Below are 115343 nucleotides of genomic sequence, written 5' to 3'. Positions count from 1 at the left end.
TGCTCCATCTGCAATAAATAACAAGTCAACTTCTTTGTCTTCTGTAATTTCAGAATAGGCTTGTATTACTGTTTTTTCAGTTTGTAATGGCAAAAGGAGATCATTTGTCATAGCAGACTCTGTTAAACGAGCATCATAACCATAATCAAAACCATCACTAGTTTCATTATTAAACCCTAAAACCAATTCTCTTGTTAAATCTGCAGAGGTTTTAAATTGTAATTTCATTTTTTTAAATTCAAACCCAACAGGAATAGGTGTTCTGTTATTTTTGCTGTTAGAATTATTGTTTCTAAAAAACACAGATTCGCCATTTGCTTCTGTTTTAAAAATACGTTGTCCATTATTAAATTCGATGTCTCCATCACTATCAACTTCGACCATAAAACCTTGTGCTACAGGAATAAATTGAGTTGGTGTTTTTGTTCCATCTTGCGAACCATTTGTAGCTCCATTTAATCCAATAAATTGATATGCTCTTACTTTACCTAGCTTATTTACTGTAGCATATCCACCTTCATACTCATGTAAATTATGAGAATCTCCAGCCCAATGTTCCCATAGATAAATTGCGCCACCAATTACTCCTTGATTATCGTCTATAAATTGATTAGCATCTATAGCTGAAGGGTAGGGATTACCTACTAAAAATTCAGTTTTTGTTGTTCCTCCATGAGAGCCAGGTCCACCAATATCAACAGCATTTATTAAAATAGTTCCGTTATTTGGTTTACCTTCAAAAATATACTGAAAACCATCTGTTCCTACTCCTGGTCCTTTTTGAGACCATCCAATTCCTGGAGAAAGATTCTCTGATACAGAAATTGCATCCCAATGGTAATAACTTACACCACTATTATAAGTATAAAGCCATCTTGTACTTAGGGTTGCTGGTGTAGTTGCAGGAGGACTAAAACTAGAGGTAAATTGTATATCTCCATTATTTTCTTTAAGCATATTAATAGTAAATGCTGAATTATTAGTGTTTCCTGTGTTACTGTTATTATTTGTAAGACTAGTTGCAGTAGGTATTCCTACTGGTGAAGACCAATAGTTGTAACGGTAAACATTGCTTAAACCTTCTTGTCTTCGTTTAATAGATGCAGTAGAAGAGGTTACTAAATCACTTTCTAAACCTTGTATTAATTGAGAGTCATCCTGTAAGTCTATACTACCATCTAATTCTAAATACCAGCTGTTGCCAATTTCATTATCGCCTGTAACAACTAATTCTGCATTGTTTTCAAAAACAAAACCAACCGTTTTATGAGAGGTATTTGTGGTTAAATTATTAGATAGTTTAATAATGGCATATTCAGAATGTTTGTTAGTTATGTCCCAAACGCTTCCGTATAACCAATTGTTTTGATCAGACCAATCTTCACTTCCTCCAGCTACTGTTTGATAAGGTAAAGGAGCCGTTCTTTCTTGGTAGGTTCTCATATTGTTTAAGTCTCCATTTCTGTTAGCGTTAGAAATATCAGGAGTTTTTCCGGTATCTATAATATCCATCGGATAATATAAAATTAAATCGTTCCACAGTAATCCTTCAATATCTTTAGGGATTATTTTACCTCTAACATTACCATTGTTATTTTCAATTTCTTGAAACACTTGGCGTTGTAATTGTTTAGCAGTAAGCGCTTTATTGTAAACACGAGTTTCATAAATAGCACCTTCAAAATAATTATTGTTGAATTGAGTGTTTCTACCAATTTCAAAGTCATGGTCAGAGTTCCATGCATTTGTATTATCTATTGCAGAACCATTAACTCCTAATCTTTTCCAAATAGATTCGCCATTTAAAAACATTTCTATTGTACCTAAATTTGCATTATAAATCGCTGCAACATGATACCATAAGTTATTTTGTAGTGTTGGAGCAGAGGCAGAAGGTGTATTAATTACATTAGGTTCTCCATTGGTTTTAACAGATGCTTTTAACCTATTATTGCTATCTACTAATAATCTAAAATTTCGTTGTCCCATTATGTCTCCTCCATTAAAACTATTGTCTAGTTTAATCCAAGTCATCATGGTTAATTCGTTTTTATTTCCAAGAAATGGAGAAGTGGCTATGTAATCGTTTACACCATCAAAATCTAAAGTTTGAGGAATACAAAAACTAAAATTACCTAATCCAGAACCATGTACATAGTTTTGTGAGCAAGAATCACAATCTTGCCATAAAAAGGTAACACTAGTAATATAATTTGCATTGGCAAAATTAACACCAACAACAGCATTATAACCAGAAGTGGATCCAGAGGTAGCGTTAATTACACCATTTGTATTATTAGATGTGTACGATGGGTTAGAGGAGTTTGTAAATGTAGGATGTATTGTACTACCATCTACAGTAGTAGCTGTAATAGTGTATTTGTCTCCATTTTGCCCTGTTTTATTAACATGTAACATATCAAAAGATAGTGCGTAAATTGGCGAGCTGAAAGTAATTGTACAAGTTATTCCTGTAGAGGAATACCCAGAGTTGTAAAGGTCTATGCCTTCGAAAGAGGAATGAGCAGAGTTACCAACTTTAGGTGTTTGTTGACCATCCCAATTTCCAAATGCACTAGTATCTCCTGTAAAGTCTATTGATATATTTATCCCTGAATCATCAACATTCGAAAAGGTATTGCTTAAAGTACCATCTGGCCAATCATATTCGTTAGAACCTGACGGTGATGAGGACCAATCTAAAGTAAAGTTTTCTCCACAAGTTGGAGGTGCGTGTAGTTGCGAGTAAGCGTTAGTTGAAATAAGACCACCAAGCATAAGCATGGCTATCTTTAATAGCATAATATTCTTCATAAGTAGGTAAATTTATTTGGGGTAAATTTTACTCTGTAAAGCTATTATATTTTTTGAGGTAGATATAAATTCTCCTACAAAAAGCTAAAAAATTCGTTGATTTACAATTCTGTTTTATTGGTCTAATTGCTTTATAGTCAGAAGAATTAATATAAAAAAAAACTCGAAACATTTGTTTCGAGTTTTAGAATTTACCACAGTAAGTCTAGTATAGTAAATTTGGGGTTTCTTTATTCAATAATTACCTTTTTAGAAATTGAACCAGTTGCTGTATTGATTTTAATAATATACGCACCTGTACTTAGTTTGTTTGGTGTTAATTGAATTGTATTTTTGGTTTTAATATCATTAAATACTTGAATTGATTGCCCTAAGATGTTTAATAATTCTACATTTTTAATTAAAATGTTTTTTGGATTGTTAATTACTATTATATTGTTTTCGTTTGAATAATAGGTATTTAAATCTTCTTCTGCTACATTAAACTCATCTATACTAAGGGATTCTGCACCTTGGAATACAATTTGGAAACGGTTTAAGTGTTCTCCTGCAGGTAAATCCACTTGAAAATCTTCAAGTCTTAAATTATGAAGAGAGTTATCTGATAAATCTTTTACAAAAATATCTAAGTCATCTGGTACATTTTCTAAGGCATCGATAGTAATAGAGTTTATTCCTGCTTCGTCTGTATGTAAACCTAAAGGTAGCACAGTTTCGTTTGTTACCTCTCCAATACCTTGAATGATATATTTATCGTCACCAATCATCCAGTACATATCGTCTATTTGGTCTTCGTTTGTTTGACCATCAAATCCCCAATCATGAGCTAGTGTGGCATTAGGATCTACAGTTGTTAATAATTGTCTGTGAATTTGATTTACAGAGTTGAATCCAATTCTGAATTTCATTCTTTCATCTGAATTATACTCACTATTATTATTTGTGCTTTCTGAAGCGCTTCTTACAAAAACAGAGCTAACTCCTTCTTTTTGAAATGCACGTTGAGAATTTCTAAATCTAATATTTCCAGTATTTTCTCCTTTTACAAAGAACCCTTGAGCTACAGGAATATAACGTCCTGGTAATTTTGTTGGTGTTCCACCAGTACCAACTAATGGATCATTGGTTCCATAGGATGCTGCAGGAGTTGCGCCAGATAAATTATAAGTTGCATAACCACCTTGATAATCTGCTAAATTGTGAGATCCTCCGCCCCAATGTTCCCAGAAATATAATGTTCCTGTAGTGCTACCTGCTCCATCAATTGTTGGTGCATTGTCCATAATAAACTCGTGAGCATCAATAGCAGATGCGTAAGGGTTTCCTACTAAATATTCGTTTCCTGCGTTTATTGATAATGTGATATCACCATTATTTGGTTTACCTTCAGTAACATAATTTTGTTCTAATAATACATTTCCATTTGTGTTATTTACACCTTTCATTGTAAACCCTTCGCCAGCCTGAATTGTACCAGTGCTTCTAACATGTTGCCATTGTGAGTAACTACCGCTTTGATTACTGTATTTCCAGATCCAATAATCTGCAATTCCTATTGGTGAACCAGAAGTACCATTATAGCTATTAGTAATAAAGTTAATAGTTTGTGGACTTGCAGGATTTGTTCCGTCTTTTAAAATATTTGGTATTGAATAACTATTATTATTAGAAGTTGTATTGGTAACTCCAACAGGAGATGACCAGTAATTATAGGTGTATAAATCTTGAGTCCCTTGTTGGTCGCGCTCTAATGTTCCTGCACTCGTCACATCGAAATCACTACCTTCTGTTTGTATTAATTGAGATTCGCCTTCTAAATCAATTTTTCCGTCTAACTTTAAGTAATGAGATACAGTAACTGCATTTCCTGTATTACTTGCAGTATTTCCATTTAATGTTAATTTATTAGCAGTGTTTATTAAAGCTAAAACACTTCTATTATTATCATTACCAGAAGGTAACGAAGTATTATCCATAGTAATATCGTGGCTAGTTACAACAATATTCCAGTCTATAGTTACATTACTATCAACAATTGAAGCTGAACCAGGAATATATTGCTCGTCTCCACTTTCCCAAGTAGTGTCTGTATTCCAAGTTCCATTTTGATTAGACACATAAGGAATAGGAGCGGTTTGATAATCTACAGTATTTAGGTTTTTTAATGCACCTTGCACTCTGTTGGCAGACTCATCTTTAGTGTTAGTATAGGTATAAACACTCATTGGATAATAGCCAGCAAGGTTAGACCATGGTACAGAATTTATTTCGTTTTTAGTTACTGTACTAGGCATTATTTTACCAGAAACAAAATTAGAATTTTCTTCTATCTCTTGATTCATAATGTAGTGTAATTGGTCTTCGTTTAAAGCTGTGGACCAAATACGAACTTCATCTATATTTCCTCTATAATAAGAACCTACAACTTGTTTGCCAGCCGCAGCTACATGAAAAAACTGATCGGTATCAGCAGGAGCATTAATTGCTTGTGGTGTTCTATCTTCAATACCATCTATGTACATTTTTAACTGTCCGCTTTCATATATCAACGCTACATGATGCCATTGGTCATAAGGTAAAACTGTGTTTCCTGTAACAGTTTGTAAAGTTGGTATATTTCTAACTTGAAAGCTCAATCTTCCTGTTGCATCTATTTTAAAATCGTATCCTTCTGTAAATGGATGATTTCTTTTAGACATAATAGAAGTATTGTTTGATCCTAATTCTCTTTTTATCCAAGCAGATAATGTAAAGTCTGTAGAGTTTAAGTCAAAATTATCTTCCATATCCACATAATCTGCAACACCATCAAAATAGATAGATCTTACATATTCTCTTTCTGGTGCATAGCCAAAAGTTACATATTTTGTTCCATCAAAATCATAAGTTGCTTGTAACTCAGAACCTACTAACTTCATCACTCTATATTCTGCAGTTGGATCAAAAACAGGAGTATCTGAGATAAACATAAAATAATCTCCTGGAGGATTAATGTTTCTTATAGCTGCTTGTGGAATACTTACTAAAACTGTAGGTACATCACCTCCGTTTTCGGTAAATTTCCATACACGCTCCATACCAGTAAAGGTCACAGTACTGCTTAGACCTCCAATACCTGAGCTCATATCTACGTTAACAACATTTGGTGCATTGTTTAAATCGCCATTATTATTTCCCCAAGTTAAAAACTCTCCATCGTTAAGACTAACAGAGTTTAAGCTTTTATTTAAATTATTAGTGTCGTAAATATCTGTTAATCCAACAGTAATTAATCCTCTAATTTCTCCTAAACCATCGGTTTCACTGTTAACACTTTTAGATTGTCTTTGGTCTAAGTTTGAATCATCATCTCTAGCAATACCAGCAATGTCGTGGTTAAAACCTGCATTTGCAGATTGATCCCAAATTACATTCCCTTTACTATCTACATAGTCTTGGGAAGTACCATTTACGCCTAAAGTGATTCCATACTTAATACCTAAGTAAGATTGGATTCTATTGCGTTCTCTTGTTAAATTTGCATCATCTTTTCTTGCCGAAAACGTAATAACTTCAGCAATACTTCCATCAAAACTTGCTTCCCAACCTTCGCTACGTCCTAACCAAAAACGAGAGTTGTTTGCATTAGCAAATTCTGCTATATCGTTTTGTGTGGTTTCAATATTATTGGCGTTGTAATATAGCTCCTGTTGAGTTGCTCCAGTATTATTACGTGTATTAATAATGCCAACTCCATTATATGATGCTGTTGTACCATCGTGTACAGCATATCCATCTCCTGGTTCTGATTGACTAAAAGTATCGTAAGCATAGCAAATAGTTTCGCCAGAAACTCTTGCAGAATAAGCACCAAAACCAATACCAGTTGCATCTGGAGCATTAGTACTTGGTATAGCGTCGCCACAAAATACATCCATACTTCCAAAAGAAGAATTTATTTCTCTACTTGGTAAAACCACTAGAAAAATATCTTGTGTGTACATGCCTTCTGGACCTTGAAGGAATTCTGTTGAAGTGTCATCGTAAGAATAGTCGCCATCTAAAACTACACTAGTATAATTATTACTAAAGTTAACCACAGGATTAAAATTAATATTTTGAATTGCATTATCATAATAAGTAGGTTCCTGACCAGGTGTATGAACAGTAGCGTCACTTCCACGTCCTCTATCTGCCCATAACGACACAGGTTGACCATCAGTATAGCCTAATCCATCGTTTGCTTTTAGCCAAAGTGCTAAATCTGCAGTTACACCTCCAGGACCTTCAGTTAAAGGCGCTACGCCATGACCTTGAAGAGAGAAGTTATAAGGGTTCTCGTCCGAGTCGTTGTTTAACACATTTATTGTTGCACTTCTAGTTCCGTTACCTAAAGGTGTAAAAGTTACAGAAAAGGTGGTAAATGATCCTGCAGCAATAGTATTAGCTGGAAGAGAAGTCACTAAAAACTCTGTAGCGTTAGCACCTGAAAAAGTAATTGTACCAATATTTAAAGTTACTGCGCCATTGTTTTCAATGGTGTAAGTTCTTGTTTGCGAACTACCAACACTAATACTACCATAAAATGTATCGTCTGTTGGAGAAGGTGTAGTGTCGCCATCGTTTATCGTTATTGCATTTCCTGTAATGTTTATTTCTGGCGCAGGTACACCAGAGATTACATTTATTGTATAATCTTCTACTTCTCCATCAAAGCCTGTAAGGCAATTAGTAGGAGCAGAGCCATATCTTGTAGATACTCTCATTCTTGTATTTCCTAAAGTAGCAGTAGCAGGTATTGTTATTGATAAAGGAGATAATACTGTTGGTCCATTAGCGGTATTAAACGCTGTCCCTAAGTAATATGTTTCGCCAGCATCATTAAAGTCAAAATCTTGATTCCAGTCTATCCAAGCAGTAGTGTGTGTGGTATAAGCACCATCTGTGTTTGCATGTACTGTTAAGTTATGAGCAGTAGATTGCATTACTGTAGTCGATATTGCTGTAAAATCTGAATAGTCTTTATCTTCAACAGGAGTAGCATTATTAATGGTATTAAAAGACACTAATCGTGTACCAGTATTGTATCCATCTGAATTGTTTCCGTTTGAATTACAGTAAGATGGTGCACCACCATAACCAGTTACTACTACATCGTCAAAAAAGTTATATTCATTATTAGCATTAGCTGTACCAGAAAATCTAAATCTAGAATTTGTTGCAAAAGAATAAGCTCCAGAGTTTAATGTTACAGTAAAACTATTTGAGTAAAAAGGTCCGTTATTTGCAAAATCTGTTCCTCTACTAAAAGTTTGAACCGTTGACCAAGTAGATCCATTAAAATATTGTACTACGAAACCTTCTCCATTATCTAGTCTATAGCCTTCGTGACAAAAAGAGATCTCTACACTTGTGTATCCTGTAAAATCAAAACTAGGAGAGGTTATTCTATTATTAGAAGTATCGTCGTCTTTAGAGTAAATACTGTAGGTTCCTGCACACGAAAAATTAGAACTGTTATAAATCGCAACATCAGATCCTCCATCAGCCCATCCTTCATAAGAATTTTCAAAACTGTAAGAGGCAATTGTTGTTTGTGCTTTAATAGTAGTTATGCTCAATACAAAAAGTAGTGTGCACAAAACAAATTTTGGGCTAAGAGTAAAGTTTTTCATAGTAGGTTAAGTTTAGTTGGGGACTAAATTCAAAACAAATATACATTTGAACTCTTTTAAATGCAAAAATAATCGATGAAATACACTATTTATTTTTAACTATTTGAAATACAGACAAATAAAAAAGCTAAAGATATTTCACTTTAGCTTTTAATTGTGTATTACAACGATTATTTATTTTACTACTTTTTTAATAAATGATATATTAGATGCTTTATTTTCAATTTTTAGAAGGTATGTCCCTTTTGCAAGATGACTTAAATCTTTAACTGAAAGTAAATTGTTATTACTATTTTCTGTAGCGTTTTTATATACAATCCTGCCTCTTAAATCATATACTAATACATTAAACACCATGTTTTCATATCCTGAAGGTAGTTGTATTGCAATAGAATTGTTAAATGGATTTGGATAAACTTGAATATTATCAGCAATGAAATTATTAACATTTAATGTGCCTACTATTAAATTAACTGTATAATCTTCAACTTCTCCATAACCAAAAGATTCGCAACTAGTAGGAATACCATTATATTTCATAGATACTCTCATAGTAGTTGTTGCTGGAAGTGTTGCGCTAGGAATCGTAAAATTACCAACAGCTGTAACATCTGTAGAAGCGGCTTTAGTAAATACTTGTTCTCCTGCATCATCAAAATCACCATCTTTATTATAATCGATCCAAACAGAATAACCTTCAGAATAAGTGCTTCCTGTCCATTGTGGAGTAATAGTAATACTGTAACTTGATCCAATTTCTAAATCTGTATTTAAGTTTTTAAAATTAGAATATCCATTAGTTCCATCTCCAGAATTATTATTATCAATTGTATTTAACTGAACTCTATTTATATACTCATCACTAGTATCGTTACCATTTGATGGACAATAACCTCCTTTAGTTTTAAATGTTTGCGAGTTTGTATATGATGTAGGACTAGAAGATGAACATCTTGCTCTTGTTTGTACCTCATAATCTGTGTCTTCTAATAAACCAGTAAGTGTGTAAGCACTGTCATAGATATTTGAAATAACCGTCCAAGTTGATGCTCCAACAATACGATATCTTAAATCATAAACATTTCCTGTAGAATCCCAAAATACGTAAGCAGAGGTATCACCTACATTACAGACTTCCATACTTGTTGGCGTAGAAGGGCTACCAGAAGGTAGCATTAAAACATCTGGTAAAGTTAATGTTGTGTAATCTGCAATTGTTTGGTTAGTTAAGGTCTGAGTTTGGTAACATTCTGCTTCAAAACGAATACTATATGTGCCTGCTTGTATTGGTCTATAATAATCACCTTGATTAATATCTGTAAATACTTCAGATCCATAGGCATCGTGACCAACTATTGTAATTTTTGCTTCTATTGGGTTGTTAGTGTTTGCATCTTTAACTACACCAGTAAATCCATAAGTTCCTTGTGTTAAAAAATCTAACAGTGCGTTTTTGTTGTATTCCCAATAGTTAACTAGTTGACTTTCTTGTAATATTTTAACATCAGATAATTCAATGGTAATTTCTCTACACTGTTGGTAAAAGTTCATATAATCTTGGCGACCACCATAAACTCTATACCATTCTGCACCATGAGTAACACCTGAACTTGGATATACATTGCTATCTTCATCTACAGTCATATAAGTTGTATCTCCAAATATATCACTATCATTTTGTGCATGAGTTGCATATTCTACAGATATGTCTTCAAACCAGTCTCCATCTGCATGAGTGTGCTGACTTACATAGGCATTATCAAAAGGATAATTTACTAATTCTGTTCCACCATGAAAGTTTGCAGCAATTACAAAGTTATTTGCTTCTGCTAAACACATAAAGGCTAATGTTTCTGTCTGGTAAGGATTTCCATCGTCATGAGGTCCTGCAATATTATCTGGATAATTTCTATTTAAATCAACATTATTTCCATTACCACGTCTTGCATTAACTACAGAAGTATTGTTTGCACTATTATGGTAAGTACCATCCGGATTAGCGCTTGGATTTATCCATATTTCAGAATTTTCTACTAAATTTTTAACTCTAGAGTGGTCTGGATGGCTTGTGTTTGCATATACAGTAAGTATATAATCTATAAGTGTTAACATCATTGGGTATCCAGCAATCTCATCGCCATGCATAGATGAGGTAAGCATTAATTTAGGCTCTTTTTCGTCTGTGCCAACATTATCAGAGATTTTTACAAACAACAATTCTTTATCACCTTGTCCTGTACTTCCAATACTAAAGGTTTCTACTAATCCAGGATTATCATCTTCAAAATCTTGCATTTGTTGTGCATATTGCGCGTAAGTTGGGTAATTTGCAAGCGGAAATGTTAATGTGTTTGCTTGGTTACTACTTCTTTCCTGAATTGGAGGATTATCGTAAATAGTATTGTAATCTACTTCATTTTCTTCCTTAGGTACATTATAAGCTATACCTTTTTCTTCAAAAAGTCTAAATTGTTTTTCGTTTGCCCAAGCTTTTACTGTTTTTGTTTCTGGCACATAGTTAACTATAGAAAGCTCTCTAGTAAAGCGTTCAATATCTTCGTGATTTTTTACTTTAAAAGTAAAAGTAAGCTCGCCTTTAGTTTCAATATATTTTTCGGCTTTAACTTTACTAAGGTCTTGCGAATGCAAAAAGACTACAGAAAATAATAATGCAAATAGGTTAAATGTAATTTTTTTCATAAGATTTGGAATTAATTATGAGGTTTATTAGTATGATGACAAATCTAAATAAAAAATTCAAAAACACCCTATTAAATGCAAAAAAATCCGATTAAATGTAAATATATTTTTTAAATAATTAATTATCAATGTATTACAAAATACATATTTTATCGTTAAAACGTATTTTTGTAATAATTAGGCAAAAAAAAAGACTCACAAGTGTGAGTCTTTTTGAGTAGCGAGAACGAGATTTGAACTCGTGACCTCTGGGTTATGAATCCAACGCTCTAACCAACTGAGCTACCTCGCCATAATTTTGAGATTGCAAATATAAAAACTTAATTTTTGGAAGCAAGCATAACTTTATAAATATTTATTTAATTTGTTTTCTCGAATTTTAATTAATGTATTATATTGAGCACATATTAAATACGAAACAGTTTTAAATGGACGATAAAGTAAAATACGAAATTGAATTTCCAATTCACGCCTCACCTCAATTATTATATCAATATATATCTACACCATCTGGTTTGTCTGAGTGGTTTGCAGATAATGTAAACTCTAGAGGAGAATTATTTAAGTTTATTTGGGATGGCTCTGAAGAGCAAGCTAAATTATTAACCAAAAAAAGTGGAGAACGCATAAAGTTTAAGTGGCTTGTGGATGAAGAAGAACCCTATTTTTTTGAAATAAAAATTCAAGTAGATGAAATTACTAAAGATGTCTCATTAATAATTACAGATTTTGCTGAAGAAGATGAGGTTGAAGAATCTAAAATGCTTTGGGAAAATCAAATTTCTGATCTCAAGCAAGTTTTAGGCTCTGCTTAGTGACATTTTAAATGAGATTTAAATTATATTTGTCCCAAATTTTTTTGGGACTTTTTTTATGATTAATTTAAACGGAACACTTACAGAGAGCAACCAAGTTATAACTTACACTAATAGAGGTTTTAATTATGGTGATGCTGTTTTTGAAACTATTAAAGTATCTCACAATAAAATTTTATTTTTTGAAGATCATTACTTTAGGTTAATGGCTTCTATGCGCATAATGCGAATGGAAATTCCAATGTTATTTACTATGGAGTTTCTTGAAGAGCAAATACTACAAACCCTTACTAGTAATGCACTAAATAATAGTTCTGTACGAGTAAAAATAATTGTTTTTAGGGAAGAAGGTGGCTTTTATGCTCCAAAAAATAACTCTGTTAATTTTGTAATTTCAACTGCAAAATTACAATCGGATTTTTACCTTTTAAACGAAGAGCATTACCAAGTAGATCTATTTAAAGACCATTATATATCACCAAGTTTATTATCTACTTTAAAAACTAATAATAAAGCCATTAATGTTGTAGGAAGTATTTATGCTGAAGAAAATGATTTACAAAATTGCTTATTACTTAACACGAATAAAAATGTAGTAGAAGCGTTAAACGGAAATATTTTTTTAGTAAAAGGAAACACAATTAAAACGCCACCTTTAGGAGATGGTTGTTTAAAAGGAATAATGCGAACTCAAATCATAAATCTTTTAGAACAAATTGAAGACTACACCTTTATAGAAGACTCTATTTCTCCATTTGAACTACAAAAAGCCGACGAATTATTTATTACTAATGTGGTTATAGGCATACAACCTATAACTAAATATAGAAAGAAAGATTTTGACACTAAAGTTGCTAAAACTTTATTACAGAAATTAAATGTAAAAATAAGATTAGCTTAATTATAGCTAGGGTTTTCTGGAGCGTTAGACCAAATGCTATAACTCTCTCCAAGTTCTACCATTTTTTCTTTCCAAAACGTTTCGTAGTCTTTTTCAATAATATTTTTTTTGTAAATATTCTCTGTTACTACCCAAGCATTAGACTCAAGTTCAGTTTCTAATTGGTTAACTTCCCAACCAGAGTAGCCTAAAAAGAATCGTATATCATTCTCTTTTATAGTTTTATTTGCTATTAAACTTGCTACAGCAGTAAAATCGCCTCCCCAAAAAATACCAAGAGAAATCTCTATGCTATTAGGTATTAATTCCGGAACTTTATGAATAAAATATAAATTATCCTGCTCAACAGGACCACCATTATATATTTTAAAGTTAGATTCTATTTCTGGTACTAAATCTTCAAGTGTGTATTCTAAGGGTTTATTTAAAATAAATCCAATAGAGCCTTCAGTATTATGTTCTGTTAAAAGCACAATAGACCTATTAAAGGAAATGTCTCCTATAATAGAGGGTTCGGCAATTAATAAATGACCTTTTTTTGGTTTTATTGTAATCATAATTTGATGATTTATTACTTAAATGTAGCTTTTATTTATTAAATAACAAATTGTAGGTATAAAAAAAGCCTTTACAATTGTAAAGGCTTTTAAATATTTATGCTGTAAAACTTAGTTTACTGCATTAGATAAATCAGATCCAGCTTTAAACTTAACTACGTTTTTAGCTTTGATTTTGATAGTTTTTCCTGTTTGAGGATTTCTTCCGTCTCTTGCAGCTCTTCTAGTAACTGACCAAGAACCAAATCCTACTAAAGAAACTCTATTACCTTTTTGTAAAGCTCCTTCAATTTCGATTAACGCACATTCTAAAGCTTTTTTTGCAGCTGCTTTAGTAATTCCTGCGTGTTCTGCCATTGCATCGATTAAATCTGTTTTGTTCATAATTTTAATTTTAAATAATTAATAAATTGTTGGTATAACATTATTTTGTTAAATCCTTTACAAATTTATACGGATTATGCTATCACGCAAGTAATAGCAAGGGAAATACATCTATTTGTTAATAACTTAAACCATTTGTTAATAAAGAAGGCGTTTTTTTTGATTTTTTAATAATATCAGTCAAAACAAGGGTTTAAAGCACTATTGCATCATTTTCAAATTGAAAACCATTTAATAGAGATTGTGCATCCATTAATCGTTTTCCTGGTAGTTTTATTTTAGTGATTATTATAAATCCTTCATTTACAGCAACTTTAATTTCTTTTTTAGTGGTTACAAGACTTCCAATTGGTAAATTATGTGGTTCTTTTTCTATTTTTGCTTCATAAAGTTTTATGTCTAAAGTGTCTTCACCATTCTTTAATATGCACCAAGCAGCTGGATATGGACTAAGCCCTCTTATTTTATTATATATAGTTTCTATGTTGGCTTCCCAATCTATTTTACAATTATCTTTATTTAGTTTATAGGCTGTTTTTATATTTTTAATTTCAGGTTGAGGTGTAGTGGTTACTGTATTGGTTTCTATCTTTTTTATTGTATCTATTACTAGTTCGCTTCCTATTGTCATTAAAGTATCGTGTAAATCTCCTGCGTTATCTTCTGGTAGTATGTTTACTTCTTGTTGTAAAATCATTGCTCCAGTGTCTATTTTTTCGTCTATAAAAAAAGTAGATACACCTGTTTTTGTTTCTCCATTTATAATAGCCCAGTTTATGGGTGCAGCTCCTCTATAATTTGGGAGTAAAGAGGCATGTAAATTAAAGGTGCCATATTCTGGCATCTGCCATACGCTTTTTGGTAGCATCCTAAAGGCTACAACTATTTGTAAGTTTGCTTTTAAAGCAGCAAGCTCTGCAGTAAAGCCTTCTGCTTTTAAATTTGTTGGCTGTAAAATGGTTAAACCTTTTTGCTCTGCAAATACTTTTACTGCAGACTGGTTTATTTTTCTACCTCTTCCTGCTGGTTTGTCTGGTGCAGTAATGACGCCAACTACATTATAACCATTTTCTAAAATTGTTTTTAGGGTTTGGACAGCAAAATCTGGTGTGCCCATAAAAATAATGCGTAAGTCTCTTTTCATAAATGCGATAATTTATAGGTGTTGTGTTTTGTTATTGTAATTAATTGGTGCTCTAATAAATACTGTATAGCGTTTTTTAACTGTGCTTCATTATAAGGTAGCTGTTCTAAAAGTGTCCTAGAATTAATTTCGCCTTGCTCTAAAAGTAGTACAATAGCATTAATACATTCTTTTTTAGACACAGGATTGGCTTTTGTTTTGTTAGAAATGCAAACGGAACACACGTTACAATTTTCTTCTAAATTCTCGCCAAAATAGGCAAGGAGTTGTTTTTGTTTGCAAACCGAATCATTATTTGCATAATTTATTACAGCTTCAATTTGTTGGTGTCTTAACGTGTTTTGTTGTTCAATAATTTTAGAGATTCTGTTAATAGTTAAATCATCTTCTCTAGGTTCTATAAAAGTAATTTCGGCATCTGTTTTAGATTCTTGCCAAGTAATAACATTGTCTTTTTTTAGCTTAGTAAGAGCTTTAGTAATAACAGCGTCTTTAGTTTGTGCTTTGTTTGCAATTAATAGCATATTTATTTTGGTTTCATGCTCCATGATTCCTCCATACGTTCTTAAAATGGTTTTAACAATAGTGCTAATGTCGTTATTGCTATTTAAATAGCTTAATAATCTGTTGTTAGATATTATAAATTGAATAGTATTCGTTTTATTAAACTGTTTAGTTAAATTAATGATACCTGTTCGTTCTAATAATTGTAAAGTATTATATGTTTTTGTTGTGTTGAAATTATACGTATTGCAAAAATGATTAAAATTAAATTCGAAATTAGCAAAACGTCCTTCTCCATAAGGGATTTGAAAGTAATTGTTTAATTTTCGATATACTTGTTTTGTAAATTCTGAATCTGGTAATGCTTTTAAAAATTGATTTTTAACTACTTGTACATCATTAGTGTCTTTTAAGAGTACAGCATAGGCTTTTTCTCCATTTCTGCCTGCTCGACCAGCTTCTTGGAAGTAACTTTCCATGCTATCTGGTAAACTAAGGTGTATAACAGTTTTTACATCTGGTTTATCAATTCCCATACCAAAGGCATTTGTGGCTACAATTACTTGCTTACTATTGTTAAACCAGCTATTAAATGCTTTATCTTTTTCTATGTTTGATAAGCCTCCATGGTAATAAGTGGCTTCAATTTGTTTTGAATTTAAGTAGTTACTAATTTCAATTGTAGCTTTTCTGTTTCTTACATAAATAATAGAAGCTGCTTTATTCTTTTTTAAAATAGTTTCGGTTTTATAAAGCTTGTCTTCTTCATTAAAAACCATATACGCTAAATTGTCTCTTTTAAAACTTTGTTTAAAAATTTTAGGACTAATAAAATCTAAGTTTTTTATAATATCCTCAGCTACTTTTGGAGTTGCAGAAGCCGTTAAAGCCACAACATTAACGGTTGGATGTAAATCTCTAAGTCTTAATATGTTGTTGTAAGAAGGTCTAAAATCATTTCCCCATTGCGAGATACAATGCGCTTCGTCCACTGCAATAAGGTTAACAGGCATTTGTTTTATTCGGTCTCTCACCACATCTTGCTCTAAACGCTCTGGAGATAGATATAAAAACTTATAATTACCATAAATACAGTTATCTAATAAAGTATCTACATCTTGTTTTTTAATTCCGCTAGTTAAGGCTAAAGCTTTAATACCTTTATTGTTAAGTGCTTTTACTTGGTCCTTCATTAAGGCAATTAAAGGAGAAATCACAATACAAATCCCTTCTCTGGCTAAAGCTGGTATTTGAAAACATAACGATTTTCCTCCTCCTGTTGGGAGTAGTACAAAAGTATCTTCATTAGCTAAAATACTTGTAATAATGTCTTCTTGTAAAGGTCTAAAACTAGTAAATTTCCAATAACGTTCTAATATTTGTATTGGATGTTGCATTATAATGCTTTTACCACGTTAATAATATGGTCTGCTCTTGCTCCAATGCTACCAAAAGGCACATCTCTTAAACCATAATCGTATTTTTTATACGTGTCTAGTAAATGTTGGTGTATTTGCTTGGCTTGTTCAAAACTTTCATAACGCTCATTGTCTGTTTTATAAATGTCTTGCCAAGGACCTAAAATAAAAACGGCATCATAAAGATTGTTTTCGCAAGCTTCGATAAATCGAGTAGGATAGGAGTCTCCAATATAATCCATATACGCTGTAATATCAGGTATTCCACGATCTAAAAACACAAACTCATTATTACTGGCTTCTGCAGTTTTAAATTGGTTAATTCTTGCTTCAAGGAGTTTATCGCTAAAAGCCATTGGGTTTTCTAAGAACAATTGCTCTATGCCTTCTTGTCTGGCTTCTAAAGTTATTTGTCTGGAGACTTCTTCAAAACAAGTATATCCTCTTTTTGTTAATTCTTCGATTATAGAAGATTTTCCTGTTCCTGGTCCTCCAGTAATAACAATTTTTTTGGTATTCAATATCAACAATTTTAAGATGTAAATTTCGTTATAAAAAAGATTAAAAAAAAATATAAGTAAACACTATCTTTGTAACTTATTAAATAGTTATGAGCAAAGACAGCAAATCCAAAGAATTTTACGCTAAATTAAAGGTTCAGTTATACGAAACCACAAGTTGGCCATCAGAATATTTATATAAATTTATTGTAATTTCTAAAGGAGATAAAGTTAAAGAAATTGAATCCTTATTTAATAATATGGGAGCAGTAATAACAACAAAAGAGTCTAAAAACGGAAAATACACAAGCGTATCTGTTAACGTAAGAATGAAAGATCCAGATGTTGTAATAAAAAAATATTTAGAAGTTGCAGAAAATGTAGAAGGCGTCATTAGTCTTTAATATTTTTTTGTATTTTGCGGATGCATAGAAACTTCAATGCAAAACATTTAATTCTACACAATTATTTTGATAGACGATTTAGAGTACAACACAGAACGTGAGCATTTAATTATTCCTGAATATGGACGCCATATTCAAAAAATGATAAATTACGCTAAAACACGAGAAACAAAAGAAGAGCGAAATAAATTAGCAAAAGCCATTATTGCTGTGATGGGAAATATGCAGCCTCATTTACGTGATGTTACAGATTTTCAGCACAAGCTTTGGGATCAATTATTTATAATGTCTAAGTTTGAGTTGGATGCAGATTCCCCTTACCCTAAGCCTTCTAAAGAGCAATTAGCAGAAGCTCCAGAGCCTTTAAAATACCCACAAAATTTTCCAAAATACAGGTTCTATGGTAACAACATAAAAACAATGATTGATGTGGCTCGTACTTGGGAACCAGGAGAAATGCGTGAGGCTTTAGAATTTACTATTGCTAACCACATGAAAAAGTGTTTTTTAAATTGGAATAAAGATACAGTGGATGACCAAGTTATATATAATCACTTATTTGAATTATCTAATGGTGAGATTAATTTAAAAAATTCTGATGAAGATTTATCTGATGCTACAAGTTTAATGAGAAGCAAGAAAAAATACTCAAACAGTAATTCTAGTAGTAAAAAATCTCATCATAAAAAGAATAACAATAATAATAGAAACAGAAAACGCTATTAAATCCATTTTATGGGAACATTTAAAATTGAAGGAGGTCATCAATTAAAAGGAAACATTCAACCTCAAGGAGCAAAAAACGAGGCCTTACAAATATTATGTGCAGTTTTGCTTACTCCAGAAAAAGTAGTTCTAAATAATATTCCAGATATTATAGATATTAACAAACTCATCACGCTTTTAGGGAATTTAGGAGTTAAGGTTAATAAATTAAGTGAAGGCTCTTATTCTTTTAAAGCAGATGCTATTAACTTGGATTATATGCAAACTGCCGATTTTAAGAAAGAAGGTAGTGGCTTACGAGGCTCTATAATGATGGTTGGACCACTCTTAGCACGTTTTGGTAAAGGGTATATCCCAAAACCTGGAGGCGATAAAATTGGACGTCGAAGATTAGATACTCATTTTGAAGGGTTTATTAATTTAGGCGCTAAATTTCGTTATAATCGCGAGGATTATTTTTATGGTGTAGAAGCCGATAAACTTGTTGGTACAAACATGCTTTTAGACGAAGCTTCAGTAACAGGAACAGCAAATATAGTAATGGCAGCTGTTTTGGCCGAAGGAACAACTACAATTTACAATGCTGCCTGCGAACCCTATTTACAGCAATTATGTAAAATGCTGAATAGAATGGGAGCAAAAATTTCAGGTGTTGGTTCTAATTTGTTGACTATTGAAGGTGTTAAGGAATTAGGTGGAACAGAGCACACCATGTTACCAGATATGATTGAAATTGGTAGCTGGATTGGGTTGGCTGCAATGACTAAAAGCGAACTAACTATTAAAAATGTAAGTTGGGACGATTTAGGACAAATACCAGATGTGTTTCGTAAATTAGGAATTACTGTAGAACGCAAAGGAGACGATATTTACGTGCCTGCTCATAAAGACGGTTACGAAATACAAAACTATATAGATGGTTCTATTTTAACTATTGCAGATGCGCCTTGGCCTGGATTTACACCAGATTTATTGAGTATTGTTTTAGTAGTCGCTACTCAAGCAAGAGGCGAAGTATTAGTACACCAAAAAATGTTTGAAAGCCGTTTGTTTTTTGTCGATAAATTAATAGATATGGGAGCAAAAATTATACTTTGCGATCCACATAGAGCAACAGTAATTGGACACGATTTTAAATCGCAATTAAAAGCGACTACAATGGTCTCTCCAGATATTAGAGCAGGAATCTCATTGCTAATTGCAGCATTATCTGCTAAAGGAACAAGCACAATACATAATATTGAACAAATTGATAGAGGTTACCAAAAAATTGTTGAACGTTTAAAAGCTATTGGAGCTAAAATAGAACGATTAGAAGGAAATTAATATTTAAACTTATAACGCATAAAAAAACCTCGATAACTAAAAAGTTTCGAGGTTTTTTTGATTTTTAGTTAACAGCTAACTTATTCCATACTATAAAAATACTGTTCGCTAGCTATTTTTCCATCTTTAACTTCGTAAACACAAACTTCTTCCATTTTTTGTCTTCCACGTTCTTTAAACGTACAATCAAAACTCATTTTCGCACTAAAAAAGTTACCTGCTACAATTGGTTCTCCTATTTCACTAGAATGAAAATCCTCTACGCTTTCCATCCATTCTTTACTTTTATTCCAAACGTTTTGTTTTCCAGAAATCACTTCTCCAGGCATTCCTGGCATTTCTCTACTTACTATATTCTCTGCATATAACTCATTTATACAGTCTAGGTTTTTGCCTTCTCTGCACATATTAGCCCATTTTTGAGCGACTTCTCTTGTATTCATAATTAATTGTTGTTTTGTTTTTTTAAAGATAATAAAATTTTAGAAAACAGCAGATTGTGTGTTTTTTACGGAATAAATTACTTGTTTGTTTTTATAAACTTTAAAAAGAAATTATAAAATATTTTTTAACTCACAGCCTCCTTATACACTTCTAAACAGCGTTCTCTTGCTTTTTTGTGATCTACTATTTTCTCGACATAGCTGTCGGTTTCAAACTCAGGAACCCATTTTTTAATGTATTTTTTATCTTTATCAAACTTATCTATTTGAGTGGTTGGATTAAAAATCCTAAAATATGGTGAAGCATCTACACCAGAACCAGCAACCCATTGCCAATTGCCAACGTTACTTGCCATATCATAATCGTGTAATTTTAAGGCAAAATACGCTTCGCCTAAACGCCAATCTATTAGTAAGTGTTTGCATAAAAAACTACCAACTAGCATACGAACACGATTGTGCATAAATCCTGTTTTGTTTAATTGTCGCATTCCTGCATCTACAAGTGGGTAGCCAGTTTTGCCTTGTTTCCAAGCTTCAAACTCTTTCTCGTTGTTTCGCCATTTAATACTATCGTATTTAGGCTTAAAAGCATCTTTATGTGTGTGCGGAAAGTGCCAAAGAATTTGCATAAAAAACTCACGCCAAATAAGTTCTTGCCAAAAAACCTCGTTCTTTTGAGCTGTCGCTTTTTTTACCATTTTGCGAACGCTTACTGTACCAAAACGTAAATGTGGTCCTAATCTGGAAGTGGCATCTTGTGCAGGATAATTTCTTGTCGCTTCGTAATTATCTATTAATGTTGGTGTTACTGTGTAGTCTTTAATTTTTTGACTGGCACTTTTAAAGCCCATATCAGAAAGTGTAACATTTGGTAATCTGGTATGCTCAATTAAATTGTCTAAATAATTATTGGTATAATATATTTCTAAATCGTGTGATTTAAATTTTTCTTTCCAAACCTTCATATATGGCGTATAAACCTTATAAGGGTCGCCATTTTTTTTTACCACTTCGTCTTTTTCAAAAATCACCTGATCTTTAAAAGTTTTAAACTTAATATTATGCTCAGAAAGTAACTGTTTAATAGTGGTATCGCGTTCTGTAGCATAGGGTTCGTAATCATGATTGGTAAACACACTATCAATGTCGTGGTCTTTAATGAGTTGCTTAAATATACGTTCTGGTTTACCATAATACATTGCGATACTGCTGTTGTGCTCTTCTTGGAGTGTTGCTCTCATATCCTGTAACGTATCGAAAATAAAAGTTACTCTGGCATCATCTTCTGGTAATTCGTTTAAAATTTCATTATCAAAAATAAATATAGGTAGTACTGGCTTATCTGCTTTTAAAGCCGAATACAATCCTAAATTATCGTCTAATCTTAAATCGCGTCTAAACCAAAAAATATTTACTTGTTTACTCATTATGTATTTTGTTTTATTGAAGAAGGTATCCGTTTAGCATTAAATTACAAAAATCTATTTATTTTGAAGCATAGGTACCAAAAAGTGCTTCTAATTTTTTAGTTCTATAGTCAAATATCTCTTCTAATTTTGGCTTTACAATAAAAGGATGCACTAATTGTCCTAAAATACCAAAAGGCACTTTATAATCTATAATATCTTCCATTTCTACACCTCCATCAATTTCTTTTATAAAATGTTTGTGGTGCCAAAGTGCATAAGGTCCAAAACGCTGTTCATCTACAAAATATTCATTGTCTTTAACGTGTGTTATTTCTGTAACCCATTTTGTTTTTATGCCTAAAACAGGTGTAACTATGTATTGTATAATTTGTCCTGCAAACATTGGCCTATCTGCTCCAGAAAGGATGTTAAAACCCATATAATCTGGTGTAATTGTTTTTAAATTTTTAGGACTTGATAGAAACTCCCAAGCTTCTGCTTTTGTTATAGGTAAGTTTTGTTTTTTGTGTAGTCTGTAAATTTTCATCTAAAAAAATGTGTTTGTATTTCCGTTAAACGGAAATCGTATTAATTATTTAAAAGAATATATCCATTTAATGATGTTGCAATTAATAGCCAAATCATATAAGGAAGTAAGAGGTAGCTTTTGCTTTTTACTGTTTTAAAATTACTGAAGAAAAATGTAAAAATAACAACAGTTAACGCTGCAATAACGACTAAACCTAAGGCTACTAAATGCTGATTGAAAAAAACATAATTCCAAATCACATTTAATACTACTTGGAAAGCAAACGCTAATTTAAGTTGTACCCTTTCTGCTTTTTGAAATAAAGAGGCTAGATATATTGAAAAACAAATCATTATTAAAGTCCAAGCCACACCAAAAACCCAACCAGGAGGTGTCCAAGGTGCTTTATTTAAATTAGTGTACCAATCGCTCATTGGACCATTATCCATTAGCCAACTGCCAATGGCTAGGCCTCCAAAATTAATAACTAAAAACACTAAAAGTAGTTTGTAAAACTTCATTTTATTTGTTTTTAAGCAGTTCTATTTCTTCTAAAACAGCGTTAGCTTCGGCATATTTTTTATCACTTTCAGCTCTATTAATATTAGAAAGCTTATGCCATTCTTCCATAAGCTTATTGTATTTTTCTTGAAGTTTTTCGGTTTTCGTTTTCTTTTTAAATAATCCAAACATAATTTACTAATTTAAGTGTTTTGTTATTTTAGTGCTTTTAGGACTGGTATTAGAGTAAAAATAATCTATTAGCTCACCATTAGGACTTACCAAATACTTTTGAAAATTCCATTTAACATTAGAGTTGCTTACGCCATTTTTTTCTCTTTGCGTTAACCATTGGTATAATGGATGCGTTTGAGTTCCTTTAACCTTAATTTTTTCTGTAATTAAAAACGAGACTCCATAATTTACTTCACAAAAATTTTCGATGGTTTTAGCATCTCCAGGTTCTTGGTTACCAAACTGGTTGCAAGGCACTCCAATAACTACTAACTTATTATTATGTGTGTCGTAAAGCGATTGTAACTCTTTGTATTGTGAAGTAAATCCACATTTTGAAGCGACGTTTACAAACAGAATATATTTCCCTTTAAAATCGGATAAATTAATGGGTTTGTTTTGTAAACTATTAATCGTAATATCATATAGGCTAGGCAAATTTTCTTTATCGATTACTCTAGGTTTAGTTTTACTAAATAATGTTGCAATAAAAGCTTTTAAGGGATTCATAATTATTTAGAGTTTAAAGCTTACAATACCACAATCCATTTCAAAAATTTGACCAGAAATAGAAGCCGCTTTGTTAGAGGTTAAAAACGAAGTCATATCTGCAACTTCCTGAGGATTTAAGAACTTTTTTAGTGGATGGCGCTCTTTCATATTCTCAATCATTTTATCATTTCTCAGCAGTTTAGAAGCTAAATCTGTATCTGTAACTGTTGGTGCAATGGCATTTATTCTTACAGTTGGAGCTAATTCTGCACCAATAGATTTTACTAAGCCTTCCACAGCACTTTTTGAGGCAGCAACACTGGCGTGAAATGGCATACCTAATTTTGCAGCAACAGTACTAAATAACACAATCGAAGGTTGCTTGCCTTTTTTTAAAGGATCAATATATTTTTGGATTGATTTTACTGCTCCAAGTACATTAATTTCGAAATCTGCTCTAAAATCGTCTAATTTTAAACGTCCAATTGGTTTGAGGTTAATACTTCCTGGACAATATATTAAAGTATCTATAGCTTCAATTTCTGGTAATTCATCGTTTAAAATATCGCAAGAATGGTGTGTAAGATTTGCGTGTGAGATTTCTGGAGCGCTTCGACTAATATTAGTGACTTTATGTGTTTCTAAAAATGTATTTGTAATGGCTTTTCCAATGCCTTTACTTCCTCCAATAATAACTAAATGTTTCATATTTTTTTTAAAATTTGGTATAAAAAAAGTGGTATTAGTTGGTTTTACCCAAGCTAATTAATACCACTTATATGTCTTTTTATAAGATATCTACAACTTATGCTGCAGATGGTCTTCCTTTTAATCGTTTTTCGATTTTTTGTTTAATAACTGTTAATCGCTTCATTAAATCCATTAATTCTGGATCTTTATTTTCTTTATAAAGCTCGTTAACTCCAAGTATTAAATCTTTAGCTTCTCTCGATGCAAGAATACGATCACTAGTGGTAATAAACTTGTGCTTTCTTTCTGCAAATTCTACTGCTTTTTCTACAATACTCATAATACTACTGTTTTAAATAATTTTGTAATTCGGCTATTTTCTCAGGCGAATTAAATTGTCCACCATAGAAAGTTGTTACTGTAGCAGAAGACTCATCTTTAATTCCTCTAGAAGATACACATAAATGTTTAGCATCTATAATAACTGCAACGTCATCTGTTTTTAATGTTGCTTTTAGCTCTTCTGCTATTTGATTTGTTAAGCGTTCTTGTACCTGAGGACGTTTAGCATAATACTGTACAATACGATTTAATTTTGATAAGCCTATTACTTTTCCTGAAGAAATATAAGCCACATGAGCTTTGCCTATAATTGGTACAAAGTGATGCTCGCAGTTGGAGTAGAAGGTTATGTTTTTCTCCACCAACATTTGATTGTATTGGTATTTGTTGTCAAATAAAGCAATTTTTGGCTTATTTTTAGGGTTTAATCCAGAAAATATTTCATCAATATACATTTTTGCGACTCTTTTTGGTGTGCCTTTTAAAGAATCGTCTGTTAAATCTAATCCCATTACATCCATAATTTCTTCAAAAAGAATTGCTATGCGTTTCTTTTTTTCGTCATCGGATAATTTAAAAGCATCTGCTTTTAATGGTGTTTCCAAACCAGTGTAAAGATGGTCGTCTCCAACTTCATTATAATCAAAACTATTTAAATCGTGACCATTTGCGTTTACCAGTGTTTGTTTTGTGTTCATTTTTTCTTTTTTAATTGCTGTATTCTGTTGCTAACCAAAATCAAAGCAGGTTAATTAAATTAGCGTTTTGCTATTTTATTATGCGTTATTTGTTTTTGTCTGGAGCATTTAAATCTGCCTTCTTCAAAAACTCTTTTTTTTGCATGTTTTGTACTTCTTCCTTGCACTCTTGCTCTCCACATCTTAAAACTACTTAGTTTCATTTCGCGACGCATAAGCTCAATCACTTCTTGTTCTTTTAGTCCAAATTGAAACTTAATGGCATCAAAAGTGGTGCGATCTTCCCAAGCCATTTCAATTATTCTGTCTGTATCTTCTATTGAAAAAACTCTTGTCATTTATAAAGGCGAAAAATTAAATTGTTCATCATATTTTATTTTTTCATTTAATAACTTATTAAAAAATTGCTTATTTTCTTTAAACGTTTTACTATTTCTAAAATGAACAAATTTTCCGTTGGCATGGATGCTTGAACCATTAACTTTATAAATAACTAATTTGTAATAGGGAATAACCCAAGAAAAATTTTTTAAACCTTTTGTAATGTGAATTATTATGCCTTTTGGTCTTAATTCAATATTGCCATAATTAACATCATCTACTTTGTTCAAAATTGATGCCATATTTGGACTTACTTCGTCTATAATCATTCGTTTAGACCCAATACCTTTCATTTTAATAGATTGCAAAAAAGAAAACGGTAATCCAACCAAATCGTTAATTCGTTTTTTGTTCTCTTTATTGGAATGTGTGGTATTTAAAATCAATGAATTTTTATTTATTTATACTCAAATATACAAAATGTTTAATCTTATTTAATAATTGTTAAACAAAATTTAACATATTATTATTAATTGTTTTAAAAAGAAGATGTTAAGAGTGGTTTAACAATCGTTTTCGATTGTTTAAAGTATGTCGTTTTAAAATACGATAACTTTCTTTTTTTACAAGCGGATTATCTTTTAAATTCCATAACGTATTGCTTGCAAATTTTCGGGTTTCTTTCTCATTAACAATAGGAAACGGATAGTCTTTACCTAATTGAAAGCCAGTAATTTGTTGATCGAAATAGGTCATTTCGCTTGGATTATGTAGTAAAGGAGCTTGTAATTTAGCTAATTCCGGAATCCATTGTTTTATAAACCTGCCTTCTGGATCATGCTCCACACTATTTTTTAATGGGTTGTAAATACGTAGCATGTTAATTCCTGTTTCACCTGCTTGCATTTGGATTTGTGGATAGTGGATTCCTGGTTCAAAATCTAAAAATAAACTTGCCAAATGCTCGCTCATATCTTGCCAAGGTTGCCATAAGTTATGAGTAAAAAAGGAGACCACTAATGCTCGCATTCTAAAATTTAAATACCCAGTTTCTGTTAAACAACGCATACAAGCATCTACAAGCGGAAAGCAAGTTTGTCCTGCTTTCCAAGCGTTTTGAAACTCTAAATTCACAGGTTTATTTAAGTTGTGATAGCCTTTGTTAATAGATTTAAACTCCATTAGATGCTCCATTTCAAACTTTTGAATAAAGTGCGCTTGCCATCGTAATCGAGAGACAAACGCATTTAAATGGCTTTTGTGATTGGTATGTTTTAATACCTCTGAAGCATTATTTATTACCTGCTTAACAGATAGATTTCCCCAAGCAATGTAAGGTGATAATCTACTACAACCTGTTCTGGCTTCCAAAGGCTTAGATATATGAAATCTATAATTTTTATACCGCTTGTTATAAAATGAGTTTAGATATTTCATTCCAGTGGTTGTGCCTCCTTTTTGAAAATGTTTAGAGATTGTGGTTGATAATGTAACTGTTATGAATTCGGTTTCTAAACGCTCAACTTCCTCTAAGGTTAATAATTGATTTTGCTTTGGTTTAAATTGGTATTCTGCTTGCATCATAAACTCTTCCCAGTTTTCGTACCATTGGTTTCTATTGCTTATACCTCTTTGAACACCATTATTGCTGTTTTCTTTCCAAATAATGTGTTGTGTCTGGCAAAATTCCGCGAAAGCGAGATCTCTTTTAAAAGTCGTTAAAATACCAGTTTCTTGATGCGAATAGATTTGTGTAACATTAAACTGTTGCTGCAATTTTAGTATAACTGAAGCTATTTGAGAATTAACCACCAAAATTTTAGAGTGGTAAGCAAGCAACTCTTTGTTTAAATCTTCTAAAGATTGTTTTACAAAATCCCAATGCCTTTTACTGTAATGTTTGTCTTGTAATAAAAAATCTTCAAAAAGATAGAGTAGGAGTACACGTTGACCAGAATGTATAGCATTAGTTATTGCTTCGTTATCTCGTAAACGAAGATCGCGTTTTAGCCAAACTATACTTAAATTTTGTTTCAAAACCTTACTTTAAATGTTTTAGAAGTTATCTGGATTTTCTATGATGGTTTTTGCTCTTTCTTTAATTTTTTGTAATTGGTTATTATCCATTTTATTTAAAAGGCTGTACATCATTTTCATTCTAAAATTGTCTTGTAATTGTGCTCTTTTATCGTCTAAAAAATTCCAATATAAGCTGTTAAAAGGACAAGCGTTTTCTGTGATTTTCTCTTTGTTATTGTAGGTACAATCGCTACAATAATTGCTCATTTTATTAATGTAACTTCCGCTAGAGACATACGGTTTAGTTGCAATTTTTCCGCCATCTGCAAATTGGCTCATTCCTCTGGTATTAGGTAATTGAACCCACTCCACAGCATCGATATACACACCTAAATACCAAGCATCTACCTCGTCTGGATGTATTTGCGCTAATAAAGCAAAGTTACCTGTAACCATTAATCGTTGTATATGGTGTGCGTAACTGTTATCTAATGAGTTGGTTATAGCGTGTTTTAAACAATTCATCTTTGTTTTTGCAGTCCAATAAAATTCTGGTAGCGCGTTGTTGTTCTCTAAATGATTTAAAGTTTTGTATTCTGGCATTAAAGACCAATACATGCCTCGCATATATTCTCGCCAACCAATTATTTGTCTTATAAAACCTTCTACTTGACTTATGTTAATGTTTTCGCCATGTTTTCTCCAATAATTTAAAACAGTATCTACAACGTTTTTAGGCGAAATGAGTTTTATATTCATTGCAAAAGACAGTCTTGAATGAAATAAATAGTCTTGTTCTGTATGCATTGCATCCTGATAATCACCAAAATACACCAATAATTCTTCGCAAAAATATTTTAGTTGGTCTAGTGCTTGTATTCTGTTTATTGGGTAATTGAAGGTTTTGCTAGTAAAGTTGCCGATGGTTTTAATGTTTTGGTCTTTTAGCATTGCTACAATGTCTGACACCTCGTTTTTAAAATATTTATAAGCAGGTATGTCATGCTCGCCTTTCCATTTGTTTCTGTTGCTTTTGTCGTAATTCCATTTTCCGCCTTCAGGCTGACCTGCAACCATTAAAATATCATGTTTTTTACGCATATCTCTATAGAAGTTCTCCATGAGATATTTTTTTTTGCCTTTAAAAAACTGTTTTAAATCTTGTCGGTTTGTGTAAAAATGTTCTGTTGAAAAGCTTTCCGTTTCAATAGACAACGAGTTGCAAAAGTCTGTGAGTTGCTTATCTAGTCTATATTCGTCTGGTAATTGGTATTCAAATTTTTCAATGTGATGTTTTTTTATTATTAACTTTAAATTTTCTATTAAGCATTGTGTGTTTTTAGTATCGTTTAATTTGAAGTATTTTACATTAAAACCTTCATTTTTTAGATGCTGAGCAAAATCTCGCATAGCGGCAAAAAAGCCTATTACTTTTTGAATGTGATGCGCCACGTAATCGGTTTCTTGGCGCATTTCGAAAAAACAATAGATGTAATTATCTGGTTTGTTTTTAAACCAACTGTGTTTGCTGTTTAATTGGTCGCCTAGTATGAGTCTTAGTGTTTTCAAAGTGATATTAAGTTATTTTTTTAATTGATTTTGGTTCTAATATTAGCTGTTCTCGATACATTTTGTTCGTGCCTCACAAAACACTCGAACTGACGATGCTATTATATCGTATTGTTCACTCTATATAAAATACTCGAACTAAAGCGAGCTAAAAAAGTGTGTCTTGTAGCCACAGTCGTTGGTATTTGCCATTACTATCATAACGTTCTGCTTGTAGTTTAACGTTAAATTTTCGGTCTCGTGGATCGTTGCCAACACCAGAAACATACATCCAATTACCATAATTGCTATGCACATCGTAATCTATTAAAAGACTCTCAAAATAATTGGCACCAATGCGCCAATCCAATTTTAATTCTTTGGCAAAATAACTTGCGACGTTTTGGCGACCACGATTACTCATCCAACCTGTTTTTTTTAGCTCAATCATATTAGCATTTACAAAAGGCTCGTTAGTTTCGCCATTAATCCACTGTTGGATTTTAGTCTCATTACTAGACCAATCGTAGGTCTTTTTTAAAATACCTTCGCGTTTAAAAATTTGATTGTTGTGTTTTAAGGACACATACTTAAAATAGTCTCTCCATATTAATTCGAAAATTAACCAATAAGTGGATTGGTTTTTAAAGTGTTGGTTTTCAAAGCGTTTCACTTCCCAATAAATGTGTTTTGGTGATACACTGCCATTGGCTAACCAAGGCGAGAATTTTGAACTAAAATCTTTGCCAATTAACCCGTTTCTGGTTTTTTTATAAACTCCTAATTTTTTGGTTTTAAAAACATAGTCGTTTAGTCTTTTTAGCGCTTCAGTTTCTCCACCTTTAAATGGAAATGCAGTGTTTGGATGTTGCTCAAAAGCTTCAAAGCCTAACTCTTGTAGTGTTGGTATTTTGGTGTTATTTTCAATTGTATTTGGATGTGTTTTTGTTGGATGTATTTCGGCTAAAGGTCTTATTTCACTTTGTTTTTCACATTTTTTTCTAAACTCTGTGAATACATGTGGAATCTCATTTGTTTTAAACGGAATATCTTCTGGATGAAACAAAAACTGAGTGTAGCTTTCTAAAAAATTGATGTGTGGAGCGCAACTGTTTTTTACTTTTTTGAGTACAGAAACTTCTTCTTGAGTCCATTCTTTTTGAAGATAAATGTTTTCAATATTAAATTTTTCAGTTAAAAGAGGAATAGAATTTTCAGGTGTGTCTGTGTAAACAAATAACGGAATGTTAAGCGTTTTTAATTGTTGTTTAAGATTTTCAATCGTTTCAATTAAAAATTGAGCTCTAAAGCGCTCTGTTTTTTTAAATCCAAATTCAGAATTTTCAAATTGTCTTGGATCAAAACAGTATATAGCGATTACTTGTTCACTAGTTTCTATAGCTTTTACTAGTGAATTATTATCGTGAATTCTTAAGTCGTTTCTAAACCAAACTAGGCTATATTTGTTTTGTTTCTTCTGCATTTTTCGCTACAATATTTAACATTGTCCCAATTGTTTTTCCATTTTTTTCGCCAAGTAAAAGGGAGTTGGCAGGTTAAACAGACTTTAGTTGGGAAGTTAGTTTTTTTAACGGTTTTAGGCATTTGCTAATTTTTTAATCATGCCATTAAAAATAAAGCCATGAAAAGGTAAAACGCTATACCAATACAGTCTGCCAGCTAATCCACGTGGTCTAAAGGTTGCACGTTGATAGACTTTGCCTTTAGCGACTCTAAATTCTAACCAGGCTTCTCCTGGTAATTTCATTTCTGCAAAAAGGATTAAACGTTGTTGCTCTTTATCTGCTAAAAGCACTCTCCAAAAATCTAAAGCATCACCAGTTTTTATTGTGGTTTGATTGGTACGACCACGTCTTAATCCAATGCCACCAACAAGTTTATCCATAAACCCTCTAATTTTCCAAAGGAAAGTACCATAATACCAACCATTTTCTCCTCCAATTGACCATATTTTTTGCAACGTACGTTCCTCGTCTAAAACATTACGTTCTTTTATGTCTTTAAAACAGCCATGTTTGGGTACTTTTAAAAATTTTGTGGAGACTTGTTTTTTATTTCTGCTGTTTATAAAGGCATCTTTCCAGCTCGATAAAATGTTATTTCCTTCAATTTTAACAAACGCAAATGCAACCGCTTCTTTGTAGGACATTGGTTCTACTTCTAACAAACTGTTAATGTTACTTTTTTCTCCAATAATTTCTATTCCCATACTATTTACTAGAGAAGACGCTAGTTTATAGGAGGTTGATGTTACAAAATAAAGCCAATAACTAGAGAGTTTTGGAGTCATTACAGGTACTGTAATGATGTAACGTTTTAGTTTTCTACTTTCTGCAAATTGTAAAAGCATTTGCTTGTAGGTTAATATTTCTGGACCAAAAATATCGTGTGAGGTATTGTATAATTCTTCTTTTCCTAAGCCTTTGGTTAAAAAGGCTAACACATCTCTAACACCAATAGGTTGCGTTTTTGTATTTAACCATTTTGGTGCAATCATAACAGGTAGTTTTTCGACTAAATCGCGTATAATTTCAAAACTTGCGCTACCAGAACCTACAATAATTCCTGCTTTAAAAACGGTTAGTGCATAAGTATTTGATTGTAGTGTGTTTTCTACATTTTTTCTAGATAATAAATGTTTGGATAGTTTTGTGTCGTTAGTAATTCCGCTTAAGTAAATTACTTGCTTTACTGCTGTAGTTTCTAAATAGGTTTTAAAATTTTGAGCACAGTCTTCTTCCATTTGATGAAATTTATCAACAGAATTAGACATTGAATGAATTAAATAGTAAGCAACATCAATATCTTTTGGGATGTTTTTTAAGGTTTCGGGCTTTAAAAAATCGGCTTCAACAACATGTAGATTCTCTTCTTCGGAGTATTTTTTTTCGGTTCGCAATTTTCCACGAACAGCACAAATAATGGTGTGACCTTGTTCTAATAGTAACGGAATAATTCGCTTACCAATGTAGCCTGATGCTCCTGTTACTAATATTCTCATGTGGTGGTTTTTGTTATTATTGTTATGTGCTTCTCGATACATTTTATTCGTGCCTCATAAAATACTCGAAGTTAAGTAGCCTATTTAGTTAAGTTATAATTAATGTTTATTGTTTCGGTCTTTGATAAGCCAATCGTTTTTTAAATTTTGGTATAGCGTAGCCATCGAGTCCATTAATTGCTGCAATGTTTGCTTTAGCAAGGTTTATAAAACCGTCGTCTTCTAATAAATCGTCATTAAAGTAGAGACCTTTAATTTCACCAATTACTAGAATAGTATCGTTTGCTTTGATGAAATATTCTTCAACAAAACTCATTTCTACTTGTAACGGAGCATCTTTTACAAAAGGCGCAAAACAGTGTTTTTTATATTCTGAAACTAAAGTTGTTTTATCAAATTCTGAAATACTCTTATCATATTTTGCTGAAGTATGATGCGCTTCTTCAAAATTATTTAAATGAATAGCATTTATAGTATAGACTCCAGTGTCTTTAATGTTGTCGTAGGTATTTCTGGTTACTGTGGTTGGTCTGCAAAAAAAGCCAAGTAGTGGAGGATTAGAGCCAATATGTGTAATGGAGCTGAATACTGCTACGTTTTCTTCATCATTTTTAGACTTAGTACCAATTAGATTTGCGCTTTTAAAACCAGAGCAACTATTTATTAAATTAATTTTATATAAATGTTCTAATTGCTCTATATCTTTTCTGCTAAAATACATCTGCTTACAGAGTTTTAAAATTATTTATTTTAATGTCTTTAGCTTTTAAATCAAACATTAAATTATACAATCCAAAAAACGTTCTGTTAACATAAATAAAGTGCTTTGAGCCTCTATTGCCATTCATTTTTCGTAATTCTGTGCTTTTACTAAATCGTTGTCCCATTTCTGAAATAGCGTTAAAAAAATCAGGATCTGAAAAATCGAAAGTTTCTGCATGAAACGGTTTTGTAAATAAACTTAGTAACTCGTGGAATAGCGTAGTGAAAAAGGTTAATTCTTCTTTTGAATCTTCTTTTAAAAGAATTTCAAGTTCATACATTTTTTCGGCAAAAAGCTCAGGATTATTTATTACTTCTGGTTTTGCTAATTCAAAATAAGGTGTATAAAATTCGTCAGGTACTTCTTTCATACAACCAAAATCTAACGCAATAAGTTCGCTGTTTTTTGATACTAAAAAATTCCCAGGATGTGGATCTGCATGTACTTTTTTAAGATTATGCATTTGAAACATATAAAAATCCCAAAGTGCTTGGCCTAATTTGTCTGCCTTGCTTTGGTCTGTATTGTATGCTGTAAATTCCGACAGATGTTCGCCTTCCATCCAATCCATTGTTATAATGCGTTCGGATGATAAGTCTTCGTAATAATTAGGGAATTTAAGGTTTGGAATGTGGCTACAAGCCTCTACAATAGCTTTACTTTGTTCTACTTCTAAAACATAGTTTGTTTCTTCAACAAGCTTGTTTTCAACTTCTTGAAAATACTTGTCTGAATCCTTTCCTTTTATATTAAACATTTTAATAGCAATGGGTTTTACCAAAGCCAAATCTGAAGCAATGCTATCTGCGACTCCAGGATATTGAATTTTCACAGCAAGTTTTTTCCCATCCTTTTCTGCTAAATGCACTTGTCCAATACTGGCAGCATTTACAGAATTTAGATTAAAGGAGTCATAAATCTGGCTTGGTAATTTCCCAAAATATTTTTTAAATGTTTTAGATACTAATGGAGCAGAAAGTGGTGGAACAGAAAACTGTGCCAACGAAAATTTTTCTACGTACGCTTGTGGTAAAATGCTTTTTTCCATACTTAGCATTTGAGCCACTTTTAACGCACTTCCTTTTAACTGCTTTAAACTATCGTAAATATCGTCGGCATTATTTTTATTTAAACGATCCTTAGCTTCAGCTTCAGTTTTTGTGATTTTATCTCCATAATATTTCAAATAATTAACACCTACTTTAGCTCCTGTGGAGACTAATTTAGTTGCTCTTGAAATTTTTGAAGTTGGTATTTTGTCTATTGTTTTCAATAGTTGTGGGTTTTATGTTTTGAGATTCTTCGTTATGCTTTTAATGACACTATTAGATTAATAGATTCTTTTCTTTGCTCTGAATGGCATTATTAGATTAATAGATTCTACGCTTTGCTCTTAATGACAATTATTAATTTATTAGATTCTTCGCTTTGCTCTGAATGACATTATTAGATTCTTCGCTTTACTCTGAATGACAATTATTAATTCATCTGGATTTTTTCTTTGAAGATAAATTTTCCAAAGTCGATTATGCTTTTTAAAGGTGCCACATTTAGCACATCGAAACTTGTATTTACTGATTTTTCTATAAAAATATCTGTTTTTTCAAACGAAGCAGAGGTATCGTCCATCCAAAATTTCATGGTTAATAATAATTGTAACCAAGCGGTTTCCTTTAAACCTTTATTCTGAATTTTTTCTAGTTGCTCTTGTTTAGCGTCTATAAGTTCTATACCTAATTCTTGGATATAAGTTGTAAAACTCGCTTTAAGCTCAGACAATGCAGCATAGTTTTTAAGACTATTTTTATGTTTGTGCAATGCATAGACAACATAACTTCTATTTGCAGTTAAGTTTTCAAAAAAAGTAAAATAAAAACTTAATAGCTTGTTACGAGGCTCAAAATGTGCATAGTCTTCACTAGCTTCTAAAGCGTTGTGTGTATTGTTAAAAAAAGCTTTAAAAATTCCTTTTTCTACTGCATCGAAAGAACCAAAATGTTCGTAAAATTTAGCTTCGTCAAAATTATTGTGTTTTGCAAAAGCGTAAACTGATTTTGGTTGCTCGTTATGTTCTAAAACATAACCCATGTAAAATGAGATGATGTTATTTGTGGTAATATTTTTCTTTTTTGCCATTGTTAATTTATTAATAGCATAAAGATACAAAATGTTTAATCATTTACACTAAAGATTAAACAAAAATTAACATGGGTTTGTGAAGGTTTTTAACTTTTAGGAGAAATCAGCATGATTTTTCATTACAACAGTTATCATCTTTTACTAATCTGCAAGAAGAAACTGCAGCTAAAGCACCTAAAATTGGAGCAGAAATATAAAGCCATAAATATTGAAAATTACCTGTAAATAGAGCAGGAGCAATAGATCGAATTGGATTCATGGATGCTTTAGTCATTGGACCAGCAAACATCGCTTCTAATAGAATAACACCTCCAACAGCGATGGCTGCTGTTGTGCCAATCTCTTTACTACCTGTAGAAACATTTATAATTACTAGCATTAAAAAGAAGGTGAGTAGAAACTCCAAAATTGCAGCTTTGTATGGTGGAAAACCTTCCGCTGGACTTGTTTCGCCTAAAAACTGGCTTTCAGGAAATAGAAACCATAATATGGCAATTGCAAGAATTGCGCCTATGGCTTGTGCTACTATATATTTTGGGACTTCACCTAAAGGAAATTTTTTTGCAAAGGTAAAGCCTAAGGTTACAGCAGGATTAAAATGTGCACCAGAAATATCGCCAAAAGCGTAAATCATTGCCATTACAATTAATCCCCAAACGGAAGCCACTCCAACGTGTGAAATGCTTCCGTTTGTGATTTCGTTTATAGTCATTGCACCACAACCACAGAAAATCATAGCGAAAGTGCCAATAGATTCAGCAATGTATTTTTTCATAAATTATGGAAATTTTTTAGCAACATCCAGAACCTGGAGTACAGGCATCACTTGATTGGATTTCTGATAATTGTAATTTTTGCTTAGCTTTTGGAATGCCACAACTTTCTAACGCAAGGCAATCTGTTGTTAAAGGAATCAATTGAAATGAATTATGCTTAAACCCTAAATTAAATTTTTGGATGGTTTGTTCGCCTTGATATTCTACTTCAATTTCTAAATTGTTAAGGTTAAAGAGGTCTTCGGCAGTTTCTATAATTTTTACTAATTTTTCTGGATGCAGTCTATGATCATAATCATTAGCATTCCATAATTGAAAATTTACTTTCTTTTCTTGTCTTAATGTGCCACCACAATCTATAAAATGTTTAGTGGTTTTACCAACTTCGGTAACATGAAAATGGTTAGGAACTAAACTACCATCTGGTAACGTAAAAGAGATCGTTTCTAATGTGTTTAAGTAATTTTTTATTTCTGAAAGTGTCATAATCTATAGTGTTATTATTATTAATAGTTTAACAACACGTGTTGTTAGTTATATCGTTGTTTAAAAAGGAATTTAAGGTTGTTTTCATTGCTGTCCAACGTTCTTTATTTATACAATAGCATACGCTTGTCCCTTCAATAGTACCTTTAATTAAGTTTAAATTTTTAAGTTCTTTTAAGTGCTGAGAGATGGTTGGTTGTGCCAAACCAATTTCATCTACTAAATCGCCACATACACAGGAGTTTATTTTAAATAAATGCTGAATGATGGCTACTCTTGCAGGATGCGCAAATGCTTTTGCTAACACTGCAATTTGGTTTTGTGTTTCTGTAAACTTTTCGGTTTTAATTAATCCCATTTTATTAATTTGTATATCGCAATATTACGATTAATATTTTAATTAGAAAATTTATTATCCATTTTTTTAAGCTTTTATTAACAAACAAGCTGTAAGTTATGCTTAATTTTATAGTCTATAATTAAAAATTAAAAAAAGCACAACCATGAAAAAATTAATTACATGCATTATGGTGTTAGCAGTAGCGTTTACTGTTAATGCTCAAATTGAAACACCACAACCAAGTCCTTTTTCTAAAGTAGAGCAAAAAGTTGGTTTAACAGATGTTACTATCGAATATTCGCGTCCTGGAGTAAAAGGAAGAACTATTTTTGGAGATTTAGAGCCTTATGGAGGTTTATGGAGAACAGGAGCTAACAAAAATACTATTGTTACTTTTAGTGACGATGTTGAGATTGCAGGACAACCTGTAAAAGCGGGATCTTACGCTATTTTTACAAGATTGACATCTGCAAAGCAATGGGATGTACATTTTTACACAGACACAAATAATAGTGGTACACCTAGAAATTGGGATGATAGTAAGGTTGCTGCAACAGCAACAGTTGAAGTGATGCCGATTCCTTTTAATGTAGAAACAATGACTATTGATATTAATAGCATAACTGATAATAGTGCTAAGCTTGAAATATTATGGGAGAAATCGTATGCAGCAATTCCATTTACAGTTCCTACAGATAAAAAAGTATCGTCTGCAATAGATAACGTTATGGCTGGTCCTTCTGCTGGAGATTATTATAATGCTGCAGTATATTATGTAACTGCTGGAAAAGATGCTAACAAAGCAAAGCAATGGATGGATAAAGCATTATCAATGATGGAAACACCACGTTTTTGGCATTTAAGACAAAAATCTTTAGTCTATGCAGCAGCAGGAGATAAAAAAGGAGCCATTGCAGCAGCAAAAGCATCGTTAGCAGATGCAGAGAAATCTAAAAATGCTAATTATGTTAAAATGAATAAGGCGTCTTTAAAAGAATGGGGAGCGTTATAGATTTACGATTGTAGATTTACGATTGTAGATTTACGATTTTAGATTTACTACTGTAGATTTTTGATTTACGATTTTTAAATAAAAACTCACAAGTTATGCTTGTGAGTTTTTTTTGTGTTATGCATTGATGTTAGATTTTAAATCAAATTAGAATTTTGTAAAATAAGATAAGCAAAACCACATAAAATACTAATTAATACCACTAAAACAGCTTTGTTGTTAGTAGAAATCTTTTTGAAATCTATTAGCAACGCAATTATGATGGCTAAGAAGCAACCCACAAAGTTTAACCATAGAAAGGGTAGATTGATAACGTCGTATAGATTTAAAAAGTATAATAATATAATTAGCGCTTGTGTAATTAATGCTGCGATAAAGACAGCATTTCCTTTGACGTGTTTAAAGAAGAAGGCTAAAAGGAAAATTCCCAAAACATTACCATAGAAAATAGAACCAATAATATTAACCAACTGAATTAAATTTTCGGCTAAGTTGGCGACACAAGCCACACAAATGGCTATAATTCCCCAAATTAGCGTAAACCATCTTGAGGTTTTTACCATTTCAGATTCGGATTTTTCGGGTACGTTTCTTTTGTATAAGTCTATAGTTGTTGTACTTGCTAACGCATTTAATTCGCTAGATGTGCTAGACATTGCGGCACTTAAAATTACTGCTAATAGCAACCCAATAAGTCCTTTTGGTAGATTATTTAAAATAAAATGAATAAACACATAATCTTTGTCGTTGCTTTCTACTTTTATATTTTGAGCTTCACCAGCTTTTTCAATTAACGCTTTTGCTTCATTTCTAATATCATCGTTTGCTGCATTGGCAGCAGCTATATATTTTGACGTGTTTGTTGCTTCAGAAGATGTAAAGGCTTCAATAATAACTTGTTTGTCTTTAAAAATTTTATGTTGTTCAGTCTCTAAAGCTTTAAATTCTTCAGCATATTCGGAGTTTAAAACGACTTCAGTTGCAGTTGGATTAAAATTTATTGGCGCTTCGTTAAATTGATAAAACACAAAAACCATAATACCAACAAGTAGGATAAAAAACTGCATTGGTACTTTTAGCAAACCATTAAATAGTAAACCTAGTTGCATTTCTTTTACAGACTTGCCAGACAAGTAACGTTGTACTTGACTTTGGTCTGTACCAAAATAGGAAAGCATTAAAAAAGTTCCACCAATAATTCCACTCCAAAAAGTATAACGGTTATTAAGATCGAAAGAAAAATCTAAAACTTCCATTTTGCCACTAGCTCCAGCAATATCTAGTGCTTTAGAGAATGTAATATTATCTGGTAATTGGTTTAATATTAGCACAAAAGCGATAACCATACCTGTAAAGATGACTACCATTTGGTGTTTTTGTGTCACATTTACTGCTTTTGTTCCACCAGACACAGTGTATATAATAACCAGTATTCCTATTATGATATTTAGTAATAATAAATTCCAGCCTAATACAGCAGATAGTATAATTGCAGGTGCAAAAATGGTTATTCCTGCTGCTAAACCACGTTGAATTAAAAATAGGATAGCAGTAAGTGTACGTGTTTTTAAATCGAAACGATTCTCTAAAAACTCATAAGCAGTATAGACTTTAAGTTTATGGTATAAAGGAATAAAAACCATACAAATTACAATCATTGCAATAGGTAATCCGAAGTAAAATTGCACAAAACCCATTCCTGAATGAAAGGCTTGTCCTGGAGTAGAAAGAAACGTAATGGCACTGGCTTGAGTTGCCATAACAGACAATCCAATAGTCCACCATTTAGACGTGTTTCCGCCTTTTAAAAAGTCTTGTACGTTTTTACTACCTCTGGTTTGATAAGTACCATAAATTACAATGGTTAATAGTGTGCCTATTAAAACAATCCAATCTAAAGTTTGCATAATTTAAAAGGCTTTTGTGATTAAGTAAAACACTACTATGTATAAGGCATTAGCAACAAGTACTGCTGTGTACAATGGTTGCCATTTGTATTTTGGTTGGTTCATGTTTATTGTTTTTAATGAGTTGTTTGGTCGAGCACAGTCGAGATTTATTAAAACCTCTTAATTGTATTTAAGCAGACAGAATAAACTAATTTTTTATATCACTTGCTGTTTTTAAATCATCTTTTCCAATACTCAGCATATTAGCAAAAAGTCTGTAAGCACCAGGAACACCAGCAGGAAACTCCCTAAAAAAACTTAATCCAGTATAAATGTAATAGCCTTTACCATGCTTGGCAACTAATAAGCTTCCTGTTTTTGGAGTTTCTCCTTTATCGTTCATGGATAGGATAGGAGTGAACTCTTTGGACCATTGGTTAGGAAAATACAATCCACGTTCTTGAGTCCAACCATCAAAATCCTTGTCTGTAATTTTGTTTGGGAAATTTAAAAGCTCGTGGTTTGGATTTAATAATGTCACTTCTGCAAACTCATCGGTTACTCTGTCTCTAGACAATTTTAAATCGTAAGGCGCAATCTGATCTACTTTTATTCTGTGGCTTGTATTATATTGTACAATCATGTTTCCACCATTTTCAACATAATCAAATAGTAGTTGTTGTTTAAAGTTTAAGGTTTCCACAGTATTATAGGCTCTAACACCAACTACAACAGCATCAAACCTGCTAAGTGTTTCTGCATTAATGTCTTCTGGTTTTATAGTAATGACGTTATAACCAATTTGTTGTAAACTTTCTGGCACAACATCGCCTGCACCTTCAATATAGCCAATGTTTTCACCTCGTTTTTGAATGTCTAAACGTACAATTTTACTCTCACTTGGTAGTAAAACGGTTTGATAGGGAATATGGTCGTAATCAATTTCAATGAGTTCTTTTGTATAGGTGTTATTGCCAATAGTAACCTTTGGTGAAATAAAACCTTCACTTTGATTTTTTGGAGGTATAACAGTAAATACTAAGGTTTGCTCTTGTCCTTTATTAACAATTGCTACTTTTTGGCGTTTAGGATACACGCTCCAATCTTTTGGATGTGTTAATTCGATAAACCCTTCAACAGCCTCTTTACCAGCTTTAACAATTACAGGAATTTCCTTTTGTTGGTCGTTTTCAAAAATGATTACTTTTTCTGTGATTTTTGCAGATACTTCTGGTATAATTTCAAAAGGTTTATAGACTTCTCCTTTTACAGGATCGTTGGTTTTGTAAACTATGGGTTTTGTGTATGAAATTGGAGTGCCTTCAATATTTAAATTAAAACGAACAGTTGTTGTTTTTAACGTTTCCGGTAAACCAATCCATTGAGGATTTTCTACATTATACATGCCTAAACTCCCTTTTTTTGTTAACCAATATGGAGCAGAATAGTTGCTTTCTGTAGAAATATAGTAGCTTAAATCAAATGCTTCTGCTTTATTATTTTTTAATTGAATATTCTTTGAATTGGTTTTTCCGTCATCAGATTTAACAATACTTACTAGACTAATTGTTGAATTGCTTCTGTTTATAGCTTCAATTGAAAGTTTTACACTTTCATTTAATGACACGTAATTTGTTTCAGCTACAGCTTCTAAATACAAGCCACTACAGGCTAAAATGATGTTTTTAATCTCTTCAGTTTTAATCGTTTTCCAATGCGAAACTTCTAAATTTTGAATTAGTTTATACGCTTTCACCAATTCTGGAACTGAAGCTGAAGGATTTTTAAAATCATAATTGTCTTCAACTTTATATAAGATATCACCAATTGCTTTTCCGCCTTTTATGCGGTTCCAAGAGGTATCGATACCATCAAAAACGTTGGTTTTATTTGTTGGCATATCGCCTTTAATTAACTCTATATATTCGGTTTGCGAACCACGAGTTCCTGTGTTACCAAAGCCTTGAGATTTATGCTGACTTCTACTTAGAGCAGCAATTTCTGTATTACTTAATCCGCTAGAGGGATAATAGACACCAATATCTATACCTAAAAGATTGCTTTTATCTGCTGCTTCAAACTTTTCTCTACTGCCATAAAACCACCACGAGGTATTAAAAAACGCGCGTTTTGGTTGCCAAGTTCCATATTGTTTTGCTAAATTTGGATATGCTTTTGGATTGTTTGCCAAATCAAAAGCTTCTAAACTTAACATGGCAGAACTGGTATGATGTCCATGTGTTCTTCCTGGACTTCTGTGGTCAAAACGATTAACAATAATGTCTGGTTTAAATTGCCTGATGGCTAAAACCACATCGCTTAATACTTCCTCTTTGTTCCAAATGGACAAAGTTTCGTCTGGATGTTTTGAATATCCAAAGTCGTTTGCTCTTGTAAAGCGCTGTTCGCCACCATCGATACGACGAGCTGTTAATAATTCTTGTGTTCTAATTACGCCTAAAAGCTCTCTAATTTCTGGTCCTATAAGGTTTTGTCCTCCATCTCCACGTGTTAATGATAAATAGGCTGTACGTGCTTTTACGTGATTTGCCATATATGAAATTAAACGTGTGTTCTCATCGTCTGGATGAGCAGCTACATATAAAACTGAACCTAAAAAATTAAGTTTTTTAATAGATTCGTATATCTCTGAAGCATTTGGTTTTTCTGGTTGTTGCGCAAGTAAAGTACTTGTAGAAAAGCCAATAAATAGAAGTAGAGTTGCTAGTATTTTTTGCATGGAGTGTTTGTGCTAATTGAATGTGTTTCAAATATAAACAATCACACAATTAATATAAGGATTTTAGATTTCTTTAACTGTTTTGTTAATGATGTGTGATGAGTGAAAACTAGAAATAAACGATTAATCTAACTAAGGAAATCTATTTGCTTAGAAATGTAAAAGATTTTGCGGTTGTTGTTTACAACCATTTTTTCTTTTTAAAATAATATAGCATACCTATAAAAACAACAATCATAACAATCCAGACAGTTTGGTAGCCATATTTATAGTGTAGTTCTGGCATGTGGTCAAAATTCATCCCATAAATTCCAGCAATAAAGGTTAAGGGAATAAATATTGTTGCAATAATGGTGAGTACCTTCATCACTTCATTCATGCGATTACTTATTGTGGACATGTACATATCCATAAGTCCCCAAATCATTTCGCGATAAATATCTATAGTGTCTGATACTTGGATAACGTGGTCGTAAACATCTCCATAATAATGCAAAATTTTAGGGTCTATGAGTTTGCTTTCGCTTTTATCAATGCGATTAATAATTTCGCGAAGCGGAAAAATAGCACGTCTAATTTTAAGTATTTCGCGTTTTAATCGTTGGATTTGAGTACTAATTTCGTTTTGAGTTAAGCCTTCGAAAACATCATCTTCTAAGTCTTCAATTTTATTACCCATAATTTCTATAATGGCATAATAATGATCTACAACAGAATCTATTAAGGTATATAAAAGATAGTCTGAACCTAAGTTACGCACTCGACCTTTTCCTTGGCGAATACGCTCTCTTAGAGTATCGAAAACATCACCTTCGGCTTCTTGGAAAGAGAGTACGTAATTGCTGCCTAAAATAAAACTTACTTGTTCGGAAACTATGACTTCATTATCATCATAATACATCATTTTTAACACTACAAATAGGTAATCTTCATGCTCATCGATTTTTGGTCGTTGTCCAGTGTTTACAATATCTTCTAGCACTAAAGGATGCAAATTGTAATGGTTACCAACTTTTTCTATTTCATCAATATTGTTTAAGCCATTAATGTTTATCCAAGTTATTGAGTCTGAGATTTTATAATCAAAAGCTTCCTCTACAGTTTTTAGCTCTTTTTCTTCAAAAAAATCTGGTCCATAATCAAAAGACTCAATAAATAGTTTATTGTTTTCTTTGGTACCAGTATATACCAAAGCACCAGGTATTTGACCTAATTGTTTTTTATATTTTTTAGGACGCTGTTTGCGTATTGGTTTTGATTTTTTTGAAGCCATATAAGATAAAATTAGTCAAAATCTCCGTAATCTTCATCAAGTATAGCATCTTTTTGAATGAGAGTGACTGCTTTTTGTAAGATTAAATTATTTGGATAGGTTACTAAGTTGCCATTGCTTAATCTTAAATGTAATTGAAACGCTCTAATGTCTTCAATAACTGCTTCTATAGGAAAGTCTTTATCATGAATTTCAATCTTATCACCTACTTTATAAGGGAAAGAGAAAAACATTATTATACCAGAAGTTATATTACTTAATATGGACCAAATGGCAAATAAAGCAATACCAATTATTGCAAATACTGACGAAAATATAATGGTTAGTTCTCTAAATTCGGCACCAAAAATAAAAGCTTCAACTAATAAAAAGAGTAAAAAGATAGTGACTGTTGCGTATCTAGAAATAAGGCTAATACGTGCATCATTTACACCACTATTTCTTCCTATTTTTCGTATGGTAACTTTAACAAGCGTTCTAATAATTAAAAAAAACACTAAAACGATTGCAGAGTTAATGAATTCTGATTGGTATGTATTAAAAAATTCCATAGTTAAATTTTATACAAATATAATGGAGTGTAGTGTTATGTTTTAGTTTAAACGATGTTTAATTTTTAAGGTCTTCAACAATAGTATTTAGCGTTTTGTAAAGTAAATGTGTTGGTAAACCCATAACGTTAAAATAAGAGCCTTCTATATGTGTTACGCCAATTTGACCAATCCAATCTTGTATGCCATAGGCACCTGCTTTATCTAAAGGTAAATAGGTGTGAATATAGTGCCAGATTTCCTCAGTTGTTAAGGCTTTAAAAGTTACTTTTGTTGTGTTATTTACTGTTTTTTGAAAGGCTTTATATTTAAAATTCACAGAGGTTATTACCTCGTGTGTGCTATCGCTTAAAGAAGATATCATTGAAAATGCTTCGTCTTTATTTGCAGGTTTGCCAATTGCTGCGCCATTATGCCAAACAATAGTGTCGCTTGTAATTAAAATTTCGTTAGCTTTTAGTTTGCTTTCAAAAGCTTTCGCTTTTAATTGCGCCAAATAGTCTGTTATTTCAAAATGCTGTAAATGTATTGGATAGTCTTCTTTTACAGATTTTAAACGCACTTCAAAATCTATGTTTAAGTCTCTAAAAAATTGCTGACGTCTAGGCGAACCAGAAGCTAAAATAATTTGATAGTCTTTAAGAATTTCTTTCAACATAAAACAGAATTTGTATTTAAGATTAGAGAATAAATAGATACAATAGCATAGATAGCATACCTAATATCATCACTAATTTAAGGATTAAACTAATATGGTGAAATTGTTTTTTGGTTTCTGCCTGAAATAATTTTATCGCACAATAAATAAGTGGAGTGATAATGGCTATTAAAAAATATACAATTGCAATGGTATGAATATAAAGGTAATTTCCGACATACATTATAATGCCAATTAGCGTTACAACAGTTAACCCAAAAGCTATTTTTGCAGTTCGGTTAATACCTAAAACAATTGGTAATGTTTTCATGTTTTGCTTATAATCGCCATCAATATCTTCGGCATCTTTTACAATTTCTCGAATTAAATTTATTGCAAAAGCAAATAGTGCATAATCCAATAGTATTTTAAACATTGTAGTTTGAATACTTTGGTTTTGCGCTGTAATTACAGGAAGTAGATCAAAAATCCCTACAATTATTAAGCTGAAGGCAACCAAAGCAGAAACTACAATATTACCAATTAAAGTCATTTGTTTTAAATAGGAAGCATAAATATAGAGCAATGCCGAAACGATTATAAATAGTGGGAAAAATGAAGATTTACCAATAGAATTAGAGAGGTACATTCCAATACAAACACCAATTACATTAAAAACAATAAACAATGTGTTTGCTGTTTTTTCTGAAACTTTTTTGCCAATAAGCACTTTGTTAGGTTTGTTAACTGTGTCTGTTTCTACATCGTAAATATCGTTAATAATATAACCAGCAGCAGCCAGAAATAGTGTTGCTAAGACTAACAAAGAAAACCCAATAGTACTTAATGTAATACTTATATTAAATGATGCAAAAAGCGCGTATTTAATAAGTATTTGTACTAAGGCAATAATGAGTAGATTTTTCCAACGAATGAGTGTTAAAATGCTTTGCATGTTTGTGTGTAATTAACTGTTAAGTATTTTAGGCATTAGGCATTAGGCATTAGGCATTAGGCATTAGGCATTAGACATTAGGCATTAGGTATTAGGCATTAATTAATGTGCTTCAGCATCAAAATCGGCATTCCATTTATTTTGAACTTTTAATACTTGCTCAATAACATCACGCACACAACCTTCGCCACCCAATTTATGCGAAATGTATTTAGAGACTGCTTTCACTTCGTTTACAGCATCTTGCGGACAGCATGGTAAGCCAACCACTTCCATTACAGGAATGTCTGGCATATCGTCTCCCATATATAACACATTTTCTTTTTTAATAGTATTAGCCTTTAAATAGCTAGTTAAAGGATTAAGTTTTTGGTGAGCACCTAAAAAAACGTTTGTAACACCTAAATGGTTTAAACGCTTCTTTACACCTTCATTTGTACCACCAGAAATAATACAAATATTGTAACCTTGCTTTAAAGCTAGCTTCATCGCATAACCATCTTTTACATTCATGTGTCTTAGCATTTCACCAGAGGTTGTAATGGTGAGCATTCCGTTAGTTAAAACACCATCCACATCAAAAATAAATGTGCTAATGTTATGTAAATACTCTTTATAACTTTTTTCTTCCATTTAATTATTCTTTTTTAGACTCTTTAGTATAGCGTTTATTAATGCCATGCGTTTTTTGTATGGATTGCGTTAATAACTTATAAACGTCTTTATGATGCTCGTTATTAAGTAGTTTTAGATGTTTTTTTATTGTTTTTTTATCGTTTCTAATAGCTGGACCAGTTTGTGCCATAAAAGGTGACATGGTTTCAATTTTATGAGCAGTTTCTTTAATTAAAGGTTTTAAAATATCAAATTCTGCACCTTCAGATTCTGTAATCTCATGAGCAATCCTATATAACTGATTTGTAAAATTGTTTACCACAACAGCAGCTAAATGTAAAACGCTACGTTGGTCGCTATTTACTTTGTGTGGTTTAGATCCTATTGCTTTTGCTATTTTTTTTAATAGAGGCAAATCCTCTTTTTTTAGTGCTTCTACACATAATGGAATGGTTTTAAAATCAACTTCAGCAGTTTTAGAGAAGGTTTGTAAAGGATAAAACACACCACGTTTATGTTTTTTGTCAATAGCATACATGCTAGTACTACCAGAGGTATGAACAACCAATCGGTTCTCAAAAGGGAGTTGATTAGAGAGTGCTTCAATGGCATCGTCACTAACTGCTAAAATATAAATATCTGCAGGCTTTAATTCGGCTAAATTATCAGTGATTTCAACTTCATTTTTATAGCTTTCAATAGTTTTTAAATGTCTATTGTACCATTGTAAAACACTGACTTCTTCAGAGCTTATAAAAGCTTTATATAAATGTGTGGCAACATTTCCTGCGCCAAGTAAAACTATACTAATCATGTGGTAAAAATAAGGAAGTTGTTAGTGATAAAAAAGCCTAAAGTGGTATCTTTGTTTTGTATGGAAAAGAAAGCAATTGAAACCAGAGCAGATGTTAATTTATTAGTGACTACTTTTTATAAAAAAGTAAGACAAGACGAGTTGTTAGGTCCAATATTTAATGCCTCAATTTCCGATTGGGAGCACCATTTAGAGCATTTAACCACATTTTGGGAAACCAGTTTGTTTATGACTAGAAAACTAGAGCATAAATATAAAGGAAACCCTTTAGAAGCGCATGTAAAAGTAGATCTAGCCTTTAATCATAGTTTAAACGAAATGCATTTTGGTGTATGGCTTAATTTATGGTTTGAGACAATAGACGCTTTATTTATTGGTGAAGTTGCTGATAATGCCAAGCGAAGAGCTCGTAAAATGGGAACTTTTATACATATTAAGCTATTTGAAGCCAGAGCGAATAAGCATTAAAATTTGGTATAAATTTAACAGTTTTTTGCATATTAAACAGCAGAAGGAAACAAACAAAAAGTAGTATCTTTGCAAACAAATTTAGCCTTTTAGACTATGCAAAATATACTTGCTAAAATTCTTTTCTCAACACGACTTACAGCTGTTTTATTTCTTGTTTTTGCCGCAGCCATGATTACAGGTACTTTTTTAGACGCAGGACAAGAAACCTCACCAACTCCTTTTACAAATCATTATATCTATAAAGCCTGGTGGTTTGAGGCTATTATGATTTTTTTTATAATTAATTTTATAGGAAATATTTTTAGATATCGACTATTACGAAAAGAAAAATGGGCTACGCTTATACTGCATTTAGCTTTTATTTTAATTCTTATTGGAGCAGGTATTACACGCCATACTGGTTTTGAAGGTATGATGAGTATTCGTGAAGGTGAAACCGAAAACACTTTTTTATCTACTGAAACCTATATCACAGCATACATTGATGGAGATTACGAAATCGATGGTGTTCAACAACGTTTAGTAAGAGAATGGGAAGTCGATTTTTCTGAGCGTTTAAGCAATAAGTTTGAAAAAACGGCCTATTATAATGGTCAGCCTATTACTATTAAAGTAGATAAATTTATAACAGGAGCAGAAGAAGATGTTATACCAGGAGATACTGGAGACGAATATCTTAAAATTGTTGAAGCTGGAGGCGGAATGCCACACAACCATTTACTTAAAATGGGAACAGTGCAAAACATTCATAATATACTTTTTGCATTAAATAAACCTACAGAAGGAGCCATTAACATTACTCATAATGATGGGAATTTAACTATAGAATCTCCGTACGAAGGAGAATATATGCAAATGGCTACAGGAAACACAGGACAACTTATTAAAGATAGTTTACAGCCGTTAATGTTACGCTCTCGTTACGTAATTGGTAATATGCAAATGGTATTTCCAAAGCCTGTAATTAAAGGAGAGATAGGCGTTGTAAAAAAATCTCAAATGCTTAAAAATGATAAAGATGGTGTTATTTTAAGCGTTACAAGAAATGAAGAAACTAAGCAAGTAGGATTAATTGGAGGTAAAGGTACAAGCCAACCTTTTGAGCAAATTAAAGTAGGAGGACACGATGTAATGCTTAAATATGGCTCTAAAGTTTTAGACTTACCTTTTGATGTTAAATTAAACGATTTTATTGCAGAACGTTATCCTGGAACAGAAAACAGCTACTCGTCCTACGAAAGTAAAGTCACTGTTTTAGATAAAGAAGAAGGGGATTTCGATTTTCATATTTACATGAATAATATTCTTAAACACAGAGGCTATCGTTTTTTTCAAGCTAGTTTTGATCCAGATGAAAAAGGAACAATTCTCTCTGTAAACCACGATGAATGGGGAACTTGGACAACTTATGCTGGTTATTCGTTATTGTATTTTGGATTATTGGCAATTCTATTTAGCAAACATACACGTTTTAACGATTTACGAAACAGATTAGAAAAAGTGAAGAGTAAAAAATCCAAACTTCTTTCAGTTTTATTTCTAGCATTTACTTTACAAGCTGCTGCACAAACCGAACATTTTGATGGAGATGGACACGACCACCAAGTTCATAAAGCGCCTAGTAAAACCCAAATAGATTCTATTTTAAAAGCAAATGTAGCACCAAAAGCACATGCTAATAAGTTTGGTCGTATGGTAATACAGGATGTTGGAGGACGTATGATGCCTATTAATACCTATGCTTCGGAAATGTTACGTAAGCTAACCAAAAAAGACACCTACGAAGATTTATCTGCAGACCAAGTATTTTTAAGTATCCATGAAAGTCCTTTATTATGGTATAACGTTCCAGTTATTTATATCAAACCAAGAAAAGGAGATTCCATTAGGCGAATAATTGGTTTAGATAAAACTGAAGAATTTGCGACGCTTGCAGATTTCTTCACAAATAACGGAATTTATAAATTAGGACCTTATTTAAACGAAGCCTATAAAACGCAAGTGCCAAATGCGATTCAAAAGGAAATGAAAGAGGCAGACCAACGTGTTAATTTACTCTATAATACTGTTGAAGGTCGTTCGCTTAAAATTTTCCCTGTTCCAGAGGATGAAAATAACAAATGGATTTCTTCATTAGAATATAGAGAAGAAGGTTTTAAAGATAAAATTAAAGATTCTCTTTACGGAAACTTTATAAATACAGGTTTTAGCTATTATTTATATATGCTAAACGAAGCCAAAAAATCTGGAGATTACACTGCAGCAGACAAATTATTAGGTGATTTTAAGAAAACACAACAAAAGTTTGGTGAAGAAGTAATGCTAAGTGATGAGAAAGTAAATGCCGAAGTATTGTATAATAAATACGATATTTTTAGAGAGTTGTTTATGTGGTGTATGCTTGCTGGTTTAGTGTTATTTGCATTAATAATTGTACAGATTTTTTATGATAATAGCAAACTATTAAATCTCGTTATTACTATCCTGAAAGTGATAATAATGCTCCTTTTTCTAGCACATACAGGAGGTTTAATCTGGCGTTGGTACATTTCAGGACATGCACCATGGAGTGATGGTTATGAGTCTATGATTTACGTGGCTTGGGCAACATTATTTTTTGGCCTTGCGCTGTCTAACGATAATTGGAAAATGACTACTAAGTTGTTTCAATATCATAAAAACAACATCATAATAGCTATCGTTACCTTTTGGTTGTATCCATTGGCAGCACTTTACGATTTTTTCTTTGGTAAAAAATCTTCAGAATTAACCATTGCAGCTACTGTTTTTGTGGCTTCAATGTTATTAATGATTGCGCATTGGAGTTGGATGGATCCTGCAATTGCTAACCTTCAGCCAGTTTTAAATAGTTATTGGTTAAAAATTCATGTTTCGGTAATTGTTGCTAGTTATGGACCTTTTACACTTGGATTTATTCTTGGAGTAGTGAGTTTAATACTTATGATTTTAACCAACGAAAAGAATAAAACTAAAATGCAATTGCATATTAAAGAGCTTACTATTATTAACGAAATGGCATTAACAGTAGGTTTAATATTATTAACTATTGGAAACTTTTTAGGAGGACAATGGGCTAACGAAAGTTGGGGAAGATATTGGGGCTGGGATCCAAAAGAAACTTGGGCACTTATTAGTATTATGATTTATGCTTTTGTTATTCATATGCGCTTAGTACCTGGTTTAAGAGGTCGCTGGACATTTAACTTATGGGCTGTAATTTCAATTGCTTTTATAATATTTACTTATTTTGGTGTAAACTTTTACTTATCTGGTTTACACTCCTACCAATCTGGTCAAGACATAAGTTTAATGTATATTGGAGTGGCAGTTGTACTAGTAGCTATTTTAGGGTTTTTCTCTAGAAGAAAGTACATGAAATATTACAAGAAGTAAGTTTTGTTTTAAGCATAAAATTTAAATATTATGAAGTTTTTAAAAGAGTTTAAGGAGTTTGCCGTAAAAGGTAATATGATGGATATGGCAATAGGTATCATCATTGGAGCTTCCTTTAATAAAGTTATCGATGTGTTGGTAAAAAAAATATTTATGCCACCATTATCTTTATTAACAGACAAAATTAACTTTCAGGATAAAAAATACATTTTAAGAGAAGCAGTTACAACTGCAGATGGCACAATAACAACACAAGAAGTTGCCTTAGGATATGGTGCACTTTTAGAAACCACAATAGACTTCTTAATAGTTGGTTTAACCGTTTTTATAGTTGTAAAAGCAATGAATCGTTTAAGAGACAAATCTCACGACCCTAAAAATGCTGTTGTTAAAACTCCAAAAGATATCGAATTATTATCTAACTTAACAGAGTTAATGGAGGAGCAAAACGCATTATTAAAACAACAAACAAATAGTTAAAATGCCAAAGCCAAAAGGTCAAAAAAACACCAAAAACAAAGCGAAGCATACTAAATTATTAAATCGCAAAAAAAATAAGGAGAAGGCAGAGAAAGAGTTGCGGAAAGAGCGTTTAAAAGCTATAATAAGCCAAAAAAATGCAACAGAACAAAAAAGTAGGACTTAGTTTATCTGGAGGAGGTTATAGAGCAACAGTCTATCATTTAGGGACTTTAAGAGCATTAAAGAAATTAAATATATTAGATAAAGTTGATGTGATTTCTACAAATTCTGGAGGCTCCATTACAGGAGCAACTTACGGATTGTATGAAAATGATTTTGAAGCTTTTGAACATGTTATCCTTAAAGGTGTTAAATCTAGTGTTATAAAAGGAGTGCTTACCTCTTGGCGATTTTTGGTTGCATTTATATCTACACTAATTTGGTTAATAGCAATAGTTTATTTTTTATTTACACCATTTCAATGGTTAAGTGTTTTATTGCTATTAGGATTTATAATAATATTTAGCTTATTTCAATTTCGGTTATTTCCAATAAGTAAGTTAAACGAACGTTTATACAATCGGTTTTTTTTTAATGAAAAAAAGTTATCTGATTTAACGTCCAAAAAACTTTTTGCAATTAACGCTACAAATTTAGAAACAGGACGCTTATTCACGTTTTCTAAAGAGCGAATGGGAGACTCTACTTATGAGTATCCAGAAGAAGGTAATAAAGTAGAGTTTAATCCTGAAGATTTTCCAATTGCCAGAGCAGTAGCAGCTTCAACCTGTGTGCCTTTTGTATTTACACCAATAAAAATTGGTAAAGAATTTTATAAAAACGCAAGTGACATTTCTGTAGCAAAACCAAGATTAATTGATGGTGGAATTTACGATAATCAGGCAGCTCATAAATTAACACAAAACTTCACTTCGTATTCTTGCGACTATATTATTATTAGTGATGCAGGAAATGCCATTCCATTTAAAAACACCTATTTAAATACATTAACTTTATTAATACGAACAAGTAATATTTTTATGAATCGTATTAAAAACATGCAAATGATAGATTATTTGTACAAAGGCAATAATCCACGCTGTATAGCTTATCAGTCTTTAGGTTGGGATTTAGAAGATTCTATTCCAAAATTTATACAAGCAATAAAAGACAAAACGATAAACCAAGATGTTTTAGAAGCGCATAAGATAACTCAAAAAATGATTGATGATAAGCATTGGGAATCTATTAAAGAACGTTTAAAAACTAACAGTAAATATCACAGTATTGTTGAAAAAGCAAATTCTAAGGCAGACCAAGCAATCGCCAGAAGCGTTAAAACCAATTTAGTGCCTTTAAAAGATAAACAAATAGAAGCATTAATAAACCATGCTGCTTTGTTAACAGAGCTTCAAGTAAGACTATATTGTCCAATGCTTTTAAACTAAGTTAGCGTTAGAATTTGTAATTTAGTAACTTAATAAAAGCTAAAATTATGAATTCTAAAAAACTGGGTTTAAATACTGTATGTGCTCATGTAGGTGAGATAAAAGACGAGCAATTTAAAGGAGCTGTGTCTCCTATTTATTTATCATCTTCTTACGAGTTTATGGATGTTGATGTAAAACGCTATCCTCGTTATTTTAATACACCAAATCAAGAGTATTTATCAAAAAAAATAGCGGCTTTAGAGCATACAGAAACGGCAATGATTTTTGGATCTGGTATGGCAGCAATAAGTCACTTATTTCTAGCTTTTTTAAAAACTGGAGACCATATTGTGGTTCAAAATACACTTTATGGCGGAACTACTAATTTTATTCGCGAAGAATTTCCTAAACTAGGTATAGAATTTACGTTCACAAACGGTTATCATGTTGATGCTTTTAGAGAAGCAATACAACCTAACACAAGGCTCATTCATATCGAAACACCATCCAATCCTTTATTAACCATAACAGATATTGAAGCTGTTGCCAATTTAGGAAAGGAAAAAGGGATAGTTACTAGTATCGATAATACATTTGCAAGTCCTGTAAACCAGAATCCAACACAATTTGGTATAGATATAGTTATGCATTCTGCAACTAAATATTTTGGTGGACATAGTGATATTTGTGCAGGTGCTCTAGCAGGTTCAAAAAAACATATAGAGCGTATTTGGAATGTCTCTAAAAATTTAGGAGGCAGCCTAAGTGATTTTACAGTTTGGATGTTAGAACGCAGTATGAAAACTATGGCTTTACGAGTAAAAAGGCAAACCAAAAACGCATTAAAAATGGCAAAATGGTTAAGTAAACAAAAGGCTATAAAAAAGGTATATTATCCAGGACTTAAAAGCCATCCAGAACATAAATTAGCAAAACAACAAATGAGTGGATTTGGAGCTATGCTATCGTTTGAATTGGCAGAAGGTTTGGATAGTGAAACCTTTCAAAAACAATTAAAACTAATAAAAGCATCTATGAGTTTGGCAGGTATAGAAAGTACAATGTTATCGCCAACTCAAACCTCACATTCCTTACTAACGCCAAAACAGCGAGAAGAACTTGGAATTAGCGATGGATTAATTCGGTTTTCTGTAGGAATCGAATCTGTAAAAGATTTAAAAGCAGATATCGAACAAGCTTTAAAACACTAAAAGTGAATACAAAAAACAAACACAAATCGGGTTACGATTTAGAAATACTAGCTGAAAACTATAAACCATTAAAAGAGTTTGTTTTTATAAATTCGTTTAATAAACAAACTATAGATTTTACAAATCCCAAAGCAGTTAAATCACTAAATACAGGATTACTAAAAACACATTACAATATAGAGTATTGGGAGTTTCCGGAGTCTAATTTATGTCCTGCAGTTCCTGGTCGTGTGGACTATATTCATTATTTAGCCGACTTGTTAAAAGCGTCTAATTTAGAACACGAAGCCCAACTATTAGATATTGGCACAGGAGCAACTTGCATTTATCCACTTTTAGGTACTGCAGAATATAATTGGAGTTTTATTGCTACAGATATTGATAAAAAATCTATAAGTACTGCTGAAAAAATAATAGTTAAAAATAAGCTTACCAATAAAATAGAACTCCGATTACAAAACAATAAAGAGCAAATTTTAAAAGGAATTATTAAAACTGAAGAACAAGTAACGGCAAGCCTTTGTAATCCACCATTTTATAAAAGTGAAGCCGAAGCAATAGAGGCTACGGAAAGAAAATGGAACAATTTAGGAATAGATAATTTAGAACAAAAACGAAACTTTAGTGGTACAGCAAACGAGCTTTGGTTTACAGGTGGAGAAAAAGCGTTTTTGCATAATTACCTTTACGAAAGTTCGTTGTTTAAAACCAATTGCTTTTGGTATAGTAGTTTAGTATCGCAAAAGAGTTTGATAAAAAGCATGGAAAAATCACTAAAAAAGTTGGGAGCGACAACGGTAAAAGTCATTCCAATGCAGCAAGGACAAAAAACGAGTAGGATAGTAGCTTGGACTTTTTTAAGCTTAGATCAACAAAAAAAATGGAAGAGGATTTAAAAATGCAGTAATAATTGTAATTTGCATTTTAATAAAACATTTAGTTTTAATTATATAAAACAGAATTTTAATGAAATTAGATATACTAGCTTTTGGAGCGCATCCTGATGATGTAGAACTGGGTTGTGGTGCGACAATTGCAAAAGAAATAGCAAACGGAAAAACTGTAGGTTTAATAGATCTTACAAGAGGTGAATTAGGCACCAGAGGTACAGCAGCAACCAGAAAGCAAGAAGCAGCAGATGCAGCTAAAATACTTGGAGTCGCTGTTAGAGAAAATTTAGGTTTTGCAGATGGTTTTTTTACAAACGATAGACAACACCAATTAAAAATAATTAGCATATTACGAAAGTATAAACCAGATATAGTACTTTGTAATGCTATTGACGACAGACATATAGACCATGCAAAAGGAAGTCAATTAGTTAGTGATGCTTGCTTTTTAAGTGGTTTACTAAAAATTGAAACCAGTTTAGATGGTGAACCACAAGAAAAATGGCGACCAAAGCAAGTATATCACTATATACAATGGAAAAACATTGAGCCAGATTTTGTAGTGGATGTTACAGGATTTATGGAACAAAAAGCAAAAGCGGTTTTAGCCTATAAAACTCAGTTTTATAATCCAGATAGTAAAGCACCAGAAACTCCTATTTCTAGTAAAAATTTTACAGATAGTGTGGATTATAGAGCACGAGATTTAGGCCGTTTAGTTGGAGTTGCTCATGCTGAGGGTTTTACAGTAGAACGTTATACAACGGTTAATAGTCTTTATGATTTAAAGTAATTTTATTTAAAAATATCTTTGTTCTAAATTGTAAATAATTTACCTTTGCATTCGCATTACAAACGTATGCAACATGGTGGTTGTAGCTCAGCTGGTTAGAGCGTCGGTTTGTGGTACCGAAAGTCGCCGGTTCGAACCCGGTCTTCCACCCAAAAGTAAAAAGCTTCTCAGAAATGAGAAGCTTTTTTTGTAGTAATCTATTTTTATTTACTTTGCGTTTAAATATTTACTTATGAAAAATTTAAGAAATTTACTTGCTGCTTTTGTAGTATTGCTTTGTTTTGGATGTTAGGAAGACGACAATACACCTCCAAATCCTGTGGTTATTGAAGGAGTTACTAATGAAGTTGTGTTTTTTAATTTTATACCAGATACTGGTAATACTACTTCTAAGTTAGAATATGAAATTATTTTTACTAATCTTAATGCTTTTGAAATAGAAGGTTTTAGTAAAATAACAACTAATAGTGATGGTTTAATAAGTTCTACTATATCAACAAGTAATTCTCAATGTTATACTATTGCTGCAAATTCTAGTTGTACTTATACATTTGAGGCTGAAGATTCCCACGATTTGGGTATGGTGAATACTGTTGAGCTTGTATCTGTAGAATACACTATAGCAGAGTAAGTTATTTGTACTGAAAAAAAAAGAGATATAAAATGCATTTTATGTCTCTTTTTTTTGCGTGAGTGATAGAAGCGTTATCCTTTTTGGCACAAAAAGATTTAAGCGTATAACACGACTCTTGCATTTTTCTTGCAAGAGGCACGCCATAATTAGCACTACTCTTTTGGTGCTTTATCGACTACTATTTTTGCATCTCTGTTGGCTAATTCCCAAGCTGTGTAAAATATTAGTCGTGTTCTATTTTCTAATAAATCGTACTCAATTTTATCTGGTGTATCGCTTGGTCTGTGGTAATCGTCGTGCGTTCCATTAAAATAAAATATTACTGGAATATTGTTTTTTGCAAAATTGTAGTGGTCGCTTCTGTAATAAAAACGGTTTGGGTCGTTATCGTCATTAAACGTGTAATCTAACTCTATGTTAGCGTATTTTGTATTAACTTCTTCGGAAATGTTATGTAAATCTGTACTTAATTTATCGCTTCCAATAAGGTATAAATAGTTTCTGTCGCCTTCTTTACGTTTTGGGTCTGTACGACCAATCATATCTATATTTAGGTTTGCCATTGTGTCTTCTAGTGGGAAAATTGGGTCGTAATCTGTGTAATACTGCGATCCTAATAATCCTTTTTCTTCTCCTGTAACATTAAGGAAGAGGATAGAGCGTTTTGGTCCATTACCATCTTTTACTGCTTGTGCAAAGGCTTCTGCAATTTCTAAAATGGCTACTGTACCAGAACCATCATCGTCTGCACCATTGTAAATTTCGCCATCTTTTACTCCTTCGTGGTCTAAGTGAGCAGATATTACAATAATTTCGTTTGGTTTTTCGCTTCCTTTTATAAATGCGGCTACATTTTCGGAATCTACAGGTTTAGAGTTGTTTTTATAGTTTAGAGTGACTTTTGCAGGAATTGTTACTGGACCATCTGTGGCTTCTTTTGTTTTTTTAATGGCATCTACTACTGTGCTTTTTACTAAAAAGTAAAACATACCATTTTTATTTCCTGAGAGTGACATTCTTCCGCTAGAGCGTCCAAAACGTGCTGCTGCCATTGGGTAAACTTCTGGATAATCAAATAAAACAAGTGCTGCTCCTTTGTCTTTGGCGATATCTCGTTTTGCAGCAAATTGCTGCCTAAAATCAGACCATTTTGAGGTTTCTTTTGTACCAGAAAACACATAAGTGCCATCTGCATTTTTTGGTTCTCCAGCTTTAATTAAAACAACTTTGCCTTTTACATCTGCATTGTTGTAACTAGAGTAAGTATCGGTTTCAATACCATAACCAGCATCTATAATTTCTGAGGCATTAATTGTAGCAGTACTTGATGAGCCTGCAGACACAAAATCATCTACATAATTAAGTGTTACTCCATTTATTGTTAATGTAGCCTCTGGAGTTTCTTTTACTTCTATGGCTACTTTTTGAAAATAATCGCCATTGTCTTTTGCAGCAGGAACTCCCATTTTTACATAATGATCCCTTAAAAAGTTAACTGCTTTTTTTTGTCCAGGTGATCCTGTTAACCTGCCTTCAAATTCATCTGAGGCGTAGGTGTAAAGAGCAGTTTTTAGCTCTTGCTCAGTAATAGTTTTTGCATAAGTTGTAGGGTCTGCAACTTTAGTTTTGGTTGTTTTGGTTGTTTTTGTGGTGTTTTGGGTTGTAGTACCACAGGCAAATACTAGTAGTGCCAAGCCTAAAATGGAAAGTGATTTTTTCATTAGATAACTATTGTATAAATTGATTTTTAATACGTTAACGTATTTCGTTTTTAAAAATACAAGAAATACTTAGCGTTTGGTTTAGACGTTAACATTATTTAACAGAATACTAAGGTTACTCACTTTGTTGTAGTTGCGTATTCATTAATAATTTATTGTCTTTGTTTGCAAGATACCAAGCTGTAGAAAATATAAGTTGTGTTCTCTTTTTTAATACCTCATAATTTATTTTTTCTGGTGTGTCCGTTGCTTTGTGGTAATCTTCATGTTCGCCATTAAAATAAAAAATTACAGGAATGTTCTTTAATGCAAAATTATAGTGGTCTGAGCGATAGTAGTATCGATTATTGTCGTTTTCGTCATTGTAACGATAGTCTAGTTTTAGGTTACTGGTTATAGCATTTGTTTTTTCGTTAATATAGTGCAACTCTTTGCTTAAACGGTCTGCTCCAATTATGTACACGTAGTTTGGTTGGTCTTTATGCCTTTCGTCCACACGACCAATCATATCTATATTTAGTGTTGCTATAGTTTGGTCTAATGGGAAAGCGGGATTTTCTATATAATATCTCGATCCATATAAGCCAATTTCTTCGGCAGTAAGGTGTAAAAACAGTATGCTACGTTTAGGTCCAAATCCTTCGTCTTTGGCTAATTTAAAGGCTTTAGCAATTTCTAAAATAGCAACTGTGCCAGAACCATTATCGTCTGCTCCAAAGAAAATGGAATCGTCCTCTATGCCTAAGTGATCTAAATGGCCTGAGATAATTACCACTTCTTCTGGTTTTTCAGAGCCTTTGATGTAAGCGATTACATTTTCGGAAGTATTATATTCTGTAGGTAAAAATTCTTTTGGTATGGTTTGAAAATATGTAGAATCGTTAATTGCTGGTTTTATGCCTTCAGCAATATAAAAATCTTGTAAAAACTGGGTTGCTTTTTTCTGTCCTTCTTCTCCAACACGTCTGCCTTGCATACTATCTGAAGCAAAAACAAATAAATTAGTTTTTAATTGATTAGAGGTTATGGTATTAGCATATTTATTAATAATAGTACTATCATTAACTTGTATGCTAGTTTTTAAGTTTTCAACTTTTGTACTGTACTTTGTGGTTGCACAAGAACCAACTAAAGCAAATGCACTTAGTAATAAGTAAATTTTCATATATTTAAAGAGCTAATTATTGACTAAAAATAGAGTTAATAAACTGATCTCAAATATATGAAAATTAGTATAATAAGTAGATATTGAGTTACTCTGTTATATCAATATCTTCTAACTCTTCAATAGCTTGTTCTTCAGATTGCTTTTCGCGTTCTTCTAATTTTTCGATATTGCCAACTTCTGCAGTGCTATAAATAGATTTATACGTTGCTAATGCCAAAGATATTATTGTTAGAAGAAATATTAGCTGAACAACTTTAACTGAAGCGTTATTGTTTTTAGACATCTTAAATGCTATAAGTCCAAAAATTAATGCAGCTATTGCAGGTATAAACGCCATGTTTGATAATGGCAATACTGCTAAAATAGTTGCTAAAATTGAAGCAATTAAACCTAAAATTATAAATAGTAATCTCATTGTATTAATGTTTTAATCCTGTTGCTGTATTTATTCTAAGTTCTCCACTACCTACTGCCACTTTAAACTTAGCATAAACAGGAATTTTATTTGCATCTGCGGTTAGCCATAATAAGTTAGCATTGTTTCCTTTTAAAACATCGCTACCAACAACATTTAAGGCTAATTTATAACATTCTTTTTTACCTAATTTAGTGTTTATGGTTTCTTTACCTAAATACTTAAAAGAGAATGTAGTTTCTTTATCGTCAAATAACACTTTAAACGTGTCGCTTGCACCTATACTTGCTTTGTGGATATCTAAATTCCTAATATGATAAATTGTTGTCACAATATCTTTTGTAGAGCCTCCAATAGAGTAGTTTTTTTTAACTTCCCAAATGGAGCCATCACCTCGACGTTTTTTCATGGTACTTGCAACAGTGTTGGTACGTTGGTTAAATTTATACTGCATAAACTTATAGTAACCACCTTCGTTAATATCACGTTTATATAAATAAGGAGTTAATGTTTTTGGATTTACATAACTCTCGTACAAGTCTCTGATTTTAAAAAAATTATCGAATTTTTTATAGGTGGTTGCTGTGGTTTTTAAACGTAATAAAGTAGATTTTGAAGTTTTTACTTGGCTCGTTTCCATTGTTATTTGAGCAATATCTGTAAGTAAACCAGACATTTTGTACGATGCAGTAAAGGTTAGCTTTTCTCCACTAGCAATGGTTGTGTTTTGAGCGCTAACTAAGCTAATGCTCGCTAATAAGATTAAAGAAAAAAAGTATTTCATAAATTTAAATATTGGTCAAAGATAAAAATAACTTAGCATTAACTGTGCCGAACACAATACTTAACAAAATTTTTGGAAATTTAGTATAATCGTTAGTGAATAGTTTTCTAATTTATAAACAATGATTAATTTCGAAAACTAAAGCATTACACAAATACTTTTTTTTTGCAATGATAACTTATGATTAAATTTCAAAACCAGCCTCAACTAATAAATGCAAAGCTCACTGCATTATGGGCTGTTAGTGAAAGCGGATTAGGTGGTGTGTTACATGCCTTGAAAATTCCGTTTAGTGGATTGCTTTTAGGGAGTTTTGCAGTTTTAATAGTGACTTACATTGCACATTCTAATACCAATAAATTTAGAGCCATACTAAAAGCTACATTTCTAGTTGTATTAATTAAAGCAATGGTAAGTCCACATTCTCCACCTACAGCTTATGTGGCTGTTGTGTTTCAAGGTGTTTTAGGAGCAGTTTTTTATGGCACACTGGGTTTAAATAAATTTATAGCGCTATCTTATGGAGGAATTGCATTGTTAGAATCTGCTTTTCAAAAAGTATTAAAACTTACTTTACTATTTGGAATGAATTTGTGGGATTCCATTTTTCAGTTTTTTGAAAACATAAAAACACAATTAAAAGCAGATTGGATAGAGACCATTCCTTGGCTATTTTTAATTGTTTATGGTGTTGTTTATTTAATGGTTGGTGTTTTGGCAGGACACTTAGCATTTAAATTACCTAGCAAAGTATTAAAAAATGCAGAGGAGCTTCAGTTTAAAACTATTAATTTTTATACTGAAACATTTAAGATAAAACCTCATAAAAAGAAACAATTTTGGATAATTGGAGTATTGTTACTATTTGCAATTACAGTGTTTGTATTTTCTGGCTTACCAAATAAAGCACTCTATATTATATTTAGAACTTTTGGCGCAATAATTTTCTTTTTATACGTGTTTAATCCTTTATTTAAATATGTTTTACTAAAATGGGTAAATAAAGAAAAACAACAAAAAAGAAAATCGCTAAACACCATACTGGAATTAATGCCAAACATAAAAAATAATGTAAAATTAGCTCAACAGTTAACTCCAACGTCATATTCAGTTTATAAACGTTTACAATTATTTATTATTAATTGGTTAAGCCTATCTTTATATTTTAATGAAGATGAAAAGTAATACTGTATATATAATTTCTGATGCTAAACGCTCTGGTAAAACAACAGCATTACAAACTTGGCTAAAAGATAAAACTACTATTTCTGGGTTTTTATCTCCAGTAGTTAATGGAAAACGCATTTTTTTTAATATTGAAAATAAGACGTTTATACCAATGGAAACCAATAATAAAGATTTAAAAATTGGTAATTATGCTTTTGATAATGCGAGCTTTAAACACGTAGAGGAAACAATTTTAACCCTTTGGGAAGCAAAGAGCACTAAATGTATTGTTTTAGATGAAATTGGTCCTTTAGAAATTGAAAGTGGTTTAGGTTTTCATAACTTAATCCTTCATTTAAGTAAAACCATAGATCAAAACAAACCAGATTTATTATTTGTAGTTAGAGATTATTGTTTGGATCGTTTTTTAAATAAGTATCCATTTAAGAAACCGAAAATAATGACTGTTAAGCAATTTGAGAATAGACGTTTATTTAAGCTCTAATTCCATAATATTGGCTTTATCATCATCAGCTTCGTTAGAAATAAACAAGCGACCATCTGCACTAAAAGTAATACCTTCTGGTTGCGCAAATCTACGCTCATCTAATGGTAGCGCCTTTGTTAATTCCCCTTTGCTATTAAGGATTAAAAGCTTAGGGTTTTTGCCTTCTAAAACATAAATATCTTTAGTAATTGGATGTACAGCAATGTCAGATGGATTAAAAGTTCTTTCAATATTTTTGTGCTTAAAATCTTTTAAAGCTTTATCTTTTAAATTGATTTTCACATAAGGGATGCTATCCATTTGCATAGTTTGTAGTGAAATTTGATAAATACTTTTAGAATCTTTATCCTCTAAATCAGTATCTTTTGGAGTTATAAGCAATTTATTATTACCTCTATCGTAAGTTAGACTTTCTATATTGTTGTTTTCAGAAAATGGCGTTTTATGTTTAGAAATTTCTCTATCCTCAGACTCATAATTTTTTATTTTAAAAATCACACCATCACTTCTCATAACGTAAGCATCTTGTTTATTAATCGCTATTGCTTCATAATCTCCAGGATCTCCAAAATTTATTTGTTTTATAATTCTGTTTGTTTTAGCATCATAAATAAAAATTATACCATCTTCATCTTGAATACCTGCAAAAGTCATGTTATTGATCCATTCAATTCCACTAATTTCATCTAATTGTTCTGGTAACTCATAGGTGTTCTTTATTTTGTAAATTGAAGAAAACTTTTTGTCAATTTTATTGTTTCTTTTAACAATAGCCTCAGTAACAGGTCTTTGCATTACAAGTATAAAGACGCCTAGAGCAATAATTATGATTTCTGGTATGTTGGATTTTGTTATTTTCATAAACTATTTGGCTTCATATTCTCAAATATAATGATAACGCTATATCTAAAAAACAAAACCCTTGTAAATCTTAAGATTACAAGGGTTTAAGCGGAGAGTAAGGGATTCGAACCCCTGGAGGTGTGACCCTCAACAGTTTTCAAGACTGCCGCATTCGACCACTCTGCCAACTCTCCAGTGTGTCGTATTAGGTGTTTGCCTAATTGCGAGTGCAAATATAGTGTCCTTTTTTAATTCTTTCAAACAAAAATTCATATTTTTTAAAATTAATTACACCATAAGTTATATTTATTAAATAATCACTTTTTAAAAGAAAGGCAAAGCTTACTTTTGTACAAAATTTTATTATATGAATGTTATTGAAAGCCTTAATTGGCGCTATGCCACAAAAAAGTTTGATACAACACGTATTATCTCACAAGATAAAATAAACACCATTACACAAGCCTTTAACCTTACTGCCACTTCGTTTGGTTTGCAACCTATAAAACTTGTAGTTATTAATAATAAAAAACTACAAACTCAATTAGTACCTTTTACTATGAACCAGATACAGGTTGAGCAGGCTTCACATGTACTAGTGTTTTGTATTAACAGAGTTATAGACAAAGAATTTGTGACAACATATTTTAACTTAGTAAAAAAAATTAGACAAACACCAGACACTATTTTAAAACCATTTGAAGATTTTTTAATCGAAGATTTTAATAATAAACCACAAAAAGAAATAGAGCTTTGGGCAACAAAACAAGCCTATTTGGCAATGGGTAACCTCCTTACGGTTTGTGCCTTAGAGCAAATAGATAGTTGTCCTATGGAAGGGTTTTCTCCCAAAGATTATGATACATTACTTAAATTAGAACAACAAAATTTAAAATCTGTTTTAGTAATGCCAATTGGCTATAGAGCAGAAGATGATATGTTTTCTGCATTAAAAAAAATTAGGAAACCATTAATAGATATGGTTATTAATGTGTAGCACAATAAATTGGCAAGATTATTGTTTATTATAAAAAATATATATTTTTGTTAAACTGAAATTTTTAAAGATGAAAAAATTCGTCATAATTTTAACTGTTTTATTATCCTTTCAAGCCTTTGCTCAATATGAAGAAGACACTATGTCTAATCTTGCTTGGCTAACAGATTTAAATGAAGCAAAAAAAGAATCGAAAGTTCAAAAAAAGCCTATTCTTATATATTTTACAGGAAGTGATTGGTGTGGACCATGTAAAATGTTAAAAAAAGATTTCTTTAGCTCTGAAAAATTTGAAGAAAAATCTAAACAATTTGTTTTGTTAAAAGTGGATATGCCAAGACGCGTAGATATAATAACTCCAGAACAAAAAGAGAAAAACAAAAAAGTAGTTAGGCAATATAATAAATCAGGAGGCTATCCAAACTTAGTAGCACTTAACACAGAAGGTAAAGTTATAGGCGAATTATCTGGCTATACCTTTTTAAGGGAAACCGACAGACATTTTGCTTTTGTAGATTCTGTTTTAGAGAATTATTAAAAAAAAGTATAACAATATTTTTGCGCTATAACTTATGTTTTAGCGCATTTTTTTTGCTTAATTTATTGTAAATTTGACCACACAATTTAAATAAAATTTATGCCTGGATTTGAGCTGTTTAGCGATTTAGAACGAAAAGAAGTACAAGATGTTTTAGACAATGGTGTATTAATGCGCTATGGTTTTGATGGTATGCGAAATGGACATTGGAAAGCAAAAACCTTAGAGCAAGAACTCTCTAAAACTTTACAAGTTAAGCACACTCAATTAGTATCTAGCGGAACAGCAGCTGTTTCCGTTGCATTAGCAATAGCAGGAGTTGGAGCAGGAGACGAAGTCATTATGCCTTGTTTTACATTTGTTGCCAGTTTTGAAGCCATAATGATGTTAGGCGCAGTACCAGTTTTAGTAGATATAGACGATACTTTAACCTTAAATCCAAAAGCGGTTTCTGAAGCAATTACAGAAAAAACTAAAGCCGTTATGCCAGTACACATGTGTGGCAGTATGGCTAATTTAGACGCTTTAAAAGAAATTTGCGACACTAATAATTTATTGCTTATTGAAGATGCTTGCCAAGCAATTGGAGGAACTTACAAAGGAAAATATTTAGGTGCTTATGGCGATGTTGGTTGTTTTTCTTTCGACTTTGTAAAAACAATTACTTGTGGAGAAGGTGGAGCAGTTATTACAAATAACGATGAATACGCCAAACATGCAGATCAATATAGCGACCATGGACATGATCACCTTGGCTCAGATAGAGGAGCAGAAACACACCCAATTTTAGGTTATAATTTTAGAATTTCAGAATTGAATGCTGCAGTTGGTTTGGCTCAGGTTAAACGATTAAAAGACTTTGTTGCAATACAGAAAAAACACTACACAATAATTAGAACTATTTTAGCCGAGATACCTCAAATAACTTTTAGAACTGTACCTGAAGGAGGAGAGGAAAGTTACGCGTTTTTAAATTTCTTCTTGCCAGATTTAGAAATTGCCAGAAAAGTGTCTAAAGCCTTTAAAGGCAATGGTGTTGATGTTTGTTTTCATTATTATGATAATAATTGGCATTATGTTCGAAAATGGGAACATTTAAAAGACCTTAAAACCCTATATCCTGTTTCTGAAGAAGTGAAAAAAGGAATGGAATACTTACAAACAAAAACTTTTGAGCAATCCGATCATTATATAGGAAGAAATATATCGTGCTTAATAAAAATTGGGTGGACAGAAGACGAAGTGATAGAACGAGCAAATACAATGAAGAAAATTATTTTAGATTCACTTTAATAAAAATAATATAAATTATTAAATCCCTTTTAGGCCTAGGCTTAAAAGGGTTTTTTTTTGTTTTAAAAAGTTTATTTCTAAAAGTGTTAACCTTTTGATTTTTGAATTATAAATGAGTAATAATTAGCTATTAATCATTGAATCAAAAACCAAAAGGATATGAGTTTTTTAAAACAACATTACAAACACTTTAAAGACTATAGAAGTTTTGCGAGTAAAATTGTACTGACAGTATTAATGCTGTTAATCACATTAAGTGGATTAGCTCAAAATGGCATTAACTATAAGGCTGTTATTAAAGATGGCTCAGGAAATATATTGGCATCGTCACCAGTAAACATTCAGTTTACAATATATGAAGGTGTAGCACTTACAAACAATGTGTATTTAGAAAACCATATTGTTAATACAGATGCTAACGGAATTGTTATAGTAAATATTGGCGAAGGTACAACAGGCGACGATTTTTCTACAATAGATTGGGAAGCCGATGAGCACTTTTTAAATGTACAGATTAATACTGGTTCTGGCTTGGTAGATTTAGGAACCACTCAATTTAAAACTGTGCCTTATGCTTTAGTTGCTAAAGAGGTTGAAAATTCTATTTGGGAACAAAATAATTCTCTAATTTCTTACACTGCAGGTAACGTAGGTATTGGTATAAGTTTTCCAATTCATACTTTATCTGTTTTACAATCATCAGGAACGGCAAATACCGTTCGAATGGAAAGTTTAGACCATCCTACAGGAAAAGACCTCTTAGAGCTTGTTGTTCCAGTAGACTCTCCATTTGATTCACAGTTTATAGAAATGCAAAATGGCGTTGATATTGTCGCTGCTATAAATAGTGATGGGTCAGCAAGATTTAAATCTGTACAGTTTGAAGATAACTCTATACAAACAACAGCAGCAATTAGTCCTATTGCTTATGGCTTTGTACAATCCTCAGGTACTGTAGCTTCAGGTTCAGGTAACTTTAATGCAAACTGGAATGCAACAAGTAATAGATATGAAATTACAATTGCTGGAGAAAGTTATTTCTGGACAAACTATACCACTAATGCTACGAGTACTTCTTCTTCAGTGTATAGAATACGCGTTAATAGTTCTGGTGGGAAATTAGTTGTTTATCTCTATGATTCAGCTGGCGCATTAATTCAAGGTCATTTTCAATTTGTTACCTATAAATAATAATAAACTAAATAATAAATAATTATGAAAACAGTACTAACACTAACACTTATTATAAGTTTTACTCTTTGCAGTTTTGCTCAAAGTATCGAAAAATTTAGTATAGATAATGGAGGCGCTTCAGTGGTTACTCCAACAATTCAAATGGTATATACTATTGGAGAGGTTAATGTGGCAGAACGAACAACTTCAACCATTCAAATTTCTGAAGGGTTTCTATCTCGCTTCATCAAAATTAAAATTAACCCTAAAGTATTTTTGCAAGGTCCAACATTAAATCCTGAAACTACAGGATTAATGAACGACGACTTAAGGGATTTAGGCTTGCTTCCAACCACCTCACCTTTTGGAGATGGACAAACCGTAAACCCGAGTGTATTTAATCTTGGAGGCACTAGCAGTTTGGGTGCTTTTGAAGATGATATTGTTGACTGGATTTGGTTAGAATTTAGAGACGATGCAGATGTGACTAAAATTATAAAAGGAACCTCTGTATTATTACAACGCGATGGCGATGTGGTAGCTTTAGATGGTGTTTCGGATATTTCTTTAGGAATGGTTCCGAAAAACTACTATGTGGTATTAAAACACCGAAACCACTTAGGTGTGATGAGTGCAAACCCAATTGCATTAACTGAAGTTGGTACAGCAATAAATTTTACCGAAAACACAACACCAACTTTTGGAAGTAATGCTCAAGTAGCTATTGCCAACGGAAAATTAGGATTGTGGGCTGGAGATGTTAACTCTAATAAACAAATAAGTTTCTCAGGCTCTGATAACGATGCAAACATTATAAAAGACGTGGTACTAAACGATCCTGCAAATGGATTTAACTCTGCCACTTATACATCTGTAGGTTACTTGCTTATAGATGTAGATTTATCTGGAGGAGGCCGTTTTTCGGGATCTGATAACGATAGCAATATTATAAAAGATAATGTATTACAACATCCTAATAACGGTTTCAACTCACCAACATTTACTATTAATCCAACGGTTCCAATTGGGAACTAAATAACAATTCACTATTAATTAATTCATTAAAAACAACAATTATGAAAACTTTTTACACTACAATTTTATTCGTATTTATAACTGTATTCAGTTATGCACAATCTTATTCCTACGGAATAATAAACACAGATGGTTACAATTTTAAAATCGTTGCCATACCAGATTTTGATGCTAGTACAGACGCTTCAGATATGGGATTCACATTATCATTACCTGCAGGAGTTGCTAATATTACTAATGTAAGTAGTCTTTTGCCAGCTCGTACGTGGTCTATGTTAGCGTTTGATGCTGCTTTTTTAACAAGTCAAGGTTTAGGCGATGGTACTAGAGATGTTTTTCAATTTAATAATCCTCCAGGACAATCTTTGCTTGCTCATAGCGCAAATGATCAAATAGATTTAGTGTCTTTTACAGTAAGTAATATGCCAACAACAGGCGAAATGACGTTTTTAGATAATACAGATCCTGTAGCTGCAGGAGCAGGAGGTGTTTTAGATAGCTTTTACAACTCTAATATAGACAATACTACTACACAAGATTATTTTGGTGGTTATGCACCAGGTTTAACCTCAATACAATTTAATACACTTGGTGTTGATACAGAACAAGTTTTAGCAGCTTCTATTAGTGTGTATCCAAACCCAACTATAGATTCTATTTCTATTAAAGCAACAGTTAAAATAGATTCTGCAATGTTATTTGATATCACTGGTAAAGAAATATTAAACGTGTCTCAACCAACAACATTGTCTCTAGCAAATTTAGCTTCAGGTGTGTATTTATTAAAGTTATATACAGAAAATACAACTGTTGTAAAACGTATAGTAAAAAAATAAATAATATTATAAAAACTAGCAATCATGAGACTTTATAAAAAAATAATTTTAACAGTGCTGCTCTGCTTTTCAGCATTTACAACTTCGGTTTATGCACAACAAAGCATTAACTACAAAGCAGTAATTAAAGATGGCAATGGTAATTTAATTACTAACGATCTTATTCAAGTTCAATTTAATATTTTAAAGGGCTTGACGCAAACCAATGTTTATTCAGAATCACATTCACCAACCACAGACGACAATGGAATTATTATTGTTAATATTGGTGAAGGTACACTAGTGCCTGGAAGTGCAGCTTACGATACCATAGATTGGGCTAGTGACACTCACTTTTTGCAAGTTTTAATTAATACTGGAGCAGGACTAGTAGATATGGGAACAAGCGAATTTAAAGCAGTACCTTATGCACTTACTTCTGGAGATAAATCTTGGGAAAGTGAAATAGATAATGTACACGTTCTATCTAAAAACGTAGGAATTGGCACAAACTCTCCAACTGAGTTATTAGAAATTAGCGATCCTGATAACGCAGGTATTAAGCTTAGTGTTCCTTCTTTAAGTGATGCGTCTAAAATTGAATTAAGAAATGGATCTGAAACCGGAAGTCATTCTTTTTATAAAATTGAAAACCGAAGTGATATTTTAAGATTTGAAATAGATACAGATTTAACTTCAGCTACTGGCTTTGAAAATAGGATGACACTTTCTAATACTGGATTAGCATTATTTGATGGAACACGAGTTAACGAGTTTTCTACAGATGGAACACTTGCTGGTAATAGCAATATAGCAATACCAACAGAACGCGCAGTAAAGTCTTATGTTGATAATGCATTGTCTGCAAATGGTGAGAAAACTATAGTCATTCCTGCTGTATCTTTTACAGGTAATCAGTCTCTTACATTTGTTAATTACGTAAATTTTGGAGCTTATGCTCAAAAAACGTCTAGTAATGGGTATTTAGTAGCGCCTTTAACATTACCAGAAGGAGCTACAGTTACTTCTATGACTTTTTATTTAAGAGATGGGAGTAATGCGAGTAATGTAAATTTAGAGTGTAGTGTGTTATATGGTAGTCAAAATTCTTCAATATTTACTATCTTGTTTACGACATCAACTTTTGGTGGTTCAAGTTCTGGTATTACATTAACTCAAAATACGCCATTTTCAATTTTGAGTAATAGACAATATATTATTAGAGTGCTACCAACCTCTACTTGGGGAACATCAGATTTTGGAATTTGCAGTGTAAAAGTGACTTATACAGAATAATTAATAATTTACATACTCTACAATCTCTAATCCGTAACCAATTATTCCTACACGTTTGGTTTGTTGCGAGTTAGAGATTAATTTTAATTTGTGAATGTTTAAATCGTGGAGTATTTGAGCTCCAATACCAAAATCTTTAGTATCCATTGCGATTTTTGGCGCTTTGGTTACTGAATTTGGTTGTTGAGACTCTTTAAGTAATTCCAATCTGTTTAACAAATTCATAGATTGGTTTTCCTGATTTATAAATAGAATTGCGCCTTTGCCATTTTCAGAAATAACTTTAAACATATCGTCTAATTTCTGATCTACATTATTGGTTAAAGTCCCTAAAATATCATTGTTTACTAAGGTGGAATTTACGCGTGTAAGTACAGGCTCGTTAGAGTTCCAATCGCCTTTTGTAAGAGCAATGTGCACTTGGCTATTGGTGGTTTGTTGGTAAGCTCTTAGTCTAAAACTACCAAAACGGGTTTCGATTTCAAAATCTTCTTTTTTCTCAATTAAAGAATCGTGTTGCATGCGATAAGCCACTAAATCTTCAATAGATACTATTTTTAAATCAAAGCGTTTTGCCACTTCCATAAGTTGAGGTAAACGTGCCATGGTACCATCGTCATTCATTATCTCCACAATCACACCTGCTGGTTGTAAACCTGCTAAACGTGCAAAATCTATGGCAGCTTCTGTATGTCCTGTTCTACGCAAAACACCACCTTCTTTAGCCACAAGCGGGAAAATATGTCCTGGTCTTGCCAATTCAAAAGGCTTTAAATCTTTTCTAATTAAGGCTTTCACTGTTTTTGCTCTATCGCTTGCTGAGATTCCTGTTGTTACTCCTTCGCCACGTAAATCTACAGAGACTGTAAAAGCCGTTTCCATAGGATCTGTGTTATTATTTACCATCATGTGCAAATCAAGGTCTTTACAACGAGTTTCGGTAAGTGGAGTACAGATTAATCCACGACCATGTGTTGCCATAAAATTAATCATCTCTGGTGTGACTTTTTCGGCAGCAGCCAAAAAATCACCTTCATTTTCTCTATCTTCATCATCAACAACTATAATAACTTTTCCTTGTTTTATATCTTGTATAGCTTCTTCAATTGTATTTAATTGAAAAGTAGATTTTGTTTTCGTTTCAGTTTGCATCATCATTATTTTGGCATTATTTACAAAGATATTGCTTATTTGTAAGTACACATACAGCTAATTATAAATTATTTTTTCGTTTTATATAAAACACAGGATATAAAATATAAGAAAGTATGGTTTGTAAAAGGTTGTTTTTAGAATTTTTAAGCTGAAATATAGCCTTTAAATTGAGTTGTGTTTTTATAAAATAGAAGCTATAAAGACACAATGAGATTCCACTTAATTGTATGCTAGCGGAAGCATAAAGAGGTAATTTATTGTTTTTGAGTACAAAAAATAAAATAAAACACACTAAGGCTAAACTGTAAAACACTACACTGTAATTAGAATGCGATAGATAATCTTTTTGTAAAGTAATGGGTACTTTAGATTCTGGTGTTGAAGCAGAAGTTGTATTATTTTTAATTTGGTCATTAATTGCTAAAGCTTCATCTTTATTAGGTGTTATCAAATCATCTTCAAGGGTTGTAGGATTTAAATCGCGTTTAATTTTTTTCTTCTGAAAGAAATAATTAACAAAATATAAAGGTAAACCTAATAGAATAAATAAAGCAGAATTAATAGAGTTGTCTTTACCAAGATGTTTATAAAGATTAGTATGGTCTGCAAACGATTTAAATAAGGCAAAGAAAAACAGAATTTGGATGAGTATTCCCAATACAAACACTCCATTTCCAATCCCAGAAAAGCCATTATTTGCCAATATTTTTCCTCCAAGAGATAACAATAAAGCAATAGTGTAAAGAATAAAAGCAAGTTTAGAATTTTCTTCAAAAAGCCCTTTTAGTCGCAAAGCTTCATCTAATTTGTTATTAGATATTTTACCGCTAATTTTTAACTCTTGTTCCGAAACACCACGAGATTTTAATAAGCTTAATGCAGTATTTCTATGTGCTGGAATATAATTGTATTGTCTATAATTATTTACAATATCTACAAGTTGCGTGTTATTATAATCTACAAGTTTATTGTAATCGTCTGAGGTTTGTGATAATAATGAGGTGTCTATTGTTAATTTAGATTTTATGCCAAATAGTTTTTTAAGTGGTTCTAATATGGCGTCACTCTCAAATAAACCTCTGTCTGCAGTTGCTCTTTTTGTTAAATAAATACTTAGAGGCAACATAATTAATGTAGAAAACCAAGTGGCAAGTATAGGATTAAAACTACCATCTTTTGCACTGTTTTTAGCAAATATGCCAATAAAATGATAGGTTAAAAATAGGAGAATAGCAATAACCATTGGTAATCCAATACCTCCTTTACGAATTAAAGCACCTAAGGGAGCACCAACAAAAAAGAGAATAATACAGGCAAACCCTAAGGCAAATTTTTCGTGCAATGCCATGTAATGCTTGTTAATCCAAACGTTTTTTGCTTTAAAAACAGGAGCTTTAGAGCCTATCATTTGTTTTGTACTATTAATAGTATTTAATGATAAATCTACGATTTGAATATTTTTACGAGCTTTAAAGAGGTTTAATATATTATCGCCTTTATAAATTGAATCTTCATTTTTTTTATAACTTAAATTTAGAGAAGACACGTTGGTTCTATTGTACAAAGTTTGATTAAATTCTTTATACTCTTTATTTCTAGCAATTTTTAGGGAGTCTATATTGTATTTTAATCCATTAACATCTAACATAGAATACTTATCTGTAATATTTTTTTCTTCTAAGTTTCCTGCATTAGGATCAGATAAATTAATGTATTTAATATATTCTTTAAAGTAACTTTTTATAAAAGGATTGCTTTTCCTTTTTTTATAATCTTTAGGAGGTGTATCGTCATAATAATAGCCATTATAAAGTATTAATTTTAGTATATCACTATCTTCTTCTCCAATAAGTTCACCTGTTTCTGCTATAATAGTGATGTGATTTCCTATTCTTTTACCACTTTTTTGATGGATGACTACACCTTCTAAAAACTCTCCTTTTTCTCCTGTTTTCTTTTCTACTTTAATATTTAAACCTTCACCAACTTGGTTAAATTGGCCTTCGGCAATAAAGGTTGCAGGTTTAAGTTTAGCTATATTTTTTCTAAGATTATAGGAGTTGTATTCTGCCCACGGAATAACATTATTACTAAAAAAGAAAGTAAGTACAGACAGCGCAATTATAAAAACACTTAAACCAGCCATGGCGCGTTGTAAAGAAATACCTGTAGATTTCATTGCAGCAAACTCATAGTTTTCGGCAAAATTACCAAAAACCATAATGGAGGATAGGAGTATAGTTAACGGTAATACTAAGGGAATTAATTTAGGTGCAAAGTAAAGTAAAAACTTTAAAACGGTTTCTAAATCAAGATCTTTACCTGCTAGCTCTTTGATGTAGAGCCAAATTGTTTGTAAAACAAAAATCAGCATGAGTATTACAAACACGCTGATAAAAGTTTTAAGATAGGTTTTTAATATGTATCTATCGAGAATTTTCAAATGATAACTAATCTAATTTATTGATGTAATACTCTGAGTATTTAGAGTCGTCAAAGGTAAATAAGGATTTTGAAATAGTTTCATTTGTTTTAAAAGAATTAACAGTTAAGGTTGTTTTTGTGCCATTTTTACCATTTTCTATTAAATTATATATGTGTTTTGTTTGTGCATCAATACCTAAAAGAATGTAACTAATTTCGGTATTAGAATCCATTGGGTTCAATTTTACATACTGTATTTTTCTGCCTTTTATAGTTTGAGTGATGTCCATTTTGTAAGTAAAACCATCCTCATAAAACGATAGCATTTTACTTGGCGTAATACTGTTTTCGTCGCTTCCATCTTCATTAGATATGGTTACCTCTTCGTCTTCTGGACTAATACTATACAGTGTTTTGCCATCAAAAATTCTGGTTATACCAAGAATATTTAGTTTGTATTTTTCGCCAGCCATAACAACATTTCCACGAGTTTCTTGTTTAATATTTTCGGCTTCGTTTTGTAATTCATATTTAAAATCTATGCTTATATTATCATAGCTTTTAGCTTTGGCCGAAACCTCATTTAGCAATGATTTTGCGTCTTGTGCAAATGTCATTGAACTTACTAATACCAATACTGCAAATAATTTTTTCATTTTAAAACTTTAATTTTAAAGATTCCCTAAACAGGAAATTTGATTTTTATTGTCCTTCGTTTTCTAGTAATTGATCGAGAGCTACAAAATCTGGTACTAAAACCTGTCTGGCTTTACTACCTTCAAAACCACCTACAATACCTGCAGCTTCTAATTGATCGATAATTCGTCCTGCGCGATTGTAACCTAATTTTAGCTTACGTTGCAATAAAGACGCAGACCCTTGTTGTGCTGTAACAATAATTTCGGCAGCTTCTCTAAATAGTTTATCTCTATCTGAGATATCTATATCAAGACTTGTGCCACTTTCTTCACCAACATATTCAGGAAGTAAATGTGCATCTGGATACGCTTTTTGTGCACCAATAAAATCCACTATTCGTTCTACCTCTGGAGTGTCAACAAAGGCACATTGAATACGCACTAAATCGTTACCTTGCGTGTATAGCATATCTCCACGACCAATAAGTTGGTCTGCTCCAGAACCATCTAAAATAGTTCGGGAATCAATTTTACTAGTTACTCTAAATGCAATACGAGCTGGGAAATTGGCTTTAATAATACCAGTAATTACATTTACAGATGGACGTTGTGTTGCAATTATTAAATGGATACCTATGGCACGTGCTAGTTGTGCTAGACGTGCAACAGGTGTTTCTACTTCTTTACCAGCAGTCATAATTAAATCGGCAAACTCATCGACCACCAAAACTATATATGGTAAAAAGGCATGACCATCGTTTGGATTAAGTTTACGCGCTTTAAATTTGGTGTTGTACTCTACAATGTTTCGACATAATGCGTTTTTTAGCATGTCGTAACGGTTATCCATTTCTATACACAGAGAATTAAGTGTATTAATTACTTTGGTGTTATCTGTAATAATAGCTTCGGCTTCGTCTGGTAATTTTGCCAAATAATGACGCTCAATTTTATTAAATAAAGTGAGTTCCACTTTTTTTGGATCTACTAAAACAAACTTTACTTCAGCAGGATGTTTTTTATAAAGTAGAGAAGTAAGTACAGCGTTTAATCCAACCGATTTTCCTTGTCCTGTTGCACCTGCCATTAACATGTGCGGCATTTTTGCAAGATCGACTACAAAGGTTTCGTTACTAATAGTTTTACCAAACGCAATTGGGAGTTGCATTTCTGACTTCTGAAACTTTTGCGATGCAATTACAGAACGCATAGAAACTATTGTAGAATTTTTGTTTGGCACTTCAATACCAATAGTTCCTTTTCCAGGAATTGGAGCAATAATACGAATACCTAGTGCAGATAGAGACAATGCAATATCATCTTCTAAATTTTTAATTTTAGAAATACGCACACCTGCTTCTGGCACAATTTCGTATAAGGTAACTGTTGGTCCAATGGTTGCTTTTATGCTTGCAATTCCAATTTTATAATTGTTTAGCGTTTCAACAATTTTATTTTTGTTTTCTTCTAATTCTTCTTGATTAATCGTAATCCCTTCAGTATCATATTTTTTCAATAAATCTAAAGGGGGAAATTGGTAATTACCTAATTCTAAAGTTGGGTCAAACTGGCCAAAATCTTCTACTAATTTATTGGCTAGATTATCTGTTTCAGATTGTTCTTCTGTTACTTTTTCAACTTCAATAGCTATTTCTTCTTCTAAAGGGTCTTCTTTTGCAACTTCTATCTCTAAAGGCTTTTCTTCTTTTTTAGTGGTTGTAGAATGCTTAGTGATTGTAGGTTTTAAGTCTTCTAAAGGCATTTCGAAACTAGATTTAATAGCTTCAGCTTCTTCAGATAGACTGTTATCAATTGGTACAAAATCGTCTTTTGCATCTTTAAAATCTGTTTTTATTTCTTTTTTAGCCGATTTGAATACGTTTGCAATACTTTCTGCTGTGACTTTAAAGCGTATGGCTAAATAAGTAATAAGTCCAAAAATTAATAATAGAATAGTACCAATTTTTCCTAAGTAGTCCTGAAGAAAGGTATTGATTTCATAACCTACTGTACCACTTAAAAAATCTAATTTTTGAGTAAAGAAACCAAAAAGCACAGAGAGCCAAACCATGACGCAAATTCCCCAAAACCAGTGTTTTCTTAATTTGGTTTTGTTTAAATTCATTAAAATATAAATACCAGAAAGAAAGGTTAAACCAGATAAAATAAATGCTGAAACACCAAAACCACGATGAATAAAAAAATCGCCTAACCAAGCACCAAATTGACTTGCCCAGTTTTTTGTTTCTACACCTCTTGCAGGAAACTCGTTAAGAACACTTTGGTCTGCTTTACCAGTAAATAAAAAGGAGACAAAGGCAACACATAATAAAACACCAAGCATTAATAAAAAGCTGCCTAACACCAATTTTTGTTGGTTAGATAGCTTAAAGCTAGGCTTTTTAAATTTGGGTTTTATTGTTTTTTTAGTACTTTTTTTTGCTTTCGCCATATTCAGATTGTGTTAAACAAAAATACAAATACTTAACGTTTTTCCTAATGTGTAATTGCGCAGGTTTAAAATAAAATTGATTACTACCTATTATCATCTATAATTGGTGTGTAATTTTTTGAATTTATATTAAAAACACTTTTAATTTTAAGTTAGAGTAAGCATTACTGAAAATTCTATCAATGCTTTTTGAGGTTTTAGAGCTAAAAAAGAACAGAATTAGATAAATTTTGGAATATAAATTATACAACCAATTATAATTGCTGCAATGGCAACTATAAATACAGCTCCTGCAGCTAAATCTTTTATTAAACCAATTTTAGGATGGTACTCAGGATGTATAAAGTTTGCAATTTCTTCTATAGCAGTATTTACGCCTTCAATAGCCATAATAAGCGCAATAACTAAAATTTGAATACACCATTCTGTTGCCGAAAGGTTAAAATAGAATCCAGCAACCGTCATTAAAATCCCAATACAAAATTGAATTTTTAAACTAGCTTCTGTTGTAATTAAAAGGTATGCACCTTTAAAGGCATAACCTACACTTTTAATTCTATTAACTAAAAAAGTGTCCTTTTTATTATTCATCTAAAAGCGCATATAAGGATGCTTTATAATTTGGCTCGTCTGCGACTTCTTGCACTTGCTCTGTGTATTTAACAATTCCGTTTTCGTCTAAAACAACTACGCAACGCGAGTGTAAGCCAGCAAAAGGACCAGTTTTAAATTCTAAACCGTAATCTTTACCAAACTGTCCGTTTTTAAAATCGGATAACATCATTACATTTTCAATACCTTCAGCACCACAAAAACGTGCTTGTGCAAAGGGTAAATCTCTAGAAACGCATAGTACTTTTGTGTTTTCCATTTCTGCAGCTTCTTTGTTAAAAGCTCTTACAGAAGTTGCACAGGTTCCTGTATCCACACTCGGAAAAATATTTAAAACGACTTTGTGACCTTCAAAGTCTGATAATTTTTGAGTAGATAAATCACTTACAGTAAGTGTAAAATCTGGAGCTTTATCTCCAATTTTTGGTAGGTTTCCAATAGTTTCTACAGGTGTTCCTCCTAATGTTATTTTAGCCATGTTGTTTTATAATTTTTATGAAAGTTAAAAATAGTCAATCTTAATATAATTGTGACTTTAGAAACTATAAATTTTTTCACAATAAATAACTAATTGTTATTGTATTATTTAATTATTATAGTTAACCTCTATTAAAAAATAAAAATAATCAATTTTTAGACGAGGAATCAAACAAATTATTAGTTAAATTTAGGTTCTAATAAATTGAAAATAGTTGAATTATGGAAAATAATGGTAAAGTTTGGGATATTAACGAGTCTAATGCACAATGTCCTTTTTTAAGTGGTGCTCAAAAAAGAGCAGCAGGAGGCGGAACTAGTAATAGAGATTGGTGGCCAAACGAATTAAAATTAAATATATTAAGGCAAAACGCACCAAAATCTAATCCTTTGGGTGACGATTTTGATTATGCTAAAGCATTTAATAGTGTAGATTTTAAAGCCTTAAAGCAAGATGTTATAGATTTAATGACAGACTCACAAGATTGGTGGCCAGCAGATTATGGACATTATGGACCATTTATGATACGTATGGCTTGGCATAGTGCTGGAACTTATAGAGTTGGTGATGGAAGAGGAGGAGCAGCTTCTGGAAACCAGCGTTTTGCACCACTAAATAGTTGGCCAGATAATGGGAATTTAGACAAAGCCAGATTGTTACTATGGCCAGTGAAAAAGAAATATGGCAACAAAATTTCTTGGGCAGATTTAATGATACTTGCCGGAAACTGTGCCTTGGAGTCTATGGGATTTAAAACTTTTGGATTTGCAGGTGGACGTGAAGACGTTTGGGAACCAGAACAAGATATTTATTGGGGAAGTGAAACGGGTTGGTTAGATAATGACGAGCGTTATGATACAAGTGATGGTGATTTAGAAGGCCATCTTGGCGCTGTACATATGGGATTAATTTATGTGAATCCTGAAGGACCAAATGGAGTGCCAGACCCTTTAAAATCTGCACACGATATAAAAATCACATTTGGCCGAATGGCAATGAATGATGAAGAAACTGTTGCATTAGTTGCTGGAGGACACACCTTTGGTAAAGCACATGGAGCAGCAGATCCTGAGAAATATGTTGGTACAGAACCTCATGGAGCTTCTATTGAAGAAATGAGCACAGGATGGAAAAACACCTTTCAATCTGGTGTGTTAGATGATACTATTACTAGTGGTATTGAAGGTGCTTGGACACCAAATCCAACACGTTGGGATAATGAATATTTTGATGTTTTACTTAATTACGATTGGGAACTCACTAAAAGTCCTGCTGGTGCACATCAATGGACACCAACTGCAGCTTCTAATGCGAAAAGAGCTCCAAAAGCAGGTGATGCTAATGGAACACAAGCGTTAATGATGACCACTGCAGATATGGCATTAAAAATGGATCCTACTTATTTAGAAATTTCTAAGCGCTTTCATAAAGACCACAAGGCTTTTGAAGATGCTTTTGCTCGCGCTTGGTATAAACTAACACATCGTGATATGGGACCAGTTAATCGGTATTTAGGACCAGAAGTTCCTAAAGAAGAATTAATTTGGCAAGATCCTATTCCTACTGTTGATTATAATTTAACAGATGAAGATATTAGTACTTTAAAGACAATGATATCAAATTCAGGATTATCTATTTCGCAATTAGTCACTACAGCTTGGGCTTCTGCATCAACCTACAGAGATTCTGATAAGCGTGGAGGAGCAAATGGAGGACGTTTACGATTAGAGCCACAACGTAGTTGGGAAGTTAATAATCCAACAGAATTAAAGAAAGTGTTAGATAGTTATGAAGCTATCCAAAATGAATTTAAAGGATCAGTTTCTATAGCAGATTTAATAGTTTTAGGCGGAAATGTAGGCGTGGAGCAAGCTGCAAAAAATGCTGGACATTCTGTAACTGTTCCATTTGCACAAGGTAGAGGAGATGCATCGCAAGAACAAACAGATTTAGAATCTTTTGGCTATTTAGAGCCATTAGCAGATGGTTTTAGAAACTATATGAGTTCTAAATTAAATGTAAAAGCAGAAGATTTATTAATAGATCGTGCCAATTTACTATCGTTGTCTATTCCAGAAATGACAGTGCTTGTTGGTGGACTTCGTGTTTTAGGCGCAAATTATGATGGCTCTAAACATGGTGTATTTACAAATAATGTTGGACATTTAACTAATGACTTTTTTACAAACATTCTAGACTTCTCGTTAACGTGGAAAGCAGCAAATGCTGAAGAAAAAGAATTTATTGGTCGTGATCGTAAAACAGGAGCCATGAAGTTTTCTGGGACGCGCGCAGATTTAATATTTGGATCTAACACAGAGCTTAGAGCTGTAGCAGAAGTGTATGGCGCAAATGATGGCGAAGCCAGATTTGTAAACGATTTTGTTGCTGCTTGGACTAAAGTGATGAATTTAGATCGTTTTGATTTGTAATAATTACGAGTTACAATAGTTATAGAAAAAGGAATGCGTTTTTAGATGTGTTCCTTTTTTTATATAATAAAACAATGGAAGACATAAATACATTGTTTTAAAGTATTAGAAGCCAAGAATCAACGTGGTTTCTATTCCATTAATTTTTACAACTTATTTTGATAATGAAACTGCAACCAAAATTTTAATGTAACATAAAGCACCAATTAACATAAAAGACGCTTCTGCTAGTACAGCCTTAATAAATGTTAGTTTTAAGGTGAGTTTAGCTTAATTCAGGATGTGTCTTATTTTTGTTTATCGGTTTCGGTTTCGGCTTTGAGTAGTTGCGTGGTTTAGCACTTAACTTTGTAAGTACTCACCATACTTAAAATTCTCCAGGATTTTCAGACGTTGGTATAAGTAAGCAATTACTTATACCCATTGTTGTACAGCGTTTTCTTATTCTTTAAACATTTTTGACAATGATTTTAAACACGGACTAACATCAAAGTACAATCCTTCTAATTTGTCTTCATTTTCTGCAATAGTTAAATAATCGTAATGTTCAATCAAACTTTGTGAGCCTCCAAATTGTAATCCAAGAAAGTTTAATAAATCATATTCGTGTGAGGTGTAAATTACATAAAACGCTTCTTTTTTACTTTTCCCATTCCCTGAACTCATCAAAGCATCTACAATAATTCGTAGTTGATTTACTCTTTTGTCAAAAGATTCTTTATTTCCTAATTTTTCTAATGAATATAGTTGGTAATTTATTGCATTTAAATTAAATGGATTTTCAAAGAGCATTTTATTAGTAAATTCAACAATTCTATTTAAATCTAAACTGTCCATTTTTTCTTTTCGAAGCACAACTCTTAAGCTATCTCTATAATCTGAACGTGAATATGGGGAATAATTTTTATCAAAAATGTAACCATAATACAAATGCCTTTTTTCGTCTAAAGTCATTGTTGAATCAGCTTTTTGAAATCTGCTCATTAAAGTTTTGTAGAAAAGATTCGATTTCTTCTTTTTGATATTTTTCTCAATTTTCTTGTAATTAGGTTTTTCAAAATCCCAATCTTGAGAATAAGATAAATGACCTATTAATATGAATGTGATTAAAATTATTTTTTTCATTGTCGTTTTGTTAAATGCTTTACAACATATAACGAATATAATTCCGTATTAATATTTTATATTCGAAGTTAAACGAATTTAGTAGAAAAACTTTATAATGTCAAGTATCTATAAAAAATAAAAAAACCACCTTGCTATTGCAAAGTGGTTTAATAAATTCTCATTTTTATTTTTCTATTACTTATCTATAGAGCCTAAAACACGTTTCATAAATGTATTTAAAGCTTCTTTTTTAGGCGTACCTTCTTTAGTCATTTTATTAACTTCTAAAGCGCCATACATATTAGAAATAAGTTCTCCAATAACGTCTAACTCTTCGTCTTTTAAAGAAGGGACTTCTGTTAAGGCTTCTAAAGTTTCTATAGTTTCAACAACAAAATCTTCATCGTTGTCTTCTATAAATTGTGTGAGGTGTTTTATAACTGGTAATTTCATCTCATCTTCCGTCTTCCCAAAGGGAAGAAACTATTTTTAGTTATTACTAATTTTATTTTTGTTTCAAAAGCTGTTCTCGATACAAAACCGATAAAAAAAATCAGATTCACTCGAACTGACACTTTTTTTTAATTTCCGCTTTAGCGAAAATATTATAGGTGTTAAGCGACTTCGTTTACTAATTCTTTTAACACATCAAACTTGTTAGTCTGTGTTTGATTTACAAATTTTCCGTCTTTAAAAGTAGCAAAGGTTGGTAAATTATCTACAGTTGCTAATTGTCTTGATTCCGGAAATTTTTCAGCATCTGCAATAACAAAGGTAATATCCTCTAATTCTGAAGCTAATTTTTTAACCTTTGGTTTCATAATACGACAGTTACCACACCAAGTCGCAGAATATTGTACGACTACTGTTTTATTATTATTAACGATTTCATTTAAGTTATCTTGATCTAATTCTTTAAGCATAATTTTAATTTTTTGATATTAAAAATCCAAACTCCAAAAGCAATTTTCGAAGTTTGGATTATAATTATTTATTTTAATTTAGTTTGCGTGAGCAGCTAAGTATTCTGCAACGCCATCTCTGTTCGCATGCATTGCATCTTTACCTTCTTCCCAGTTTGCAGGACAAACTTCTCCTTTTTCTTGTACATGTGTTAAGGCATCGATAATACGTAAAAATTCGTTTACGTTTCTACCAATAGGCATGTTGTTAACACCTTCGTGTTGTACAATTCCGTCCTCATCAATTACGTAAGTTGCTCTATAAGTAACGTTGTCTCCTTCTACAATTACTAAACCAGTTTCTTCATCGTAATGTTGGTTAGTAATGTCTAAAATTTGTAAAGCAGAAGCTAAGTTACGATTTGTATCTGCTAATAATGGGTAAGTTACACCTTCAATACCTCCATTATCTTTTGGAGTATTTAACCAAGCGAAGTGCACTTCTGGAGTATCACAAGAAGCACCAATTAGCATTGTGTTTCTTTTTTCAAACTCAGCTTTGGCAGCTTCAAAAGCGTGTAATTCTGTTGGGCAAACAAAAGTAAAATCTTTTGGGTACCAGAATAATAATACTTTCTTTTTATTCTTTTTCGCTTCTTCAAGAACGTTTATTTTAAAGGTATCACCCATTTCGTTCATTGCATCTACATTAAAATCTGGAAACTGTTTTCCTACTATTGCCATTGTAATAAAATTTAAAAATTAATATGTTATTTTATACGTACAAAGGTACAATAGATGTCCAAATTTTTAGCCTAACAAAATCTTAAAATCCTATCTGACTATAAGTTTTAATTATAATAAAATTATTAAACTATAATCTTAGGCTATTTGTTGTTAAGTTGTTTGATTTTTATTGAGAATGCAGCAAAAAGTAGGGTCATAAACGGACTTATAATGCTAAAAAACGCATAAGGAATATAGGCAGTAGCACCAGCGTAACCAAATAACACTTTAGAGTGGTATGCACCACAAGTATTCCATGGAATTAATACAGAAGTCACAGTACCAGAGTCTTCCAAAGTTCTACTTAAATTTTCAGGAGCTAACCCTCTATCCTCATAGGCTTGCTTAAACATCTTACCAGGCACAACTAATGCTAAATATTGGTCTGATGCTGTTAGATTTAAAGCCAAACAGCTTGCAACAGTACTTGCAAATAAGCCAAATGTTGTGGTTGCCATATTGAGCAAAGATTTTGTGATTCTAGACAATGCTCCAATAGCATCCATTACACCTCCAAATACCATTGCGCATACTATTAACCAAATAGTTCCTAACATACCTTTCATTCCACCAGATGTAAACAAATCGTTTAATTCTGCACTAGAAGTTTCAACAGCTGTATCTACAGTTAAGGCATTCATAACACCTTGATAAGCGGACTGAAAATTTAAAGTTTCAGCTCCAGCAATTTTTACAATAATATCAGGTTGCATTATTAAAGCCGCTGCGCCTCCTAGTAAAGAACCAGTGAGTAATGCAATTAATGGAGGTGTTTTTTTAATAATCATAACAATTACTAAAACAGGAACAATAAATAACCATGGACTGATGTTAAATGCATTATCTATTGCTGCTAACTTATCGTCTATTTGAGGTGTTCCAGTTGTATCTAAATTTAATCCTATAATAATAAAAATTATGAGTGTAATTACTATAGTAGGTACAGTAGTATAAGCCATATATTTAATATGACTAAAGAGCTCTCCGCCTGCCATTGCTGGTGCTAAGTTTGTGGTGTCACTAAGTGGCGACATTTTATCTCCAAAATATGCTCCAGAGAGTACTGCTCCAGCTGTCATTCCAACAGAAATCCCTAAGCTTTCTCCAATGCCAATTAGTGCAATACCTACAGTGGCAGAGGTGGTCCAAGAACTACCAGTCGCTATGGAAATTATAGAGCAAATAATTACACAAGCAGCTAAAAAAATTGTTGGGTTTAATATTTGTAGTCCATAATAAATCATTGTTGGAATAATACCACTTATTAGCCATGTTCCGGCTAAAGAGCCTACCATTAATAATATTAATAATGCTCCAGTTGTAGATTTTACGTTTTCGGCAATTTCCTCAATCATTCTTCTGTAAGGCACTTTATTTCTAAAACCAACAATAGCAGCAACAGCAGCGCCAAGTAATAAAATAAACTGGTTGCTTCCACTTAATGCGTCATCTCCATATACATAAATATTATATGCTAGCATACCAACTAATGCAAAAACAGGTATTAATGCTTCCCAAATATTTAATTCTTTATTGTTTATTATTTTTTGATCTTCAATTTTAGTTTCAGAAAGATTATCGTCTTGCATAAGAGTTAGTTTTTTTAGATATGTAATGTTACGATTTTACAAGAAGTTATGCAAATTGATATAAATTTGCTAATTATATGGATTCAATAACTCAAATTGTACTTGGAGCGGCTTGTGGAGAAGCTGTTTTAGGAAAAAAAATAGGAAATAAAGCCTTGTTGTTTGGTGCTATTGGTGGTACGATTCCTGATTTAGATGTCTTTATTGGCAGATTTTTTTACACTAATGAAATAGATATTATGCTGTTTCATCGTGGCTTTATGCATTCATTTTTATTTTCTGTTTTAGGCGCTTTTTTGTTTGGATGGTTTACGTTTAAACTTTACAATACTGGCAAGCGAATTCATACAACGACTTTAAAAGATTGGATGTTATTATTTTTTTGGTCGCTATTTACACATTCTATTTTAGATGCCTTTACTCCTTATGGCACGCAATTATTTGCTCCATTTTCTAATTATAGAGTAGCTTTTAATAACATTGCTGTTGCAGATCCTGCTTATACATTACCTTTTTTAATTTGCAGTATTGTACTGTTATTTTTTAAAAGAAACACCTTTAAAAGAACACTATGGTTAAAATTAGGATTAGGAATAAGCTCGCTATATATGTTGTTTACACTTGGAAATAAAATGTATATAAATTCTATTTTTAAAGCCTCTTTAGTTGAAGATAACATTGAATACTCTCGTTTTAGCGCTCAACCTTCAATTTTAAACAACTTATTGTGGTATGGAATTGCAGAAACCGATACTTCTTATAAAGTAGCTTATTATTCGTTGTTGGATACTAGTAACCGATTTTCCGAATGGCAAGAAATTCCTAAAGTAAGAGCAATTAGTGCATCAGAATTTAAAGAATTAAAAGAGTTGTCGTGGTTTAGTAATGGGTATTTTAATGTCGAAAAAATTTCGGAAAACAACTATTTGTATAATGATTTACGCTATCCTTTAGTAAAGACTAAAAATGGTTACGAATCTGTTTTTAGTCTATCACTTTTTAAAGAAAATAACAGATTAAATATGAAACCTTTTGCACCTAAAGTTGATGATTTTGGAGAGACGATGTCTGAGCTTTGGAAACGGATGAAAGGAATTTGATTTTAGTGTTTAGTAACTATATTTTAAGTAAATAATTTTAATTAGTTTTCACCATTCACCATTCACCATTCACCATTCACCATTCACTATTCACTATTCACTATTCACTATTCACTATTCACTATCTAAGCCATTTTAGCATCTAAAACACCAACTTCAATCATACAATTTTTCATCATAGTAAACGTACGTTCAATATCTGCATCCAACCCAATAGAAAAACGAATTAACCCATCGCTTAATCCCATTTCTGCTTGTTCATCTTCAGGTATTTCGGAAGATGTAGAACTTCCAGGAGCAGAAAATAAAGTTTTATAAAATCCTAAACTTACTGCTAAATAGCCTAAGTTTTTTTCTTGCATTAATTCCATTAATGTATTGGCTTTTTCTAATGAGCCAACATCAATTGTTAACATGCCTCCAAAACCGTATTTTTCATTCATCATCGATTTAAAAAGCTCGTGTGATGGATGAGAAGCTAAACCAGGATACACTGTTTTTAATCCTAAATCTTGAAACTTTTCAGCTAAAAACGTTGCATTATAGCTGTGTTGTTGCATTCTAATGTGTAACGTTCTTAAATTTTTAAGAATTGAAGCTGCACGTAAACTATCCATTGTAGAGCCAAGTAGCATACAAGCACCATCGTTAACGTTTCTTAAATCGTCAATAAATTCTTGTGTTCCACAAATAACGCCACCAACAGTATCGCTAGAGCCATTAATAAATTTTGTTAAACTATGGATTACAATATCTGCGCCTAATTTAGCAGGTGAAACAGATAAAGGCGAAAACGTATTATCTACTACTAATTTTAAATTGTGTTTTTTTGCCAATTTCGCTAGGCCTTTAATATCTGCAACCTCTAATAAGGGATTACTAACAGATTCGCAATACAGCACTTTAGTATTTGGAGTGATTGCAGCTTCTACAACCTCTAATTTCGTAATATCTACAAACGTAGTTTTTATATTAAAACGCGGTGTAAAGTTTTTTAAAAAAGCGTATGTTCCACCATAAATTGTTCGGCTAGACACAACATGATCTCCAGCATCACACAATTGCATGAGTACAGGAGTTATTGCTCCCATTCCAGAGGCACAAACATTTGCAGTTTCTGTACCTTCCATAGCAGCAAGTGCTTCTCCTAAATATAAATTAGAAGGTGTGGAGTGGCGCGAATATAAGTAACAACCATCTGCATTACCTTCAAAAGTATCAAACATTGTTTTTGCCGATAAAAAAGTATAAGTAGAAGAGTCTGAAATTGAAGGGTTGACACCTCCAAATTCACCAAAATATTGTAAATCTTGAATATTGTTTGCTGGTTTAAAAGCCATAATTATAGAGTTTAGATTATCTGAATTGTTTCAGAAACACATCAAAATTGGTTATAATTAGAATATTAATCAATAGATTTATTTATATTTAGTTTTTAAAACTATATTTTAACTAAATAGCAGTTAAATTTTAATAATTTTTTTAAAGATTTGCTATTTAACTGAAAATTTTTCAATTATGACCTTTGATTTAACAGATAACAAATTAATAGAATTGCTTCAAGAAAATTCTAAACAAACCAGTAAAGAGTTGTCCCATAAGCTAAACTTATCGGTTACTGCTGTTTACGAACGTATTAAAAAGCTCGAAAACAATGGTATAATCGATAAATACGTTGCTTTAATTAAAAAAGAAAAAATTGATAAAGCATTTGTTGCTTTTTGCCATATAAAATTAGAAAAGCATGCACAAGACTATGTAATTAAATTTGAAAAAGAAGTTGCCAAGCTAAGTGAAGTCATGGAGTGTTTTCATATTAGTGGAGATTACGACTATTTGCTTAAAGTTATTGTAAAAGATGTGGAAGCCTTTAGAGAGTTTATGGTTAATCGATTAACTAAAATAAGCCACATTGGTAGTACACATAGTATGTTTGTAATTAATGAAGTGAAGCATACCACAGCTATTAGTATTTAGTTAGAAAATTAATAATTTGTTATCAATGCAGTCTTTTACTTATAAAATATTAGAGTTTGTTATTCTATTTATTGCTGTGCCAATTAGTTTTGCAATAGAGTTTTCTATTTGGATAAAAGTTATTATTGCATTAATTGGTTTTGGATATGTTTTATATGTACTGCTCAAAATCAATAAAAATAAATTAAGGATTAAAAACAATTTAAATTGGAGTAAGTTTTTTAAGCAAACAAGCATTAAGCTCCTTATAATAGCTATTTTAACTACACTTTTTGTTTATTTCACTACACCTTCAAATTTATTTTTAGTGCTGTTGGAAAAACCTTCTTTGTGGTTATTTATACTGATTATATACTCTGTATTTTCAGTATATCCACAAGAATTAATTTACAGGACGTTTTATTTTCAACGTTATGAGAACATTTTTAAAAATAAAAAGGTCTTCATTTTTATAAACGCTATTGTATTTGCTTTAGCACATTTATTTTTTAAAAACAGTTTGGTAATCGTGCTTACATTTTTAGGTGGATTGTTATTTGCTTTTACATTTTATAAAACAAAATCTACACTTTTGGTAACAATAGAGCATGCTATTTATGGGTGTTGGTTATTTACAGTTGGAATGGGTGAGTTATTAGGCTTCCCAAGTTGAAAAAATAATCTATATTAGTGGCGCTATTAATCAATATATTATGAACCACAAACAAATAAAAGACCTTTACAAGTCTATATTTAAATCTTACGATACACCATTTTTAGAAACACATATTAAAAAAATTATTGAGCTAGACACTCATATTCCTTACAATTCAACCTTTTTTTGCATAACCAATACTCAAAAGTTAACGTTTGAATTTGTAAGTAAAAACTACTCAGCCTGCTTAGGGTTAAAGCCTAATGAATTAAAAGAAAAGGGAATGCGCTATTTTTGGAGTCGTATTCATCCAGATGATCTTGAAGCTTGGTTAAGTGCTTTAAAACAACTTATGGAGTTTACTCTTGGCGAAATACCAGACGACAAGCGAGACGAAGCAAACTACACATGGAATTTCAGGTTTAAAAATGCAAACAATACGTACGTAAATATTATACAAAACACAACGCCTTTAGCTTTCGATTCCGATAAAAAACCAATAATTGGTTTGGCACATTACACTGTTTTAGATGGCGCATTAAAATTGCCAATTACTGCAACTGCAAAGTTATTAAATGAACAAAACGAATACGAAACAATTTACTACAATAACTTGTCTCAAAAATTATTATATAAAAGCATAAGCAATAGAGAGCGCGATGTAATACGACTGTTAATGATCAATAAATCGAGTAAAGAAATTTCTGAAAAACTAAATATTAGTTCACACACAGTAGATACACATAGACGTAACATCCTTAAAAAGCTAAATATTTATTCGACAGGAGAGTTAGTTGGCATGCTTAAAATAGACAAATCACTAATTTAAAAAATAATTTACTCAAATTAAGTATTGTGAGTACCGTTTAATTTAAAGATTTTTACACTGCTATTAATCACTATCTAGGGTTCACATATCCCTAAGCCTATTCTTATTATTTAATTATAAGAGTAGGCTTTTTTTATTTCCCAAGCTTATTAAACGGCCTTAATCATTTTTATTAATAAATAAACTTTAATCAGATATAAATTTCATTGTTTCGTATTCGCAATTCGTCAATCAAAATTGTACTTTTGTATTAGTTTTAATAAATTTTATAAAATTAGTATATATGAGTCAATACGATGTAGCAGTAATAGGTTCTGGTCCTGGTGGATACGTAGCAGCAATACGTTGCGCACAATTAGGTATGAAAACTGCGTTAATTGAAAAATATTCAACATTAGGAGGAACGTGTTTAAACGTAGGTTGCATACCAAGTAAAGCACTTTTAGATTCGTCACATCACTACGAAGATGCTGTAAAGCATTTCGAAGAGCATGGTATCGATATTCCTGGAGAAATCAAAGTGAATTTAAAGCAAATGATTGCTCGTAAACAAAGTGTAGTGGATACAACTACAGGAGGAATTGATTTTTTAATGAAGAAAAACAAAATCGATGTTTACGAAGGTGTTGGTAGTTTTATAGATGCTACGCACATTAAAGTAACTGGTAAAGATGCTACTGAAATTGAAGCAAAAAACACCATTATTGCAACAGGATCTAAACCATCGAGTTTGCCATTTATAAATATTGATAAAGAACGCATTATTACTTCAACCGAAGCTTTAAAACTTAAAGAAATCCCTAAACACATGATTGTGATTGGAGGAGGAGTAATTGGTTTAGAACTAGGACAAGTCTATAAGCGTTTAGGTGCAGAAGTAACTGTAATAGAGTACATGGATCGCATAATACCAACTATGGATGCCGCATTGTCTAAAGAGTTAAACAAAGTCTTTAAAAAGGCTAAGTTTAAAATGAATATGTCTCACAAAGTAAAATCTGTGGAACGCGTTGGAGACGAAGTTATAGTAAAAGCCGACAATAAAAAAGGAGAAGAAGTAGAGTTTAAAGGCGATTACTGTTTAGTCTCTGTTGGACGACGTCCTTATACAGACGGTTTAAATACTGAAGCTGCAGGAGTAAAACTAACAGACAGAGGTCAAATTGAAACCAATGCACATTTACAAACAAATATTCCAAATATTTACGCTATTGGAGATGTTGTAAAAGGCGCAATGTTGGCGCATAAAGCTAGTGAAGAAGGAACTATGGTTGCCGAAATTATTGCTGGACAAAAACCACATATAGATTACAACTTAATTCCTGGTGTTGTATATACTTGGCCAGAAGTTGCTGCAGTTGGTAAAACAGAAGAAGAGCTTAAAGAAGCAGGAGTTAAATACAAATCTGGTTCTTTCCCAATGCGAGCTTTAGGAAGAAGTAGAGCAAGTATGGATATTGATGGATTTGTAAAAATCCTTGCTGATGAAAAAACAGACGAAATTTTAGGTGTTCACATGATTGGAGCACGTTGTGCAGACTTAATTGCAGAAGCAGTAGTTGCTATGGAATTTAGAGCAAGCGCAGAAGATATCACAAGAATGTCACACGCACATCCAACATTTGCTGAAGCTATTAAAGAAGCCGCATTAGCAGTAGATGATCGTGCTTTACATGTATAGAATATGATAATAGAACCAAAAACAAGAGGCTTTATATGTTTAACTGCACATCCAAAAGGTTGTGAGCAAAACGTAATAAACCAAATAGAATATATTAAAGAACGACCAGTAAAAAACGGTCCTAAAAAAGTATTGGTAATTGGTGCTTCCACAGGTTTTGGGTTAGCATCTCGTATTACTAGCGCTTATGGATCTAATGCTGCGACAATTGGTGCTTTTTTTGAAAAACCACCAACCGAAGGTCGTCCTGCATCTCCTGGTTGGTACAACAGTGCTGCTTTTGAGGCGCAAGCACACAAAGATGGCTTGTATGCTAAAAGTATAAATGGCGATGCGTTTTCGAACGAGATTAAAGCAGAAACTATAGACCTTATTAAAAAAGATTTAGGCGAAATAGATTTATTAGTTTACAGTTTAGCCTCTCCAGTACGTACTCATCCTGATACAGGAGAGCGTTTTAAATCGGTATTAAAACCAATTAGCAGTACGTTTACAGACAATACTGTAGATTTTCATACAGGAGAAGTTAAAGAAGTAACTATAGAGCCTTGCACACAAGAAGAAATTGATAATACAGTTGCAGTAATGGGAGGCGAAGATTGGCAAATGTGGATCGACCAGCTTAAAGCAGCAGGTGTTTTATCTAAAGAGTTTAAAACCGTTGCCTATTCTTATATTGGACCTTCATTAACCGAGGCTGTGTATAGAAAAGGAACAATTGGTCGTGCAAAAGACCACTTAGAAGCTACAGCTTTTAAAATTACAGATGCGCTAAAAGACCTTAATGGAAAAGCATACGTTTCTGTTAATAAAGCTTTAGTCACTCAAGCAAGTTCTGCAATTCCTGTAATCCCTTTATACATTTCGTTATTATATAAAATAATGAAAGCCGAAGGTATTCACGAAGGTTGTATAGAACAAATTGAGCGCTTGTTTAATGCACGTTTATATGCTGAAAATTTAGAGTTAGATGAAGAAGGTCGTATTAGAATAGACGATTGGGAAATGAGAGACGATATCCAAGCAAAAGTATTAGAACTTTGGAAACAAGCTACAACCGAAACCTTACCAGAATTAGGCGATTTAGAAGGCTATAAAACCGATTTCTTTAATCTCTTTGGTTTTGATGTTGAGGGAATAGATTATAATAAAGATGTTAACGAAATGGTTAGTATTCCAAGTATAGAATCATAATCTACACATATAATTTTATAAAAAAGCGAATCTAATTTAGGTTCGTTTTTTTGTTTTTAATACTGTTCCAAAAGTTTTAAAACATCCTTTTTATAACTTCTACTAATGGATAAATCTTTGTCTTTTATACTAATATGTTCATTAGTAAAGGATTTTATATGTGATAAAGCAACAATATACGATCTGTGTATTCTTAAAAAAGCATTTTTTGGTAGCTTAACTTCAATAGCTGTAATGGTTTCGCGAGTAACAACAATTGTGTTTTTTAAATGTATTTTTAAATAATCGCTATAACTTTCAATGTAAATAATAGTATTAAAATCAATTTTCACCATGCGTCTTTCCGAACGTACAAACATAAAGTCATTACTTTCGTTTTGTGTTTCAACTTTAGAATTTGTTTCAGTAAAAACTTTAAAATAATTATTTACTGCTTTAAGTAAACGCTCAAATGCAATAGGTTTTAGTAAATAATCTACAGCTTGGAGTTCAAAACCTTCCACAGCATAATCTCTATAAGCTGTTGTAAAAATTATTTTAATATTTTTATTTATGGATTTGGCAAAGGAAATTCCAGAAATTTCAGGCATATTAATATCTAAAAACACCAAGTCTATAGTATGATTACTAATCACATTAAACGCTTCCATAGCATTGCTACAACTCGCAACTACAGTAATAGTGTCTATTTTTGACAAATGTGTAGCAATAATTTCTCTTGCAATAGTTTCGTCGTCTACAATTAAACAGGTTATGTTTTTTTTAGTTGCCAATTAATTTTGGATTAGTTTTAGGGTTACTTTAAATAAATTTTCAGTACTATTTATTGCTAAATCATGTTTGTTTTTATATAATAAATCTAAGCGTTTTTGTATGTTTTGCAAACCTATACCTTGATTTTTTTGCTGTTGTTTAGTGTTAGTGTTTTCAATATAAAAGTCAATACCTTCTTTATTATAAGCTAATTCAATATTAATATTTAAAACGCCATTGTTAAGTGTTCCATGTTTAAAGCTGTTTTCAATAAATGGCAATAAAAGCATTGGAGCAATCATAATGTTTTTGTTACTATTTTTAATATTAAAAACAACATTAAGGCTGTCGTTAAAACGCATTTTTTCTAGTGAGATATAATCTTTCAAATGGTGTATTTCATCGGTTAATAATACAAAAGGCTTATCGGCTTTATAGAGTAAATAATCTAAAAGATTAGAGAGCTTTAATATCATTTCTGGTGTTTGGTCTGCTTTTTTTAAAGCAAAACCATACATAGTATTTAGCGTATTAAACAGAAAATGCGGATGAATTTGCATTTTCAAATAATTGAGTTCTTGCTCTTTTAATAGTAATTGCGTTTCTAAAATTTTGGTTTCTAGTACTTTAGTTTTTTCGGCGTGTTTTAAATTCAATTTTAACAATTTAAAAGCACTAACAATTATGACTACTAAATAGACAGCTGTAGTTACCAGAATACTGTTTCTTGTCACAGGATTCATATCTGCATAATTAGAATTCGATAAATATAGAAGGCTAAAAAAGATGGATACCATTATTAAATATCCAGAAATTATTATAGTATAAACGCTGTAAAGAGTGAATTTAAAATACCGTTTAGTGACTAAATATTCTGGTATTAATTTATAAATCGAAACATAGGTAGTTGCTATTGTAATTGGCATTAAAAATAAGGAAAACGTTAAGGTTTCTTTATAATTTTTACTTCCAGCATCAAAAAAGTAAGTGTAAAAAACAAGTACAATACACCAAAATGCGAAGTGTAATATGCATTGCGCTATTTTTTTTAAAATGAAGGATTTGGTAAACATGCCATTTAATAATCTACAATAATACTATATTTTTTATATGCTTTTAGGTTTTGTAGACGAACAACTGTTTTAGAACTGGATTTAACATTTATGTTATATCAATTGCTAAATGTGTTAATAGTCGCATATTTTAAATTATAGAGAATGAACTGAGTATGTTTGTTTCCAACATAACTTAAATTATTACTTATGAATAAAATAATTAGTGTCATTATATGTATTATAATTTGCAAATGTATTAATGCTCAAAATATGGAGCAATTAAACGAGTTTATTGATGTACTCTACGAAAACGATAAATTTATGGGAAGCCTTAGCGTTTTAAAAGAAGGAAATCTTATATTTAATAAATCCGTAGGTTATAGTCAAATAATAAATAACGAAAAACAACCAATTACAGAAACTTCAAAATTTAGAATAGGTTCGGTTACTAAAACATTTACAGCAGTAATGATTTTTCAGTTAGTGGACGAAGGAAAAATTAATTTAGATTCAAAATTAGCTAATTACTTTCCAAAAATTAAAAACGCAAATCACATTGCAATTGCTAATCTATTAAATCATAGTAGTGGTTTGTTTAATATTCCTAGAGACGAAAACTTCAATGAGCATAAGCCAATCACTAAAAAGGAAATGTTAGATTTAATACAATCTCATGATGTAGATTTTCAACCAAATGAAAAAAATGAATATAGTAACACCAATTATATTCTACTAGGCTATATTATTGAAAATATAGAAAACACTTCTTATAATAAAGCTGTACAAAAACGTATTATAAACAAGCTAGAATTACAAAACACGTATTATGGAGACGTTATAAATACAGAAAACGAAGAGTGTTTATCTTATTTTTTTAACGATGATAATTCTTTATACGAAGCAAAACAAGCACACTTAAGTAATCCAGGAGGAGCAGGAGCAATGGTTTCTAATTCTAAGGATTTAGTGGTTTTTATGGATGCGCTTTTTAATAATAAATTAATGTCCGAAACTAGTTTTAAAACTATGACCACTATAAATGGAGAATATGGTAGCGGAATTTTGAGTGCTAAAAAAGGTGGTAAAATAATTTTTGCACATAACGGAAGTATTGATGCCTTTAAATCTATGGTTGTTTATATTCCAGAACATAAAATTAGTATTGCAATAACTGCTAATGCACTTAATTATAGACTAATGCCAATAGTATTTAATGTAATGGCAGCAATAGAAGATAAAGCATTAGATTTTCCAAATTTTGGTAGTGTAGTTTTAACAAAAGTAGAGTTGCAAAACTATGAAGGTGTTTATACCTGCGAAAATCTGCCATTTAATTTAGTATTTAAATCCGATGGTAAAATTTTAAAAGGTGCTCCAGAAGGAAGAGACCCAAAGGTGTTAAAAGCGACAGGAAAAGATGTCTTTAATTTAGATGGCTTAGGAGTAGCATTGCATTTTAATTTAAATGAAAACACTTTAATATTTAAGCAAGCAGGAGAACCAGAGAAAAAATGTAGTAAACAATAATTTCAATCCAGAAAAAGGTTTGGTAGTTTCAGTAGCTAATGTTGTTATCTATCGCAAATACCTTTTTTAATTAAACACTATTAATACATTTGTATAACATTAATTAATAACAACACTTATGAAATTTTCAACTATTCTATTATCCAATTATTTTACAGAAGGAGGTACGCTTATGATGTCTCTAATATTAATTTGTTTACTATTATCTATATTCTTTTTAGTAATGGGATTTTTAACAATTAGTACAAACAATATAAAGTCTAAAAAAATGCTTCGTTTGGCTGTAGATAGTAGTTTATTAGGTTTAGTTTTAGGCTTTTTAGGTTCTGTACTAGGTTTAATTTCTGCTTTCGATACTATTGAAGCTATTGGTAACCCAGATCCTTCAGTTTTTGCGGCTGGACTTAAAATATCCTTAATAACAGCAACTTTTGGTTTATTAACTTTTGTAATTGCTAGAGTTGGAATTTTAATTTTAAAAGGATTCCAAAAAGAGTGATTTTTTAGATAATTCTATAATTTAAAGAGCAAGCTTTGATTTTTAAGAGTTCGCTTTTTTTTATTACAATTCTTTAGTTAAATCTCTAATGCGTAAGCGTTTACTGTAATCGTATTCATTTATATCTCGCACAAAACAATGCTCACTAATAGTGTCTGCTTTTACTTTTGTAGCTAGCTCTTCTACAGTGCAAGGACCAAATTCTTCGGATTCTGAGATGTAATAAAATTGGTGTTCGTAAATAAGTGAAGTGGCTTTCTTTTTGTATTTTTCTCTTAGAAATGCTCTTACATCATCAATAGAGTTGACACCAGTTTCGTGAGTACTTTCGTTTATAAATAAGGCATAACCATCATTATCTTCGCGATCCAACACCAAAACGTCATCATCTTTAAAGTAAGCTTTTACTGTAATTAGTCCATCTTCAGTTTCAATTGAAAACGTGTTTTTAAAATCAATACACCATGAGGTTTCACTATTAGTATCGTTTTGTTTTATCGTCAGGATATTTTCATCCTTAAACACATAAACGGCTTTTTTTTCGACAATACCATTAACTAAAACCCACTTCTGATTGATAAAAAGGGAGTCGTAATGCATCTGGTAATCAAACGATTCTAAATTAGGAAGTATGTCAAAAATTTGAGACTGCATTAATTAGGTTAGAAAGGGTTAAGAATAAAACTAACGAAAAAATCAATGCTTTATTTTAATTTTAGAAATTTTTCGACAAATGGTAAGTTTTAATTTAAAATTGAAAAGGTAAATTTTACTTTTTCTTATTTCTCTTATTGTAGTTTTTATCGCCTTTTGTCTTTGGCTTTTTATATTTAGCAGCCATTTTAAATTTATACGAACCTCCTAAATTTTCTTTTCTGTTTTTTTCTTTCTTTTCGTGGAAAGCAGGTCCAGGAGCATCTTCATCTTTGCGTTTTATTGGATTGTAACGCTCTTTTATAACAGTACGTTCTTCTTCAATTAATTCTTTTGAAACTTCAACACTTTCAGGAATTTCAACTTTTGGAATTTCCATTTGCATTAACGCCTCAATAGCTTCAAGCGAGTTCTGTTCTTTTTCAGTAGAAAAAATTAAAGATTGTCCTTCGCGTTCTGCACGTCCAGTTCTACCAATTCTGTGCATATAGTTTTCTGGATAATCTGGTGTATCAAAATTTATAACATGCGAAATATTATCAATATCCAAACCACGAGCCATAACATCTGTAGCCACAAGAATTCGGTTTTCTCCAGCTCTAAATTGTTCGATACTTCGTAATCTGTAATTTTGCGTTTTATTAGAGTGAATAACACAAAGCTCTGCATTAAAATGCTCGTCTAAAGCTTCGAATAAGCGATCTGCCATACGTTTATTGGATACAAATACTAATACTTTATTAAACGTTTCGGTATCTTTAAATAAGTGTACTAATAAATTTAGTTTGGTGTAATAGTTTGGGACGCTATATTTAGTTTGTGCTATATTTTCTAGAGGTGTACCAGAAACAGCAATCGAAACACGCTGCGGAACGATAAAGAAATCTGAAATTAAGGCATCTACATCTTCAGTCATTGTTGCAGAAAACATAATATTTTGTCTGCGTTCTGGTAGGATATCAAAAATATTAATAAGTTGGTGTCTAAACCCAAGATCCAACATCACATCTACTTCGTCAATCACTAATTTTTGGATAGATTTAAGTTGTAAAACTCTACTCACTGCCAAATCGTACAAACGTCCTGGAGTGGCAACAATAATATCTTGGCCTTGTGCAACTGCTTGTTTTTGAGTGTTTATATTTGTACCTCCATACACACCAAGTACACGTGTGTTAATGTATTTGGCAAGTTTTTCGATCTCCTCAACCACTTGTACAACAAGTTCTCTGGTAGGTACTAAAATTAAAACACGTGGATTTTCTTGCTTTGAGAATTTTAAATTTTTTAGTATTGGCAGCATGTAGGCAAAGGTTTTACCAGTACCAGTTTGCGCAATACCAACCATATCTTTACCACTAGCAACAACATTAAAAGCTTCTGCTTGTATTTCAGTTGGTGTTGTAAACCTTAAATCGTCTAAAGCGTTATATAGAGGCGTGTTTAAATTTAAATCTTGAAAATCCACAATTAATAATTTTCTGCAAAGGTAAATTAATATAATTGTCAATACTTATAAGCTTGTAATCTTTTTAAAGTAAGTTTTAAAATCAGACTTAATTTTCGGTACTTTGTGGTATTGAGAACAACACTAAAACATAAGCCAAAATCCATAGCCAAATTTAAAAGTCAATTACTGGCTTGGAGTCAGCAATTTAACGATGTGGTATGGTTAGATTCTAATTCCGATAACTATCAGGAAAAACAAAAGTATTCTAGCTACGATGCTGTTTTAGCTGTAGATGCCTTTACTAGTATCCAAACGGATTATATTAATGGTTTTGACAAATTAAAAGAATACCAAACCATTACAAAAGACTGGATTTTTGGCTATTTAACCTACGATTTAAAAAACGATGTTGAGCACCTTAAATCCAATAATTTTGATGGATTAGGTTTTCCTGACTTGTTTTTCTTTCAGCCTAAAAAGCTATTTTTTTTTAAAGGAAAAACAGTAAAAATTAAATACTTAAATGCTGTTAGCGATGACCTAAAAGACGATGTGTTTGCAATTGAAAATTTTAGTAGATCTTTAGTAGAAAGCGAGAAGCCTTCAGTTAAAATAAAATTAAGAACTCAAAAAGAAGACTATTTTAGTAAGCTAGATCAAATGCTGGCTCATATTAACAGAGGAGATATTTACGAAGCTAATTTTTGCCAAGAATTTTATGCTGAAAACACTACAATTAATCCATTAGAAACCTACAACAAACTCAACGCTATTTCTCGACCTCCATTTGCAACGTTTTTAAAACTACGTGATAAATATGTGTTATCTGCTTCGCCAGAACGCTATTTAAAAAAGAAGGGTAAAACCATAATTTCGCAACCTATAAAAGGAACAGCAAAACGTAGTGAAAATAAACAAATAGACAACACTTTAAAACAAAATCTCTCTCAGGATAAAAAAGAACGTAGTGAAAACATTATGATTGTTGATTTGGTACGTAACGATTTGTCTAAAACAGCAACAAAAGGAAGCGTTAAAGTGAAGGAATTGTGTAAAGTTTATACCTTTGATCAAGTACACCAAATGATATCTACAGTAGTCTCTAAAGTTTCTAAAATCACACATCCTGTAGATAGTATAAAAACAACCTTCCCAATGGGAAGTATGACTGGAGCTCCAAAAATTTCTGCCATGCACATTATTGAAGATTTAGAAGATGCTAAACGTGGTTTGTATTCTGGTGCAATTGGCTATTTTTCTCCAAAAGGGAATTTCGATTTCAATGTTGTTATTAGAAGTATTTTATACAATGCAACCAATAAATATGTATCGTATTCTGTTGGAGGAGCAATTACAGCTAAAAGTATTCCGTTAAAAGAATATGAAGAGTGTTTAGTTAAGGCAAAGGCGATGCGAACAGTATTGGAGAATTAGAGTTTGCAGTCTCAGTTTTCAGTCTCAGTCTCAGTCTCAGTTTTTCCCAAGAAGATAGTTGCTTATAAGTAATCAAGTTAAATAGTCGTGAAAATTAGTGAAATTCGTGTCTAAAAAAACTTTACGCATGCATTTTTAAACCTCTGCACACCTCTGCGTAATAAAACACAATCTAATAGTTTTATAATCATGAAAATTAGTGCAATTCGTGTCTAAAAAACTTTACGCATGCATTTTTAAACCTCTGCACACCTCTGCGTAATACAACACAATCTAATAGTTTTATAGTCGTGAAAATTAGTGCAATTCGTGTCTAAAATATCTTCACGTATGTATTTATAAACTTCTGCACACCTCTGCGTAATAAAACACAATCTAATAGTTTTATATTCGTAAAAATTAGTGAAATTCGTGTCTAAAAAAACTTTACGCATGCATTTTTAAACCTCTGCACACCTCTGCGTAATACAACACAATCTAATAGTTTTATAATCATGAAAATTAGTGAAATTCGTGTCTAAAATATCTTCACGAGAATAAAAATAATACTAACTTTAGCACGTGTTAAAACCTTTCCAAAAACATATAAACCAAAACCTATCTTTCCTAAAAGGAAGCAAACTCCTTATCGCTATTTCTGGAGGATTAGACTCTGTGGTATTAACACACTTATGTTATCAAGCAAACCTTAAATTTTCTTTAGCACATTGTAATTTCAATCTAAGAGGAAACGAAAGTAATGCAGATGAAGACTTTGTTTTGCAACTTGCTGAAGACCTAGATTTAGAAGTGTTTATAGAACATTTCGAAACCCAAGAATATGCTACAAAACATAAACTGTCCACACAAATGGCAGCAAGAGCATTGCGTTATAATTGGTTTAATGATTTAGCCAATCAGTTACAATTTGACTACATACTCACTGCACATCATGCAGACGATAATCTCGAAACCTTTTTAATTAATTTTACCAGAGGAACAGGTTTAGAAGGCCTAACAGGAATCCCAGAAATTAACGGAAATATTATAAGACCATTATTGCAATTTAAAAGAGAGGAATTAGAAGGCTACGCAAAAAGCAATAGTATTAAATGGAGAGAGGACAGCAGTAACGCTACTACAAAATATTTGAGGAATAAGCTAAGGCATGATGTAATACCTGTTTTAAAAACGTTGAGTCCAGACCTACTGTCAAATTTTAAAAACACACTAAATAATTTAAACGATACAGCAGATATTGTAGAAGAAAGTGTGCAAGCTGTTTTAAAACGAGCTATTTTACAAATAGACGACACTCAAATAAGTTATAAAATTTCAGCACTAATAAAACTCAATAATCCAAAAGCGTATCTGTTTGAAATTTTTAAAAGCTACGGTTTTACACAATGGGACGACATTTATAAGTTGCTTACTGCACAAAGTGGTAAATTGGTCTATTCTGCTACACACCAATTACTAAAAGATAGAGAGACATTAATCTTAACTCAAAACACTTCAAAATTAAATAGCGATACTAAATTTATTGTAAAAACCAACAAGCAATTGCAATTACCAATTGGCATTTTAGAGTTTGAAGAACTAGATTTAGAAACCGTTAAAAACGCAAATACCATCCACGTTGATAAAGATTTGTTAAAATTCCCACTTTCAGTAAGGCAATGGGAAAAAGGAGACTATTTTTATCCTTTTGGAATGCAAGGAAAAAAGAAGTTGAGTAAATATTTTAAAGATGAAAAGCTATCTTTGTTGGATAAAGAAAAAATTTGGATTTTATGTTCTGAAAACAATATCGTTTGGATTATTGGCAAACGCGCTGATAACAGGTTTAAGGTTTCAGAATCCACTAAAAATATATTAAAAATTACTATTACATAATGAAACATTTTTTAGGAATTTTACTAGCATTTATTACGTTTTCGACTTTAAATGCTCAAGATATAAAAGTAAAATGGACAACAGAGGTTGAACAAATTACAGACACAGAATACAACTTAATTTATAAAGCTGAAATTAAAGACAAATGGCATTTGTATTCTCAATTTATTCCAGAAGAAGCGACAATACCAACATCATTTTCTTATAATGAAGATCAATTAGGTGAAACTTTTGAGTTAATTGGAAAAACCGAAGAAGGAAATCCAATAGTAGCCTTTGATAAAGTGTTTCAAATGGATTTGCCTTATTTTGAAAAGGAAGCCACTTTTGTACAAAAAATAAAACTTTTAAAAGGTGATGTTTCTTCAATTGAAGGAGAAGTTAGTTACCAAGCTTGTGACGATGAAAGCTGTATTTTTGAGAGTGAAATTCTAAACTTCAACCTTACTGCTAACTCTTCAGCGAAAGCGAAAAACAACTCACAAATATATGAACCAGTACAATGGTCGTCTAAAGCTAAAAAGCTTTCAGACGATGAATATGAGCTAGAATACACAGCCACACTAGATAATAAATGGCATATTTATTCTCAAAAAGAATTAGAATTAGGTCCAATACCAACAACATTCGATTTTAAATTTCCAAACGTTAACTACAAATTAGAAGGTAAAACCGAAGAATCCCAGACCACAGAAATTTTTGAAGACGCTTTTGGGATGACAGTGTGGTACTTTGAAAACAAAGCTGTTTTTAAACAAAAAATAAAGCTCCTAAACAAAGACGCAAAATATATAGAGGCAGAAGTGGAGTTTCAAGCTTGTGACGATGAAAAATGTTTACCACCAAACACACATTTGTTTAAAACCTCTTTAGATGGTAAAACAGAGACTAAAACAGTAGCAACAATGGATGAGCGAAGCATAGCTTTGTCCAATAAATTAGATTTAGGTGTCACTGGTTGGGATAAATATGAGCAGGAAGATGTGAAGGAAAAAAGTAATTTCACCATATTTCTATTAGGGTTTTTAGGAGGTTTAATTGCGTTATTAACTCCTTGTGTATTCCCAATGATTCCGCTTACTGTATCATTTTTTACTAAAAGTGCAGGCAATGCTCAAAAAGGAATTGGAAACTCCATAATGTATGGCTTCTTTATTTTATTAATTTATTTTTTATTGAGTTTACCATTTCACGTTTTAGATTCTTTAGACCCAGAAATCCTAAATAATGTCTCTACAAATGTGACGCTTAATATTATCTTTTTTGTGATATTTATACTGTTTGCATTTTCATTCTTTGGTTATTTTGAGTTGACTTTACCAAGCTCTTGGAGTAATAAATTAGACAGTAAAGCCAATAGTATTGGAGGTTTAATAGGTGTATTCTTAATGGCTTTAACTTTGGCTATTGTTTCGTTTTCGTGTACAGGTCCTATTTTAGGAACCTTATTAGGTAGCTCATTAACAAGCGATGGAGGAGCCATGCAACTTACACTTGGGATGACAGGTTTTGGTTTAGCCTTAGCCTTACCATTTAGTTTATTTGCTATGTTCCCAAAATGGTTAAACTCATTGCCAAAATCTGGTGGCTGGTTAAACACTGTAAAAGTGGTGCTTGGTTTTATTGAGATTGCACTTGCTTTAAAATTCTTATCTAACGCAGACTTAGTAAAACATTGGGGAATTTTAAAAAGAGAAGTATTTATTGGTCTTTGGATTATAATTGGTATTGGATTAGTATTGTATTTACTTGGTAAAATAAAGTTTCCGCACGATGGACCTTTCAAAAAAATAAGCTTTAGTAAATGGGCTTTTATAATTTTAGTAGCCTCTTTTGTAATCTACTTAATTCCAGGATTAACCAATACAAAATATGCTAATTTAAAATTGTTAAGTGGTTTCCCACCACCTTTGCCTTATAGTATTTATCAAAAGGATTCCGATTGTCCTTTAGGATTAAATTGTTATAAAGATATAGACGAAGGTATTGCAGCTGCAAAAGAACAGAACAAACCAATTATGTTAGACTTTACAGGTTGGGCATGTGTTAACTGTCGTAAAATGGAAGAGCAGGTTTGGAGTAAAGATGAAATTTATAATATGCTTAATGACGAATTTATAATTATATCGCTATACGTAGATGATAAACGTGCACTCCCAAAAGAAGAGCAGTTTAAATATTTAAAACCTAGTGGAAACCTTAAAAACATAAAAACTATTGGAGATAAGTTAGCGACTTTACAGACTATAAATTTCCAAAATAATTCTCAGCCTTATTATGTGTTGCTAAATCATGATATGGAATTATTAAACCATACCATAGCATACACACCAAATGCTGAGGTTTATTTTAAGTGGTTGGAACTTGGATTGAATAATTTTAAGGGAGAAGCACAAGAACAAAACTAAATTTTGAAAACACTAAAAGGAAATATAGTAAACATTGTAAACAAACGCATTTACAAAGGAGAAGTAACTATCGTAGATGGAAAGATTGCAACTATTACAGAAGCAGATAATTCGAGCAATCACTATATTTTACCTGGCTTTGTAGATGCTCATATCCATATAGAAAGTTCCATGTTAGTACCAAGCGAATTTGCTAAACTAGCAGTACAACATGGTACAGTTGCTACAGTTTCCGATCCGCATGAAATAGCCAATGTTTTAGGAGTAGCAGGAGTTGAGTTTATGATTGAAAACGGAAAACAAGTGCCTTTAAAATTTAACTTTGGTGCACCAAGTTGTGTGCCTGCAACCAGTTTTGAATCTGCAGGAGCGATTATAGATGCTGAAGACATTAAAACTCTAATGCAAAATCCAGATATTAAATATTTGGCAGAAATGATGAATTATCCAGGTGTTTTGTTTGATGATGAAGACGTCCTGAAAAAAATAGAACACGCCAAACAAAACAATAAACCAGTAGATGGTCATGCACCAGGAGTTAGAGGAAAAGATATCACAAAATACATTGCAGCAGGAATAAGTACAGATCACGAATGTTTTACTTATGATGAAGCCTTAGAGAAACTCCAAAAAGGAATGAAAATCCTTATTCGAGAAGGTAGTGCAGCAAAAAACTTTGAGGCTTTAATAGATTTATTACCAGAACATTTTGAAAACATGATGTTTTGTAGTGACGATAAGCATCCAGACGATTTAATGATTGATCATATTAATAAGTTATGTGCAAGAGCAGTCGCTAAAAATATAGATGTGTTTAAAGTGTTACAAGCCGCTTGTATTAACCCTGTAAAACATTATAATTTAGAAGTTGGAATGCTTCGAGTTGGTGATGCAGCAGATTGTGTTGTGGTTGAAGATTTAAAAAATTTTAAAACGCTTCAAACCTACATAAATGGTGAATTGGTTTATGATTTCGGAAAAGTAAATATTAAAAATATAGCTTTTAAAAATCTGAATAATTTTAATACTGAAAAGAAAACTATTGAAGATTTTAGAATTAATTCTTCAGCCGAAAAAATTAGAGTAATTGAAGCCTTAGAAGGTCAGCTAGTCACTAATGAACTTATTGAAGAAGCCACTCTTTTAAATGGAAACTTAGTGTCTAATACAGAAACAGACATTCTAAAAATGACCGTTGTTAATCGTTATAATAATGATAAGCCAGCAATTGCATTTATTAAAAATTTTGGATTAAAAAAAGGAGCAATCGCAAGTTCTGTTGGCCACGATTCGCATAATATTATTGCAGTTGGAGTTTCCGACGCAGCTATTTGTAAAGCAGTAAACCTAATTATAGAAAATAAAGGTGGAATTTGTGCAGTTAATTCTTCCGAAGAAAAAATTGTGCCTTTGCCAGTTGCAGGTATAATGAGCGATAAGGATGGAGAAACTATTGGTAAGCAATACGCTGCTTTAGATGTTATGGCAAAAGAGTTAGGCAGCAATTTAAAAGCACCTTATATGACGTTGTCTTTTATGGCATTGTTGGTGATTCCTGCCTTAAAATTAAGTGATAAAGGCTTGTTTAATGGAGATGAATTTAAATTTACAAGCCTAGAAGTATAATGCCAATATTAAATTCTACTTTTAAACCTCCATTTCTATTTAGAAACGGAAATATAGCGACTATATATTCTGGTTTAATTCGTAAGGTAAAATTAGACCAAAAAAGAGAGCGAATAACACTTAGTGATAACGATTTTTTAGATTTAGATTGGAGTTATTCAAAACAAAAATCAAATAAGGTTATCATATTATTACATGGATTAGAAGGCCATGCACAACGACCTTATGTTACTGGGTCTGCAAAATTATTTAATGAAAATGGAGTAGATGCGGTTTGTGTAAATTTTAGAGGCTGTAGTGGAACGCCAAATTTAAAATATTACAGTTACCATTCTGGTGCAACAGAAGATTTGCACGAAGTGATACAACATATTTTAGAACATAAAAACTATTCAGAATTATACATTAAAGGCATTAGTCTTGGCGGAAATATTACTCTAAAATATTTAGGAGAAGATAGAGAGATCCCTAAGCAAGTAAAAGCAGGAATAGCAATTTCTACACCTTGTTTTTTAGAAGGCTCTGCTATAGAGTTACATAAATTTAAAAACAAACCTTATGCAATTCGGTTTAAAAAACATTTAGTAGATAAGTTAATACCAAAATTAAGTCAATTCCCTGAAAACATAAGTGTTAAAGAAGTTAATTCAATTAAAACTTTAAGAGATTTCGATGAGGTTTACACGTCTAAAGCACATGGTTTTAAGGATGCAATTACGTATTACACAAAATCTAGTAGCCTTCAGTTTATACCAACTATTAAGGTGCCAACATTACTTATTAACGCTTTAAACGATTCGTTTTTATCACCAGAATGTTTTCCTGTAAAAGAAGCAAAAAACAACCCTAAAGTATTTTTAGAAATGCCAAATTATGGAGGTCATGTTGGATTTATTCAAAAAGGTGGAATTTATTATAATGAACAGAGAGCTTTAGAGTTTATTAATAATTTATAAACTAATTTTTTACTAAATAGATAAAGATTTATAGACTCATTTCTCGTTTAAATACTATTAGTAGCGTTAAAGAGTAAATAGTTGGTTTTCTCTTTTTTTATTTCTAAATTAGATTTGCCTTATGTCATAAAACACACCTACACTGTTAACCATTTACGTTTAATAACATTAATAATATACCAAAAACAAACCACCATTTATGGCAGATTATGTATTATCTAAGACTTTAAAAGAGGCAATTCATATTTCTCAGGCAATCGCAAGAGAATATTCTCATAAAAATTATGCTCCTGCGCATTTGCTTAAAGCATTAATGCATAAAAACATAGGATTAGTTAAGTATTTAGAAAGCATAGGTCAGGATGGTTATTATGTAGAGGAATGGGCAGAGGTACGCTTAGAGTCACTACCTAAAACCACAAAGGTTCCAGAAAATCCTTCTGCAGACGATAAAGTGGAAGCTGTTTTTTACGAAGCCGATACTATTAAACTAAAATTAGGTTTAGAAGAGGTTAACGAGTTTTGTGCACTTATCGCACTATGTACACCTGGAGTAGGTTTCACTTTTGAGCAATTAAAGTCTTTCTCGTTAACACCAAAAGAAATTTTAGACACATTAACAGTAAATACAGATGGAGAAAAAGGAGCTACTATTGCAACACCTAAAGCCTCAAAACCAAAAGGCGCTACAGGTACACAAACACTATCTCAATATTGTATAGATAAAACTTTAGGCGCAAGTAATAATGAGTTAGATACTATTTCTGGACGTGAATCCGAAATAAAAATGATTGGAGAAATTCTTGGAAGACGCTCAAAACCAAACGTGCTAATTCTTGGAGATCCTGGAGTTGGTAAAACCGTTTTATTTAATGGATTAGCGTATGCCTCTGTAAATAATAATGTGCCAGAACATCTTAAAAATGCTAAAATATTCGAATTAGATTTTATTAATTTAATTTCTGGAGCAGGTTATAAAGGCGAAATAGAAGACCGTTTAAAAAAAGTAATTGAGGAAATAAAACAATTTCCAAAAGCTATTCTTTTGGTGGATGAAATAAATAACTTAACCGATAAAAACCAAGGCAATCAAGGCTTAGCAAACTTATTAAAGTCTGAATTGTCTAAAGGCGAATTAACCGTTATTGGTACTGCCACTAACGATGCGTATAGAAAGCATATAGAAGTCGATACAGGCTTATCCAGACAATTCGAAATTGTAAGATTAATGGAGCCTAATGAAGATGAAGCGCATAGAATGATTAAAAACACAGTTTCTTATTATACAGATCACCACAGTTTAGAAATCGATTCCGAAACTATAAAAGAAGCCATTAGACTTGCAAAGCGTTACAATAAAGAGCGTAGTTTACCAGATTCTGCTATTGATTTAATTGATAGAACAATGTCTGCCGCAAAATACATGATTGAAACTTCTGTAGATGAAATAAATAGCATTAAAACACATCTCGAAGAATTAAAAAACAATAAAGAGTTTAAAAATGAAGCTGTATTGAAAGAACAAATATGGCAATATGCACTAATGAAAAATAAGTTAAGCTATTTACTTTTTGATGAATTAGGCGATGATAACCATTTTGAAAATGTAAAAACGCCAAAACAAGGATTTAAAGCTTTAGAAAAGATGCTATCTCAATTAGAGAAAATAGCTTCAAAAGAAAAAACAAGTATCACTAAAAATGATGTCACTTCTACAATAGCCAATAAAACAGGTATTCCAACAGGAAAATTGCAAGCCGACGAAAAAGAGCGTTTATTAAATATGGAAGCAGTGCTTCAAAAACGTGTAATTGGTCAGGATCATGCCATTAGCGTAATCACTTCCGCAGTTTTAGAATCGCGTTCAGGATTAAGTAAACCAGGATTACCCGTAGGTTCTTTCTTCTTTTCTGGACCAACAGGTACTGGTAAAACCGAATTGGCAAAATCCTTAGCAGAATTTCTTTTTCAAGACGAAACGGCAATTATTCGTTTTGATATGAGTGAGTTTAAAGAAGAACATTCTGCGGCACTTTTATACGGAGCACCTCCAGGTTATGTAGGTTACGAAGAAGGTGGTTTGCTGGTAAATAAAATTAGACAAAAACCTTATTCTATTGTCCTTTTTGACGAAATTGAAAAGGCACACCCTTCGGTTTTCGATATTTTTCTTCAAATTTTAGACGAAGGAAAACTAAGTGATAGATTAGGTAAAATAGGTGATTTTTCTAACGCAGTTATCTTATTTACATCAAATATTGGAAGTCAGCATATTGTAGAGTCTTTCGATAAAGGCATTATTCCAAAATCTAACGACCTGCTAGAAATTATGGGAAGTTATTTTAGACCAGAATTTTTAGGACGATTAACCGAAATCATTCCATTTTCTCCAATTACTAAAGAAAATGTGGTTAAAATATTTAAAATTCAATTAAAAGGATTGCTTAAAGCCTTAGAAAAACAAGATATTACTTTAAACATATCAGACAAAGCAATGGTTCACCTTGCAGAAAAAGGATTTACACCAAAATATGGTGCACGACCATTAAGAGGAGTGATCAGAACAGATTTAAGATCACCATTGTCTAGAATGATAATTTCTGGCGATATCACAAAAGGCGCAAAAGTGTCTTTAGATTTAAACACAAAAAAAGAATTAAAGTGGCAATATAAATAAGTTGAAATAACTATAAATTGCTTATATTTATCGTAAACAAAGAATTAATTAAACCAAAATAATATGGATACTTACGGATTAGGTGGCACAGAAGTGAAAACAGATGCTAATGAAGCCATACAAGAAATACCTCAAAACAGAACACTTTTTGTAGAAAAACTAACACAAGATCAACCCATTAAACCAGAAGTTGTTACTGGCTTAAAAACGGTGGAAGAAGTTTTTGAACACTACAACCCAGAAGTAGAAGTAGAGTTTGAAGATGCTGATGGTGTTGGCAAAAAAGAAAACTTAAATTTTAAAAATTTAGGCGATTTTGGAGGCAAAGGAATTACAAGACAAAGTAAGTTTTTAAAAGACCTTAATACAGAAAAGGATCAGTATATTAAAATCGTAAAGCAATTAAAAACGAATAAGATTCTAAAAACAGCTTTAGAAAACCCAGAAGCAAAAGCCTCTTTATTAGAAGCTATGCGTGCATTATTAACAGAAATTGAAGAAAGCAAATAATTATGGCAAAATCACAACAACAATTTTCTCCAGTAGAAAATCCAGCACAATATTTAAAAGAAAAAAGTGAACAACTTGCCAAATATGGAGGTTTCGATCTGTTAGAGTCTTGTATAGAAGGTGTTCAAAATATGAACCCAGAACGTAAGGCAAGAAAAAAAATATTTCTTACAGAGAACGCTAAAAAAGAAGATAGAGAGCAACTAAAAAAAGTGTTAGAAATTTGGTCTTCTATACTATCAGATTCTGATAGTATTTCTGAAATGGTAGAAGCTTCTGAAGAAAAGTCTAAATCTGCTAACGATTCTTTAAAGAAAAATTTACACAGAGCATTGGATGCAACAAATGATTTAGAGCGTTCTTACAGATCTATGGCTTTATTTTACAAAAATACAGAGTCTGATAAGTTGAAGAATATTTCTATAATGAATGCAGAGCTTGAGCAAGTTAAAGATTTAGATAATACTAGATTTATTGATGCTGTTGCAGAAGAATTAAAATCGACGTACGATAGATTAGATTTAAGAGAAAACTATGGTTTATTAGTAATACCAGGTTATTTAGGTTCTAATAAAGTAGTAGAAAAGTGGGCAAAAATTGCACACGAAAATAAAGCAATGTTAGTCACAGATTTTGAGCACTTAGATGAGCCAGATGATGTTATGGAAATGTTTGAAGCTGCCAATTTAACAAGTGGAGATAAGTACAAGTCTAATGTAATTATGGCTTGTAACTGGCTTGTTGGAAGAGGTAAAGTAGATGAGGTAGGTGAGGAAGACGATTTATATGTTCCACCAGCAGGAGCTTTAGCTGGAAAAATATACCAAACCTTAATGTCTCAGGTAACTGCAGGTAAAAAGTTTGGTGGTATTAACGAAATAGATGGTGTACGTTTTGATCTTAAAAAAAGCGAAATTGCTCATTTAGAGAAAATGGGATTAGTACCTATGGTTAATGAGTATGGTAAAGTTATGGCTTTCTCTGCAAAAACATTGTTTAATGGAGATAACCTTGGCTTACAAACCTATTCTGTTGTTAGAGTATTTGATTATGTAACAAAAGTATTAATGGATTTCTTAAACCGTCGTGCTTTCGAAAACTTTAATGCCAAAACCAGAAAAGAATTAATGGGACAAATTGTTAAGTTCTTAGATGGGATTACAGGACCAGATAAACTTATTGAAGATTTTTCAATTAAAAGATTTGAGCAAGATCCAAATCAAAAAGATCGTGTGTTTTTAGATATCCACATGAAACCGTATTTCCCAGCCAAAAACTTTATGATTAAAATGGATGGTCAAAAAGGAGATGATGGTACAGAATGGGATGCGGATTACGAGCAGCAATAAATAAAAAACAATTTACCAACCTCTTCTTAATTACTCTAAGAAGAGGTTTTTTGTTTAACATCAAATATAGTAGTTAAAATATGCCATATTACTCTAAAAATACAGATAGGATGGACATCCATATCGAAGCAGATAGAGGGACAATATTGATTAAACAAAAATGGCAATATACTTGGCTTAAAGATGCTGCAGCTTCGGATTGGAGTTATATTGAAAAGAAAACATTTCATAAAAAAGCAGACAACCTTATTTGGAATAATTGGGGAAATTATTTTTATTTAAAAGTTTCAGGTAGTTCAGATTTTGCTAAAAAATATGCCAATGTAAAATGGGATGTGAATTTTGATATAGAATGGGTTTTAAAGTCAGAACATTGGAAAGTTTTTGTAACTAAATACCCTTCAGATTACAAAGATAATCCAACAAGCAGTGTAAGTTGGGGAAGTAAAAAAATTAATCTAGATACTAAAGACACCAGTTTAAGACAGCGAGAACATGATAGTAAATACTATTATCAGTATCCATTAACGCATGAATTTGGTCACTCTGTAGGAAACTCTATTTATGCAAGTACCAATATGCATGGCGATGAATATAACTCTGCTAGTAGTTACTACAATGATAAGAGAAGTTTAATGAATATTGGTAATACGCTAAGGGATAGGCATTTGGATTTTGTGCTTTCACAATTAAACACTATGCTTGGTAATACTACGTTCTCAAAATATTAATTATGAAAATTTATGCTATACTAATATGTGTGTTGTTTTTAAATTGTAATACTAAAAATAAACAAGACCAAACAATTACTTATAATCAAGACTCCAAGCCTAAAGTAGAGTCAAAAATTCAGACTATGGACTTTAAGGATATTATGTCATTAAATAAAAATGAGGCAATAAAAAAGTATGGTAAGCCTATTAAATCACATTCTGAAAGTTTAGATAATTTGCAAGGTGAGTTTTATAACAGTTTACAAGATGCTTATAAAGATTTAAAAACAACTCCTACTTTAATACAAATTGAAGAATTAATATGGACAAAAGATTCGCTACATAACATAACAGTTTGGTATCAAAAAGAAGCAAAAGAAAGTCTTCCAAAAGCACATTTAATTTGGGAAAAAGGTTCTGAATTTTAGTAAAAATATCATGTACTACTCGTAAAACTGAATTGTTTTATACGCTCCAGATACAGCAACTACATCTATAATTTGTTGTTTAATAGTTTGCATTATTGGATTCGAAACCTTATAATCTGTAGAATAGATTAAAAATAGTTTGTCTTTTTGATGCACCCAAATCCAATTAATAGTTTTAAAATGAATTTCGGTTTCTTTAAAATTCTTTAAACTTTCGAAAGCAGATTCTGCTTGTTGTGGCGTTTTAAAATGCCATTCTTCAATTGAAATATAACTAGAATTAGTATTCTCTTTTGGTAACACAAAAGCATAATTAATGCTAGAAACTTCTAAAAAATCTTTATTCTTAAAGTCTTCCGCTAAGGATTCCAAAAATAACTTTTCATCATAAATTTCTTTAGTGTCACTTAATTGATTCGGATCGTTAGTAAAAGGATAGTCTGTAAATTCCTTAATTAAACCCTGTGTAATTAATGCAAGGTTATTGGATTCAATAACTGTTTTTGTTGCTAAATAATTGGAATTATATACTGTTATTGAATCTGTTGTTTTTGTAGGGTTTTCACTAGTTATAGTAGACTCTATAGTATGGCCTTCTGTTTGTGGAGCTTTTGGTTTAGCTTCATTTTTACAACTAATAATAACAAAAACGAGTATAGTGATGTATAATTTCAATTTCATAATTTATAATTTTTTCAATGCTGGTTTAACTGCAGCCATATAATCTATGCGTGCATATTTATTATTGCTAACCTCAGCCATACTACTACAATCTGCCAACTCCATTATTAAATTATTAAATTTATCCCACTCTCCACCACCACATATTTCTATACAGCCAATAGAACCATAAGTTCCATCTAATGGCTTGATAGGTCCTCTGTGCACAAAAAAACCAGCATAAACTCTCCAAGCTTTCTCTCTCATAGTTGTTATATAGCTCCATGTAAGTGTATAAGATTGAGCATCCTGTAAACCTACCATATGTGCATTAATTGTAGAGGTTCTTTTAACACCAAATCGTATGGCTTTAAATTTTTTTTCTACATCTTTTCCGGATTTATCTTTACCTTTTACTGTTACTACATATAAAGGCACTTCATACTTTATTCCATCTGGTCTATAGGGATAGCTTGTTAATTTGGCAATACCATCTTTTGTACTAGTAACAGTAACGACAACTCTGTGCATTTGAAAAGTATAAAAGTTTAATAATTTAATTTTCGCAAATCATATTTATCTAAATTACTAATTAATATGTTACTAATCAATTTTGAGACACAAATTTAATTTTCTTTTATACGCACAAAATAGGTTAACCTTTGTCCTTTTTGAGTATTAATAAATAAACCGAAAAGTATTATGGCTATTAGAATTAGAAGTAGAGGAAGTCAACCATTACAACAAAGGTATGAGCAGTCCATTCAGGCAGTAATAAACGACATACAAGTTACCAATACTGGTAGAATTGTAGTTAGGCATTTAGAACGATCTAGTAGGCGAGTTACTATTTCTCCATATCTAGCTGCTGGAGGCAATAATGCTAGTGCTACTCCAGGAAACGAGCTTTCTGGTGGTACTTTTACAGCAGATAGAATTGCTTCTGGTACAGGTTCTAAAATAGCGTTTAGTGTAGAACGAAGTACGATGTCTGCTCACGTTCCGCAAGGTACTGCAGATGAGGTGTTGCTACACGAAATGTCTCATGCATTGCGTCAAGTCACAGGTACAGAGCGTTTAGCAAGAGTAAATGGCACAGTAACTTTGTTGCCTATGGCGAGTTATGAAAATGTTGAAGAATTTTTTGCTGCTATGGTAGCTTCTGTGCACTCATCGGAATTAGGACGTGCATTATTAGGAAACCATGGGAGTTGGCCATTACGAAATCCAGAGGTTTTAAATAGGCCTCCGTTTTCAACTCGATTACGACAAATATGCGAGCGCATGCCAGATTTTACACGAGAATTGGCGCAAATACCAGTTTCTGTCGCTCCTTTTAATCCGTTTAGAAATGAAATAGAAAGGAGTAGAGTAGGTGTGCCAAATACATTTTTCTTTCCAAATACATTGCTTAGCAACGATTTACTTTCCGATATATTAAATCGTTAATTTTTAGAATTTATACAGATTCTTTTTTACGAAACCTTTTAAATGCTAGAGCAACACCAGCACCAATTAAAATATAAATTCCGTATTTAGTCAAAAACGAATCGGCTTTACTTTTTACAACATAAGGATCGTTGGCTTCGTACTCAATATCTATAATATCTCCAACCTCTTTAAAAGTCCCTAAAAATGGCACGCTTAACAACCTTACTTTGCTGGTAATGTCCTCACCAGATTCTGTTGTAAAATTCACTGTTGCAGTTGCAGTAGATCGTCTTCCACTTACTTGAGCATCTAACTCTGTGATTTTAGCTTCGGTTTGAATGTAGGTTGGTTGGTCTTGATTCACTAGACTTACTGAGCAAATCATATACGTTAGGGTTAAAAGAAGCAATTTCATAGTTGGTTGATTTGTTAAATTGATTAATTACTTTAAACTTAAGATTAATTAATAACATAATCAAAATATTGGTGCTAAACTAAATTTGAAAGGTGAGTCAATCCTGAGATTTATAAACTGCTTCTTCAGCAGCATAATACCTAAATCTATTATAATACAACCCAGTTTAGCCAGCGCACCAGCTCGCCCATCACTATTTCATGTCCACTGGACATAAAATTTCCGCTCTGTCGCATACTGTCCTTGATATCTAAACGGACAATCACTTACAACTCCTTTTGCTAACTTACTTTGCCACGTTGCCAGCTGGCCTATTCGCTAAAAAGGTTTACCAAACCTTTTATTTACGCTCCATCCTCATAAATATCATACTCTGCTTGCCACGTTTTTTCACCTTCGCTATTATACATTTCAACAGGAGTCCCTAAATAATCGGTGATAATAGAGTAGGTGTCCTGTTTTGTTATTTTTGCGGCAGGTTTTCTCCATTGCGCCAGCTCGCCTCTGCACTAAAATAGTCCACTGGACTATTTTTTGACGTTTGATCGCATCAAAAATCCAAGTTATAAGGTTGTCTAGTGGTTCTGGTTTGTCGTTTTCTAGTATGCCTTCTTCGTTAACAACTAGTTTTGGTCTGTCTTGTAAGTTGTATTGCCACTCGTGTAGAGGTACGTTTCCGTCCCAAATAAAGCGTGTAATTTTTGCTTTATTATCTATAGACCCTTCGACTGCGCTCAGGGAGACAATACTGCGAGATGTTGATTTTAATTTGGCAGTACGTCTGCCT

Annotated in this window: 106 protein-coding genes, 3 tRNA genes and 1 pseudogene (1 of these 110 running past the window's edge); 44 read left to right on the top strand and 66 right to left on the bottom strand. The window is 31.9% G+C overall.

What is annotated here, in order from left to right; translation table 11 throughout:
* From ACVC5O_RS07900 to ACVC5O_RS07885, 4 genes are all read right to left on the bottom strand, one after another.
* Positions 1-2814, bottom strand: the 5' portion of a protein-coding gene (locus tag ACVC5O_RS07900) for a LamG-like jellyroll fold domain-containing protein (protein WP_452220934.1). Its footprint begins 444 nt before the window's first position; 2814 of the gene's 3258 nt are visible here — the first part of the coding sequence; the start codon lies at positions 2812-2814; its stop codon lies beyond the left edge, outside the window.
* A gap of 230 nt (positions 2815-3044) precedes the next feature.
* Positions 3045-8468, bottom strand: coding sequence for a LamG-like jellyroll fold domain-containing protein (locus ACVC5O_RS07895; RefSeq protein WP_452220933.1), 5424 nt, complete (start codon positions 8466-8468; stop codon positions 3045-3047).
* Between the two features lie 174 nt (positions 8469-8642).
* Entirely contained in the window at positions 8643-11168 is a 2526-nt protein-coding gene (locus tag ACVC5O_RS07890; protein ID WP_452220932.1) for a M14 family zinc carboxypeptidase, read from the bottom strand.
* Positions 11169-11386: 218 nt separating this feature from the next.
* Positions 11387-11460, bottom strand: a tRNA-Met gene (locus ACVC5O_RS07885).
* Positions 11461-11596: 136 nt separating this feature from the next.
* On the opposite strand from ACVC5O_RS07885, the gene ACVC5O_RS07880 reads away from it, so the two are divergent.
* Positions 11597-11983, top strand: a complete 387-nt coding sequence (locus ACVC5O_RS07880) for an START-like domain-containing protein (protein WP_452220931.1) — start codon at positions 11597-11599, stop codon at positions 11981-11983.
* 58 nt (positions 11984-12041) lie between these two features.
* On the top strand, positions 12042-12884 hold the full coding sequence (locus ACVC5O_RS07875; RefSeq protein ID WP_452220930.1) for an aminotransferase class IV: 843 nt from the start codon (positions 12042-12044) through the stop codon (positions 12882-12884).
* Here ACVC5O_RS07875 and ACVC5O_RS07870 read toward each other — a convergent pair.
* From ACVC5O_RS07870 to ACVC5O_RS07850, 5 genes are all read right to left on the bottom strand, one after another.
* Complete coding sequence (locus ACVC5O_RS07870) at positions 12881-13441, bottom strand: YqgE/AlgH family protein (RefSeq protein WP_452220929.1); 561 nt, start codon at positions 13439-13441, stop codon at positions 12881-12883. The genes ACVC5O_RS07875 and ACVC5O_RS07870 overlap by 4 nt on opposite strands.
* 111 nt (positions 13442-13552) lie before the next feature.
* Complete coding sequence (locus ACVC5O_RS07865) at positions 13553-13825, bottom strand: HU family DNA-binding protein (protein ID WP_452220928.1); 273 nt, start codon at positions 13823-13825, stop codon at positions 13553-13555.
* A 193-nt stretch (positions 13826-14018) separates the two neighbouring features.
* Positions 14019-14969, bottom strand: coding sequence for a methionyl-tRNA formyltransferase (gene fmt, locus ACVC5O_RS07860; RefSeq protein WP_452220927.1), 951 nt, complete (start codon positions 14967-14969; stop codon positions 14019-14021).
* A complete protein-coding gene (locus ACVC5O_RS07855; protein WP_452220926.1) occupies positions 14966-16870 on the bottom strand; it encodes a RecQ family ATP-dependent DNA helicase in 1905 nt (634 codons plus the stop codon). The genes fmt and ACVC5O_RS07855 overlap by 4 nt, the downstream gene beginning before the upstream one ends.
* Positions 16870-17412, bottom strand: a complete 543-nt coding sequence (locus ACVC5O_RS07850; RefSeq protein WP_452220925.1) for an AAA family ATPase — start codon at positions 17410-17412, stop codon at positions 16870-16872. The genes ACVC5O_RS07855 and ACVC5O_RS07850 overlap by 1 nt, the downstream gene beginning before the upstream one ends.
* A gap of 89 nt (positions 17413-17501) precedes the next feature.
* On the opposite strand from ACVC5O_RS07850, the gene ACVC5O_RS07845 reads away from it, so the two are divergent.
* The 3 genes from ACVC5O_RS07845 (at position 17502) to murA (ending at position 19847) form a co-directional block, all read left to right on the top strand.
* Positions 17502-17795: a DUF493 family protein gene (locus tag ACVC5O_RS07845; RefSeq protein WP_452220924.1), complete on the top strand. Its 294-nt coding sequence runs from the start codon at positions 17502-17504 to the stop codon at positions 17793-17795.
* 66 nt (positions 17796-17861) lie between these two features.
* A complete protein-coding gene (locus ACVC5O_RS07840; RefSeq protein WP_452220923.1) occupies positions 17862-18521 on the top strand; it encodes a DUF4290 domain-containing protein in 660 nt (219 codons plus the stop codon).
* 9 nt (positions 18522-18530) lie between these two features.
* Positions 18531-19847: a UDP-N-acetylglucosamine 1-carboxyvinyltransferase gene (gene murA, locus ACVC5O_RS07835; protein WP_452220922.1), complete on the top strand. Its 1317-nt coding sequence runs from the start codon at positions 18531-18533 to the stop codon at positions 19845-19847.
* Positions 19848-19927: 80 nt separating this feature from the next.
* Here the strand turns inward: murA and ACVC5O_RS07830 are convergent, their stop codons facing one another.
* The 22 genes from ACVC5O_RS07830 to ACVC5O_RS07725 form a co-directional block, all read right to left on the bottom strand.
* Positions 19928-20290, bottom strand: a complete 363-nt coding sequence (locus ACVC5O_RS07830) for a SnoaL-like domain-containing protein (protein WP_452220921.1) — start codon at positions 20288-20290, stop codon at positions 19928-19930.
* Between the two features lie 125 nt (positions 20291-20415).
* Positions 20416-21720, bottom strand: a complete 1305-nt coding sequence (locus ACVC5O_RS07825; RefSeq protein ID WP_452220920.1) for a cryptochrome/photolyase family protein — start codon at positions 21718-21720, stop codon at positions 20416-20418.
* A gap of 58 nt (positions 21721-21778) precedes the next feature.
* Entirely contained in the window at positions 21779-22249 is a 471-nt protein-coding gene (locus ACVC5O_RS07820) for an SRPBCC family protein (protein ID WP_452220919.1), read from the bottom strand.
* A 41-nt stretch (positions 22250-22290) separates the two neighbouring features.
* Positions 22291-22752: a TspO/MBR family protein gene (locus ACVC5O_RS07815; protein ID WP_452220918.1), complete on the bottom strand. Its 462-nt coding sequence runs from the start codon at positions 22750-22752 to the stop codon at positions 22291-22293.
* A gap of 1 nt (position 22753) precedes the next feature.
* Positions 22754-22924, bottom strand: coding sequence for a Lacal_2735 family protein (locus ACVC5O_RS07810; protein WP_452220917.1), 171 nt, complete (start codon positions 22922-22924; stop codon positions 22754-22756).
* A gap of 6 nt (positions 22925-22930) precedes the next feature.
* Positions 22931-23476, bottom strand: coding sequence for a glutathione peroxidase (locus tag ACVC5O_RS07805; RefSeq protein ID WP_452220916.1), 546 nt, complete (start codon positions 23474-23476; stop codon positions 22931-22933).
* A 6-nt stretch (positions 23477-23482) separates the two neighbouring features.
* Positions 23483-24166: an SDR family NAD(P)-dependent oxidoreductase gene (locus tag ACVC5O_RS07800; protein ID WP_452220915.1), complete on the bottom strand. Its 684-nt coding sequence runs from the start codon at positions 24164-24166 to the stop codon at positions 23483-23485.
* Positions 24167-24263: 97 nt separating this feature from the next.
* Positions 24264-24488 (bottom strand): hypothetical protein, encoded by a 225-nt coding sequence (locus ACVC5O_RS07795; RefSeq protein WP_452220914.1) that lies wholly within the window; start codon positions 24486-24488, stop codon positions 24264-24266.
* A gap of 4 nt (positions 24489-24492) precedes the next feature.
* Positions 24493-25188 (bottom strand): GTP cyclohydrolase I FolE, encoded by a 696-nt coding sequence (folE, locus tag ACVC5O_RS07790; protein ID WP_452220913.1) that lies wholly within the window; start codon positions 25186-25188, stop codon positions 24493-24495.
* A gap of 59 nt (positions 25189-25247) precedes the next feature.
* Positions 25248-25526, bottom strand: a complete 279-nt coding sequence (locus tag ACVC5O_RS07785; RefSeq protein WP_452220912.1) for a TIGR03643 family protein — start codon at positions 25524-25526, stop codon at positions 25248-25250.
* Entirely contained in the window at positions 25527-25955 is a 429-nt protein-coding gene (locus ACVC5O_RS07780; RefSeq protein ID WP_452220911.1) for a hypothetical protein, read from the bottom strand.
* A 106-nt stretch (positions 25956-26061) separates the two neighbouring features.
* Positions 26062-27546, bottom strand: coding sequence for an FAD-binding domain-containing protein (locus ACVC5O_RS07775; RefSeq protein WP_452220910.1), 1485 nt, complete (start codon positions 27544-27546; stop codon positions 26062-26064).
* A gap of 18 nt (positions 27547-27564) precedes the next feature.
* On the bottom strand, positions 27565-29097 hold the full coding sequence (locus tag ACVC5O_RS07770; protein ID WP_452220909.1) for a cryptochrome/photolyase family protein: 1533 nt from the start codon (positions 29095-29097) through the stop codon (positions 27565-27567).
* Positions 29098-29245: 148 nt separating this feature from the next.
* A complete protein-coding gene (locus ACVC5O_RS07765; RefSeq protein WP_452220908.1) occupies positions 29246-30559 on the bottom strand; it encodes a DASH family cryptochrome in 1314 nt (437 codons plus the stop codon).
* The gene (locus ACVC5O_RS07760; protein ID WP_452220907.1) at positions 30529-30681 is read right to left on the bottom strand and encodes a DUF2256 domain-containing protein; all 153 of its coding nucleotides are present in this window, start codon (positions 30679-30681) and stop codon (positions 30529-30531) included. The genes ACVC5O_RS07765 and ACVC5O_RS07760 overlap by 31 nt, the downstream gene beginning before the upstream one ends.
* Complete coding sequence (locus ACVC5O_RS07755; protein WP_452220906.1) at positions 30674-32098, bottom strand: SDR family oxidoreductase; 1425 nt, start codon at positions 32096-32098, stop codon at positions 30674-30676. Before ACVC5O_RS07755 ends, ACVC5O_RS07760 begins: the two co-directional genes overlap by 8 nt.
* A 106-nt stretch (positions 32099-32204) precedes the next feature.
* Positions 32205-32819, bottom strand: a complete 615-nt coding sequence (locus tag ACVC5O_RS07750; RefSeq protein WP_452220905.1) for a flavin reductase family protein — start codon at positions 32817-32819, stop codon at positions 32205-32207.
* A gap of 4 nt (positions 32820-32823) precedes the next feature.
* On the bottom strand, positions 32824-34134 hold the full coding sequence (locus tag ACVC5O_RS07745; protein ID WP_452220904.1) for an ABC1 kinase family protein: 1311 nt from the start codon (positions 34132-34134) through the stop codon (positions 32824-32826).
* Positions 34135-34340: 206 nt separating this feature from the next.
* Positions 34341-34997, bottom strand: a complete 657-nt coding sequence (locus tag ACVC5O_RS07740) for a TetR family transcriptional regulator C-terminal domain-containing protein (RefSeq protein WP_452220903.1) — start codon at positions 34995-34997, stop codon at positions 34341-34343.
* Positions 34998-35103: 106 nt separating this feature from the next.
* On the bottom strand, positions 35104-35775 hold the full coding sequence (locus ACVC5O_RS07735) for an MIP/aquaporin family protein (RefSeq protein ID WP_452220902.1): 672 nt from the start codon (positions 35773-35775) through the stop codon (positions 35104-35106).
* A gap of 16 nt (positions 35776-35791) precedes the next feature.
* Positions 35792-36262, bottom strand: coding sequence for a DUF6428 family protein (locus tag ACVC5O_RS07730; protein ID WP_452220901.1), 471 nt, complete (start codon positions 36260-36262; stop codon positions 35792-35794).
* Between the two features lie 28 nt (positions 36263-36290).
* The gene (locus ACVC5O_RS07725) at positions 36291-36620 is read right to left on the bottom strand and encodes an ArsR/SmtB family transcription factor (RefSeq protein WP_452220900.1); all 330 of its coding nucleotides are present in this window, start codon (positions 36618-36620) and stop codon (positions 36291-36293) included.
* A gap of 145 nt (positions 36621-36765) precedes the next feature.
* Between ACVC5O_RS07725 and ACVC5O_RS07720 the strand changes: the two genes are divergently transcribed.
* Positions 36766-37614, top strand: coding sequence for a DUF2911 domain-containing protein (locus ACVC5O_RS07720; RefSeq protein WP_452220899.1), 849 nt, complete (start codon positions 36766-36768; stop codon positions 37612-37614).
* A gap of 137 nt (positions 37615-37751) precedes the next feature.
* On the opposite strand, the gene ACVC5O_RS07715 is transcribed toward ACVC5O_RS07720, so the two are convergent.
* The 8 genes from ACVC5O_RS07715 to ACVC5O_RS07680 form a co-directional block, all read right to left on the bottom strand.
* A complete protein-coding gene (locus ACVC5O_RS07715) occupies positions 37752-39521 on the bottom strand; it encodes a sodium:solute symporter (RefSeq protein ID WP_452220898.1) in 1770 nt (589 codons plus the stop codon).
* Between the two features lie 190 nt (positions 39522-39711).
* A complete protein-coding gene (locus ACVC5O_RS07710) occupies positions 39712-42243 on the bottom strand; it encodes a PIG-L family deacetylase (RefSeq protein ID WP_452220897.1) in 2532 nt (843 codons plus the stop codon).
* 181 nt (positions 42244-42424) lie between these two features.
* Entirely contained in the window at positions 42425-43516 is a 1092-nt protein-coding gene (corA, locus tag ACVC5O_RS07705; RefSeq protein WP_452220896.1) for a magnesium/cobalt transporter CorA, read from the bottom strand.
* Positions 43517-43527: 11 nt separating this feature from the next.
* Positions 43528-44067 carry a mechanosensitive ion channel domain-containing protein gene (locus tag ACVC5O_RS07700; RefSeq protein WP_452220895.1) on the bottom strand — a complete coding sequence of 180 codons (540 nt, stop codon included), beginning with the start codon at positions 44065-44067 and terminating at the stop codon, positions 43528-43530.
* A 58-nt stretch (positions 44068-44125) separates the two neighbouring features.
* Complete coding sequence (locus ACVC5O_RS07695) at positions 44126-44725, bottom strand: Maf family nucleotide pyrophosphatase (RefSeq protein WP_452220894.1); 600 nt, start codon at positions 44723-44725, stop codon at positions 44126-44128.
* Positions 44726-44747: 22 nt separating this feature from the next.
* Positions 44748-45659, bottom strand: a complete 912-nt coding sequence (locus tag ACVC5O_RS07690; RefSeq protein ID WP_452220893.1) for a geranylgeranylglycerol-phosphate geranylgeranyltransferase — start codon at positions 45657-45659, stop codon at positions 44748-44750.
* A gap of 102 nt (positions 45660-45761) precedes the next feature.
* Entirely contained in the window at positions 45762-46292 is a 531-nt protein-coding gene (locus tag ACVC5O_RS07685) for a KdsC family phosphatase (protein WP_452220892.1), read from the bottom strand.
* Between the two features lie 4 nt (positions 46293-46296).
* A complete protein-coding gene (locus tag ACVC5O_RS07680; protein ID WP_452220891.1) occupies positions 46297-47088 on the bottom strand; it encodes a Rossmann-like and DUF2520 domain-containing protein in 792 nt (263 codons plus the stop codon).
* Positions 47089-47148: 60 nt separating this feature from the next.
* Here ACVC5O_RS07680 and ACVC5O_RS07675 point away from each other — a divergent pair, with 60 nt between their 5' ends.
* From ACVC5O_RS07675 to ACVC5O_RS07635, 9 genes are all read left to right on the top strand, one after another.
* Positions 47149-47556, top strand: coding sequence for a group III truncated hemoglobin (locus ACVC5O_RS07675; RefSeq protein WP_452220890.1), 408 nt, complete (start codon positions 47149-47151; stop codon positions 47554-47556).
* Positions 47557-47652: 96 nt separating this feature from the next.
* Positions 47653-50973 carry a cytochrome c biogenesis protein CcsA gene (ccsA, locus tag ACVC5O_RS07670; RefSeq protein ID WP_452220889.1) on the top strand — a complete coding sequence of 1107 codons (3321 nt, stop codon included), beginning with the start codon at positions 47653-47655 and terminating at the stop codon, positions 50971-50973.
* A gap of 30 nt (positions 50974-51003) precedes the next feature.
* Positions 51004-51453, top strand: a complete 450-nt coding sequence (gene mscL, locus ACVC5O_RS07665; protein WP_452220888.1) for a large conductance mechanosensitive channel protein MscL — start codon at positions 51004-51006, stop codon at positions 51451-51453.
* Positions 51454-51590: 137 nt separating this feature from the next.
* Positions 51591-52883: a patatin-like phospholipase family protein gene (locus tag ACVC5O_RS07660; RefSeq protein WP_452220887.1), complete on the top strand. Its 1293-nt coding sequence runs from the start codon at positions 51591-51593 to the stop codon at positions 52881-52883.
* A 47-nt stretch (positions 52884-52930) separates the two neighbouring features.
* Complete coding sequence (locus tag ACVC5O_RS07655) at positions 52931-54076, top strand: trans-sulfuration enzyme family protein (protein ID WP_452220886.1); 1146 nt, start codon at positions 52931-52933, stop codon at positions 54074-54076.
* A gap of 2 nt (positions 54077-54078) precedes the next feature.
* On the top strand, positions 54079-54972 hold the full coding sequence (gene rlmF, locus ACVC5O_RS07650; protein ID WP_452220885.1) for a 23S rRNA (adenine(1618)-N(6))-methyltransferase RlmF: 894 nt from the start codon (positions 54079-54081) through the stop codon (positions 54970-54972).
* Between the two features lie 70 nt (positions 54973-55042).
* On the top strand, positions 55043-55759 hold the full coding sequence (gene bshB1, locus ACVC5O_RS07645) for a bacillithiol biosynthesis deacetylase BshB1 (protein WP_452220884.1): 717 nt from the start codon (positions 55043-55045) through the stop codon (positions 55757-55759).
* 75 nt (positions 55760-55834) lie between these two features.
* Positions 55835-55910 (top strand) — tRNA-His (locus ACVC5O_RS07640).
* A 168-nt stretch (positions 55911-56078) separates the two neighbouring features.
* The gene (locus tag ACVC5O_RS07635) at positions 56079-56390 is read left to right on the top strand and encodes a hypothetical protein (protein ID WP_452220883.1); all 312 of its coding nucleotides are present in this window, start codon (positions 56079-56081) and stop codon (positions 56388-56390) included.
* 155 nt (positions 56391-56545) lie between these two features.
* Here ACVC5O_RS07635 and ACVC5O_RS07630 read toward each other — a convergent pair whose 3' ends face one another.
* The 4 genes from ACVC5O_RS07630 to ACVC5O_RS07615 form a co-directional block, all read right to left on the bottom strand.
* Positions 56546-58114 (bottom strand): M28 family peptidase, encoded by a 1569-nt coding sequence (locus ACVC5O_RS07630; protein WP_452220882.1) that lies wholly within the window; start codon positions 58112-58114, stop codon positions 56546-56548.
* Positions 58115-58229: 115 nt separating this feature from the next.
* Entirely contained in the window at positions 58230-59279 is a 1050-nt protein-coding gene (locus ACVC5O_RS07625; protein ID WP_452220881.1) for a M28 family metallopeptidase, read from the bottom strand.
* An 88-nt stretch (positions 59280-59367) separates the two neighbouring features.
* Positions 59368-59697, bottom strand: coding sequence for an FUSC family protein (locus ACVC5O_RS07620; protein WP_452220880.1), 330 nt, complete (start codon positions 59695-59697; stop codon positions 59368-59370).
* 4 nt (positions 59698-59701) lie between these two features.
* Positions 59702-60481, bottom strand: coding sequence for a DUF3108 domain-containing protein (locus ACVC5O_RS07615; RefSeq protein ID WP_452220879.1), 780 nt, complete (start codon positions 60479-60481; stop codon positions 59702-59704).
* 180 nt (positions 60482-60661) lie between these two features.
* On the opposite strand from ACVC5O_RS07615, the gene ACVC5O_RS07610 reads away from it, so the two are divergent.
* Together ACVC5O_RS07610 and ACVC5O_RS07605 are read left to right on the top strand one after the other, a co-directional pair.
* Positions 60662-61666, top strand: coding sequence for a hypothetical protein (locus ACVC5O_RS07610; RefSeq protein WP_452220878.1), 1005 nt, complete (start codon positions 60662-60664; stop codon positions 61664-61666).
* Complete coding sequence (locus tag ACVC5O_RS07605) at positions 61656-62153, top strand: nucleoside-triphosphatase (RefSeq protein WP_452220877.1); 498 nt, start codon at positions 61656-61658, stop codon at positions 62151-62153. Before ACVC5O_RS07610 ends, ACVC5O_RS07605 begins: the two co-directional genes overlap by 11 nt.
* Here ACVC5O_RS07605 and ACVC5O_RS07600 read toward each other — a convergent pair.
* On the bottom strand, positions 62139-63017 hold the full coding sequence (locus tag ACVC5O_RS07600) for an SdiA-regulated domain-containing protein (RefSeq protein ID WP_452220876.1): 879 nt from the start codon (positions 63015-63017) through the stop codon (positions 62139-62141). The two genes, ACVC5O_RS07605 and ACVC5O_RS07600, sit on opposite strands and share 15 nt — an antisense overlap.
* Positions 63018-63108: 91 nt before the next feature.
* Positions 63109-63193 (bottom strand) — tRNA-Ser (locus ACVC5O_RS07595).
* A gap of 173 nt (positions 63194-63366) precedes the next feature.
* On the opposite strand from ACVC5O_RS07595, the gene ACVC5O_RS07590 reads away from it, so the two are divergent.
* The 7 genes from ACVC5O_RS07590 (at position 63367) to ACVC5O_RS07560 (ending at position 70146) form a co-directional block, all read left to right on the top strand.
* Positions 63367-63996 carry an NAD(P)H-dependent oxidoreductase gene (locus ACVC5O_RS07590; RefSeq protein ID WP_452220875.1) on the top strand — a complete coding sequence of 210 codons (630 nt, stop codon included), beginning with the start codon at positions 63367-63369 and terminating at the stop codon, positions 63994-63996.
* Between the two features lie 70 nt (positions 63997-64066).
* The gene (locus tag ACVC5O_RS07585; RefSeq protein WP_452220874.1) at positions 64067-64534 is read left to right on the top strand and encodes a thioredoxin family protein; all 468 of its coding nucleotides are present in this window, start codon (positions 64067-64069) and stop codon (positions 64532-64534) included.
* A gap of 99 nt (positions 64535-64633) precedes the next feature.
* Positions 64634-65827, top strand: a complete 1194-nt coding sequence (locus ACVC5O_RS07580; RefSeq protein ID WP_452220873.1) for a DegT/DnrJ/EryC1/StrS family aminotransferase — start codon at positions 64634-64636, stop codon at positions 65825-65827.
* Between the two features lie 159 nt (positions 65828-65986).
* Complete coding sequence (locus ACVC5O_RS07575) at positions 65987-67018, top strand: hypothetical protein (protein ID WP_452220872.1); 1032 nt, start codon at positions 65987-65989, stop codon at positions 67016-67018.
* Positions 67019-67042: 24 nt separating this feature from the next.
* Positions 67043-68035, top strand: coding sequence for a hemagglutinin protein (locus ACVC5O_RS07570; RefSeq protein ID WP_452220871.1), 993 nt, complete (start codon positions 67043-67045; stop codon positions 68033-68035).
* Positions 68036-68076: 41 nt separating this feature from the next.
* A complete protein-coding gene (locus ACVC5O_RS07565) occupies positions 68077-68871 on the top strand; it encodes a T9SS type A sorting domain-containing protein (protein ID WP_452220870.1) in 795 nt (264 codons plus the stop codon).
* Positions 68872-68895: 24 nt separating this feature from the next.
* Entirely contained in the window at positions 68896-70146 is a 1251-nt protein-coding gene (locus tag ACVC5O_RS07560; protein WP_452220869.1) for a hypothetical protein, read from the top strand.
* Here the strand turns inward: ACVC5O_RS07560 and ribB are convergent, their stop codons facing one another.
* From ribB to tpx, 6 genes are all read right to left on the bottom strand, one after another.
* Positions 70147-71298: a 3,4-dihydroxy-2-butanone-4-phosphate synthase gene (ribB, locus tag ACVC5O_RS07555; protein WP_452221067.1), complete on the bottom strand. Its 1152-nt coding sequence runs from the start codon at positions 71296-71298 to the stop codon at positions 70147-70149.
* Between the two features lie 61 nt (positions 71299-71359).
* Positions 71360-73744 (bottom strand): LptF/LptG family permease, encoded by a 2385-nt coding sequence (locus ACVC5O_RS07550; RefSeq protein WP_452220868.1) that lies wholly within the window; start codon positions 73742-73744, stop codon positions 71360-71362.
* A gap of 7 nt (positions 73745-73751) precedes the next feature.
* Positions 73752-74381, bottom strand: coding sequence for a LolA family protein (locus ACVC5O_RS07545; RefSeq protein WP_452220867.1), 630 nt, complete (start codon positions 74379-74381; stop codon positions 73752-73754).
* Between the two features lie 46 nt (positions 74382-74427).
* On the bottom strand, positions 74428-76815 hold the full coding sequence (locus tag ACVC5O_RS07540) for a DNA translocase FtsK (RefSeq protein WP_452220866.1): 2388 nt from the start codon (positions 76813-76815) through the stop codon (positions 74428-74430).
* A 219-nt stretch (positions 76816-77034) separates the two neighbouring features.
* Positions 77035-77406, bottom strand: coding sequence for a diacylglycerol kinase family protein (locus tag ACVC5O_RS07535; protein WP_452220865.1), 372 nt, complete (start codon positions 77404-77406; stop codon positions 77035-77037).
* Complete coding sequence (gene tpx / locus ACVC5O_RS07530) at positions 77399-77905, bottom strand: thiol peroxidase (protein WP_452220864.1); 507 nt, start codon at positions 77903-77905, stop codon at positions 77399-77401. The genes ACVC5O_RS07535 and tpx overlap by 8 nt, the downstream gene beginning before the upstream one ends.
* Positions 77906-78126: 221 nt before the next feature.
* On the opposite strand from tpx, the gene katG reads away from it, so the two are divergent.
* Positions 78127-80337, top strand: a complete 2211-nt coding sequence (katG, locus tag ACVC5O_RS07525; protein ID WP_452220863.1) for a catalase/peroxidase HPI — start codon at positions 78127-78129, stop codon at positions 80335-80337.
* Positions 80338-80778: 441 nt separating this feature from the next.
* On the opposite strand, the gene ACVC5O_RS07520 is transcribed toward katG, so the two are convergent.
* From ACVC5O_RS07520 to nhaC, 5 genes are all read right to left on the bottom strand, one after another.
* Positions 80779-81462 carry a DUF4919 domain-containing protein gene (locus tag ACVC5O_RS07520; RefSeq protein ID WP_452220862.1) on the bottom strand — a complete coding sequence of 228 codons (684 nt, stop codon included), beginning with the start codon at positions 81460-81462 and terminating at the stop codon, positions 80779-80781.
* Between the two features lie 177 nt (positions 81463-81639).
* Positions 81640-81897 carry a DUF6952 family protein gene (locus ACVC5O_RS07515; RefSeq protein ID WP_452220861.1) on the bottom strand — a complete coding sequence of 86 codons (258 nt, stop codon included), beginning with the start codon at positions 81895-81897 and terminating at the stop codon, positions 81640-81642.
* Positions 81898-82058: 161 nt separating this feature from the next.
* A complete protein-coding gene (locus ACVC5O_RS07510) occupies positions 82059-82367 on the bottom strand; it encodes a thioredoxin family protein (protein WP_452220860.1) in 309 nt (102 codons plus the stop codon).
* Positions 82368-82445: 78 nt separating this feature from the next.
* Positions 82446-83090: a redoxin domain-containing protein gene (locus ACVC5O_RS07505; protein ID WP_452220859.1), complete on the bottom strand. Its 645-nt coding sequence runs from the start codon at positions 83088-83090 to the stop codon at positions 82446-82448.
* Positions 83091-83233: 143 nt separating this feature from the next.
* Complete coding sequence (gene nhaC / locus ACVC5O_RS07500) at positions 83234-84721, bottom strand: Na+/H+ antiporter NhaC (protein ID WP_452220858.1); 1488 nt, start codon at positions 84719-84721, stop codon at positions 83234-83236.
* A gap of 77 nt (positions 84722-84798) precedes the next feature.
* Here nhaC and ACVC5O_RS07495 point away from each other — a divergent pair, with 77 nt between their 5' ends.
* Positions 84799-85821 (top strand): metal-dependent hydrolase, encoded by a 1023-nt coding sequence (locus tag ACVC5O_RS07495; protein WP_452220857.1) that lies wholly within the window; start codon positions 84799-84801, stop codon positions 85819-85821.
* 125 nt (positions 85822-85946) lie between these two features.
* On the opposite strand, the gene ACVC5O_RS07490 is transcribed toward ACVC5O_RS07495, so the two are convergent.
* Positions 85947-87161, bottom strand: a complete 1215-nt coding sequence (locus ACVC5O_RS07490) for an aminotransferase class I/II-fold pyridoxal phosphate-dependent enzyme (RefSeq protein WP_452220856.1) — start codon at positions 87159-87161, stop codon at positions 85947-85949.
* A gap of 178 nt (positions 87162-87339) precedes the next feature.
* On the opposite strand from ACVC5O_RS07490, the gene ACVC5O_RS07485 reads away from it, so the two are divergent.
* The 5 genes from ACVC5O_RS07485 to fabV all read left to right on the top strand — a co-directional run bounded on the left by ACVC5O_RS07485 (position 87340) and on the right by fabV (position 92136).
* Positions 87340-87798, top strand: a complete 459-nt coding sequence (locus tag ACVC5O_RS07485) for an Lrp/AsnC family transcriptional regulator (RefSeq protein ID WP_452220855.1) — start codon at positions 87340-87342, stop codon at positions 87796-87798.
* 25 nt (positions 87799-87823) lie between these two features.
* The gene (locus ACVC5O_RS07480; protein WP_452220854.1) at positions 87824-88450 is read left to right on the top strand and encodes a CPBP family intramembrane glutamic endopeptidase; all 627 of its coding nucleotides are present in this window, start codon (positions 87824-87826) and stop codon (positions 88448-88450) included.
* Positions 88451-88490: 40 nt separating this feature from the next.
* The gene (locus tag ACVC5O_RS07475) at positions 88491-89261 is read left to right on the top strand and encodes a LuxR C-terminal-related transcriptional regulator (protein WP_452220853.1); all 771 of its coding nucleotides are present in this window, start codon (positions 88491-88493) and stop codon (positions 89259-89261) included.
* Between the two features lie 283 nt (positions 89262-89544).
* On the top strand, positions 89545-90942 hold the full coding sequence (gene lpdA, locus ACVC5O_RS07470; protein WP_452220852.1) for a dihydrolipoyl dehydrogenase: 1398 nt from the start codon (positions 89545-89547) through the stop codon (positions 90940-90942).
* Positions 90943-90945: 3 nt separating this feature from the next.
* Positions 90946-92136: an enoyl-ACP reductase FabV gene (gene fabV / locus ACVC5O_RS07465; protein WP_452220851.1), complete on the top strand. Its 1191-nt coding sequence runs from the start codon at positions 90946-90948 to the stop codon at positions 92134-92136.
* 56 nt (positions 92137-92192) lie between these two features.
* Here the strand turns inward: fabV and ACVC5O_RS07460 are convergent, their stop codons facing one another.
* Together ACVC5O_RS07460 and ACVC5O_RS07455 are read right to left on the bottom strand one after the other, a co-directional pair.
* Positions 92193-92909: a LytR/AlgR family response regulator transcription factor gene (locus ACVC5O_RS07460; RefSeq protein ID WP_452220850.1), complete on the bottom strand. Its 717-nt coding sequence runs from the start codon at positions 92907-92909 to the stop codon at positions 92193-92195.
* On the bottom strand, positions 92910-93962 hold the full coding sequence (locus ACVC5O_RS07455) for a sensor histidine kinase (RefSeq protein ID WP_452220849.1): 1053 nt from the start codon (positions 93960-93962) through the stop codon (positions 92910-92912).
* Positions 93963-94214: 252 nt separating this feature from the next.
* On the opposite strand from ACVC5O_RS07455, the gene ACVC5O_RS07450 reads away from it, so the two are divergent.
* Both ACVC5O_RS07450 and ACVC5O_RS07445 read left to right on the top strand, forming a co-directional pair.
* Positions 94215-95471, top strand: coding sequence for a serine hydrolase domain-containing protein (locus ACVC5O_RS07450; protein ID WP_452220848.1), 1257 nt, complete (start codon positions 94215-94217; stop codon positions 95469-95471).
* Positions 95472-95589: 118 nt separating this feature from the next.
* On the top strand, positions 95590-95970 hold the full coding sequence (locus ACVC5O_RS07445; RefSeq protein WP_452220847.1) for a MotA/TolQ/ExbB proton channel family protein: 381 nt from the start codon (positions 95590-95592) through the stop codon (positions 95968-95970).
* 63 nt (positions 95971-96033) lie between these two features.
* Here the strand turns inward: ACVC5O_RS07445 and ACVC5O_RS07440 are convergent, their stop codons facing one another.
* Together ACVC5O_RS07440 and ACVC5O_RS07435 are read right to left on the bottom strand one after the other, a co-directional pair.
* Entirely contained in the window at positions 96034-96624 is a 591-nt protein-coding gene (locus tag ACVC5O_RS07440) for a hypothetical protein (protein WP_452220846.1), read from the bottom strand.
* Between the two features lie 115 nt (positions 96625-96739).
* A complete protein-coding gene (locus tag ACVC5O_RS07435; RefSeq protein ID WP_452220845.1) occupies positions 96740-98092 on the bottom strand; it encodes a DEAD/DEAH box helicase in 1353 nt (450 codons plus the stop codon).
* Positions 98093-98203: 111 nt separating this feature from the next.
* On the opposite strand from ACVC5O_RS07435, the gene ACVC5O_RS07430 reads away from it, so the two are divergent.
* The 10 genes from ACVC5O_RS07430 to ACVC5O_RS07385 all read left to right on the top strand — a co-directional run bounded on the left by ACVC5O_RS07430 (position 98204) and on the right by ACVC5O_RS07385 (position 112050).
* Positions 98204-99508: an anthranilate synthase component I family protein gene (locus ACVC5O_RS07430; RefSeq protein WP_452220844.1), complete on the top strand. Its 1305-nt coding sequence runs from the start codon at positions 98204-98206 to the stop codon at positions 99506-99508.
* A gap of 561 nt (positions 99509-100069) precedes the next feature.
* Entirely contained in the window at positions 100070-101383 is a 1314-nt protein-coding gene (gene tilS, locus ACVC5O_RS07425) for a tRNA lysidine(34) synthetase TilS (RefSeq protein WP_452220843.1), read from the top strand.
* A complete protein-coding gene (locus ACVC5O_RS07420; protein ID WP_452220842.1) occupies positions 101383-103791 on the top strand; it encodes a cytochrome c biogenesis protein CcdA in 2409 nt (802 codons plus the stop codon). Before tilS ends, ACVC5O_RS07420 begins: the two co-directional genes overlap by 1 nt.
* A gap of 3 nt (positions 103792-103794) precedes the next feature.
* Positions 103795-105417 carry an adenine deaminase gene (gene ade / locus ACVC5O_RS07415; RefSeq protein ID WP_452220841.1) on the top strand — a complete coding sequence of 541 codons (1623 nt, stop codon included), beginning with the start codon at positions 103795-103797 and terminating at the stop codon, positions 105415-105417.
* Positions 105417-106373, top strand: coding sequence for a YheT family hydrolase (locus ACVC5O_RS07410; RefSeq protein WP_452220840.1), 957 nt, complete (start codon positions 105417-105419; stop codon positions 106371-106373). The genes ade and ACVC5O_RS07410 overlap by 1 nt, the downstream gene beginning before the upstream one ends.
* A gap of 199 nt (positions 106374-106572) precedes the next feature.
* Complete coding sequence (locus ACVC5O_RS07405; RefSeq protein WP_452220839.1) at positions 106573-109050, top strand: ATP-dependent Clp protease ATP-binding subunit; 2478 nt, start codon at positions 106573-106575, stop codon at positions 109048-109050.
* A gap of 63 nt (positions 109051-109113) precedes the next feature.
* Positions 109114-109560, top strand: coding sequence for a hypothetical protein (locus ACVC5O_RS07400; protein WP_452220838.1), 447 nt, complete (start codon positions 109114-109116; stop codon positions 109558-109560).
* Positions 109561-109562: 2 nt separating this feature from the next.
* Positions 109563-110909, top strand: a complete 1347-nt coding sequence (locus ACVC5O_RS07395; protein WP_452220837.1) for a DUF5458 family protein — start codon at positions 109563-109565, stop codon at positions 110907-110909.
* An 80-nt stretch (positions 110910-110989) separates the two neighbouring features.
* Positions 110990-111640 (top strand): hypothetical protein, encoded by a 651-nt coding sequence (locus tag ACVC5O_RS07390; protein WP_452220836.1) that lies wholly within the window; start codon positions 110990-110992, stop codon positions 111638-111640.
* Positions 111641-111642: 2 nt separating this feature from the next.
* On the top strand, positions 111643-112050 hold the full coding sequence (locus tag ACVC5O_RS07385; RefSeq protein ID WP_452220835.1) for a hypothetical protein: 408 nt from the start codon (positions 111643-111645) through the stop codon (positions 112048-112050).
* A gap of 15 nt (positions 112051-112065) precedes the next feature.
* Here the strand turns inward: ACVC5O_RS07385 and ACVC5O_RS07380 are convergent, their stop codons facing one another.
* Positions 112066-112731 (bottom strand): hypothetical protein, encoded by a 666-nt coding sequence (locus ACVC5O_RS07380; protein ID WP_452220834.1) that lies wholly within the window; start codon positions 112729-112731, stop codon positions 112066-112068.
* A gap of 3 nt (positions 112732-112734) precedes the next feature.
* A complete protein-coding gene (locus ACVC5O_RS07375) occupies positions 112735-113241 on the bottom strand; it encodes a hypothetical protein (RefSeq protein WP_452220833.1) in 507 nt (168 codons plus the stop codon).
* A gap of 171 nt (positions 113242-113412) precedes the next feature.
* Here ACVC5O_RS07375 and ACVC5O_RS07370 point away from each other — a divergent pair, with 171 nt between their 5' ends.
* Positions 113413-114159, top strand: a complete 747-nt coding sequence (locus ACVC5O_RS07370; RefSeq protein ID WP_452220832.1) for a M91 family zinc metallopeptidase — start codon at positions 113413-113415, stop codon at positions 114157-114159.
* Positions 114160-114169: 10 nt separating this feature from the next.
* Here the strand turns inward: ACVC5O_RS07370 and ACVC5O_RS07365 are convergent, their stop codons facing one another.
* From ACVC5O_RS07365 to ACVC5O_RS07355, 3 genes and pseudogenes are all read right to left on the bottom strand, one after another.
* Entirely contained in the window at positions 114170-114556 is a 387-nt protein-coding gene (locus ACVC5O_RS07365) for a hypothetical protein (protein ID WP_452220831.1), read from the bottom strand.
* Positions 114557-114900: 344 nt separating this feature from the next.
* Entirely contained in the window at positions 114901-114966 is a 66-nt protein-coding gene (locus tag ACVC5O_RS07360) for a hypothetical protein (protein WP_452221066.1), read from the bottom strand.
* A 1-nt stretch (position 114967) separates the two neighbouring features.
* Positions 114968-115343, bottom strand: a pseudogene (locus tag ACVC5O_RS07355) (hypothetical protein); the annotation flags it as partial.

It is taken from the genome of Lacinutrix salivirga (assembly GCF_053604675.1).
Note: the sequence above shows the minus strand (reverse complement) of the source record. Positions and strands in the feature narration are given on the sequence as shown.

Coding starts and splice junctions, on each gene's coding strand:
- ACVC5O_RS07895 (WP_452220933.1), bottom strand. CDS start 8,468: ATGAAAAACTTTACTCTTAGCCCAAAATTTGTTTTGTGCACACTACTT.
- ACVC5O_RS07380 (WP_452220834.1), bottom strand. CDS start 112,731: ATGAAATTGAAATTATACATCACTATACTCGTTTTTGTTATTATTAGT.
- ACVC5O_RS07445 (WP_452220847.1), top strand. CDS start 95,590: ATGAAATTTTCAACTATTCTATTATCCAATTATTTTACAGAAGGAGGT.
- ACVC5O_RS07610 (WP_452220878.1), top strand. CDS start 60,662: ATGATTAAATTTCAAAACCAGCCTCAACTAATAAATGCAAAGCTCACT.
- ACVC5O_RS07545 (WP_452220867.1), bottom strand. CDS start 74,381: ATGAAAAAATTATTTGCAGTATTGGTATTAGTAAGTTCAATGACATTT.
- ACVC5O_RS07715 (WP_452220898.1), bottom strand. CDS start 39,521: ATGCAAACTTTAGATTGGATTGTTTTAATAGGCACACTATTAACCATT.
- nhaC (WP_452220858.1), bottom strand. CDS start 84,721: ATGCAAGACGATAATCTTTCTGAAACTAAAATTGAAGATCAAAAAATA.
- ACVC5O_RS07365 (WP_452220831.1), bottom strand. CDS start 114,556: ATGAAATTGCTTCTTTTAACCCTAACGTATATGATTTGCTCAGTAAGT.
- ACVC5O_RS07785 (WP_452220912.1), bottom strand. CDS start 25,526: ATGACAAGAGTTTTTTCAATAGAAGATACAGACAGAATAATTGAAATG.
- ACVC5O_RS07375 (WP_452220833.1), bottom strand. CDS start 113,241: ATGCACAGAGTTGTCGTTACTGTTACTAGTACAAAAGATGGTATTGCC.
- ACVC5O_RS07475 (WP_452220853.1), top strand. CDS start 88,491: ATGAACCACAAACAAATAAAAGACCTTTACAAGTCTATATTTAAATCT.
- ACVC5O_RS07725 (WP_452220900.1), bottom strand. CDS start 36,620: ATGGGATTAATTAAAACCGAAAAGTTTACAGAAACACAAAACCAAATT.
- ACVC5O_RS07370 (WP_452220832.1), top strand. CDS start 113,413: ATGGCTATTAGAATTAGAAGTAGAGGAAGTCAACCATTACAACAAAGG.
- ACVC5O_RS07540 (WP_452220866.1), bottom strand. CDS start 76,815: ATGGCGAAAGCAAAAAAAAGTACTAAAAAAACAATAAAACCCAAATTT.
- ACVC5O_RS07575 (WP_452220872.1), top strand. CDS start 65,987: ATGAGTTTTTTAAAACAACATTACAAACACTTTAAAGACTATAGAAGT.
- ACVC5O_RS07685 (WP_452220892.1), bottom strand. CDS start 46,292: ATGGAAGAAAAAAGTTATAAAGAGTATTTACATAACATTAGCACATTT.
- ACVC5O_RS07535 (WP_452220865.1), bottom strand. CDS start 77,406: ATGAATAATAAAAAGGACACTTTTTTAGTTAATAGAATTAAAAGTGTA.
- ACVC5O_RS07405 (WP_452220839.1), top strand. CDS start 106,573: ATGGCAGATTATGTATTATCTAAGACTTTAAAAGAGGCAATTCATATT.
- ACVC5O_RS07570 (WP_452220871.1), top strand. CDS start 67,043: ATGAAAACAGTACTAACACTAACACTTATTATAAGTTTTACTCTTTGC.
- ACVC5O_RS07830 (WP_452220921.1), bottom strand. CDS start 20,290: ATGAATACAAGAGAAGTCGCTCAAAAATGGGCTAATATGTGCAGAGAA.
- fabV (WP_452220851.1), top strand. CDS start 90,946: ATGATAATAGAACCAAAAACAAGAGGCTTTATATGTTTAACTGCACAT.
- ACVC5O_RS07410 (WP_452220840.1), top strand. CDS start 105,417: ATGCCAATATTAAATTCTACTTTTAAACCTCCATTTCTATTTAGAAAC.
- ACVC5O_RS07690 (WP_452220893.1), bottom strand. CDS start 45,659: ATGCAAAGCATTTTAACACTCATTCGTTGGAAAAATCTACTCATTATT.
- ACVC5O_RS07750 (WP_452220905.1), bottom strand. CDS start 32,819: ATGTATTTTAGCAGAAAAGATATAGAGCAATTAGAACATTTATATAAA.
- ACVC5O_RS07395 (WP_452220837.1), top strand. CDS start 109,563: ATGGCAAAATCACAACAACAATTTTCTCCAGTAGAAAATCCAGCACAA.
- ACVC5O_RS07480 (WP_452220854.1), top strand. CDS start 87,824: ATGCAGTCTTTTACTTATAAAATATTAGAGTTTGTTATTCTATTTATT.
- ACVC5O_RS07485 (WP_452220855.1), top strand. CDS start 87,340: ATGACCTTTGATTTAACAGATAACAAATTAATAGAATTGCTTCAAGAA.
- ACVC5O_RS07615 (WP_452220879.1), bottom strand. CDS start 60,481: ATGAAATACTTTTTTTCTTTAATCTTATTAGCGAGCATTAGCTTAGTT.
- ACVC5O_RS07655 (WP_452220886.1), top strand. CDS start 52,931: ATGAATTCTAAAAAACTGGGTTTAAATACTGTATGTGCTCATGTAGGT.
- ACVC5O_RS07420 (WP_452220842.1), top strand. CDS start 101,383: ATGAAACATTTTTTAGGAATTTTACTAGCATTTATTACGTTTTCGACT.
- ACVC5O_RS07520 (WP_452220862.1), bottom strand. CDS start 81,462: ATGAAAAAAATAATTTTAATCACATTCATATTAATAGGTCATTTATCT.
- ACVC5O_RS07590 (WP_452220875.1), top strand. CDS start 63,367: ATGAATGTTATTGAAAGCCTTAATTGGCGCTATGCCACAAAAAAGTTT.
- ACVC5O_RS07755 (WP_452220906.1), bottom strand. CDS start 32,098: ATGAGAATATTAGTAACAGGAGCATCAGGCTACATTGGTAAGCGAATT.
- ACVC5O_RS07660 (WP_452220887.1), top strand. CDS start 51,591: ATGCAACAGAACAAAAAAGTAGGACTTAGTTTATCTGGAGGAGGTTAT.
- ACVC5O_RS07450 (WP_452220848.1), top strand. CDS start 94,215: ATGGAGCAATTAAACGAGTTTATTGATGTACTCTACGAAAACGATAAA.
- ACVC5O_RS07600 (WP_452220876.1), bottom strand. CDS start 63,017: ATGAAAATAACAAAATCCAACATACCAGAAATCATAATTATTGCTCTA.
- ACVC5O_RS07560 (WP_452220869.1), top strand. CDS start 68,896: ATGAGACTTTATAAAAAAATAATTTTAACAGTGCTGCTCTGCTTTTCA.
- ACVC5O_RS07440 (WP_452220846.1), bottom strand. CDS start 96,624: ATGCAGTCTCAAATTTTTGACATACTTCCTAATTTAGAATCGTTTGAT.
- folE (WP_452220913.1), bottom strand. CDS start 25,188: ATGAACACAAAACAAACACTGGTAAACGCAAATGGTCACGATTTAAAT.
- ACVC5O_RS07890 (WP_452220932.1), bottom strand. CDS start 11,168: ATGAAAAAAATTACATTTAACCTATTTGCATTATTATTTTCTGTAGTC.
- ACVC5O_RS07495 (WP_452220857.1), top strand. CDS start 84,799: ATGGATTCAATAACTCAAATTGTACTTGGAGCGGCTTGTGGAGAAGCT.
- ACVC5O_RS07760 (WP_452220907.1), bottom strand. CDS start 30,681: ATGCCTAAAACCGTTAAAAAAACTAACTTCCCAACTAAAGTCTGTTTA.
- ACVC5O_RS07820 (WP_452220919.1), bottom strand. CDS start 22,249: ATGAAAATTTACAGACTACACAAAAAACAAAACTTACCTATAACAAAA.
- ACVC5O_RS07710 (WP_452220897.1), bottom strand. CDS start 42,243: ATGCAAAAAATACTAGCAACTCTACTTCTATTTATTGGCTTTTCTACA.
- ACVC5O_RS07400 (WP_452220838.1), top strand. CDS start 109,114: ATGGATACTTACGGATTAGGTGGCACAGAAGTGAAAACAGATGCTAAT.
- ACVC5O_RS07455 (WP_452220849.1), bottom strand. CDS start 93,962: ATGTTTACCAAATCCTTCATTTTAAAAAAAATAGCGCAATGCATATTA.
- ACVC5O_RS07390 (WP_452220836.1), top strand. CDS start 110,990: ATGCCATATTACTCTAAAAATACAGATAGGATGGACATCCATATCGAA.
- fmt (WP_452220927.1), bottom strand. CDS start 14,969: ATGAAAAGAGACTTACGCATTATTTTTATGGGCACACCAGATTTTGCT.
- ACVC5O_RS07795 (WP_452220914.1), bottom strand. CDS start 24,488: ATGAGTATTGTAGAAAAAGCAGTAGAATTTGCAGAAAGAAAGCACAAG.
- ACVC5O_RS07765 (WP_452220908.1), bottom strand. CDS start 30,559: ATGCAGAAGAAACAAAACAAATATAGCCTAGTTTGGTTTAGAAACGAC.
- ACVC5O_RS07675 (WP_452220890.1), top strand. CDS start 47,149: ATGGAAAAGAAAGCAATTGAAACCAGAGCAGATGTTAATTTATTAGTG.
- ACVC5O_RS07740 (WP_452220903.1), bottom strand. CDS start 34,997: ATGGCAAAAAAGAAAAATATTACCACAAATAACATCATCTCATTTTAC.
- ACVC5O_RS07810 (WP_452220917.1), bottom strand. CDS start 22,924: ATGTTTGGATTATTTAAAAAGAAAACGAAAACCGAAAAACTTCAAGAA.
- ACVC5O_RS07855 (WP_452220926.1), bottom strand. CDS start 16,870: ATGCAACATCCAATACAAATATTAGAACGTTATTGGAAATTTACTAGT.
- ACVC5O_RS07845 (WP_452220924.1), top strand. CDS start 17,502: ATGAGCAAAGACAGCAAATCCAAAGAATTTTACGCTAAATTAAAGGTT.
- ACVC5O_RS07585 (WP_452220874.1), top strand. CDS start 64,067: ATGAAAAAATTCGTCATAATTTTAACTGTTTTATTATCCTTTCAAGCC.
- ACVC5O_RS07825 (WP_452220920.1), bottom strand. CDS start 21,720: ATGAGTAAACAAGTAAATATTTTTTGGTTTAGACGCGATTTAAGATTA.
- ACVC5O_RS07625 (WP_452220881.1), bottom strand. CDS start 59,279: ATGAAAATTTACTTATTACTAAGTGCATTTGCTTTAGTTGGTTCTTGT.
- ACVC5O_RS07880 (WP_452220931.1), top strand. CDS start 11,597: ATGGACGATAAAGTAAAATACGAAATTGAATTTCCAATTCACGCCTCA.
- ACVC5O_RS07510 (WP_452220860.1), bottom strand. CDS start 82,367: ATGCTTAAAGAATTAGATCAAGATAACTTAAATGAAATCGTTAATAAT.
- ribB (WP_452221067.1), bottom strand. CDS start 71,298: ATGCAAACTGAAACGAAAACAAAATCTACTTTTCAATTAAATACAATT.
- ACVC5O_RS07680 (WP_452220891.1), bottom strand. CDS start 47,088: ATGATTAGTATAGTTTTACTTGGCGCAGGAAATGTTGCCACACATTTA.
- bshB1 (WP_452220884.1), top strand. CDS start 55,043: ATGAAATTAGATATACTAGCTTTTGGAGCGCATCCTGATGATGTAGAA.
- ACVC5O_RS07695 (WP_452220894.1), bottom strand. CDS start 44,725: ATGTTGAAAGAAATTCTTAAAGACTATCAAATTATTTTAGCTTCTGGT.
- katG (WP_452220863.1), top strand. CDS start 78,127: ATGGAAAATAATGGTAAAGTTTGGGATATTAACGAGTCTAATGCACAA.
- ccsA (WP_452220889.1), top strand. CDS start 47,653: ATGCAAAATATACTTGCTAAAATTCTTTTCTCAACACGACTTACAGCT.
- ACVC5O_RS07815 (WP_452220918.1), bottom strand. CDS start 22,752: ATGAAGTTTTACAAACTACTTTTAGTGTTTTTAGTTATTAATTTTGGA.
- ACVC5O_RS07735 (WP_452220902.1), bottom strand. CDS start 35,775: ATGAAAAAATACATTGCTGAATCTATTGGCACTTTCGCTATGATTTTC.
- ACVC5O_RS07630 (WP_452220882.1), bottom strand. CDS start 58,114: ATGAAAAAATCACTTTCCATTTTAGGCTTGGCACTACTAGTATTTGCC.
- ACVC5O_RS07870 (WP_452220929.1), bottom strand. CDS start 13,441: ATGATTACAATAAAACCAAAAAAAGGTCATTTATTAATTGCCGAACCC.
- ACVC5O_RS07620 (WP_452220880.1), bottom strand. CDS start 59,697: ATGAGATTACTATTTATAATTTTAGGTTTAATTGCTTCAATTTTAGCA.
- ACVC5O_RS07515 (WP_452220861.1), bottom strand. CDS start 81,897: ATGAAATTACCAGTTATAAAACACCTCACACAATTTATAGAAGACAAC.
- lpdA (WP_452220852.1), top strand. CDS start 89,545: ATGAGTCAATACGATGTAGCAGTAATAGGTTCTGGTCCTGGTGGATAC.
- ACVC5O_RS07490 (WP_452220856.1), bottom strand. CDS start 87,161: ATGGCTTTTAAACCAGCAAACAATATTCAAGATTTACAATATTTTGGT.
- murA (WP_452220922.1), top strand. CDS start 18,531: ATGGGAACATTTAAAATTGAAGGAGGTCATCAATTAAAAGGAAACATT.
- ACVC5O_RS07730 (WP_452220901.1), bottom strand. CDS start 36,262: ATGACACTTTCAGAAATAAAAAATTACTTAAACACATTAGAAACGATC.
- ACVC5O_RS07875 (WP_452220930.1), top strand. CDS start 12,042: ATGATTAATTTAAACGGAACACTTACAGAGAGCAACCAAGTTATAACT.
- ACVC5O_RS07580 (WP_452220873.1), top strand. CDS start 64,634: ATGCCTGGATTTGAGCTGTTTAGCGATTTAGAACGAAAAGAAGTACAA.
- ACVC5O_RS07720 (WP_452220899.1), top strand. CDS start 36,766: ATGAAAAAATTAATTACATGCATTATGGTGTTAGCAGTAGCGTTTACT.
- ACVC5O_RS07605 (WP_452220877.1), top strand. CDS start 61,656: ATGAAAAGTAATACTGTATATATAATTTCTGATGCTAAACGCTCTGGT.
- ACVC5O_RS07505 (WP_452220859.1), bottom strand. CDS start 83,090: ATGGCAATAGTAGGAAAACAGTTTCCAGATTTTAATGTAGATGCAATG.
- ACVC5O_RS07565 (WP_452220870.1), top strand. CDS start 68,077: ATGAAAACTTTTTACACTACAATTTTATTCGTATTTATAACTGTATTC.
- ACVC5O_RS07800 (WP_452220915.1), bottom strand. CDS start 24,166: ATGAAACATTTAGTTATTATTGGAGGAAGTAAAGGCATTGGAAAAGCC.
- ACVC5O_RS07865 (WP_452220928.1), bottom strand. CDS start 13,825: ATGAACAAAACAGATTTAATCGATGCAATGGCAGAACACGCAGGAATT.
- ACVC5O_RS07700 (WP_452220895.1), bottom strand. CDS start 44,067: ATGGAATTTTTTAATACATACCAATCAGAATTCATTAACTCTGCAATC.
- mscL (WP_452220888.1), top strand. CDS start 51,004: ATGAAGTTTTTAAAAGAGTTTAAGGAGTTTGCCGTAAAAGGTAATATG.
- ACVC5O_RS07805 (WP_452220916.1), bottom strand. CDS start 23,476: ATGAATCCCTTAAAAGCTTTTATTGCAACATTATTTAGTAAAACTAAA.
- tpx (WP_452220864.1), bottom strand. CDS start 77,905: ATGGCTAAAATAACATTAGGAGGAACACCTGTAGAAACTATTGGAAAC.
- corA (WP_452220896.1), bottom strand. CDS start 43,516: ATGGCTTCAAAAAAATCAAAACCAATACGCAAACAGCGTCCTAAAAAA.
- ACVC5O_RS07385 (WP_452220835.1), top strand. CDS start 111,643: ATGAAAATTTATGCTATACTAATATGTGTGTTGTTTTTAAATTGTAAT.